Origin of the sequence: Kitasatospora sp. NPDC049285 (genome assembly GCF_040678815.1) — a bacterium.
Lineage (GTDB): Bacteria > Actinomycetota > Actinomycetes > Streptomycetales > Streptomycetaceae > Kitasatospora.
The window spans coordinates 1-110,474 of sequence record NZ_JBFAQR010000015.1; the positions used below are offsets into that span (position 1 = coordinate 1).

Sequence of the window (110,474 nt, forward strand, 5' to 3'; positions counted from 1 at the left end):
GACGGCAGAGGGCTGAGAGCCACACCCGACACCCCTGGGTGAGCCAACCTTACGAGTGGCTCGCTCATCCCAACCAACAACGTAGGGAGGGCTGAGCACCTCCGTGACCGCGAACCAGGACACCCACGGGGTGCGCGAGGTCGTCGTCATCGGCTCCGGCCCCGCCGGATACACCGCCGCCCTCTACACTGCCCGCGCCCAACTGCGCCCGCTGCTCTTCGGCAGCTCATATTCGTCGGCGGCTCCCTGACCACCACCACCGAGGTCGAGAACTTCCCCGGTTTCCCCGACGGCGTCGACGGCCCCGACCTCATGACGAACATGCGGGCCCAGGCCGAGAAGTTCGGCGCCGAGATGGTCGACGACGACCTCACCGGCGACGTCAAGCTGCTCACCGACTCCGAGGGCACGGTCCACCGCGCCAAGGCGGTGATCATCGCCACCGGCTCCGGCTAACGCAAGCTCGGCGTCGATGGCGAGGACAAGCTGTCGGGCCGCGGGGTGTCCTGGTGCGCGACCTGCGACGGCTTCTTCCTCGCTCTGGTCGCCGAGCTCGACGACAACGGGGCCCTGTGGCAGGGCGTGCTGATCTTCCCTATAACGTCAGCGTGTTGAGCTGGCTCTGTCCGGCCCAGGGGGCCCAGCGGTGGGCATGCGGGCGCCATTTGCTTGAATCCGCTGCATGACGGACTGGTCCCAGCTCAGCCACGCGTACGGCACTGCCCAAGACATCCCCGGCCTCCTCGACGCCATGAGCCCGGACCCGCACGATTCCTGTTGGAACGAGCTCTGGTCCGCCCTGTGCCACCAGGGCACGGTCTACTCGGCCAGTAACGCGGCGCTTCCGGCCCTGGCCGACGCGGCCCGGCGCTGGTCGCCGACGGAGCGGAGAGAACCGCTTTACCTGGCCGGTGCCATCGTCGCCAGCATCGACCGGCCCGACAACGGGGAAGATCCCTACGTGTCCCACTCCGCGGAGATCGCCGAGATGCGGGAGCTCACCGAAGAAGCCCTGCGAGATCCCGAGCTGGCCGAAGACCCACTCAACTACGTCCAGCTCCTGGGGACTTTGCTCAGCTTCGAGGGGATCGAGGTCTGGGGCGAGCAGATCGACGGCCTCAACGGCGAGGAGTACGAACTGCCCTGCCCTGCGTGCGAAGCCGAGAACTCGATCGTCTTCGGCGAACACGGCTACTTCTCGACCACCGACAGCCTGTACATGCTCCATACTCCCGCCAAGCAGTTCCCCCTCCAACCGCGGGATCCTTCGGCGATGCAGGGCCTGGCCGGCAGACTGCACAAGCGCATCCTCGCGGACGGCCACCCCGACCTCGCGCACAAGTTGACCTACGTCTTCGGTACGGCCCAATGCGCGGAATGCGGCAGACCCTTCGATGTCGCGGAAGCCGTCGTCGCCCGCTGGGGTGCCTGACAGGTCGACGTGACGGCACCCCCGGCTGGAGAACATCGCGAAACCACCGCCGACAAGCCGTCCGATTCGTGGCGGGGCGGGTGTGCCCGAGCCGGGCCAGACAAGCTGACTCGACAGGGAACTTGTTCTCCTTGGTCCGACTGCCTCACAACCTCGGTGAGCAGGAAGCCGTGAACCGGCTACGCAAGCCAGATGCTCATCACGTACTGCCGCTCGATCGGCGGGGAGGCTGGCCGCCTCACCGCGCAGCAATCAGTCCGGCTGCTGCGCGCCACCGTGCCCGTGACCTGGTAGCCGACGATCCCGAGAAGGCGGCGCGGCCCCGGCGCCTGCCCGCGACTGGGGTTCGCGGGGGCCACGGGGCCGCGCCGTTGGTCGGCTGGCTGCTGCTTTGCCGGCCGACTCGCGCCGCCGGGGTGTGTGCCTTCCCAGCCGATCAGGGCCAGCACCTCACGGTCCCGCTCCCCCAGGCGCGCCCACGCGGCGTACACACCGTCACGAGCGACCACCTGCTCCGCCACGTCCCGCACCGGCACCGGTGGTTCGGCCTCCCACCGCGCGGCCAGCCGCTCGGTGCGCTCCCGGCCGCGAAGATGATTGGCCACTACGTTCCGCGCCACCCCGTACAGCCACGGCAACGGCTCAGCCGGCACCTCCGCCCAGCGCCGCCACGCGACGACGAACACCTCCGCCGCCAAGTCGCCCGCGCTGTCGGCGCCCACCCGCCGGTGGGCATAGCGCAGCACCGCCGCATGATGCTCGCCGTACAGCACGCTGAACTCCTCAGCCGCACCCACCCTGCCCCCTTACCTCGGTCTCCACCCTGGATGTGTCCAGCACCTCCGCGATTCTTACGTCTGGAACACATCCTGATCAGCCACGCGCTGCTCGCCAAGTTCGACAAGGTCTCCACCGGCAACGGCCAGCTGCCCAACGTCATCGGCGCCCACCCGGCCGCCGCGCACGGCAAACCCTCCGACCACTCGCCGGTGCTCGCCACCTTCAACCTGAAGGCGATGCCGGGCACGGCCGCGTCGTCCGACTCGTGATCCACCTCGGCCGCATCGGCTGATCACCGCGCTGCAGCGACGGTCCCGGCCCTCGGCAAAAGAGAGGGCCGGGACCGTCGGCGTTTCTTGCGGGCCGCGCTCTACTTGCCCTCCGGACGTCCGGGACGGGCTCGCAGTGGGTCTGCTGGCGTGGTGTCAGTCGTTCAGCGGTCGCCTGCAGAGAGTGCTCGAGAGAATACTTTCGGTATGGCAACGAACAGACTGGTCCCACTCCCCGGATCTGCGCGCACGGCCGCTGCCGACGCTCGCCCCGTGGGAGCTGTGGACGATTCCCAGCTCATCGACCTCACCCTCGTCCTGCGGCGCCGGGCGGAGATTCCCGACTCCCTGGTCCAGGGCCCGGAGACGATCAGCCGGCAGGAGCTGGCCGAGCGGTACGGAGCGGATCCGGCCGACGTGGAGATGATCCGTCGCACGGCGCAGGAGCAGGGGCTCCGGGTCTCCGAGGTCGACCAGGGCTCCCGCCGGATCAAGATCAGCGGTCCGCTGGGCCGGATCCGTGCCGTGGTCGACCCGGGATCACTCGAAATGGTCGAGAGTCGGCACCCGGACGGCGGCGAGCTGGTCGCGCACCGGCAGCGCGAAGGCGAACTGCAGATCCTCGCGGACTGGCAGGACGCCGTGGTCGCGGTCCTCGGCATGGACGACCGGCCCCAGGCCAAGCCTCACATCCACCGACTCAAGCCGGCTGCGGCCCGCACGAGCTACACGCCGGTGGAGCTCGGCAAGATCTACAGGTTCCCTCCGAACACCGACGGCTTGGGGCACCACCTCGCCATCATCGAGCTCGACGGCGGCTTCACGCAGGCGGACCTCGACGCGTACTTCTCCGGTCTCGGCATCGCGACGCCCAGCGTGACGGCGGTCGGAGTCAACGGCGCCGCCAACAAGCCGAACGGTGACCCGAACAGCGCCGACGGCGAGGTGCTGCTCGACATCGAGGTCGCGGGCGCGCTCGCGCCCCGCGCCAAGCAGATGGTCTACTTCGCGCACAACACCCTGCGGGGCTTCGCGGACGCGGTCAGCGCCGCGGTGCACGCCACGACCACGCCCACCGCGGTCAGCATCAGCTGGGGCGCGAACGAGGAGCGGTGGACCAAGCAGGGCCGCGACGATCTCGACGCCGCCCTGGCAGATGCCGCCGCCCTCGGCGTCACCGTCTGCGCCGCGGCCGGCGACAACGGCAGCAGCGACGGCGAGGTCGACGGCAAGCCGCATGCCGACTACCCCGCCTCCAGCCCCGGCACCCTCGCCTGCGGCGGGACGCACCTGGATGCCGACCGGAAGACCGGCGCGATCCGGATGGAACGGGTCTGGAACAACGGGCCCAAGTCCGCGTCCGGCGGCGGCGTCAGCAAGTTCTACACCCAGCCCATCTGGCAGAACGGCGTCGGCGTGCCGAACGGCACCCCGGGCAAGCAGCACCTCGGCCTGCCCGACGTCGCCGCCGTCGCCGACCCCACCACCGGGTACGAGGTGCTGGTCGACGGCGAGCGCATGGTCGTCGGCGGGACGAGCGCCGTGGCACCGCTGTGGGCGGCCCTGGCCTGCCGTCTGGCCGAGTCCCTCGGCCGTCCGCTGGGCCTGATGCAGCCCCTGCTCTACGACGGCGCCACGGCCGGCGCCTCCCCGGTCGGGTTCCGGGACATCATCCAGGGCGACATCGGAGCCTTCACAGCCGGCCCCGGCTGGGACGCCTGCACCGGGCTCGGCGTACCGGACGGCACCGCGCTGCTCCAGCGGCTGAAGGCCGACAGCCCCGCCTGACTGGGCGTTTCGTCCCTGACCTGGCGCGGAACATGACCACCGGGTCAGGGACGAAACGCCCAGTAAGCGGGCGGTGCGTGACCCGAGCGGGTGCACGGTCGTTGCCACCAAAGGCACGTTCCGTCACCGCCCAGGCCGGGCCCGGAGACTGTCCGAGGGCTGGCTCACGGTGGGACGGTCGCTGGCATACCTTTGGAGCGATTGAGTTGTGAATGAGCGGACAAGCGGCGCCGGTTGGCCGGTCAGCGTGCTGGTGACGGGTGCGACCAGCGGGATCGGGCTGGCCACTGCGCTGCTCCTGGCCCGCAAGGGGCGGCAGGTGATCGGGACCGCCCGTTCCAAGAGCAAGGCCGACGCACTGGTCCGCGCCGCTCGCGCCCAGGGGCTGGTGTTGGACGCGGTGGTCATGGACCTGACCGACCCGGTGTCCTGCCGGGAGGCCGTTGCGAGGGCGGCAGATCTCACGGACGGTGGCCCCCACGCGCTGGTGGCCAATGCCGGCATTCCGCTGACGGGGGCGATCACCGAGCTGTCGGAGGACCGGATCCGTGAGGTGTTGGAGGTCAACCTCGTAGGCACGCTGCGGATGTGCACGCTGGTGTTGCCCGCGATGCGCCAGCGGGGCCGGGGCCGGATCGTGACCGTGTCCTCTGTCTCCGCGCGGATCCCGGCGCCGATGAACGGCTGGTACACGGCCAGCAAGCACGCGCTCAGCGCGGCGACGCACAGCCTGCGGATGGAGACCCGCCGCTACGGCGTGCAGGTGGTCCTCATCGAGCCCGGGACCGTCGCGACCCCGTTCTGGGACCGGGCGCAGGAAGATCTGTCCGCCCTCACCGCTGTCCACGCCGATGCTGGTGTCCACGACCGTGCCGCGAGCCTCTTCACCCGCATCCAGCGGTCGGCCGGCGGGCCACAGCCGGTCGCCCGCACCATTGTGGGGCTCACTCGTAGTAGCGCCGTTCCTCGACGACCTCGTCGGCCCCGACGCGGCCGCCGAGTCGGCGGCGTCGGAGCACGGTCGTGTAGGTGAGCAGGCCGAGGAGTCCTGCGAACATCAGGATCCAGCCCACGACATGGACGTTGACGCCGGACATGTGCCAGTCCACCCCGAAAGCCAGTACGGCGCCCAGAGCGGCCAGCAGAACGCAGCCACCGATACCCACGTTTCCTCACCCCAGTTCTGTCGTCGTGTCGGTTCTCTGCTGCCCCGGATTCGGGAATCGACACGGCCCGAGTCCGGGTCGGCCGTGCGGGGCGTCTCCGGCGTCTGGGCGTCGACGTCGTCGCCGAGGACGTCCGTCCCGCTCCGGCCGCGGTCGGTCGGTGGCCGGGAGGTAGACCGTCAGCGAGCGGGGCGCCTTGTCGAGGAGGAGGGTGTCGGCGGCGTGGACGACCTCGCCGTCGCGGGCGTAGTGCTCGGTGTCGTGGATGCCGTCGACGCGTAGGCGGGAGAGGGTCGCCGAGCGGTAGACCCGGGAGCGTGCGAGCGTGCCGGTGAGGAACGCCGCGACCAGGCGGGTGCGGGCGAAGGGGTGACTGCCGTCGACGATCCGGACGTCGAGGGCGCCGTCGGTGAGGTCGCGGCGGAAGCTCGGCGCGAAGCCGGGCGGGTCGTAGCGGCCGTTGCCCGCGAACAGCAGCCAGAGGCTGCGCTCCCGGCCGATGACGACGGCGCGGGTGGGTTCGCCCTGGGCGAGCACCCGGACCAGGCCGACGGCCAGGGCGGGCCACTTGCCGAGGCACCTCTCCAACGACTCGCGGGCGCGTACCAGTTCGGGGTAGACGCCGATGCTGAACGTGTTGAGGAAGTACGCCCGCCCGGCGTCGCCCGCGTCCTCGCCCCCGGCGCCCTTGGGGGTGATCCGACCGAGGTCGACCGAGCCGCTGTGGCCGTTGCGGACGGCGTCGGCGGTGTCCCGCACGGTGTGCAGGCCCAGGTCGGTGATCGCTATCCGGCGGTCGTATAGCCCCACCCGCCCGAGGTACTCCTCGCACTCCCCCGGTGGTCGCCCTGCCGGCCCGGGGGGGGCGGATGGGACCTCCGGCGGAGCAGGGAGCAAGCGCGAGGTGGACGGTGTGCCCGCGAGCGACGCGCAGTGTCCGGGCCGGCGCCGGGCGCCGACCGCTCGGGCGATGACGAGGCGTCAGGTGATCGGACGGACCGGTGTCCTGAGGGCCGCGTCTGCGGGAAGCGGCACGGGACTCGGAACCGAGCCCTGTCCACCGGTGAGCCGCACGGACCCGCAGGTCCCCTGCTGTCACCGCCGGGTGCCCCCGTTGACGGTCAGTCCTGGTCGGCCGCGCTGTCGATGGACGTGATCGCGGGCCGGCCGAGCAGGGCGGTGTCCTCGTGGAAGCCCGCCGCGGCCAGGGCACGGGAGGCGAGCGCCAGGGCCTCGTGCTCGGCGGCGCGGCTGTCCTCCGCCGTCACCTCCAGGCGAAGGGTGAAGGTCGACCCGCCGTCGTTCAGGGTCAGCAGGTCCAGGTCCTGCGGATCCGTGCCGACTTCCTGTGGGTCGTTGCCGTGCAAGGCGCTGAGCAGCTGCGTCCTGGCAGCCTCGGTGACCTCCTGCTTGAACGTGCCGGGCAGGGAGACGACGAAGTCGGTCATGGCTACGGCCTGACGTCGGGGCGACGCGCTCGTGGCGTCGGGACGCGGTGGCGTGCAGCTGCGGGTGCAGCTGGCGTGCGTCTCTCCTCGATCGTCACACCGAAAAGCCGGGGTGGGCAGCGGCTGGAGTCCCGCTCGGGCCGTCAGGTCCGCTCGTCACGGGCGCGGAGACCGCCGAGCCCTCCGCGCAGAACGCGCGGCCGGCCGATCGTCCGGCACGAGTCGAGGGGTGGTACCGGACGGCCCGGCCACGAGGATTGACCCGGGTTCGAGGGGGAAGGCGTGGCGCAGCCCCATCCCCTCCCGATCGGAGTGAGCCCGATGACGCAGGTCGAGGAATCGATCGAGATCGCCGTCCCCCTCTCGGTGGCCTACAACCAGTGGACGCAGTTCGAGGACTTCCCGCTGTTCATGTCGAGCGTCGAGCGGATCGAGCAGCGATCGCCCGACCTGACCCACTGGGTGGTCAGGGTCGGCGGCACCACGCGGGAGTTCGACGCCCGGATCACCGAGCAGATCCCGGACGAGCGGGTCGCCTGGACCACTGTCTCGGGTGACCTGCACCAGGCCGGCGTGGTGACCTTCCACCGACTGGACGAGGGCAGGACGAAGGTGATGCTGCAGCTCGCGCACAAGCCGCACGGCCTGGTCGAGACGGTCGGCGACTGGCTCGGCTTCATCCACCGTCAGACCACCGACGACCTGCGGCACTTCAAGGACTACATCGAGTCGCGCGCAGCGGAGACCGGCGCCTGGCGCGGCCAAATCTGATCCGCCACCGCGAGCCGGCCCAGCACCGGCCTCACCCGGTACCGCTCGCCGGAGCGGCGCACCTGCTGGTCGCGAACACCGGCCGGTGGCCACAGAGCCGGTCGAACCGGGACGGCGGTCTGGTGGACGGTGGAGCCGTTGGCGGGCCGGGTGCCCACAGACGGTGAGCCCCGCGCCGCGCGCACTCCCTCCGACACCAGCCGTCCGCCGGAGCTCGCGGTCCGGGAGAGGGCCGAACTCGGCCTCGCGCACGGCCGGTTGCTGCCGGGCCAAGGCGGCGCCGATGCGCCGTACCGGTCGGGCGGCGGCCGGCCCCGGGCTACCGGAGCACGCCCCGAGGCCCGGTCCGCGAGGGCGGGCCGGGCCTGCGGTGGGCACGTCGAGCAGGGGGCGGGTGGCCAGGAGACCGGCACCCGGTCCGGGGCCTGGACCGTGGGGCCGTGGCGCGGGGTGGGCCGCAGCGGCCACCAGAGGGTGCGGCCCAGGAGGGCGGCCACGGCGGGGACGAGGACCAGCGAGAGGACGACGGCGGAGAGCAGGATACCGAGCGTCATCGCGAAGGCGACCTGCTCGCTGCCCGGGATGGTCGCGAGGGTCGCGAAGGAGCCGGCCAGGACCAGGCCCGCCGTGGCGATCGCCGGGCCGGTGTGGCGGACGGCGCGGGCCACCGCGCCGCCGACCGGCCCGGGGCGCTGCACCGGCCACCCCGCCGCCGCCTCGGCCGCCGACCCTCGCGATCGGAGCAGGAGCAGCAACATGGCCCCTCGATGCGCTGTTGGCCGATCGAGTGCGGTTGCTGGGCACCAGCCACCCACACACCGTCGCCGTCGGATACGCGCGTGCCGACTGGTGGTGGGAGGCCAAGGAGCGAGACCGCGCCAACTGGTCTTTATCCCGTCCCACAGGTGGCCACGCCGCATGTAATGACGGCGGCGGGCTCGGAGTACGGAGAGGGGGCCTACTCGTAGCGGCGGTCGCGTCTCTGTGTCAATTGGGGCGGTCGTCCACCGGTGCCACGCATTCCGCCCTGCCCAGGTCCTGACAGGGAAGCGGGCTACCAGCCGGTGGGCCGATCGGTGCGTCGCCGACCACGCTGATCGCGAGGACGAGGTCATGGGCTCCCGAGCCGGCGCAGCGGGTTTCGGTCTGGATGGCCGTGTTGGTGAGCCGGCGAGGCTCGGGGAGTTCGAGTAGCGGGCGCAGTTGCTGTCGGGCCCAGGCTGCGGCGTGGTGTTGGTCGAGGACGTGGGAGAGGTGGACCGCGGTGTTGTAGAGGTGGATGTGGCTGGGTTCGCGTTCGGCGATGGTGAGAGCACGGGCTCCGTCCTGGTAGGCGGTGGCGGTCTCGCTGAGGGGAAGCGGACGGCTGCCGCCGAGGTAGCGCCGGGCGCGCTGTGCGTGAGGGCGACAAGGTCGCTGATGGTCTCGCGGCACTGCTGGATGGTCGAGGGGCGCTGTGTGCGGGGGACTTTGAGGATGAACGTGCGGACGGTTTCGGTGTTCAGGGTGCCGGGGCCGAGGCCTGCGGCCGCGTTCTTGGCTGCGCTGACCTGGCCAGCCATCAGGAGGCCGAGGACGGTGTCGCTCAGGAGGTCTTGGCCGTGCTGAATGTGGGTCCGTCCTTGTTCGGCTTCTTCGATCGTCAGGCGGGCGGCCAGCAGGTCTAGGACACGCGCCATGGCAGCGCCGGTCTCGGGACAGAAGTCGGTGCTGGCCACCGCGAGGACCGGAGTGGGTTTGGGCGATGCTCTCCGTCCCCCTGTGGCGGGGGCCTGTCCTCGTGGGCTCGCTCAGCCTGCTCGCCCCGGACGCGTGTCTGCAGCGGCGTGCTGAGCGTCTCTCCGACGTGACGATGGACGCCGCCGCGGCCCTGTCCCGGCGGCTCGAGCACTCCCGGACGGTGCGTCAGACCATGCCGATCCTCCAGCAGGCCGGCTGAAGTCGTCTCTCGGGGATTCCGATGAGCCGCTCAGTCCCCATCGCCCTGGCGCGTCAGGCAGCCGGAGACCGCATCGCGATCGCCTACCGCTCCACGCCGCCAGCCGAGGGATTCCTGCCGGTTCAGTACGACACCGCGCAGGACAGCGAGGTCGGTGACGCGTTCCTCGTGATCGCGAAGAACAGGACCCGGTCGACGTCGGTATCGAACGCCGGACCACCAAGGACAGGCTCCTGCTCACGCTTCCGAGAACGACTTCACAGAAGATCACCCACGCGGCCCCTGGCATGACCTCAGGCCGGCTGCATCACCGGACAGGTCCCTCGCCGTCGACGGCGGACCGCCCACGGGGCACTGAACTGAGGGGCACTGAGCTGATGCGCGACAACCGTCCTCCCGCAGGCGCCTGCACGACGGACACTACGAGGCAACGCGAGGAGTCGGCCATGGTCTGAGGCATCGTGCGGCCCGCTGGCTGGGCCGCTGGGCTGCCGCCCGGCAACCGGTGTTACCGGCACCGGAACCCGACGGCACGCCACCGACCACCACCCGGATCGACGGAGCCAGCGCTCACGTCGTTCCGGTGATGGACCGGCCGGCCGTCCTCCGTGAGGACCTGCCGCCCGGTGTACCGCCCGTCCCCGGGCGGGTCCAACAGGCGATGCCACCCCCGGGAGCAGCAGCGCGCCCCAGGGATCGTGCTGCCTCCACCTCCAGTAGAGACCCCTCGATGATGCCTGACACCATTCCGGCGTGTCACGCGGTTGCAGGGGCGCACAGGCGCGCCCCCGCGATCCGTGACACACCGTCAGACCACCCTGCCCCGCCCGCGAAAGGCGACACCGCCCGGCCCGCGATCGGCCTCGATCCGCTGCGCCTCGACCGTGCGACGCGCCGGCGGCTGCGGACGGCCGTCCTCGCCGTTCTCCGCTCGCCTGCGGCCGCAGGCCTGACCGACACCGACCACCTGCTGCGCGTGGTCACCCTCGCGAAGTCCGAACTCGCCCGGACCTGCGCCGCCACGACGACAGCCCCCCAGATGGGCCGCTGGCTCGGGGTGAGCGCCTCCGCGGTCCACCAGTCACTGGCCCGCCAACGCGCAGCATCGACCCTTCTGACGCGCCGACGGTTCAGCGACACCGGCACGGTCAGCGGCCTCCACATCGGTATACCGGAGCATGTCGACGCCGTCCGCACGCGCGACCACCATCACCCGCTCGCTCTCGACCGACCGTCGCTGGCGACCCTGCTCCGCCTCATCGAGCGCCTCTTCGCCCCAGGCTGGCACCACCCCGACAGGCCGGACACTCCCCCCGGCCTGCTGGCCGCACGCACGGGCCGCGGCGCGGCCACCGACCGCCTCGCACTGCTGCTTCTCGTGCTCGAGGCACGGCCGAGCGGGCGGGTCCGGCTGTGCGCCGGACGCGTGGGCAGGCGCGGTCGCGCGGCGGCCACGCTCGCCCGCCTCCTGGGTAACGGCTGGACCCCGGCCGGCGCGGCCGGCATCCTCCGGGCGCCTCCAGAACGCGGGTGCGATCCGGCTCGTCCGCCAGAGCGCTGCGAACCGCCTGCGGCACCACGGCGGAATCGAGGTGCCGGCCGTCGCACAGGCACGGGCAGCACTGAATGCCGCGCAGAAGCGCCACGCCGGCTCCGATCCCGACACCGCCGCTCCTGCACGGCGGCGGTCCACCCGAAAAAGGACATCCTGTCCCGCGTGGAGCGCGGGACTGACGAGGCCTTCGAGTCGCTGGTGTTCGGCAACTTCGATGGGCGTCGCCCTCACCGGCGCCGACCTGGAGGTGCCGCCCGAGCACGCCCGCGCCGCCCGGTTCGGCCTGACCGCGCTGCTGCCCGCCACCCCGACAGGCATCGCGGCCTGTCTGGCCGTCACCCCGACCGCCCGGCGGACATGCTGACGGTCCATCGGTTTCGGATTGGCCTTGGACCGCGGCCGCGCCCCTGCCGTACGTTTCGGCCCATGCGCATCCGAATCGTCGACGCCTTCACCGATCGTCCGTTCTCCGGGAACCCGGCCGGGGTGGTGCTGCTGGGCTCCGAGGGCTTCCCCGCCGACTCCTGGCTCCAGCAGGTCGCCGCCGAGGTCAACCTCTCCGAGACCGCCTTCGCCCACCCCCTCCCGCCCGGCCGCGACGCGGACTGGGCACTGCGCTGGTTCACGCCCCGCACCGAGGTCGACATCTGCGGTCACGCCACCCTCGCCACCGCACACGTCCTGAACGCCTCCGGCACGGTCCGCTTCACCACCCGGGGCGGCATCCTCACCGCCACCACCGAACCCGACGGCACGATCACCCTGGACTTCCCCACCTCCTCGCTCACGCCCGTCGACGTGCCCGCCGGCCTGGCCGAGGCGCTCGGGGCGCAGCCGGTCGCCGTCCACGACACCTCTGCCGCCATGGGCGACCTCGTGGTGGAACTCGCCGACGAGAAGACCGTGCGCGAGCTCACCCCCGACCTCGCCGCGCTCGCCGCCGCGCCCCTCTCCGCCCGGGGCGTCATCGCGACCGCCCTGGCCGACGACCCGGACGGCGCCCACCAGTTCGTCTCGCGCTGCTTCTTCCCCGCCATCGGCATCGACGAGGACCCGGTCACCGGCAGCGCCCACACCGCCCTCGCCCCGTACTGGTCCGCCCGGCTGCACCGCGACGACCTCACCGGCCGCCAGGGTGGCGCCCGCACCGGCCTGGTCCGCACCCGCCTCCACGGCGACCGCACCCTGCTCACCGGCCGCGCCGTCACCGTGATCGACGGAGAACTCCACGGCTGACCCGCCGGGCCCGTTCCGTTTGACCGACTCTGAAACCGCCCACACATCGGATCAGCGGGCCGCGACAGGGCGACCGCAGACGGCAGCCGCCCGTCCCGGCAACGGCGGACGGCACCGGGGACCCTGCCTCGGGAAGTCAGCCACGCCGCGCGGACCCTCGAGGTCAGGGAGCAGACCGCCCGACCCGGCGGCCCTGGTGGTGGGTGTGCTGGTCGTGGCGGCGGCGGCCGTGGTGAGGGTGGCGGCGCTGTGCCCCGGGAGCCGGGCTATCTTCTCGCCATGGAGCCGCTGACGTTCGACTACGAGAGCCTGCATCTGCGCGTGGATCGGGGAGTGTTCGAACTGTTCGCCAGGGGCAGCTCCGAGCTTCGGACGCCGCTGCGGTGGCTCGGGGTGCTGGTGCATTACAAGAAGCCCGACCGGCCCGGCGAGTTGTTCATCGGCACCGTACGCGACCCGAACACCGCGCTCTACGGCACCGACCGGGCCGCCTTCTGGTACAGCACCACGCCCGAGTTCCGGGTCCCGCTCCACGAGGAGCCGTTGTTCCGCGCGTACTTCACCGAGGTGGCCGCGCTCGCCGACCGGCGGGTGGTCTGAGAGGGAAGCGGCGGAGCCGAAGGTTCCAGCACGACGCCTGTACATTCCAGGTCCGGAGCTCGGCACGCTCCCGTAGATCGGCTCGCCCGGACCCTCGGCGATACCGAAGTCCGGCCGGGTCCGCCCCGCTCGACGCACCTCGGCGTACACCGTCACCCAGGCCAGCGGGTAGCGGTACGGCCCGATGACGTCGCTGCGCCGGAAGACCTCGACGATCCCGCGGTCGACCTGGTGTTCTTCCGGCACGAGATCCCGGCCACCGACGTGCGCCTCTACCGCGGCTTCTTCACCGAGCCCGCCCACCTGCCCGACCGCCCGATCGCCTCGTAAGGCGGACCGGGTCCGATCGGACCACGGCGGTGGCGTCCTCGGCATCCGGCTCCGCCGCCGCGACCCGCTCGGCGAGCGGGTCGCGGCAGGCGCGCGGAGTGGACGAGCTGGCGGCGCCGGGAGCAGGGCCTCGCACGGTTCCCCCGCCGCCGCCCCGCGGCCGGCCGAGGCCGACTACCGGGGAGCCGTCGGCAGCCCCTGTCCTGCTGGAGTTGGCGGCCGGCCGGCCGTGGCTGGCTGAGCGGCGCAGCGTTGGCTGGGCGGTGTCGGCCGTGGGGTCAGAGCGGTGTGCCGGCGAGGATGATCTCGCTTGCGCTGGTCCAGGGTCCACGGTTGCCGGCTTCGGTGAGGGCGCGTAGGCGCAGGAAGCGACCGGCGGTGGTAGGCAGTTGGGCGGACTTGCGCATGGCGGTGTCGGCGAACGTGCCACCCGCCACCGGAGCGCCCCAGGCTGTGGTGGTCCTTCCGAGAGTGGCAGGTGCATTCCCGCTGTTCAGACGAAGGGTGGCAAGGACGGGGAGCAGCGTCCTTCTCCGGCGGAGGTTCCGGCATGCGACGGGCGCAGGCGCACCGGGTCAGGCTCTGGTGGGCCCTGGGGTCGCCGCCCCGCCACGCCTGGCCGGGGCCGCGGACCTGGGATCGGGCGGGGTCACGTGCCGGCGTCGGGCTCCTGGTCTTGCCGGGAGCGGGCGCGGAGTTGTTCGTTGAGGCGCAGCGCTTCTTCGAGTTGGTCTTCGAGGATGATGATGCGGCAGGCGGCTTCGATGGGGGTGCCCTGGTCGACGAGGTCGCGGGCGCGCATGGCGATGCGTAGTTGGTAGCGGGAGTAGCGGCGGTGTCCGCCGTCGGAGCGCAGTGGGGTGATGAGGCGGTGTTCGCCGAGGGCGCGTAGGAAGCCGGGGGTGGTGGCGGTCATCTCGGCGGCGCGGCCCATGGTGTAGGCGGGATAGTCGTCGTCGTCGAGCATGCCGGGTGTGTCGGGCGTGTCGTAGCGGGCCGTGGTAGTCACTGCACCTCTCTGGTTCTCGGGGAGAACGCGTCGAGGGGCCCCGGGGCCATGTCGGCTCCCGGGGCCCCGAAGGGGAAACAACACCATCTACCGGCCTGGGCCGGTCCTGTGACTTCCGCACTGCCCCTGGGGGGTGTGCGGGGATCGCGTATGCGTGACCGGAAACCACCGTCCTTGGATTGGGGTCTGCGGTGTCCGCCCGGGCTGGTCCTCACGGGCCGGGCGATCCTGATGGCGCTTGCGCCCTCCGTTCGTCCTCTGTACTGACCTGTCATGTTGCGTACTGCTGGTCCTGCACCCCGCCAGTAGGTTCCGTCGGCCGTCCTGCGCTTGCTCTGGCCTGGAACTCCCCTGCCGGGCCCTCGGCACGCGCGCCCGCAGTCTGGGCGCCTTCACCGAGGTCGTGCCGGTCTCGCGACTGCTGGTACCGCACTCGCCGAACTGCACACTGCTCGAGACCGTCATCGGCAGCCCCTGATACCTGCGGGCCGCCCGCTCCGGCAGCCAGCCCCGTCGCCGCCCTGCACCTGCCTGGCTTCGGAACTCCACTGCCGGACCGACCTGCGAACTTCCGTCCAACAATCCGGCCAGTTCATGTCTGGCCGGTATCGCCGACTTCTTCCAACGAGAGAAACGTTAGACCCGCCCGCGAGCAATGTCTACTCCGGCGAGGACAGATATTTCCGTGCCTGCGGGTGAGGTAGTCTCCCGCTGCGCGGCGGCGCCACCCCCCGAGCCGCCGCCGCGCGCCGAGCCATCGAGCAGCACCGCGCAGGGAGGCGGCAGTGGAAGACGTGGTGTCCGCAGCACCGCAGACGGCCCGGGAGGGGCAGGCGGCCTTGATCGAGGCGATCACCGAGGCCGTGCACGACGGCGACGACCGCACCGTCCGCCGCCTGCTGGCACGCTTCGCCGAACTGGCCACCGTCGCCGACCTGCACGTCCTGCGCGACGCCCTTCCCCTCCGGCCGGCACAGGCGCAGGCGGCCCCGCCGGAACCCACTCGCGGGACAGCTCGACCGGGTGCGCACGACGATCCCACTCCCGATACCGCGGCGCGCGGCGCGCTCGTCCTGCCTGGTCGGGACGGCGGAGCCGGTGCCCGCCCGGTGGACGGGCTGCGCCACGGCGCCGGTGCCGGCCGGTACCCGGCCTGACCGGCCCGATCGCACCTGGCCCGAGGCGGAGGCGACGGCACGACCGCTGGGCGTCGCCCGTGCCGGAGCGGGATTCAGGAGCACTGCGGCGTCGGCGCTGCCGGATCGGACAGGGCTACGCTGATCTATGACCACAGACGGGGCGTTGATCGGGATCCGCGCCCTGCGGGATGTCAACGCGGTGCTGTCCGCTCTGCCCGGTGATTCCCCGGACCCGGCAGTCGCCGGTGCCCGCGAGGCGTGCGACTGGGCAGTCGGGCGCCGGCACGACGGTCCGGTCACCCACGCGGAGCTGCCGGGGTCACTGCCAAGCCTCGTCCAGTTGGACAGCGAACGACGCGCCGCCTGGCGAACCGTGGAGGAGCCCCTCGCCGGGCGCAGGCAGCGCCGCCGCGCGCTCGGGGTCGCGCGGGCCCTGACATGGCTGGTCGACGTCTCAGCCGCTCCGCCCTGAGGACCGCGGCGCCGTCCGTTCAGGCGGCGACCGCCAGGTCGGCGCGGCCGAACAGCAGTGCGTAGCCGCGGGGCAGGTGGGCGAGGACGCGGTCGGTGAGTCGGTCGCCGGCGAGGGCGGCGAGGGCGGCCAGGACGGAGGAGGCGTCCCAGCGGGCGCCCGCGAGGCTGGTGTTCAGGGCGCGGGCGACGGCTTCGACGAAGGCCGGGGCGGTGACCGGCTGGGGCAGCGGGATCTGCGCGGCGAAGACCGCGCGGGCCTGCTCGGGCAGGGCTGCGGCCAGGTCGCAGCGTTCCTCTCCCGTGAGCTGGCCGCCGAGGACGGCCAGGACGGCGGTGAGGACGCGCTCGGCCTCCTGGTCGGTGGTGTAGCGGCCGAGGGTGCGGACCTGCTGGAGGAAGAGGCGGTACCGGGTCATGGCGGTGGCCTTCCGGGCTGGCGCCGGTCGGGCGGGCGAGGCGGCGCGGATGGATGGTCAGGGGCGGTGGCCGGGCTGGGGCCGGCCGAACAGGAGGTCGTAGCCGGGCGGCAGTTGGAGCAGGACCTGCTCGGTGAGGCCGTCCCCGGCCGCGTCGGCGACCGTGGACAGGACTGCGCCGATGTCCCACAGGGCCGTGGTCTCGGTGGCACCTTCGATCCAGGCCGCGGTCGCGCGCACGAACCGCTCCGGGCTGAGCGGCTCGGCGGCCTGCAGCGGATTGAGCAGGACCAGGGCGAGGGTTTCCGGTAGACGGGCAGCCAGGTCGGCCCGGACGCGGCCGACCAGGTGGGCGCCGAGCAGGGCCAGGACGACACGCGCCGCCCGCTCGGCCTCCTGAAGGGTGTCGTACTCACCGCGCTCCCGGATCTCCTCCAGGAACGCCTCCCATCGAAGAGTCACCGCGGTTCTCCCTCCGTTCCACGGCACCGGCGCGAACACCGTCGGCGCCCGGTCAGGGCTCGACGGTCAGGCGCCGGTGCAGACCGGTGAGCCTGAGCAGCCGAACCACGCAGCCGCCGGCCCCGCGCAGGACCAGGCGCGCGCCGCACCGCTCGGCCTGGTTGCGGGCCCGGACCAGGGCGCCCAGGCCCGCGCAGTCCATGAACGTCACCCCCGACAGGTCGAGTACGACCTCCCGCCGCTCCGTCAGGGCTCGGGCCAACTCCCTGTGCAGGCCTGGCGCGGTGTCCAGGTCGATCTCCCCGCACGCCCGGACCACCACGGATTCGTGTTGTCCCTGGTCGTCGCGCATGGCGGCCTCCGCTGTCAGCCCGGCCCGCGCGGTGTGGAACGGCTTGGACCACGGGCCGGGCGGTGGAGCCGGCCGGGGTGGCCGTCCCGCACGGCCGGGGGGTGAGCGGTGCGGGACGGCGGACCGGGGCCGGTCAGGCCTGGATCTGCTTGCGGTCGCCGCTGCTGCGGCTGATCGCGATCTTGCGGGGCTTGGCCTTCTCGGCGACCGGAATCTTCAGCGTCAGCACGCCGGCGTCGTAGTCGGCGCTGATCCCCGCGGGGTCGAGGGTGTCGGAGAGCATGACCTGCCGGGAGAACACGCCGAGCGGACGCTCGGACAGCTCCCACTTCACGTCGTCGCCCTGGCGGTGCGGCCGGCGCTCGGCCTTGACGGTCAACATGTTCCGCTCGACGTCGATGTCGATCGCGTCCGGGTCCACGCCGGGAAGATCGAAGCAGATCACGTACTCGTCACCGGCGCGGTAGGCGTCCAACGGCATCGGCGTCGGCCGCGACCACGTGCCGGTCGTGCCCAGGAACTGCTGGGTCAGACGGTCCAGTTCACGGAACGTATCGGTGCGCATCAGCATCGTGAAACACCTCCACTGATCGATGGGTGCCAGTGCGCTTTCACCTGAAACCGTTCTAACATGTCATCCATCCGATGACAAACACCCGAGTCGCCGAAGGAGTGACACGCATGGGCAGACGGTCCGACACACCCACCACCAGCGGCACCCCGCCCACGGGACCGGCGTCCTTCCTCGCCGCCGCCGCCGCGCTAGCCGCCATCGACGACGCCGTCCGCACCGCCCGGAACACCGCCCCGCCCGAGGCCGGCGCACCGGACGACGGACCGGAACCCGCCCTGGCCGCCCTGCTGCTGCTGCGCGAACTGCGCGCCGAACTCGCCGGCTGGGAAGCCGGCCTGGTCGACGCCGCCCGCGCCGAGGGCGCCACCTGGGCCGACCTCGCCCACCCCATGGGCGTCGCCAGCCGCCAGGCCGCCGAGAACCGCTACCTGCGCCTGCGCCCCGCAGGCGGCGCCTCGGCCGACACGGAGACCGGCGCCGAACGGGTCAAGGCCGTACGCGACCGCCGAGCCGCCGACCGCGCCGTCACCGTCTGGGCCCGCGACAACGCCGCAGACCTGCGCGTCCTCGCCGCGCAGATCGCCACCGCGTCCGGCCTCGCACCCCGGGCCCGTCCCGCCGTCGCCGCGCTCACCGCCGCCCTCGGCTCCACCGACCCGGCCGACCTGGTCGCGCCCCTCACCGAGATGCGCCCCCACCTCGCCGCCGCGCACCCGGACCTCGCCGACCGCCTCGACGACTTCACCGCCCGCACCGACCGACTCCGCCATGACAGCGACCAACGACGCATCTGACCCCCGCACCACGGCCGAGGAACGCTGGCGGCACATCGAAGACCGGCTCGCCGCCATCGAGCACCGGATCCGCGAACACGGCAATGCAGCCGTCGCCGCCGCCGACGCCCACCTCGCCCGGCTCGCAGCGATCCGCCACTCCCTCGCCCACCGCCCCTGGCCGCCACACTCCCCGACCCCTGCCACACCGCCGCAACCCGCGCAAGCCCCCGTCGAGAGCCCACCCGCAACGGTCGGCCACCAGCGCGCACGGACCGTTCCGGACGAGTCGGCACAACCCGGTGCGGCCGACAGCCACCCGGCGGCCATCCCGGTACCCGCGTGACACCGATTCCAGAACGGCTCGACCGCGACGCCGGGAGCACGGCCGGTCGGAACCCGCCGGCGGCAAGCGAGGCCGCGGGGACAGGTCATCGACGAGAACCCCGCCCGCGCGCCGAGCGGACGGCGAGGAACCCACCACGTCCCCGATGAGAAGGAGGACACCGACGGCAAGGAGGAAGAGCATGCCGTGGACGACGACACCGACGACACCCAGCACGATCGCCACGATGACGACCACGAGGAAGGGAACCGTCACACGGCTCCCTGCGCGAGACGGGGGCGTTCAGCGGCGGGCGAGCTGGCGCTCCCCGCCGGCGCCCGGCTGGTAGTCCAGGCCGTAGTGCCGAAAGACGGCTTCCTCGTCGCCGGCGGGCAGGACGTCGTCGGTGCCGATCGCCGGGCAGTCCTTCACCAGCGCCTTGTCGTAGACCACCTTCACGTACCCGGGCCCGACCGAGGCGCCGTCGAGGGGCACGAACACCAGGCGGTGCCGCGTAACCAAACCCACCTGCACGGTGGCCATGGCCGGCTCGTCCGTGCTGGTGTCCACGTAGACCGCCTCCATCGTGCCGATCTTGTGACCGCCCGCATCGACGACGTCGTGCGTGCGCCACTCGCGGATGTCGCCTACCTGGATCACCGTGACTCCCTCGCGCCGCCCCACCCCGGCACGTCCCCGTGCCGCCATCACCGTCCGGTCGCGACACCACTCGGTGGCTGCGACCTCTGCACTCAGTACCTGGACACGTACCAGCCTGCCCCCGCACGAGCGCGGACACCACCAGAGCCACACTGGCGCGAATCCCAATCTCCGTCGACACCGGGAGATCGTGTGCACCGGCCCACAGGCGCGCGTGTTCAGCCGGCGCGGGCGTCGATCGGCAGCCACCAGCTCGGGAACTGGCTCGTCTCCCGGCGCGCCGCGGCGGAGGTGCCCGAGGCCAAGCCCGGGGCCCTCCGCCCCGGAGCGGCGACGGGCATTGGAGGAGATCGACCCGAGCTGGTGCCCGGCGTGGCCGATCAGGTGGCGGTCGCCGCCACCACCCTGCTGTGTCGTCGGTAGCGTCGTCGACCTTGCCGATGTGGCCGTCACTGGCCTCGACCCTGTAGCCGGTCAGACCGGTGCCGGGCGTGTGGAGCGATTCGGTGCTGAAGCCCCACATTTCAGAGATGGTGTAATCCTTCTCCTCCCCCGGGTGGTCGGCCGCCCGCGGCCGCACGAGTGCATGGCGCTCGCGCGACCGGGCCGTCACCGCTTGAACGCGTCCTTCGCCTTGGCGCCGGCCTGCTTCGCGTCGCCCTTCATCTGGTCGGCGCGGCCCTCTGCTTCGAGGCTGCGATTGCCGGTTGCCCGTCCGACGGCCTTCTTGGCGCCGCCCTTGACCGTTTCGGCCTTGTGAGCGGTCTTCTTGCCGATACCCATGATGGTTCTGTCCTTCCTCTGCACGTCGGTGTGCGATCAGCCGGAGTCGCCGTCGCGTCCCAACAGGTGGGGTCTGCGGTGCCCGTTGGCGGGTGACGCCTCGCCAGCTCCGAGCGGTACGGCTTCCTGCTGGCGCATCGGGCCGGTCCTTGTCCCGGCGGTCTGCTCGTGGGCGCGGTGCGGTCCGCCGTCGAGCAGGTCGTCGCGCTGCTCGGTGAGGACGTTCCGCTGCTCGGTGAGGGCGTCACGCTGGTCGGTGAGCGAGTCGCGCTCCCGGGAGAGACTGTCCCGGTCGTCGGCGGCTGCGGTCGCCTCCACGCGGGCGGCGTCCCGCTCCTCGACCGCGGTGTCGCGGTCCTTCGTGGCCGCGTCCGTTTCACGGCGGGAGTCGCGCAGCCCGTGCCGGGCGGTGGCACCGCGCCGCGAGGTGCGACGTGCTCCGGCGAGCAGGAGGCCGAGGCCGAGCATGGCTGCCGCACCCACGATGATGCCGAACAGGAACAGCGTCCCGGTGGAACCGGTGAGCTGGTGGCCGAACACCGTGAAATTGCTCGTCAGGTCGTGCGCGGCGCCGGTGTTGGTGAAAATCCCGGCCAACGCGACGACGGCCGCGGCGATCAGGACGAAAAGTCCGAGAACAACAATCATGACTTCACTCCAGAAGATCTACGGCGTATACCTACAGCTAACTCCTGAAGTAGACTGAAAGATACACCGTAGGTCTACAAACTTTATGTCGGCCACCGGTGACCCCTAGCGACGGAAGGTGCCGAGATGACCACTCCACCGGCGATCCCGGCAGTCGAGGAACGCGACGCACCGACGGACAACAGGCTCAGCCGGGAGCGGGTGCTGGCCTGCGCACTGGAGATCATCGACCGCGAGGGCGTCGAGCGGATGTCCATGCGCCGCCTGGCCCGCGCCCTCGGCCACGACCCGATGAGCCTGTACCGCTACGCGCCCAACAAGGCGGCCCTGCTCGACGGCGTCACGGAGACCGTCCTCGCCGAACTCCGCGTCGACCCCACCGACCCCGACTGGCAGGGCCAACTACGCTCCCTCGCCCGACAGTTCCGCCGCATCGCACTCGCCCACCCGCACGTCGTACCGCTCCTGGTCACCCGGCCCCTCGCCACCCCACTGGCCCTGCGCCCGCTCGGCACGCTCCGACCCCTGGAAGCCACCCTCGACTTACTCACCCGCGCCGGCTTCACCGACACCGGCGCCCTCCACGCCTACCGCGCCCTGTTCGGACTGCTCAACGGCCACATCCTCAACGAACTCCAGGAACTGGTCGACAACCCCGACGAGACCGACGCCCTGCTGCGCCTGGGCCTATACCGGCTACCGATCGCCGAATTCCCGCACCTGCGCAGCCTGGCCGACACACTGCTCGCCTACGACGGCGCGGCCGAACTCGAACGCGGCCTCGACATCCTCTTCACCGGCCTGACCACCACGCCCCCATAGCGCCCCTGCACAGAAAAATGGGGCCGGAAGCGTCGACCGCCGAGCGAAAGGAAAAGGAACGATCCCCGCCCAAGACCCGGAAAGGGAAAGCAGCACATTCCCCGCCGCAGATCCTGACGGAGAATCACACCAGGGGGAGCAGAAAAACGGAGCACACCATGATCGTCCTCGGAGTCATCCTCCTCCTCATCGGACTCATCGCCGGAATTCCCTTCCTGTGGACCATCGGCGCCGTCGTCGCCCTCATCGGCGTCACCCTGCTGGTCATGGGCGCAGTCGGCCACGAGGTCGCCGGCCGCCGCCACTACTGGTGACCACGGACGCCCACCTGCGCCCGCCGACACCGCACCAGAGCCGTTCCCACCCCATCAGGGTGGGAACGGCTCGTATTCCGGGCCACCCCGGGTGTGATCCGGTTCCCGTTCCCGTTCCCGTGGCCGGTCGAGGCGGCGCCGGCCCGGCCGATCGAGGTCCTACGTGAGCGCGCCCAGGGCGAGCTGGTGCAGGCGAAGTGGGAGGGGACCGCCTCCTTCACGGACCGGGTCACTCCACGTTGACCACCTTCCACGACTGGCTGTCGGCGTTCGTGTCCGCCGTCTGAACGAGTTGCGTGCCTCCCGAGGACACGTCGACCGCCTTGCCGCTGTTCACGTTCTTGAGCTTGTAGTAGCCGGTTCCGGCGGCGACCAGTGTCCAGTGCTGGTCCGCGGCATTGGTGTCGGCCGACTGGACGATGAACGCGCCGTCCGCGGTGGAAGCACCGCTGACGTCCATGACAAGGGCACTGTTGCGGCTGACGACCTTGTAACTGCCGTCACCCACCGGGACGAAGCGCCAGTTCTGGTTCCCCGCTCCGGAGTCGGTCCACTGGATGACGTTGGCTCCGGCGGACAGCGATCCGCCGGACACGTCGATGGCCTTGTTGCTGCTCTTGTTGACCAGCTTGTAGTTGGCGCCCGCCGTGGGGAACTGGATGGAGGCGAACGCGTCCACCGCGCAGACGGTGTTGGAGGCGGCCGTGTTCTTCGTCCCGGTGCACACCACCCGGATCGTGTGCGGGCCCGCGGCCAGGTCCGTCTTCTCGAACAGCGGCACCTGCTTCGTCACCGTCGGGGCGTAGGCGTCGACGCCCGCCTTGGTCAGGGTGCCGTCGAGGTAGACGTCCACCTTGCCCATGTTCGGCTGCGTCATGCCGAGGTACCGCACGCCCGAGCCGGTGAACGAGAACTCGGCGTAGTTGCCCGCGGTGCTCGTGAACTTCTCGGACCCGTTCATGTCCTTCGTGTCGTTCCAGTTCGACCAGGTCCCTGAGTAGGTCACACCCGCGGCCTTGTCGTCGACGTGGTTCCAGCGCTGCCGTACGAGGGCCTTCGACGCGGGGGACGCCTTCCCCTGGGCGTCCACGACGTAGAGGCGGTAGTCACCCGCCGCCTGCGGGACGCTGATGCTCGTCGAGGTGCCGCTCGCGCTGGTCATGGTGGGACCGGCGGCGAACGTCGTCGTACCGGCGGGAGCCAGCCACAGCGTCTTCGTCGCGTCCTTGGGGCTGCGCACCGGGATGGTCATCACGCCCGTGCCGGCGAAGGTGCTCGCGGACAGCGCGTAGTCCTGCGCAGCCGTGACCGCGGCGGGAAGGAGGTTCTTGTAGGCCTCCTCCAGACCCGCGTTCAGGGCGATGCCGTACGCCTGCGACGGCCACACGTTGTCCCCGTAGCCCCGCACGTCCGTGACCGTGCTGTTCGGGATGCTCCTGCCGGCGATCTTGTTGACGGTGCCGTAGTTGTTGGTGAGCGTCAGGTCGTGCTGCCGGCCCCAGGTGCCGGAGTTGATGGCGAAGTACACGCCCGGGTCGACGTCGAGCACGTTGTCGTGCTCGTTGATGAAGGCGGAGCCTTCGTCGGGGTGCAGGCCGTACTTGTGGCCGGCCGGGACGCCCTTGATGTAGTTGTTGCTGATCTCCGTTCCCGGCTGGCTGCCCAGCGTGTAGATGGGAGCGGAGTCGCCGAGCACCTGCATCGTGTCGAAGATCTCGTTGTACTTGATGGTGTTGTTCTTGGCCGTGGTGGTCGGGTTCCCGGGATTGATGGAGTTCGTCGAGCCGTCGAAGTTCCACCAGCCCCAGCCGAGCGTGATGCCCGCCCACGGGGACTTCTCGATCCGGTTGTGCTGCACGGAAAGGGAATCGACGAAGTACGCCGACACCGGGCTGGACCCCTCGAACAGCACCGCGCTGTCGTAGAGGTAGTTGTCCGTGACGGTGATGTTCTTGCAGAGGCCCTCGACGTTCACCGGGTACTTCTCGTGGTTGGTCGAGGTGTGGTCCCCGATGTACACGTGCTGGGGGTGTCCCACGGTGAGGGCGGACCCGGCGATGTCGTTCGTGACGTTGCCGGTCAACTGCGTGTCCGTCACGTCGTTGGCCAGGGTGATTCCGTCGGCGCCGGTGTGCTGCACCGTGTTGCCCTGCAGGACGATCCCGTCGGCGTTCTCGATCTGGACGGCCGCGGGCGGCAGGTCGACGTTGCGGTAGGTGTACGCGTGGAAGTTCTGCTTCGCGTACACGTTCGTGCTGGCGTTGCCCTGCTGGCCCTGCCGGAAGACGGAGCCCGCGACGTTGACCAGGTTCCAGTCGGAGTGCTCGATCGTGAGCCCGGAGAACGTGATGTTCCTCGCGTGGTCGGTCGTGGACGTGCCGCCGATGTCCAGGATGGTGGACACGTTGTTCGGCGCGAAGACCTGAGCCGTCGTCATGTCATCGGAGCTGGACTTGTCGTAGTACAGCGTGTGGGTGCTCTTGTCGAAGTAGAACTCGCCCGGCTGGTCCAGGAACTCGTACGCGTTCATGATCGTGTGGCTGCCGCTGCCGGCGGCGAACTTGGCGTACGCCGATCCCTGGGCGATGGCCGCGCCGGGTTGCTGGAACAGGGCCACGCGGTTGGCGCCGTCCGAGCTCGTGGTGATCTGACGGACGCCCACGATGGCCGTGTTCCAGGTGCTCATCGACTTGATCTCGACGTCGTCCTGGTTGGAGGCGATGGCCGGCAGGTCGGAGAGGCTGTACTTGGCGCCGTCGCACTGCGAACCCGACTCCCAGGCCCAGGGAGCCTGGCCCGCCGTGACGCTGTAAGTCCCGTAGCATCCGGCCGAGTTGATCGTCTTCGACGCCATCTGAGCGCGCTTGTCGTTGACGTAGAGCGCGCGGAGCTTGTCGTCCCGGTTGAGCGTGGCCTTCCAGATGTTCCCGCTGTGCTGCGTCCAGCCGGTCACCTGGACACCTGCGTCCAGGACCGGCTTCTCGCTCGGGAAGGCGGCATAGACGACACGGTGCCCGTTCGTGCCGGAGTCCGCCGAGGTGAAGTCGACGGTGCTGCTCACCGGGTAAGTGCCGCCCCGGAGAAAGACGTTGATGTCCCCGGTCATGTTGCTGTCGACCGTGCGCACGACGTCCCGCGCGTGCTGGAGGGTCTTGAACGGCGCCGTGATCGTGCCGGGGTTGGCGTCGTCACCGCCGGGGGCGACGTAGTACGTCGCCTGGGTCGCGGCCGCGGCCGCGGGCGGCGTGGCGAGGGAGGCCAGCAACGTGGCGGAGACGGCCGCCGCAAGCGCCACTGGCGCCTTGCGGACGACGGAGGTGAGGGGTTTCATCCTGATCCATCCTGGTGGCTCGGACGGTCGAGCAGACGCTCATCGCGGCTCGGTGACTTCCGTGTGAAATTAGCCGCCCTATCGCCAGCCACGTCAAGGGTTTACACAGGCTTCATTTCGACAAAGCAGTGCATCGATACTCTCCTGGATGGAATTATGTCCGGTAACTTCCCATAGGCCCCTTCAATCCTCAGGGTTATTGACATGCAATCTCACCACTAATGAGTACTACTCATTTCTGGCGCGCGAACGAGTCGGCCCCGCTGCCCGTCGGGGCAGCGGGGCCGGTACGGGAGCGTCAGACCACCGCTAGCCGGTGACGCGCTGGAAGGTCCACCGCTGGTTGGTACTGCCCCGGTCGGAGTACTGGATCAGCGCGGCGCCGTCGGCCGTACCGCCCCCGCTGACATCGAGCACCTTGCCGCTGTTGCGGTTGACCAGGGCGAACTGGCCGCCGGTCTGCGGGCGCAGCTGCCACTGCTGGCTCGCCCGGCCGTCGGCGGTGGCCTGCACGACCCGTGCGCCGTCCGCCGTCGAGGAGCCCGCCACGTCGAGGACCTTGCCGCTGTTGACGCACGTGATGGTGTGGTAGCCGTCCGCCGTGGACTGGAAGGTCCACTGCTGGTTGGGCACGCCCTTGTCGGTCCACTGGACCAGGCCCGCGCCGTCCGCCTTCGAGGCGCCGCCCACGTCGGCGACCTTGCCGCTGCGCACGCTGACGATCTTGTACGCCTTGGCGGCCCCGAGGGCGTACTGCACCGAGTCGAAGTCGACATAGCCGGTGCCGTCCGGGTTGTAGGTGTAGAGGCCGACCCGGTCGCCGCGGTAACCGCCCCAGGTGAGCTGGTAGGTCGCGCCGAACGAGGCGAAGGTGGTCCCGTCGAGGCTGTAGGAGAACCGGCTGACCCCGTTCACGTCCCAGGTGGTGCGCAGCCACACGGCGTTCTGCGTGAGCACCGGACCGTCGGTGAGGGTGCCGTTGACGTTCTGCGAGATCGTGGTGGTGGTCCCGGAGCACCGGACGCCCAACCCCGCGTAGGTGGCCGCGTAGTGGCACAGCCCGGCGAACTGGCCGTCGGCGAGGCCGTCCAGTTCGATGCGGACGGTCACCGTCGCGCCGCCGGCCGCGCGCAGCACGCGTTGCGTGAGGGTGTTGCCCACCTTGGTCAGGTTGTCGGCCGCCAGCGGTGCGAACGCCTTCAGCCGCAGGTAGCCGGGGCGTTCGGTCAGCGACCAGTGGTCCGCGCGCGGCTGGTAGTACCACTCCCACTGCGGCTTGATGCGAGTGTCGGTGAACAGGTCGCTGGTGACCACGGGGGGCAGCGCGTCGAGGGGCAGGCCGGGCGTGCCGCCGGCGGGCACCTGGCCCGTCCACACCATGGTGCCGATGCCGTCCGCACCCACCTGGCCCAGGATCGGCCAGCCGTCCACCCAGGTCACCGGCAGCAGGGACAGCGGCCGCCCCTCCCAGTCGCCGTGGCCGTGATGGGTCACGAAGTACCAGGTGCCGTCCGGAGCCTGCACCAGTCCGCCCTGGTTGGGCTCGCGGTCCACCGCGGCGTTGACGTGCTCCAGTTGCTTGGTCTCGAACGGGCCGGTGAGGCTGGTACCGCGGTTCATCATGAGCACCCGGCCCTCGGGCTTCACCTCGCTGTACAGGTGGTAGTAGAGCCCGTTGATCTTGTAGAGCTTGTTGGCCTCGCTGCCCGGCGACTGGTGGATCACCGTGGACGGGCCGACCAGTGACTTGCCGTCGTCGGACAGCTTGAACAGGTGGATCTTGTAGCCGTCCGAGTAGTGCGTGGTGACCAGGTAGCCCTGGCCGTCGTCGTCCCAGAACGGGCACGGGTCGTCCCAGCCGGAGGTCCGCCACACCGCCGTCAGCGGGTCCCACGGCCCGGCCGGCGAGGGGGCCGAGGACATGAAGAAGCCCTCGTCGGGGGTGTTGAAGTACACCCAGTACCGCCCCGCGTGGTAGCGGATGGACCCGGCCCACACGCCGCGGCCGAAGCGTCCCATTCGGTCCCAGTTCAGCAGCGGTCCGATGGCGGTGACGTCGTCGACGACGCCGCCGAGCGTCCGCCAGTTGACCAGGTCCGTCGAGTGCAGGACCGCCACGCCGGGCGAGTACCCGAAGGTGCTGGTGATGCCGTAGTAGTCGGCGCCGACCCGGATGCAGTCCCAGTCACTGAAGTCGCCCGGGAGGACCGGGTTGGCGTAGGTGCCGTCGCCCTGGTCGCCCCACGTCCCCGCCGGGGGCGCGGCCGCTGCGGCCCGGCCCGGTGGCAGCAGTCCCGGCAGCAGGAGCGCCCCCGTGCCGACCGCCGCGAACCGGCCGAGCTGACGTCTGGTGATGTCCATGAGTCCGTCCTTGGTCAGGGGAAACCCGCCGGTCGTCAGAGGCGCCGGCAGGTTTCTTCGAGCGAACATGACGTGGTGCCCGAACGGTCGGGCAGCGGCCGGTCGGGACCGTCCGGGGGAACGACTTTCCGCGTCCGCTCGCCGCCTCCGGCGCCCACCGATCGATGACGACGACCTCACGTCGGGCAAGCCGGTGTCCCGGATCGCTACACCGCCGTGAAGGTCCACAGCAGGTTGGAGCTGCTGTTGTAGGTCCACTGCTTGGTGACGGAGCCCGACGAGACGCTGCCGCCGCCGTCGAGGACCAGTCCGGTGGTGCGGTTGGCGATCGAGTAGCTGTTGGCCCCACGGGGGGTGATCTTCCACTGCTGGTTGGTGCCGCCGTTCCACGGCGCCTGCTGGGCGGCGGAGCCGGCGGTGGTGGCGCCCCAGCCGTCGGCGACCATGCCGTTGGTGCGGTTGACCAGCTTGTAGTAGCCGCCGCCCACGTCGAGCGCCTGCCACTGGAGGTTGGTGCTGCCGTTCCAGGTCCACTGCTTGAGGTTGGACCCGGAGGCGACGTTGCCGCCGCTGTCCAGGGCCAGGCCGTCGGTGACGTTGGTGAGCCGGAAGTACGTCGCCGGGTTGAACTGGACCTTCAGCGAGGCGATCTGGTCGTTGTTGCCGGTGGCCCTGAGGTCGGGGTTGTCGGCGGTGAAGGTCCAGGCGGTGCCGGTGAAGTTGTCCGCCGAGTAGCCGATGACCTGGAAGCCGGGGGACGTACGGAGGGAGGAGATGGCGGCCGCGCCCACACCGGCCGCGGTCAGGTCGGCCGCGGTGTACTCGCCCACGGTCAGCGCGGCGGAGGTGCCGGTGTAGTTGACGTCCTTGTAGGCGACGGCGCCGGCCGGCGGCAGCAGGTCCGGGATGGCGCCCGAGAAGGAGAGCTTCAGGACGTACGCGTTGGCGCTGTACGGCGCGGAGGAGGGCAGCGTGACCGTGAGGCCGGAGGTGCTCTGCACCGGTGCGGCCAGGTCGATGGTGGCGCCGGCGGTGGATCCGAGCAGCTTCACCGAGGTCAGCGACGAGAGGGTGATCCGGTCCGAGCTGAGGGTCTTGATCGTGAGTGAACTGCCGGGCCAGCCCAGGACGGTGGCGTACAGGACGTTGTTGTCCTTGTTCCGGGTGAAGCGGATGTCCTGCGGCGTGCCCGCCGTCGGGTTGGTGAAGGAGCCACCACCCATCCTCGTCGGGCCCTCGCCGTAGACCGTCCAGGCGCGGGTCGAGTAGATCGACTCGCCGAAGCGCTTCAGGTGGTCGCCGATGCCGAGCAGGACGTCCTTCTGCCCCTGGGGGATGGTGCCGTCGGCCATCGGCGCGATGTTCAGCAGAACGTTGCCGTTCTTGCTGACCCGGTCGATGAACGAGTGCAGCATCTGCTGGATGCTGTAGTAGCCGATGCCCTGCGTGTAGCACCAGCTGCTGCTGGAGATGCTGTCGTCGGTCAGCCAGTAGGGGGTGGTGAGGTCCGCCGGGCCGCCGCGCTCGTAGTCGAAGACCTCGCCCTTGTTGTCGAAGCCGTCCTTGTAGGTGGCGATGACCTCGCGGCCCCAGGAGTTGGCCTGGTTGTAGTAGTACGACAGGAAGTTCAGACGCTGTGTCTCGTCGACCTTGTTCAGGTCGAAGTCCTGCCAGAGGATGTCCGGCTGGGCGCGGTCGACGACCTCCTTCAGCTTGTCGTACCAGAGCTGGTTCTCCGCGGCCGAACCCAGCTGCCCGTAGAGCTTCTTGAGGCTCGGGTCCGTCTGGGCGGGGGCGCTCTCGTAGAAGCCGTTGAAGTTGAAAGCGTGGTGCATGGCCACCAGCAGCTTGAGGTTCTTGGCGCGGATCGCCGTGGAGAACAGCTGCAGCAGGTTCAGCTTCGGGCCCTTGGCGACCGAGTTCCACTCGTTGACCTGGCTGTCCCACATGGAGAAGCCGTCGTGATGCTCGGCGACCGGTCCGGCGTACTTGGCGCCGGCGTCGCGGAACAGCTGCGCCCACTCGTCGGGGTCGAAGTTCCCGCCGGCCGACTTCAGCTTCGGCGCGAACTGCACGAAGTTGCCCGCGAGGTCCCGCGCTCCGTTGATGAAGTTGTGGTAGGGCCAGGCTGACGGCTGGCCGTAGGTGGCGATGTGGTGCTGGTTGGCCACGCTGCCGGCCTTGTACATGTTCCGCGGGTACCACTCGCTCTCGTACGCGGGAACGCTGAAGACCCCCCAGTGGAAGTAGATCCCGAACTTCGCGTCCTGGAACCACTCCGGAGCCGCCGGGTGCTGGTCGACCGAGGTCCAGTCGGGCGTGTAGGTGCTAGGTGCCGCCTGTGCGATGCCGGCCCCGAGGCCGCCGCCGGCGATGGCTGCCGCAGCTACACCTGCGGCGACGGACAGGAACTGACGTCGGTTCAGAGAATTCGCCATGAGGACATCCCTGCAGTGGGGTCGGGAGAGAGAAGGGCAAGGTAGACCGGGGACGTACGGCGTGCACCGCCTGGAGCACCGGCGGTTACGCAAGAAACTCGTCCATGTGACGCCCCGGTGTCAACGGGTGTGCTGGGATGAAAACGCGTTTCTGGACGATCAGTTGTCCGCATATGAGAGCTTTAGACCGGTTCTTTCGACCCGAGACATCACATGTCTGTGGCCTGTCCGTCCGATTGATGGGATCGATTCCGTGGTGCTGCGCACCGACGCCGACGACGGGCCGGAGGGCCGTGCGCTCGCCTTCACCACCGGACAACGTCGCCGTCTCCGGCACCGCCGAGGACCGGGTCATCGAGTACGTCGACCATCCGCACGAGCACTTCGTCGACCCGACGGCCCGGTCTGGACGGCCCGCGGCGACGTGCGCGCGGCCGCGACCACCTCGCACCACTGACGAACCGTCCGGCGGGCAACCGTCCCAGTATCATCAACCTCAGCCTCGGCATGGCGACTTCGGAACCGGTCGGACGTGCCTTTCGCGAACGGACCCGGACGGAGTGCGCGGTGTCTCTGACGGACAAGGCCATCGCGCAGATCCGGGAGCTGATCCGCAGCGGAGCGCTGCCACCGGGCTCGAAGCTCCCGCCGGAGCAGGAGTTGGCCGCTCAGCTCGGCCTCTCCCGCAACCTCGCCCGGGAGGCCGTGAAGGCGTTGGCGGTCGCCCGCGTCCTGGAGGTCCGACGGGGCGACGGCACCTACGTGACCAGCCTGCAGCCGAGCCTCCTCCTGGAGGGGCTCGGCGGCGCGGTGGAGCTGCTGCAGGGCGATTCAGCCGCGGTTCAGGACCTCATCGAGGTACGGCGGCTCCTGGAACCGGCCGCCACCGCGCTGGCCGCCACCCGGATCTCCGACGCGCAGCTGGCCGAGGTCGAGCGGCACCTGGAGGCCATGCGCGAGGCCCGCGACGACGTGGAGCTGCTCAACGCCCACGACGCCGCGTTCCACCGCGCCGTCATCGCGGCGACCGGCAACGAGACGCTGCTCACGCTACTGGAGGGCATCTCCGGGCGTACGCTGCGCGCCCGCACCTGGCGCGGCCTGGTCGACACCCATGCCTCGGGCCGGACCGTCGCCGAGCACGAGGCGATCTTCCGGGCGCTGTCGATCCGCGACGCATCGCTCAGCCGGGCCGCCGCCCTGATGCACGTCAGCAACACCGCGCTGTGGCTGAGCGAGCACCTGCGTTCGGGAGAGTCCCTCCCGTGGGCATGAAGCGCCGCGGGGTGTCGGCCCGGCCTCGACGCAGGTGGTCTCGGTAGGCGTCCGACGGGACAGCCGCCGGGCGCGCCACCGCTGGAGCAGTGGTGGCGCGCCCGCCCGGGGCGGGCGGGTGGGCCGGTGGCTCAGCCCCAGGGCTGGGCGACCAGCCAGCTGGTGTCGGCGGCCCAACTGGTGGTGCTGTCCCAGGCGTTGGAGCCGCCGTTACTGGCGATGTAGGCGGTGTAGTTGTAGTGGCGGAGGTACTTCGTCGGGAAGTTGACGGACTGGAAGGAGGTGCCGGTCCCACTGTTGCCCGCGGTGGGGCAGAAGGTGGCGTCCTGGGCGAAGGCGGCCGCGCCGCTGTCGGTGTTCAGATTGAGCTGGTAGTTGTAGTGGCGCAGGAACTGGCCGGGGCTGTTGGCGGACTCGAAGGACACGCAGGAGCTGTTGGCCAGGCCGGCCCGGACGATCCAGGTGGCGTCGGCCTTGTCGGTGGCCGAGCTGGCGGCGTTGGTGCTGGAGATGACGACCTTGGTGTCGGCGTCGTCGTGGCGGAGGTAGTGCGAGGTGCAGCAGGGCGCGGTGGTGGCCTGCAGGGAGATCCGGGAGCCGGGGGTCAGCGTGCCGGTGCCGGTCGAGCCGCTGTTGTAGCCGGCGGCGGTGATGTTGGCCTGGACCGCGTTCTCGGTGGCGTCCGACGGGTAACCCTGGGTCATGACCCCTTCGTAGAAGGTGCCTTGGGCCCACTTGCTGTTGTCACCGCCGATGCCGAGGATGATCGCGCCTTCCTTGCTCATCGGGTTGTAGCCCGAGGCACTGGGGCGCACGCCGTTGTAGAAGGTGGACAGGCCGCCGGACTGGGCGTCACCGCCGCGCAGGGCCCACTGGTTCGGGCCCCCCTTGAGCATGGCGGTCAGGAACCGGTTGTTGACGCTGGGGTCGTTGGCGTTGAATCCGCGGTTGACCCCGGAGAACAGGCCGTTCTCCAGGTCGGCCATCACCCAGGGGCCGTTGCCGCTGCCCGAGCCCCAGGCCTTGTTGTTGCCGAAGTAGAGGGCCTCCATGTGCCCGTTGCCGGTGTCCTTGCTGTTGGTCTCGGCGTTGCCGTAGTCGAAGCAGCAGCCGTTGTTGAAGTGCGTGCCGTCGAAGATGGCGTACATGCCCTCGGGCTGGTCGCCGACGGCGATGCCGTTGGTGGTGTTGTTCCGGTAGCCGGTCCCGGGGGCGACGTAGACGCCGTAAGCCTTGTGGCCGCCGACGGTGACGGGCGCCTCGAAGGCGTTGGCGAGGTTGTCCGGCCCGGCGGCCGCGCCGCCGGCGGGCGCCTGGGTGAGGTGGTTGCCCTTGCCGGACTGGTCGTAGAGAACGGTGATGACGCAGCTGGTGCCGGCACAGAAGGAGTCCTGTGCGGCGGCGTCGGCGTAGCCGCCGGCGCTCAGCAGGCCGATGTCCCTGGTCGCGCCGTCGGAGGCGCGCTTGACCTGGTACAGCGGGCCGTTGTACGTCCCGTACAGCGCCCGGGTGGTGCTGTGCGCCGCGACGCACGGCGTGCCGCCGCCGGCGTAGATGTCGCACGGGCCCTGGGTGGCCGCCTGCGAGGTCCCGGCCGTGGCGGTCAGCAGGCCGACGGCGAGCGCGGCGGCCGCGCCGGTGGCGAGGAGGGCCCGCCTGACCTTGCGGATCGAGGGTTTGAACACGAAGAACTCCTTCACGGGGTGGGGGTGAGGGGTGAGCGGGTCCGGCTCGGCTCTGTCCGTCGTCGATGCCGGGCCCGGCACGGGCTGCCGCTCGTCAGCTCCAGGCGACGGCGGCGAGCCAGCTGGTGTCCTGGGCCCATGACGACGGGTTGTCCCAGGCGTTGGTACCGCCGTTGCTCGCGAGGTAGCCGGCGAAGGCGTAGTGGCGGACGTACTTGGCCGGGAAGTTGGAGGACTGCAGGGAGTAGCCCGCGCCGCTGTTCCCGGGCTTCACGCAGAAGGTGGCGTCGGCGGCGAACTGGCTGGTGCCGGCGTTGGGCTGGAGGTGGAGCTGGAACGCGTAGTGCCTGAGGTAGCTGCCGGGTGTGTCGGCCGACTCGAAGGAGACGCAGCTGGCATCGGCCAGGCCGGACCGGACGATCCAGGTGGCGCTGCCCTTGTCGGCGGCGGAGCTGCCGGAGGTCACCGGCGCGATCACCACGTGGTCGTCGGCCGTGTCGTGCTTCAGGTAGTCGCCGGTGCAGCAGGAGGTGGTGGCCTGCAGGGACACCTTCGCGCCCGGGGTGAAGGGGGTGGTGGTGCTGTAGCCGGCCGCGGCGATGTTGGCCTGGACCGCGGCGTCGGTGGCGTCGGAGGGGTAGCCCTTGACGATCGCGCCTTCGTAGAAGGTGCCGGCGCTCGCGTTGCGGTTCGTCTGGCAGCAGTCGCCGCCGCTGCCGAGGATGACGGCGCCCTGCTTGTGCATCGGGCTCCACCCGGCGGGCAGCGCGCCGCTGTAGAGCTGGGTCAGGCTCCCGGACTGGGCGTTGGCACCCTGCAGCGCCATCTGGGTGGTGCCGTCGTTCTTGAGCATCGCGGTGACGAAGCGGCTGGCCTCGGAGACCTGGTTGGGGTTCCACGACTTGCTGCCACCGGAGAACAGGCCGTTCTCCAGGTCCGCCTGTACCCACGGCCCGGTCCCGCTGCAGCCGCCGAACCAGCACTCCGTGCCGAAGTTGATCGCGTCCATGGCGCCGTTGCCGTCGGCGTGGTGGTCGATCTCCGTGTTGCCGTAGTCGAAGCAGCAGCCCTTGTTGACGTGGGTGCCGCTGGTGACCATGTACTCGCCCTCGGGCGCGCTGCCCGTGGGTACGCCCCCGGTGGAGTTGTAGGCGAAGTAGCTGTTGCCGGGGTTGATGTAGAGGGCGTACGCCTTCCGGCCGCCCACGCTCAGCGCCTCGGTGTTCGCGGTGGCCGCCGTGTCGGCGCCGCCGGTCCCGCCGGGGCCCTGATAGACCAGGGTGTTGCCGCCGCCGGTCTGGTCGTAGACCCGGGTGATGGTGCAGGTGGTGCCCGCACAGAAGGAGTCCTGCGCCCCGGCGTCTGCGATGCCTCCGGCGGACAGCACTCCGACGTCCCGCATCGCGCTGTCCGAGGTCCGCTGCACCTGGTACAGCGGACCGTTGTAGGAGGCGAACAGCGCACGAGTGGTGCTGTGCGCCGCGACGCACGGCGTGCCGCCCGCCGCGTAGAGGTCGCACGGCCCCTGGGTGGCCGCCTGCGAGGCGGTCGCCGCGCCGACGAGCAGGCCGGCTACCAGGACGGCGGTCGTCCCCGCCGCCGACAGCGCCCGCCGGGCGCGGCGCAGCAAGGATCGCGTGGTCATGGATGGACTCCTTCGCGGGTGGGGTGGGAACACGTCGGCCCATGATTGTTAGCGCTAACAATTTTGGCCCGGGCAGCGCGCAGGGTAGGAACGGTCACCACGCCGCGCCGCAACGCCCATCAATATGACCATCTGTCGAAGCACCGTCAAGATGTCGCGCACGACGGAGCGTTGACGGCGGGGACGACCAGCTCGTCCGGTTCGGGCTCGCCCGCCGGCCGGCGCACCCCGTGCGGGCCGGTCGATTGCGGCCTGGGCACTCACCGACCGAACGGGCAGAAACGGGACGGTTGTTGAAGGCGCAGCAGGTGGAGGGGGCGATGCTGCAGCCGTGCTCGGCGAGCACGCGGCGGATGGGCTCGACGCCGCCGGACGAGAGCCGCGACGTACGTGTGGAACCGGTGGGCGACGTCCGGGACGCGGGCCGCCGGCCGAGCCGCACCTGGCGTTCCGTCAGTTCCCGGAGACGGACTCGCCCGTGAAGATTTTTGCGACCGGTCACGCTTTACGTGCCGGAAACCTTGACCTAACGCCGCAGTGGCCCCAGAGTGATGTCCGCCGCGCCGCCCACTCGCCGCAGGGCAAGAATTGTTAACGCTAACAGCCTTGGGTCGGAGGTTCCCCTGTGTCCCAGCAACGTTCGGTAGCCCGACGACGCCCTCTTCGAAGTGCCCTTGTCCAGGCCGTGGTGCTCGCGACGGCCGCAGTCGCCGCGCTCGTCGGGGTTCAGCACAGGCCGGCGACCGATCTCGCCCGCACCGAACCGACCGCGGTGACGTCGAACCAGGTGCCCGTACCCGCGGCGCCGATGGGCTGGGCGTCGTGGAACAGCTTCGCCGCCAAGATCGACTTCAACGTGATCAAGTCGCAGACGGACGCCCTCGTGGCAGCCGGCCTGCCGGCCGCCGGATACACGAACATCAACATCGACGAGGGTTGGTGGCAGGGCACCCGCGACAGTGCGGGCAACATCACTGTCGACACCGGTGAGTGGCCCGGCGGAATGCGCGCCGTCGCCGACTACATCCACAGCAAGGGCCTCAAGGCCGGCATCTACACCGACGCGGGCAGGGACGGCTGCGGGTTCTACTTCCCGACGGGCCGTCCGGCGGCGCCCGGGACCGGCAGCGAGGGCCACTACGCGCAGGACATGCTGCAGTTCTCCAACTGGGGCTTCGACTTCGTCAAGGTCGACTGGTGCGGCGGCGACGCCGAGAAGCTCGACGCCAAGAGCACCTACCAGGCCATCAGCGACGCTGCCGCACAGGCAGCGGCCACCACGGGCCGCCCCCTGACGCTGTCCATCTGCAACTGGGGCAGGCAGAACCCGTGGAACTGGGGCGCCGGCATGGCCGAGATCTGGCGGACCAGCGATGACATCGTCTTCTTCGGCAACTCGCCGTCCTGGTCCAGGATGCTGTCCAACTTCGACCAGACCCTGCACCCCTCGGCGCAGCACACCGGGTACTACAACGACCCGGACATGCTGATGGTCGGGATGACCGGCTTCACCGCCGCCCAGAACCGCGCTCACATGGGCCTGTGGGCGGTCTCCGGTGCACCGTTGCTGGCCGGCAACGACCTGGCGACGATGACCGCCGAGACGGCCGGAATCCTGAAGAACCCCGAGGTCATCGCCGTCGACCAGGATCCGCGCGGCCTGCAGGGTGTCGAGGTCGCCGAGGACGCCCGGGGCCTTCAGGTGTACGGCAAGGTGCTCTCCGGCAGCGGCAAGCGCGCCGTCGTCCTCCTCAACCGCACCTCCAGCACCCAGAACATCACCGTCCGCTGGTCGGACCTGGGCCTGACCGGCGCGTCCGCCACCGTCCACGACGTGTGGACGCAGACGGACCTGGGCGGCTTCGGTACCGGCTTCACCACCAGCGTCCCCGCCACGGACGCGGTGCTGCTCACCGTCAGCGGCACCGAGGCGGCAGGCACCACCTACGAGGCCGAGTCCACCGCCAACACCAAGGCCGGATCGGCGACCAACGCGGCCTGTGCCACCTGCTCCGGTGGCACCAAGGTCGGCAACGTCGGCAACGGCGCCGCCAACACCATGCGGTTCAACGGCGTCGCCGCCGGCAGCACCGGCGTCAAGGTCGTCGACATCGCCTACGTCAACGGCGACAGCCGGCCGCGCCGGGCCCAGCTGCAGGTCAACGGGCAGACCGCCACCACGGTCTCCTTCCCGCCGACCGGCTCCTGGAGCACCTCCGGCACCGTCTCCGTCGAGGTGCCGCTGGCAAAGGGCTCCGCCAACACGCTGACCTTCAACAGCCCATCACCCCGCGCCGCTCACCGCGCGGTTCGGTGCGTCAGGGCTTCGGCGTGCACGTCGTCGGGCGGGCGCTCAGAGGCGGACGTGGTGCTGGATGTCCTCTTCGAAGCTGGCCAGGGCCTGTGCGGTGAGGGTGGGCCGGGTGTCGGCGATCGCCGCGCGGAAGTCCTCCGTGCCCGCAGGGATTCCCGCACGGTGGGCGATCTCCTGCTCGAACGCCCGCTGGGCGCCCTTGCGCGCGGCGTACTCGATGTCCGCCGGCGTGAACATCTCGCTCGCGGCGACCAACCCGTCGATGTCGACCTTCTCCGCAGCGGCGCCGAGGTAGCGGCGCCAGATCTCCTCGCGCGCGACCGGGTCGGGCGGGCCCACCGGAATGACGTAGTCGAATCGGCCGGGGCGCAGGAAAGCCGGGTCCAAGGTGCGCAGGGAGTTGGTGGCGCAGATGAGCAGGCGGTTGTCGAATTCGCGGAAAGCGGGGATGAGCTTGAGGAGTTCGTTGGTGACGCCGTGCCCCGGGGCGACCGTGGTGCCCGTGCGGGCGGCGGCGACCTCCTCGACCTCGTCGATGAACAGCAGCACGCTGTCCAGCTCTGCCAGGTCCGCGAACGCGTCGCGGAGCGCGGCGGCCAGTGCCCCGTCGGCGGAGGCTGCCAGACGTGAGGGGAACAGTTCCACGAACGGCCAGCCGAGGCGCGAGGCGACTGCCTTGGCGAAGCTGGTCTTCCCGGTCCCGGGCGGACCGAACAGGATGACGGCCTTCGGCGGCCGAACGCCGTAGCGCTCCGCCGTCTCCGGTTCCGCGAGCGGCAGCACGATGCGCTTCTCGATGGACTCCTTGGCCTCCCGCATCCCGGACAGCTGCTCCCACAGGCCGCGCGGCAGCACCCGACCGCCGAGCTGCGCAAGCAGCCCCGCGTCTCCCGCCCCCAGGTGTTCGACCTTCTCGAAGTACGCCAGGTCGCCTGTCTGGCGATAGCCCGAGTTCTGCAGGGCGGTCGTGCCAGCCGCTCCCGAAGCGAGGACCGCGCCGATCCGTCGCACGCCCCTGGCTCGCAGGCGCTGCTCGATCCCCGCGATCAGCGCGCTGCCCAGGCCCCGATTACGCCACACACCCGAGAGGGCCAGGATCAGGATCCACCCACGCTCGCCCTCAGCCCGGGCGACCGCCGTCCCGACCAACTCCTCCCCGACCAGCGCCACCACGGCCGGCTGGTCGGCACGGGCCGTCGCCACGATCTCGGACACCGGGAAGACGGGAAGGGACAGGCCCGCCTGACGGCTCTGGTCCCACAGCTGTATCGCCTGATCCAGATCGTCCTCGTGGAAATCCCGCAGATGCCACACCGACACGGCTGCCTCCTCGTCCGCCTCCAGTCGGCGCACCCGTCGACCGGGTACCAGCGAAATCGCCACCCACGGTCTACACGATCGCTGAGACCATTGTCCGCGCACGGGCGGCACGGCGCCGCCGCACCGAAGCACCCATCCGCCACGTCCCTCGGTGGTCCGCGCCCACCCGCGCCGACTCGCAGCACGCGGGCGGCGTCCGAACCCCGTTTCCCTGGGAGCACTCGGAAGCGCGCGCGGCTCGTGAGGGGCTACTCGCGCGGCGGACCTGATCGACGGGCGCGGATCGCCGGCCATAGCGGATGGTGAGGCCGTCGACCTCCACGGTGAGGCGCCGCAAGCGACACCACGGGTAACGCTGAAGGACCGCCGTGACGCCGTGCCGGCTGCCTGCGCTCCGCGGTGGGCACGCCCGGGTAGCCGGGGCGCGCCGGGATTCACCGGCTCTGGCGCGGACGGCATCCCCGACTCCTCCGGTTGGACCCGCCTCCAGGTGCCGACCGGCTGACGGGCCGTCACCCGCCGCGCCGGACCGGCCGGTCACCGGCCAGTCACCGGCCGGTCCAGCGTGGCGGGCGGCGTTCGACGAAGGCCCTCGGGCCCTCGGCCGCGTCCTCGCCGGCCAGTCGGCGTTCCTCCCAGTGGTAGCGGGTGGCGAAGGACTGCTCGAGGGACAGGTCGAGCGAGCGGGTCACCGACTCCTTGATCGCGCGCACCGACAGCGGTGCCGAGCGCAACAGGTCGGCCACCCACTGCTCCACGCACTCGTCGAGCCGCTCCGCGGGCACCACCTCGTTCACCAGGCCCAGTTCGGCGGCGCGCGCGGCGCCGATCCGGCGGCCGGTGAGCAGGTAGCCGAGGGCGGTGCGCACCGGCAGCTGGCGGGCCAGCCGGAACGCGCCGCCCGCACCGGGCACCAGGCCCAACTGGGCCTCCGGCAGCGCGAACACCGCGTCCTCGGCGGCCACGATGAGGTCGCAGGCCAGCGCCAGCTCGAAGCCGCCGCCGAGGGCGTAGCCCTGGACCCGGGCGAGCAGGGGCTTGGAGAAGCCGAACCGCTCGGTCAGCCGGGGCCAGCCCGGCTGGCCGCGGCTGCCGAAGGTGGTGGGCGGGGCACCGTCCGCGGTGAGCCGGGCGCGCTCCTTGAGGTCCTGGCCCACGGAGAAGGCCCGGTCCCCGGCGCCGGTGACCACCACCAGCCACACCGCGTCGTCGGCCTCGGCCTCGTCCCACACCGCGGCCAGCTCCTGGTGCATCCCGGTGTCCATGGCGTTGAGCACCTCGGGCCGGTTCAGGGTCACCCAGGCCACGTGGCCCTCGCGCCGGTAGCGGACCTTATCCACGGTCCTCCTCCACGGTCAGCGCCACGGTGCTCCACGAGTACGGACCGCTGGCCGAGGCCAGCAGCAGGTCGCCGGGGGCGAGGGTGCCGTCGGCCCGACGCTGCGTCAGGGTGACCGGCACGTCGGCGGAGAAGCAGTGCGCCAGCTCGGCGACCGCGCCCGTGGTGATCTGCTCGTGCGGGAAGCCCATCGCGGTGCACAGGAACTTCTGCGACGCCAGGCGGTAGTTGGCGAACAGGACGTGGCGGACGTCCTCGCGCGGCCGGCCGGTCGCGGCCAGGATCTCCGCGGTGGTGTCGCGGGCCAGCCGGACCGTCGTCAGCAGCGCCTCGCCGGGCACGGCCGGTTCGGCGAGCCGGACCTCGGTCCGGCCGGCGATGTGCTCGACCGCGAAGCCCGGGCCGGCCGCGCGCGCCTGCTCGGTGGTGACCAGGCAGGCCGCCGCGCCGTCGCTGAAGATCGACATCCCGCTGCCCATGAGTCGGTCCCGCGGCGAACGGGCGCGGTCCGCCAGGACCAGCAGGACCCGCTCCCGGCTGCCGGACCGGACCAGGTCGCGGGCGAGTTGCAGCGCGGGCCCGAAGTTCCCGCAGTCCTGGCCGGACAGCGCGAGCGAGGCACAGGAGCGCAGCCCGAGCCGGTCCGCGAGCAGGGCCAGCGCCCCGGCCGAGTCGGGCTCGTTCTGGCTGACGTACAGCAGGGCGTCGGGGTCGGCGTCGTACCCGGCGAGGCTCTGGGCCGCCGCCTCGGCCGCCAGCTCCCAGATCTCGGCGGTGCTCGCGCGGTACGAGGCGATGTCCTCGGCCATCGGTGCCAGGGCGTCACCCAGCTCCGCCCGCAGCTCGGACAGCTGGTGCGGCTCGCCGTGCACGTGGCCGATGCCCGACAGGTGGACGCTACGCACGGGCACCGCCTCGCCGGGGCTCGGCGACAGCGGGCCCCGCGCCGGTCGGCAGGGCCCGGCGGACGTGCGGGAAGTCGTCGTCCGTCCCGCCGTTGAGCAGGATGTGGCCGGCCCCGGCGGCGGTGTACTCGCCGAGCCGCTCGGCCACTTCCTGGTAGCCGCCGACCAGGAACGGCGCGCTGGCCAGCCCGCTGCGGAAGGCGCCGAGCCAGTAGGGGTCTGCGGCGGCCGCCGCCTCGTCGTCGACCGCCCGTACGGCGAGCTCGCGCGACCAGGCGTTCTGCGAGCGGGTCTTCAGCAGCGTCTCCTGCCGGCCGGTCCAGGTCTCGGGGAAGCGCCGGTGGGCCTCCCGCCAGGCCTCGGCCGGGTCCTCGCGGGCCAGCACGCCGATCCGGATGCCGACCTCGCCGGTGTAGCCGCTGTCCCGGAGCGGGTCGAGGAAGTCCTGCCGCCACTGCGGGTAGGGCACCGGGTGGGTCACCACCACGTCGGCGACCTCGCGGGCCACCGCCAGGCTGGCAGGGGACGAGCCGGCCACGAAGAACCTGCACTGCTCCAGGACCTCGGGCCGCGGTTCCAGCCGCAGGCCCCGGTAGCGGTAGTACTCGCTGTCCTCGTCGACGCTCTCGCCGCGCAGCAGCGCCTTGAGGACCAGCGCGTACCGGAGCAGCCGCTGGTAGCGCTGATCGTGTGTCAGCTCGTCGCCGATCCGGTTCATCTCGTCGCCGCGCGCGCCGGTCACCAGGTTGAAGTGCAGCGGGCGGCCGTACAGCATCGCGTAGGCCGCCGCGCAGGCCGCGGCGGTGTGCGGCGGGGTGCAGGCCGGCTGCAGGGCGAGCAGCGGGACGAGCGAGCTGGTGACCGAGCCGAGGTGGGCGGCGACGATCCACGGGTCCACCTCGTGCAGGTTGTGCGGCACCAGGATGCCCGCCCAGCCGGCCTGTTCGGAGGCGGCGGCGGTGGCGGCGAGCCGGGTGCGGAAGTCCTCCCGGAACTCCTGCCGGGGGCTGGTCGACTCGGGGGTGACCGAGTAGACCTGCAGTTCGGGGGCGGCGGGGGGCGCGGTCACTGCGGGGCTCCGTCGGTCAGGCCGAGGACGCCGGCCGGGTCGTGGGCGGTGCCCTGCGGGCGCAGGTCCTCGGGGTCGACGTAGTCGCGGACCCGCCGGATCAGGGTGGTGCTGTTCTGGCCGGTGCGGTGCGGCTCGCGCAGGTTGGTGATCTCCAGCCGTCCGCCGTCCGGCCCGGCGAGCGACTCCAGGTAGTGCAGGACGGCCCGGCCCTGCGGATAGGTCATCAGGTAGTGCACGGCGAGCATGCCGCCGGCGGGGTTGATCAGCTGCCAGTAGCGGCGGACGAATCCCAGGGTGTCCCAGGTGTCGATCCAGGCGAAGTCGATCAGGCCGAACTGGTCCCGGACGTCGTCGGCCAGGTCGGCCATCTCGCCCTCCAGGACGGTGCAGACATCGGTCAGCCCGAGTTCGTCGAGCACCTTGAGGGCGCGCGGCGCCGAGGAGGTGGGGTCGGTCATCCGGTCGATGCAGATCAGCCGCGGCCGGTAGGGCTGGTCGTAGTAGGCGGGGTGGGCGAGCGGCTGGAGTTCGCTCGCCTGCGGGTCGCCGAGCCGGGAGCGTTCGAGCTCGACCGCGTCGGCGTTGTCCTTGAGCGCCTTGGCCAGGAACGGGGTGGTGTAGCCCATGCCGACTTCGAGCACGGTCTGCGGCCGGGTGGTGCGGATCAGCCAGTAGAGCAGCGGGGCGGTGCTGTCGGTGCACATCTCGGGCACCGACAGGGTGCTCACTGCGGCGTTGAATGCGTCGTCGATCAAAGCTGGTCCCGCCTTGTCTGGTCAAAGGGTCGCGTCGGGTGCGCCGGGGATCGGAGGGTCGCGTCGGGTGCGCCGGGGAGTCGACGGCCGGTCACCAGGTGACGGGTAGTCGGTGCACCCCGTAGAAGCCCATGTCGTGGTTGAGCGGGACCGCTTCCGGGGGTACGGCCAGCCGTAGGCCGGGGAAGCGGCGCAGCAGCGCCGGGAAGCCGATCCGCATCTCGGTGCGGGCCAGGTTCTGGCCGATGCACTGGTGGATGCCGTGGCCGAAGGCCATGTGCGCGGCGGTTCGGCGGTCCAGGCGCAGCCGGTCGGGGTCGGGGAACGCCTCGGGGTCGCGGTTGGCCGCGGACAGCGACACCGTCACCGACTCGCCGGCCCGCAGCAGCCGGCCGGCCAGCTCGACGTCCTCCAGCGGGGTGCGCGGCACCCCGAAGTGGAAGATGGTGAGGTAGCGCAGCAGTTCCTCGACGGCGTTGTCGGCCAGTGCGGGGTCGGCGCGCAGCGCGGCGAGCTGGTCGGGGTGGCTCAGCAGGGCGAAGGTGCCGAGGCTGAGCGACCCGGCGGTGGTCTCGTGGCCCGCGGTGAGCAGCAGCACGCCGGTGCCGGCGATCTCGTCGGTGCTCAGGGTGCCGTCCGCGGCGAGCCGGCTGAGCAGGTCGTCCGCCGGGCTGGTCCTGCGGTGCTCGGCGAGTTCGCGCAGGAAGCCGTCCAGCCAGTCCATCGCCTCGCTGGCCTCGTCGGCGGAACTCTCCAGCCGGAACAGCCGGTTGCTCTCGTGCTGGAACCGGTCGCGCATCGCGGCGGGGACGCCGAGCAGTTCGCAGATCACCAGGGACGGCACGGGCAGGGCGAACTCCGCCACCAGGTCGGCGCCGCGCCCCTGACGCTCCATCACGGTCAGTCGCTCGTCGACGATCTGCGTGATCCGGGGCGCCAGCCGTTTCATCCGGTGCGCGGTGAACTCGGGGGTGAGCAGCCGGCGGATCCGGGTGTGGTCGGGCGGGTCCATGTCGACCAGCCAGCCGGGCAGGGCGGCGCGGCCGTAGAACGGGTCGGTGCCGGGTCGGGCGACCGGGGCGCGCTTCAGCTCGGAGCGGGCGCTGAACCGCGGGTCGGCCAGCACCGTGCGCGCCAGGGCGTGGCCGGTGACCAGCCAGCCGAGGTGTCCGTCCGGGTAGCGCAGGCGGTGCAGCGGAGCCTGTTCGCCGAGCCGGCCGAGTTCGGGCGGCGGGTCGAAGAAGCCTTCGCGCCGGGTGGGCAGGGTGGTCTCGGCGCCGTTCACCGGGCCACCTCGGCGTGCAGGAAGCGGGCGAGGCGGCGCACGCCGGTCTCGATCTGCTCGGGGTCGAGGTAGCTGCAGGACAGCCGGAGCGCGTGCGCGCCGGCGTCGCCGAGCCGGAAGCCCGTCATCGGGGTCCACAGCACGCCGTACTCGGCGGCGGAGACCTCCAGCAGGGCCGCGTCGGCGGGCACCGGCAGGGTCATCCGGACGAAGAAGCCGCCCTCGGGCCGGTTCCAGGCCACTCCGGCGGGCGGGTCGGCGCCGAGGTGGCGCTCCAGCGCGTCGCACAGCAGGTCCAGGTTGCGCCGGTACAGCTCGGACTTGGCCTGGCCCAGCGCCCTCAGCGAGCCGCCGTGTTCGAGGAGCATGCCGCCGACCAGGGCCTGGCTCCACGGCGAGGTGTTGACGGTCACCATGCTCTTGACGGCGGCGAGTTCGTCGGCGAGCAGGCCGTTGCCGTCGGCGCGGGTCACCGGCTGGGGGGCGACGGCGAAGCCGACCCGGGCGCCGGGGAAGCAGATCTTGGCGAAGCTGCCGACGTGGACCACCCGGTGGCCGCGGTCCAGGCTGAGCAGGGTGGGCAGTTCCTGCGCGGGCGGGGCGGTGAACCCGTACACGCCGTCCTCCATCAGCAGCAGGTCCTCGCGGTCGGCGAGGTCGAGCAGCCGGTGGCGGGCGGCCAGGTCCATCCGGCTGCCGCTGGGATTGGCGAAGTCCGGGGCCACGTAGCAGAGCCGGATGCGGCGGCCCGCCCGGCGGGCCGCCGCGCAGGCGTCCTCCAGCCGGTCGAGGTCCAGCCCGTCGCCGTCGTCGGGGACGGGCACCAGCGGGATGTCGAGCAGCCGGGCGGCGCCGATGACGCCGGGGAAGCACGGGTCGGTGACGGCCAGCACGTCGTCCGGCGAGCGGAACAGCGCCCGCAGGGTGAGCAGCATCGCCTCCTGCGCGCCGACCGTGACGACCACGGCGCGGGCCGGGACCTCGATGCCGAGGTCGTGGTGGAGCGCCGTGGCGATCAGGCCGTTGATCAGGCCGCGGCTCGGCCCGTACTCGTGCAGCAGGAGCTGCGCCCGGTCGCGGCCCAGACCCTCGGTGTCGGCCAGGTGGTCGAGGTAGCGTTCCACGGCGCGCCGGCCGTCGGCCTGCCGGATGAACGACGGGTGCGGCGCGCCGGGGGCGAGGGAGATCGCCTCGGGGTGACGGCTCATCACCTCGTTGAGGAAGCCGATCGTCGCCAGCGCCGGGTCGGCGAGGGAGGGGTGCAGGTCCTCGCGGGTCAGTGGGAGCATCGCGCCGTCACCGCCCGGCCCGGGAGCGGGCCCAGCGTCGCTCGACCTTGTCCAGCACGTCGGCGCTGTAGAGCCGCTCGGCCTGGACGATCGCGAACTCGGCCAGGTAGCGGCGCAGTTGGTCGATCGGCTCGTCGGCGAGGTTGAGCATGAAGCGGTTGGCGGCGACGGCGGGCGCGGCCAGGTCGGCGGCCGCGCGTTCGATCGCGGTGTCCATCTCTTCGGGCGGGACCACCTCGTCGCACAGCAGCGCCGCTTCCGGGTCCCCCGCGTGGACGACGTGGCCGCCCAGCACGATCCGGCGGGCCAGCCGGGCACCGGTGAGCCGGCCGAGGCGCAGGTTGGCGAGTCCGGGCACGATGCCCTCGTGCGCGGCGGGCAGGCTGAAGTAGGCGTCCTGGGCGGCGATCACCCGGTCGCAGGCGAGCAGGATCTGGGTGCCGCCGCCGATGGCGAAGGTGTCGACGGCGGCCAGCCACGGCTTGTGAGCGGCCCGCTCGTAGCGGGACCGGCGGGTGGGGTCGAGGACCACGCCGTGGACCAGCTTGCCGACGCAGCCCAGTTCCCGGCCGAGTAGGAAGTCGACGTAGGAGAGAGCGCCGTCGCGCAGGTCGGCGAGGTTGATCCCGGCGCTGAAGACCCGCCTGCCGAGGTAGCGGGGGTGGCTCATGACGGCGCCGCGGATCACCCCGACGCGTACCTGGTCGTCCAGCGCGACCAGGTCCACGGCGGTCTCCATGTCGGCCACCAGCCGGTTGTCCTCGGCGTTCAGGCAGTGCTGGTTGTCGAGGGTCAACTCGGCGGTGGAGCCCCGGCGTTCCAGCAGCACGGACGGCAGCCGCAGGCGTCCGGTGGCGCGGAACGCGGGAAGCTGTGCGAGGCTCTCGGGCGCGGGGGCGAGCATCGCGTCGATCAGGTGCTCGCCGGCGGCGGGGGTGTGGAACAGGGCGGCGAAGAAGACCGCCTGGTCCTTCTCCAGGCCGTCCTTGTCGGCCTGTGGGCGGGCGCGCTCCCGTTCGAGCTGCGCGGGGGTGGGAACCAGGCCGGGGAACCGCTCGGCGGCGGCTTCGGCCAGCGGGCCGAGCCGCAGGGGGCGGCGCAGGTCGTCGGTGAGCTCCCGGTAGACCGCTTCGGCGTGGCGTGCCATGAAGGCGCGCCGCATGTCCCGGGCGGAGGCGAGGGCGTCGGCGGCGAGCCGCTGCTGTCCGGCGTCGCGTTCGGGTTTGGGCGGCAGTCCGGCGAGCAGGTGCTCGACGGCGCGGCACCGGTCGGCGAGCAGCGCGGCGAACGCGTCCAGGGTGCCTGCGGAGGCGGTCGGCTCGCTCATGCGCGCTCCCCCCGCTCGGTGCCGGCGGCGGCCGCCGGTTCGGCGTCCGACCCGGCGTCAGACTCAGCGTCCGACTCCACGGGCAGCTCCGCGAGGCGGCGCAACTCCCGGTCACAGGCGGCGAGATGGGCGCCGAGCGCCTCCTCGTACGGGGTGGCGGCCGCTTCCAGCAGCAGTCGGCGGCGGATCGCCAGTTCGCGGTCGGAGATCCGGCCCATCAGCACCGCGGCGGTGTGCAGGGCCTCGCCGGGGTCGTCGGCGATCTGGTCGACCAGGCCCAGTTCGTGGGCGCGCCCGGCGGCGATCTCGTCTCCCCACAGCACGATCTGGCGGGCCTTGGCCGCGCCGAGCTGCTGGGTGAGGCGGTGCACGGCCATGCCGGGCCAGACGTGTCCGTCGTTGACCGGCAGCAGCAGCCGGAAGTCGGCGCCGGCGATGCGGAAGTCCGCGGTGAGCAGGGCTTCCAGGGCCGGCCCGCCGCAGGCGCCCTGGGCCACCGCGATGGTCATGGCGTCCAGTCGCTCCAGGCGCCGCAGGGCGCGCTCCCAGCGGTTGACGTCGCGGATCGCGACCCGGCCGGGCCAGGCCGGCAGTTCGGCGGGCGCGGCCGCGGTCGGCAGGGTGCCCAGTCCGAGGACGAGCACGGTCCGCTCGCCGCGGCTCTCCACCTGTTCGCAGGCGGCGTCGAGCGCCGCCGTCAGTTCCGGCAGCGGCCGGGCGGCGTCGACGTCCGCGCGGACCGCGAGCCCCCCGGAGATCTGCACCGGTTCGGAATACACCGTCATCACACCTGCTCCTTCGCGCTTTTCCGCGCTCACCAGCGCAGCAGGGCCAGCTCGATGGTCGAGCCGGGCCCCATGGTCATCAGCACGCCGAGGTCGCCGGGTGCCACGATCCGCTCCGCCAAGAGCCGCTCGTAGGAGAACAGGAACGAGCCGCTGGAGACGTTGCCGTAGTCCCGCAGCACGCTGAGCGTGTGCCGGACGTCGTGCCGGCTCAGTCCGAGGTTCACCCGGACCGAGTCGACGACCTTCTTGCCCCCGGAGTGCACCAGCCAGTGCGCGATCTGCGAGCGGTGCACGCCGGTGCCGTGCAGCAGCCGGGCGAGGGCCTGCTCGGCGTGCGCCCCCACCACGTAGGGCACCTCGGGGTCGAGGTAGAAGCTGAACTTGCCCTGCTCGTCGTCCCAGTCGTAGCGCATCGCCCCCACCGCCTCGGGGATGATCCGGCTGGAGAAGCGCAGCAGGGCGGGCCCGCCGCCGGCCGGCGGGGTGTCGTCGGCGGTCACCGCGATCGCCGCGGCGCCGTCGCCGAACAGGCTGTTCACCACGGCGGAGCGCATGGTGCCGTCGAAGACGTACGCGGCCGAGCATGCCTCGACGCAGACCATCACGGCCCGCTCGCCGGGGTGGGCGGCGGCCCAACCGGCGACCGCCGTCAGGGCGTTGAGGCCCGCGTTGCAGCCCATGCCGACCACGTCCAGCCGTGAGCAGTGCGGCGAGAGCCCCATCTCCTTGATGAGCAGCGCGGAGAAGCCGGGCGTGATGAACCCGGTCGAGGAGACGCAGCACAGGTATCCCACGTCCGCGGCCTCGAAGCCGCCCGCGGCCAGGCAGGAGGTGACGGCCCGTCGGGCCAGGTCGACCCCGCTGACGAGGTGTTTGCGCAGCAGCTGCCCCTGGGTCTCGTCGGCGCGCAGGCCGTCGGCGCCGCGTGGCGGCAGGGTCAGGTGCCGCCGTTCGATGGCGCTGTTCAGGAACACCGACCTGATCCGCGGATCGCTGATCCGGAACTCGTCGAGCAGTTCGCGCTGGGTGTAGGAGTCGGGCGGCACCGCGGTGCCGACGGCGGCGATCCGCGGGAGTGCGCGGCCGGCCGGCGGCGCGGACGGCCCGGTGGGTTGGGCCAGGACTGCTTCCACCATTCCCCCCTTCGGTGGTGACGGGATGTCGGCGGTCAGGACAGGTAGTCCTCGGGGCCGCCGTCGCGGACGGTGTCGAGGGTGAAGCAGTGGAAGCCGCCGCCGAACAGCCGCCGGTGCCGGTGCCGGACCGGCACGACGGTGAAGCGGTGCTGTTCGAGGGTGCGCATCAGCTCCGGGCACGCCTCGTTGACCAGGACGGTGTCCGGGCCGGCCGAGAGCACGTTCATGTCGATGAACGGGCTGGTGAGGATGAGGTCGTTGTCCTCGTACGCCGGGAAGTTGTTGTCCGTCGGGGCGGGCGGCACGATCAGGTCCCAGCCGCGCAGCGGTTCGGGGAGCTGGTCGGCGACCTCCTTGTTGCGCACCAGCAGCGTGCCCGGGCGCAGCGCGAGCACCATGCTGTCGATGTGGCTGTCGCTGAGCTGGTGGACCCGGTGCACCCGGAACCGCCCCTCGAGGTGGCGCTCCAGCCAGTCGACGGCCATGGCGTGGTTCGCGGTGGAGATGTTGACCAGCAGGTCCCGGCCGAGCCGCAGGCACTGGGCGCCGTCGAACATCATCTCGAAGCCGACGTCGTAGGGGGACGGCTCCGGGTTCTCGATCGGCTCGGTGGGCCCGCCGACGCGGCTGCTGCCGCGGGCGTAGGACAGGTCGAAGGACGCGTCGGTCATCAGCGGACGCGGCATCACCGTCCAGCGTGCGCCCTGCTTGAAGTAGTCGTTGAAGACCGGGGTGAGGAACTGCGTCTCGAACCAGCGGGAGCGGATCATCGGCGGCGTCTCGATGATCTCGTCGCCCAGGATCAGCGTGTTGTCCCGCACGTTGAGCGGCGGGACGACCGCGGCCGACCAGGCCGGCGTCCGCACCTCGGTGGTGCTCTCGTGCACGTCGAGCGGCCGATGGACCGTCACCCCCAGGGACTGGAGCGCCTCGACGATGCCTTCGATGTCCTCCAGCAGCTCCTCCACGTAGCGCTGCTTGATGGTGGAGCGCTCCGCCGGCCGGTCGGAGCCGACGCTGAGCCGGGGGTAGTACCACTCGGAGCGGACCAGGTTGTCGTGGAAGAAGAGGTCGAAGGAGAGCTCGCGTTCGTGCGAGGTGTAGTTGACCGCCGAGCCGACGACCACCTCGCGCAGGGGTGACCACTCGTCGTAACTGTTCAGCTTCATGGGCGTCGTCGCTCCTGGTGGCGAAGGGCGGAAAAACGGTGGCCGGACCGCCGGGGGTCCCGCACGTCGGGGGACTGCGCCGGCGGAATGTGCGCGCAGCGGTACTGACACGAACCGGGCTGAAATCGCTCGGACAAGGCCGCTGAACTGGGTCTTTGAAAGATCCTTTGCAATGCCGTACGGCCGGGCTCGGCAGGGCCTGCAGGGTGCGGCGAATGGATCCGGCTATCACAGCCTAGGCACGAGTCGGCGACGACAGCAAGCAGTTGTCGAAGGATCGGAGTTCGTGCCAGGAGAAAGTGGACCGGTCCTGATCGAACCCGGAAAATCGGACATCTCGCCCCGCTGAGCTGCGCGAACAAAATTTGTTGACATGCCCCTGCTGCGGTGGCAGGCTCCGAGAAGGTCGCTGCGGCGGACGATGCCGCACGAACGCTGTCGCGGGGGTGGTGGCTCATGAATCAGCCTTTTGGTGATCCCGAAGCGGATCCCGTTCTCGAACGATTCAACTTCCTGGTCAATGCGCCGGCTCTTTTCAACGCGGTGGTGACCGCCACCGAACTGGACATATTCGGATTCCTCTCCAGCAATCCCGGAGCGGAATTCGAGAAGGTCCGTGAATTCACCGGCCTGGCAGCCCATCCGCTGCGCGTCCTGCTGCACGCGGTGTGCACCACGGGCCTGCTGGAGCGGGACGGGACCGGCGGATACACCAACGCCCGGGCGGCCGAGCAGCTGCTCGCCACGGACGCGCCGGACAGCTGGCGCCGGATTCTCCTCGGCTGGCGCGAGATCTACTACCCGGCCTTCGGCCAGATGACCGGGGCCCTGCGGGCCGGCACCAACACCGCGCTCGCCGACTATCCCGGCACCGAGCCGACGCTCTATCAACGCCTGGCGCACCAGCCGGAGTTGGAGCGGGTCTTCCACGACTCGATGAGCGCGTTCACGATGCACAGCCTCTCCGGCCTGGTGGACCGCGAGGAGTTCTTCGGCCCGGCCCGCCACCTGCTGGACGTGGGCGGCGGCGACGGCACCACCACCGCCGCACTGGTGGAGCGCTACCCCGAACTCCGGGTCACCGTCTTCGACATGCCGAGCGTGGCCCGGCTCGCCGAGCAGACCCGCACGGCCGTCCCGCCGGACCGGGTCGAGCTGGCCGCCGGCGACCTGTTCGCGGACGCCTTCCCCGAGGGCGCGGACACCGTCCTGTTCAGCCACGTCCTGGAGATCTTCTCCGGCGAGCAGATCGTCGCCCTGCTGCGCAAGGCCCACCAGGCCCTGCCGGCCGGCGGCCGGGCGATCGTCTACGGGTACAACGTCTCCGACGACGAGACCCGCGGGCTCTTCTCCGCCCGCCTCTCGCTGTACCTCAACATCCTCGCCAGCGGCCAGGGCATGGCCTACCCGGCCAAGGACTACGAGCAGTGGCTCCGCCAGGCCGGCTTCGCCGAGGTGACCACCATCGGCGGACTTCCGTTCGAACACGGACTCACCACCGGCGTCAAGGCATAGGTTGGTCCACCGGGCCGGGACGATCCCCTCCGGCGCCCGGCCCTGACGGCCGGGCACGGCCAGGCCGTTCCGGCCACCGGGCGGGGCCCGATCCGGCCCTCCTCCGATCCCTCGAAGCACCGGCACGACGAAGACAGGCGTGGGAGCACATGCGTCCTTTCCCCGATCCCCGACCGGGGGTCCCCGACCACCGGTCACCGGCCCGCTACCTCCGATGGCTCGCCGGCCGACAGCGCGGCACCGCGCTGCTCGCCATGGTGCTGGGCATCGTCTGCGCCCTCTGCCAGGGCCTGGTCCCGGCCGCGGTGGGCCAGGGCATCGACGCCGGACTGCTCCGGCGCAGCCAGGACGCCCTGCTGCTGTGGAGCGCGGCGGTGCTCGCCCTCGGCGTCGGCCAGGCCGTCGCCGGCATGCTGCGCGACCGCGCCTCGGTCCGCAACCGCTACGGCGCGAGCTACACCACCACCCAGCTGATCACCCGTCAGGCCGCCTCGCTGGGTTCGGCGTTGGCCGCCAAGGTGTCGGCCGGTGAGGCGGTCAGCGTCGGCGCCGCCGACGTGACCCGGGTCGGCGTGGCGCTGGAGAGCACCGCACGCGGCAGCGGCGCGGTGGTCTCCGCGCTGGTCGTGGCCGGCATCATGCTGGCGCAGTCCTGGCAGCTCGGCCTGCTGGTCCTGCTCGGCATCCCCGCGATCGCCTGGGCGATGGCCCGGCTGATGCGCCTGCTGCACGCACGGCAGGACGAACTGCGCAGCCGCCAGGCCGACTTGGCCGACCTCGCGGTGGACATCGTGGCCGGCCTGCGGGTGCTGCGGGGCATCGGCGGCGAAGAGGTCTACGCCGATCGCTACCGCACCGCCTCGCAGCAGGTCCGGCGGGAGAGCGTGCGGGTGGCCGCCGTGGAGGCCTGGATCAGCGCGGCCAAGCTGCTGCTGCCGGGCCTGCTGGTCGCCGGCGTGGTCTGGCTGGGCGCGCACTACACCGCGACTGGCCGGCTCAGCGCGGGTCTGCTGGTGTCCTTCTACGGGTACGCGGTCTTCCTGACCGAGCAGTTGCGCCGGGCCACCGGCATGGTCGACCAGCTGACCCGCGCACTGGTGGCGTCGGGCCGGGTGGTGAAGCTGCTCGACCTGCAGCCCGACCTCGCCTCCGGCGAGGGCGCCCTGCCCGCCACCGACGCGCCGGAGCTGCTGGACCCGCAGTCCGGACTGGTGCTGCCGGCCGGCCGGATCCTCGGCGTGGTCTGCGCCGACCAACGCGACGCGGAAGGGCTCGCCGAACGGGTCGGGCGGTACGCGGACTCGGACGCCTCCTACGCGGGCGTGGCACTGTCCGACCTGCCGCTGGCCGAGGTGCGGCGCCGGATCCTGGTCGCCGACAACGAGGCCCGGCTGTTCTCCGGCCCGCTGCGCGGCGAACTCGACCCGCGCGACCGCGCGGCCTCCGATCCCCGGCTGCTGGCGGACGCGCTCGACGCGGCCTGCGCCACCGACATCACCGAGGCTCTCCCCGAGGGCCTCGACACCCGGATCGCCAACGGCGGGCGGGAGTTCTCCGGCGGGCAGCAGCAGCGGCTGCGGCTGGCCCGGGCGCTGATGGCCGACCCGGAGGTCCTGGTCCTGGTGGAGCCGACCAGCGCGGTGGACGCGAACACCGAGGGCGCGATGGCCGCCGGCCTGGCCGCCCACCGGGCGGGCCGCTCCACGCTGGTCGTCACCACCAGCCCGATCCTGCTGAACGCCACCGACCGCACCGTCCTGGTCCTGGACGGCAAGGTCGCCGCCACCGGCACCCACACCGAGCTTCTCGCCGACCCGCGCTACCGCTCCGTCGTCACCCGGGAGGTGGCCCCGTCGTGAACGAGCTCCCCATCGCATCGCCAGGCGAAGTACGCGCCCACGCGAAGGAGTTGATCCGCGGCAACCGGCCGGAGCTGGCGGGCACGCTGGTGCTGCACGCGCTGGCCACCGTCGCCGGACTGGTCGCGCCGTGGATGATCGGCCGGCTGATCCAGGACGCCGGCCGCCACGTCGACACCGCCGCGCTCACCGGCCTGGTGATCTGCCTCGCCGTCATCGCCCAGTCCCTGCTGGAGCGTTCCGCGACCTTCGGCTCCGTCCGGCTCGGCGAGAAGGTACTCGCCGGGCAGCGCGAGCGCTTCGTCGACCGCGTCCTCGCCCTGCCGCTCACCACCGTGGAGCGGGCCGGCGCCGGCGACCTGATCACCCGCACCACCCGGGACGTCGACGTCCTCGCCCGCACCGTCCAACTCGCCGCCCCCGACGCCATGGTGGCGCTGACCACGGTGCTGCTGACGCTCGGCGCGATCGCGCTCGTCAGCCCGGTGCTGGTCCTGCCCTGCCTGGTCGCGGTGCCGGTGCTGTGGGCCTCCACCCGGTGGTACCTGCGCCGGGCCCGGCCCGGCTACCTGCGGGCCAACGCCTCCTACTCGCGGATCACCGAGACCATCGCCCAGACCGTCGACGGGGCCCGCACGGTGGAGGCGCTCGGCGTCGCCGAGAAGCGGTTCGCCCAGCTGAACCGCGACATCGCGGAGTCCTACGCCGCCGAGCGGTACACCCTGTGGCTGCGCAGCGTGTACCTGCCGATCGCGGACACCGGGTACATCCTCCCGGTCGTCGCCACCATGGCCGTCGGCGGCGTGCTCTACCTGCACGGCGTGGTCACGCTCGCCGCCGCGACCGCCGCGACGCTGTACGTCCAGCAGTTGATCGGCCCGGTCGACCGGCTGCTGTTCTGGATGGACGAACTGCAGGTCGGCGGCGCCTCGCTGGCCCGCATCCTCGGGGTCGGCACGCCCGCCGAGTCCCCCGCCGCGACCGCGGCCCCCGCCGCGGGCCAGGCCGGCGACACCCGGACGGTGGAGCTGCGCGGGGTCCGCTACGCCTACCGCGAGGGCCACGACGTGCTGCACGGCGTCGACCTGGTGATCCGGCCGGGCGAGCGGCTGGCCGTGGTCGGCGCCTCCGGGGCCGGCAAGTCCACCCTGGGCCGGCTGCTGGCCGGCGTGGACCGCCCCGGAGCCGGCTCGGTGACCATCGGCGGCGCCTCCCTCGCCGACCTCCCGCTGGCCGAACTGCGCCGCCGGGTCGCCATGGTGACGCAGGAGCACCACGTCTTCACCGGCACCCTGCGGGACAACCTGATCGTGGCCCGCCCCGACGCCGGCGACCAGGAGCTGGAACGCGCGCTGCGCGCCGTCGACGCCTGGGACTGGGCGGCCGAACTGGGACTCGACGCCCGCCTCGGCGCCGGCGCCACCCGGCTCTCCCCGCCGCAGGCCGGGCAGCTGGCGCTGGCCCGCCTGGTCCTCGCCGACCCGTACGTGCTGGTGCTGGACGAGGCCACCGCGATGCTCGACCCGCGCGCCGCCCGGCACCTGGAGCGCTCACTGGCCGCGGTCCTGGAGGGCCGCACCGTCATCGCCGTCGCCCACCGCCTGCACACCGCGCACGACGCGGACCGCGTGGTGGTCATGGAGGACGGACGGATCGTCGAGGTCGGCCCGCACGACGAACTGGTCGCCAAGGGCGGCCACTACGCCGCGCTCTGGACGTCCTGGCACGGTCAGGACGAGGAGGTCCCGCGATGACCACAGGCCGGCTCACCGCCCCGGAGCACCCCCCGATCGCCGCCGACTACTGGACGACCCGGCTGGCCGGCGCCACCGCGGCCGAACTGCCCGCCGACCTCCCGTACGCGGCCGACCAGGAGTCCCGACCCGCCGTCGAGGAGCACCCGCTCGCGGCCGCGACCGCACACGCGCTCACCACCTCCGACGGCCCGGACGGCGAACCCGCAGTGCTGCTCGCGGCGCTCTGCGCGGTCCTGCACCGGCACACCGGCAGCACCGACCTGCTGACCGGCCTCGACTCCCGCCTGCTGGTACCCGTCCAGGGCGCACCGGACGGCGCCGCCGTGCTGCTGCCGATCCGGATCGCGCTCGACCCGGCCGGCCCGTTCGGCGAGCTGCTGCGCCAGGTCCGCGTCGCGATGGCCGAAGCCCGGGCGCACGCCGGGGAGTTGCCGCACAGCGGGGAGTCGCCGCAGTCCGGCGACCGCGACGGCGGACCGTTGCGGACCGCCCTGTGCGCCGCCGACCCCGGCCCGGCGGCGGCCGGGTCCGAGCCGCCGCTCGCCCTCGCCCTCGCGCACCGGGACGGCGCCGCGCTGCTCCGACTGCGCTACGACCGCGGCCGGACGAGCCGCAGCGGCGCGCGGTGGCTGCTCGGCCACCTGGCGACCCTGCTCGCCGCGGCGCTCGCCGACCCGGCCGCGCCGGTCCGCGAGCTGCCGGTGCAGGACGCACCGGCCCCGGACGCCTCCTGGCCACTCGCCGTCCCGCCCGGCCACCGCTCCCCCGCGCCGCCCGGCGCCGCGGAGACGCTGGTCGACCGCTTCCGCGCGGTGGCCGCCGAGCACGCCGACACGCCCGCCGTCACCGGCCCGTCCGGCGCCTTCCGCTACGGCGAGTTGGACGCGCTCACCACCGCGCTCGCCGACCGGCTGCTCGCCCACGCCGGACCCGGCGACCGGGTGGCGCTGCTCTGCGACCACGACATCGGCGCGGTGGCCGGCGTCTGGTCGGTCCTCAAGTCCGGCGCCGCCTACGTCCCGCTCGACCCGCGCCAGCCCGACGGCCGACTGGCCCGGATCCTGGCCAACGCCGAGGTCACGGCGGTGGCCTGCGATCCGGCCCTGGAGGAGCGGGCCCGCCGGCTCGCCCGGCAGCGGCCGGTGCTGGCCCTCGACCTGACGGCCGGTCAGGCAGATTCCGACCTGACGGCAAGTCAGACCAGCGGAGCCACGACGCCCCACCAGGCCACTGCCGATCCGACGCACCGTCAGTCCGCCGCCGACCCGACGACCCGCCGGCCCACCTCCAACGCGACGCACCGTCAGACCACCTCCGGCCCGGCGACCCACCAGACCGCCGCCGAGCCGCCAGGGCCGGCCGGCCGGGAGGCTCTCGCCTATCTGCTGCACACCTCGGGGTCGACCGGCACGCCGAAGGCCGTGCTGCAGAGCCACGGCAACGTCCTCGCCCACGCGCTGCGGTATGCGGAGCGGATCCGGCTGGGGCGCGGCGAGCAGGTGCCGCTGCTGGCCCGGTTCACCTTCGACGCCGGGGTGATGGACCTGTTCGGGGCGCTGCTGACCGGCGCGACCCTGCACGTGGTGGACCCGCTGCTGGCGCCCGCCGGGCTTCGCGGTGTGCTCGCCGCGGCGAACGCCTCGGTGCTGCACTGCACGCCGACGCTCTTCCGCCATCTGGTGGGCGACCTCGGCGAGCGGGAGGGCGCTCCGGAGCACGCGCTGGCGGGTGTGCGGCTGGTGGTGCTCGGCGGCGAGGAGGCGACCCGGCAGGACCTGCTTCGGTTCCTGGCCGTGTTCGGGCCGGACGCCGCACTGGTCAACGGGCTGGGCCCGACCGAGTGCACGCTCGCCCTGCAGCACCTGGCCACCCGGTCCGACCTGGAGCGGCCCACGCTGCCGGTCGGCCGACCCGTGCCCGGGATGGACGTGCGACTGCTGGACTCCGCGGGCCGCCCGACCGAGCTCTTCGGCGAGCTGGAGTTCCTCGGCGACCCGGTGGCGCTCGGCTACTGGCGGCAGGAGGAGGCCACCGCGGCGGCGTTCCGCACCCACCCGGACGGCACCCGCGGCTACCGCACCGGTGACCTGGCCCGCCGGCTGCCCGACGGCTCGCTGCTCTACCTGGGGCGCCGCGACCGGCAGGTGAAGATCCGCGGGCACCGGATCGAGCCCGGCGAGATCGAGTCCGCGCTGCGCGCCCACCCGACGGTGGCGCAGGCCGCCGTGGTCCTCGACGGCGGCGGCGGGTCGCCCCGGCTGCTCGCCTACGTCTCCTCGGCCACCGCGATCCCGCCCGACGGCCGCGAACTGCTCGAGTACCTGGGCCGGACGCTGCCCGACTACGCGGTGCCCGCCCTGGTGGTGCCGCTGGAGTCGATGCCGGTCGGCCCGACCGGGAAGCTGGACCGCTCGCGGCTCCCGGCTCCGGAGACCGCCGGCGGCCCGACGGACGCGGACGACGACGCCCGGCCGCGCACCGACCTGGAGCACGGCCTGGTCCGGATCTGGTGCGGCGTCCTCGGGCTGGAACGGGCCGGACTGCACGACAACTTCCTGGCCAGCGGCGGCGATTCGCTGCGGATGCTGGCGCTGCTCGACTCCACGCGCGAGGAGTACGGGGTGGAGATACCGCTCCTCGGGTTCCTCGCCGCGCCCACCGTCGCCACCTTGGCGCGGATCATCGAACGGAGGCAGTGATGCTCAGCTTGCCGCCCACCGACGGCGCGCACCGCTCCGCCGCACCCACCGACGCCGGCGGCGTCCGGGTACTGCTCGGCAACGACTTCAGCGAGGACGTGCGCGACGACCGGCGCTGGACCGGCTGGTGGGTGCAGCGGCTGATCTGGTTCGCCCGCGACGGGGACGTGCTGGTCCTGCCGGGAGCCCCGGACGAGGCGTTCCTCGAGTACGCCACCGCTCTCACCGGGACCCGCCGCGACACCCTCACCGTGGTCGTCCCCCCGGCCGAGGACGCCGAGGCGGCGGGCACCCTCGGCCCCGCCCGGCTGGCGGACCCGTCGTTCGTGGCGGAGCTCCGCAAGGCCGTCGACGGACGCCGGGTGGCGCACCTGTCCGCGCTGTGGCCCGACCCGGCCGTGGCCCGGCTGGCCCGGCAGCTGGGCCTCGCCGCGGCGATGCCCGGCCACGGCTTCGTCTCGCAGGGCGGCGGGCTGCTGGTCAACAGCAAGTCGGTGTTCCGCGCGGTGGCGGGCGGCGCCGGGGTGCCGGTGCCCGACGGCGCGGTGTGCACCAACCCGGAGAGCGCCGAGCGGGTCGTCCTCGACCTGCTGGAGGGCGGCGAGGCCGTCGTCCTGAAGCACGACTTCCTGTCCGGGGGCCGCGGCAACGAGATCCTCAGCACCGATCCGACGGTCCGCCCGATCGGCGCCCGCCGGGTGGTGCACGTCACCGGGGCGGGCGACGTCCGCGACTACCTCGCCGAACGCTGGGCGTGGCTGAGCGGCGGCGGCCGCAGCCGTCCGGTGGTCGAGCGCTACCACCGGGACAGCTCCGCCTTCTTCGCCGAGTACCTGGTCGGCGACTCCGGGACCGACCTCGGCGGGACGGGCGAACTGCTGTCCGCGCCGTACGCGGTGGGGCAGGTGATGCCCGCTCAGGGGCTGGAGCCGGAGGTCCTCGACCAGCTGTTCCGGGGCGCCGAGCGGCTCGGCGAGGCGCTGCGCGCCATCGGCTACCGGGGCGTGCTGAGCCCGGACGCCATCGTCACGCCGGAACGCGAGGTGCTCTTCACCGAGTTCAACGGCCGGGTCACCGGATCGACCCACATCTACGGGGTGATCGGCCGCACGGTCACCGGCGCCGGGTTCGGCCGGGACCGCATCATCCTGGAGCGGGTCTGGCCGGAGGGCTGGTCCACGCCGTCGTTCGCCGCGGCGCTCGCCCGGCTGACCGAGGCCGGCCTGGCGTACCGCCCCGACACCCGCACCGGCGTGGTCCTCACCAACGCCTTCGACGGCGTCAACGGCGTCATGTACTGCGTCGTCGCCGAGGACCTGGACCGGGCCTGGGCGTGCGACCGCTCGCTGGCCGAGCTCTTCGGCGCCTAGGCCCTGTCGCCTGTCCGGCGGACCCGTCCGAGAGTCCGTCAATCGTGCAGTCGCCACTCGAACCGGAAGGACCGATCGTGACCGACCTCCAGTCCAAGCTGGCCGCCCTGTGGGCGGACCTCCTCAACAGCGAACTCCCCGACGCGGACGCCGACTTCTTCGAGGACGGCGGCACCTCGCTGAGCGCGGTCCACCTGGCCGCGCTGATCCAGGAGCACTTCCGGGTCTCGGTCGACGCGATCGAGATCGTCACCGCCCGTTCCCTGTCCGCCGTCTGCGAGCTGGTCGGCGAGCGGCTGTCCACGGCCGCCTGACCCCCGGCCGGGCCGCGCACCGCGGCCCGGCGCCCCACCCCGGACGGAGCTAAGCAACGATGGCAGCAATTGCACGCAGCGGGCCGCTGACGCTCGCTCAGCGACGGATGTGGCTCCGCTCGTACTGGCGCGGCCACGGCGAGTTCTTCCCGGCCTGGACCCGGCGCTGGGAGCTGCCGCCCGGGATCTCCGCGGACGCGGTGGCGGCCGCGTTCGCCGTACTGGCGGCGCGGCACGAGATCCTGCGGACCGTCTTCCTGATCGGCCCGGACGGCGAGCCGGTCCAGGCCGTGCTGGCGGCCGAGGGCTTCCGGCCGCCGGTGTCGGTGGTGGAGTCCGGTCCGGCGGCACCCGACGCCCCGGCGGAGGGGGCCGGGCCGCTCACCGTGGGCGCCGCGTTCGCCCGGCCGCTGTGGTCGGCCCGCCTGCACGCGGCGGCCGGTCGGGTGCACACCGTGGACCTGGTCTTCGACCACATCGTCAGCGACGGTGCCGGCCTGCAGAACTGGCGCGAGCAGCTGCTCGACCTGTGCGAGGGCCGCGACGCGCCCCGCCCGACCGCCCACCCGCTCGACCGCCAGGCCGCGGAACCCCGGCCGCGGACGGTCCCAGGGCGGTGGGAGCCGGAGCCGGACGCGCCCGCCGACCTCGCCGCGCACGCGCCGCAGATCCCGGTGCCGGGCCACGGGCGGCCGGTCACCGGACCGCGCTACGTGCTGTCCTCCACCTCCTACCAGGGGCTGCTCCCGCTGGTCGACCGGGTGTGCGAGCGCACCGCGGCCTCCCGCGCGACGGTCTTCATGACCGCCGTCGCCTGGCTGCTGAACCGGTACGCGGGCCATCCGCGGACGCTGTTCGCCAACTACGTCTCGCACCGCGTCGGCCGCGACGACGGGATCGAGTGCCGGGTGCGGCCGGTGGACGTGCTGGTGGAGACCGACGGGGCCGCGAGCTTCGCCGAGGCCCTGCGGGCCGTCAGCGCGGCGACCATGCGGGCGTACGAGCGCGACCTCCGGTTCGGCCCGGTCGCCCCGGAGCAGCGGGCCCGGACCGCCGCCGAGCGCGGGGCGGGATTCGTGGTGCCGGTCTACTTCAACTTCCAGGGCCGTCCGCGCGGCGCCGGGCCGTCCGAAGCACCCGACCCGAAGGTGCTGGTGGACCGGCGCGCTGAGGAGCTCGACGAGCTCGGCCGGCCCTGGTGCGTGGTGGTCTACGTGTACGTGCAGGGCGCCGAGGTGGTCCTGGACGTCGACGTGGACCTCCGGATGCTGTCCCTGGACACCGTCCACGCCTTCGCGGACGTGCTGCCCGAGCTGATCCGGCTGATGGCGGAGCGGCCCGACGCGCTCGTCGGCGCGGGGGACGCGCTCCTGCCGCCGGACTTCGCGGTGCGGACCGACAGCCGGCTGCTGGGCGACAACTGGGTCGACCTGCCCGCCACGGCCCGGGTGCTGCGCTCGGCCGCCGGCGTGCGGGAGGCGGAAGTCGCCTGGCTGGACGGTGAGTTGACGGCCCGTCTGGAGCTGGAGCCGGACACCGTGCTGTTCGACGTGCACGAGCACCTGCTGGCGGCGCAGCGTCTGCACCTCGACGTGGTGGCGCCGCGCCGCTACCTGCCGCCGGTCCCGGCCGGGTCGGGCGCGCCGGGCTGGTGGCCGGCCGACCTGCCGCGCGACGGCTGGCGGCCGGAGCGCGACGCGCCCCGGCTGCCTCCGGAGACCGAGGCCGAACGGGAGCTGTGCGCCGCGATCCGCGAGACCCACGGGATCGAGGTCGACGACCTGGCGCTCAGCTACGTGGCCGCCGGCGGCCTGGTGCTGCGCGCCCCGGCGGTGGTCGAGGCGCTGCTGCGCCGCCGTCTGACCGGCCTGAACTCCTCCCACTTCGGCACCCCGTACACCCTGCGGGCGATCGCCCGCTGCCTGCGCCCCGAGGCCGCCCGCGCCACCGACGGCGCCACCTACCTGGGCTGAGCCGCCGATCCGGCCGCCGTCCCCGATCCGCCGACGGCGGCGATCCGCCACGACCTGCCCGATCCGCCACGACCTGCTTGCGAGTGACCAGATGCCGGGTTCCCCCCTTCCCTCCCTTCCCAGTGTGCTCATCGTCGAGCCGACGTCCTCCGCGTACGGGCTGGTCCACCAGGCGCGTGCGCTCGGCCTGCACAGCGTCGTCGCCAGCCACGGCCAGGGCGACCGGCGGCTGCCGGACGCCGTCCGGGCGGACGTCGGCACCCTGATCGAGGTGGACTGCAACGACGAGGCCCGGCTCGGCGAGCTGGCGGCGCGCCTGCACGCGCGCACGCCGCTGGCCGGGGCGGTGCCCGGCGACGAGTTCTACGTCGCCACCACGGCCCGGCTGGCCGACCGGCTCGGCCTGCCGGGGCTGCCCGCCGCGGGTGCCGAGGCCCTGCGCGACAAGGCGCTGATGCGGGCCAAGGTCGAGGCGGCGGGGCTGCGGGTGCCGCGCTACGCCGAGGCCGCGGGCCTCGCCGAACTGCTGGACGCGGCGGCCGGCGTGGGCTTCCCGGCCGTCCTGAAGCCGGCCGCCTCCGCGGGCAGCATCCACGTCACCCGGGTCGACGACCCGGCGGGCCTGGAGCGCGCCTACCGGGCCCTGGCCGCGGACACCCGGCCGGACGACGTCGGGGGCCACCTGGACGGCCGGGTGGTGCTCGAGGAGTACCTGCCGGGGCCGGAGATCAGCGTCGAGGGGTACATCCACGACGGGCGCGCGGTGGTCGTCTCGGTCACCCACAAGATCCTCAGCCAGGAGCCGCACTTCCTGGAGATCGGCCACATCGCCCAGGCCGAACTGGACGCCCCGACCCGGGACCGGGTGGCGGCCTACGTCGACGCGGTCTGCCGTGCCCTGGACGTCGTCCTCGGGCCGTTCCACTGCGAACTGCGCCTGGTGGACGGCGATCCGGTGCTGGTCGAGCTCGGCGCCCGGCTGCCCGGCGGCAAGGTCACCCTGCTCACCGAGTGGGTGACCGGCGTGTCGCTACCGCAGGTGGCGCTGGCCGCCTACACGGGAGGTGACGTGCCGTCGGCCGCCCGTCCCGGCGAGCGCCGGGCGGCGTACGCGGGCGTGCACCTCTTCACCGCGCCCGGCACCGAGGTGATCACCACCGTGCACGGCATGGAGCAGGTGCACGCCGCCCCGTACGTGCGGGAGGCGGTGCTGCGCGCGGGCCCCGGCGACCCGGTGGAGCCGTTCGGCGACTTCCGCTGCCGCCTCGGCTACGCGCTGTTCACCGCCGACACCCACGCCGAGGCGCTGGCCCACCGCGCGGCCATCGCCGCGATGGTCAGCATCGTCTGATCCGACGGCCCGTCAGCAGGACGTCGAAGAGCCGCGCCGCGGGCCCGCGGCGCAGACCAGGGGGAAATCACCATGTCCGACCTTCCGCACATCCTCGTCATCGGCAGCGGCGACCCGCTGTACCGCGAGTACGGCCTGGCCAGCCTGGCAACCAACCACACCGTCACGATGATCGACCGCGCGGCGCCCACCTGGCAGTCGCGGTACCTCCTCGACCACTCCGTCGCGGCCGTCACCGACCCGGCCGCCGTGGCCACCGCCGCACGGGAGTTGGCGATGCGTCACCACTTCGACGGGGTGATGACCTGGGGCGAGTTCGCGGTGCCCGCGGCCGCCCGCACCGCCGTCGAGCTCGGCCTGCCGGGGATCGACCCGGAGGCCGCGGCGGCCTGCCGCGACAAGGGCGCCACCCGGGCCGTACTGGCCCGGGCGGGCGTCCCGTCCGCCCGGTCCGTACGCGCCGCCTCGCTCGCCGAGGTGCAGGCCGCGGCGCACGCGATCGGGTTCCCGGTGGTGGTGAAACCGACCGCGAGCGCCGGCAGCCGCGGCGTCATCCGGGTCGACTCCCCCGAGCAGCTCGCGGCGGCCCACGAGTTCGCGGCCCGGGTCACCGCCCCGGCGCCGGACGGGACCCGCCCGGTCCTGGTGGAGGAGCTGATGGTCGGCCCCGAGGTGAGCGTGGAGTGCGTGAGCTTCCAGGGCGAGACCCGGGCGGTGGCGCTGACCCGCAAGACCGTCGGCCTGGCACCGTACTTCGAGGAGATCGGCCACCTGGTCGAGCCGCAGGACGGCGACGTGTCGCACGAACCGGCCGCCCAGGTCGCCCTCGCCGCGCTGCGCGCCCTCGGGGTGGACGACAACGTCAGCCACGTCGAGCTCAAGCTCACCGCCGACGGCCCGAAGATCGTCGAGGTCAACGCGCGGGTGGCGGGCGACATGATCGGCTACGCCGTGCAGCTGGCGACCGGAATCGACCTGGTCCAGGCGGCCGCCTCGATCGCCCTCGGCCGCCGCCCCGAGGTGGCAGCCCCGCTGCGCCGCAGCGCCGCCGTGCGCTTCCTCTACCCGCCCTTCGACGGGCGGGTGGCCGAGCAGTCCTTCCCGGAGGAGCTGCGCACCGAGCCCTGGCTGGACCGGATGGTCTGGGAACACCCGGTCGGCACCCGGATCGCCCCACCACCCGCGGGCGACGTGGACAACCGGCTGGCCCAGGTCGTGGTGACGGCCGACACCCCGCAGGAGGCGCTGCGCCGGCTCGACCTGGTCTGCGACCAGGCCTCGTTCCGGCTCGAGGCGACGACGCCGGCCGCGGAGCCGCAGCTATGAGCAGGCTCCGGCCCGCGGACGGCGTGGACCGCGGCGAAGCGAGGCACGGCGGCGCGAGGCGGGGCCCGGCGAGCCCCGGGGCACCGGACGGCGGGGCGCCGCGCTCTCCGGAGCGGCTCTTCCGGCGGGTCGGGGTGTCACGGCGCGACGAGGCGGTGTTCGTCGGGAAGCTGCTGCTGGCCACGCTGCTGCTGGCGGCGGGCGCGGTGCTGGCCCTGCGGCCGGAGCTACCGGCCGCGCTGCTCGGCGTGACGGTGCTCGGCGCGACCTACACCCACATGGTCGAGCTGCAGCACCAGTGCCTGCACCACTCGGCCTTCCGACGGGCCGGACCGCACCGCCTGGTCGGCGTCCCGCTGGGGTTCCCGCTGCTGGTCGCCTACAGCCACTACCGCGTCCGGCACCTCCAGCACCACCGCTACCTCGGCACCTCCCGCGACTCGGAGTTCTTCGGCTTCGACACCCGACAGCCGGTCACCGTCCGCGCGCTCTGCCGGGGCCTGTTCGACTTCCCGCGGCTGGTCTCCGTGCTGGCCGAGGTGGTCCGCAGCATCCGGGGCCGCTGGACGTACGACCTCGGCCAGATCTCGGTCCGCGCGCGCCGGGACGTCGTCAACGAGTACCGCCTGATGGGTCTCGCCGTGGCCGCCGCCGGCGCCGCCGCGGCCCTCGGGTTCGGCGGGCTGCTGCTGCGGCTGTGGCTGCTGCCGCTGCTCGTCGCGGTGCCGCTGCACTTCCTGGTCGAGCTGCCCGAGCACATCCTGTGCGACACCGACTCCACCGACGTGCTGCGCAACACCCGTTCGATCCACGGCAGTCGGCTCAGCACCTGGTTCACCAACGGCAACAACCTGCACATCGAGCACCACGCCGCGATGACCGTCCCGATCAACCGCCTGCCACCCCGCCACCAGGACGTCCGCCGGCTCGCCGTGCACGTCGAGCGCAGCTACCCGGCGTTCTACCGCCGCGTGCTGCGCGAGGCCCTCGCCAACTCCTTCGGCCGACGCCGCTGATCCCTGCGGCGCGTTCTGGACGACCAGTTCCGGGCTGTGCGCTTCGCCGCGACTACTGCGCTCCGTAGTCGGCCGCGTCCTGCAGGACGACGGGGGTGCGTGGTGCCGGTACGCCGAGCTCTTCTCGGACGCCGGGCATTCCGGGCCTCAGTGCTGCGGCGACGGCCTGGAACACTCCCCCGGCAGACGACAAGTCGTAGTCGAAGAAGTCCATGCCGGCCCTGAGCCAGGCACCGCCGCCGGCCAGTCCGGAAACCTCGACGAACGACCCGCCGGCTTCCAGGCCGGCGACGCCCCCGAGCCGCTCGACGACTTCGGTCGGCACGACGGTCAGCCAGCCGTACCCGCGCAGGTACCGGCGGGCAGTGGGGTAGGCGTCCCAAGCCCCGTAACTCTCGGTGCAGTGTTCGAACTCAGTCCCCGTCAGGTCGCCGTACCCGAATGCGCCGAAGACCGGGTTGGAGACCTCCGCCAGCTCGCGCAGCACCCGAAGGACGGCCTCCTGGACCGATCGGCCGACCGCCGAGCGAAGGTGCTCCTCGGGAACCTCCAGGATGAACTGCGCCCAACTCCTGTCCGTGTCATCGCGCCACACCTTGATGCCGAAGAAGTCCCGCAGACGGCCCCAGCCGGCCTCGCAGCGCGTGATGTGACCGGCGACAGCCGCGTCGCAGAGCCAGTCGAGATTCTCGGAGGAGAACGCCCGGCGTTGACTGCGTTCGCCCATCACCAGCGACTCCCGGGCCAAGAAGACAACAGCGCTGTGAGAGCTGTCGGGCAGCTCATCCGGCTGCGCCGTGTCTGCGTGCTCGTACCGCAAGCCCAGAGCGTGCCCGAGGACGTCGAGAGCGCTGGAGAACCAACTCCGCACCCACGACCGGTAGAGAGCGTCATCGGGAACGTCAACCATCAATTCCACATGGATATTGCTGGGCACCGCCGACCTCAACTCCCTCGTGGCTCCGGACGGGCCAAGGGTGCCACGCCGACGCTCTTCGCCATCGTCCAGGTCGAAGCAGACACCGAACGCCCCGTCTTCGCGGACCTGAACGCACAGCGCGCCAAACCCCGACCCGACCGCAAACCGGAAACGCGCACACCCCGCCCTCTGAACCGCCCCGGGACGCCGCCGCGCCGGCGCCCGCACCGCCGCCCAAAGCGCCGCCGACCTCTTCACCGCGCACCAGGCCCGCCCTGGGCCGACACCGCCGAGCGCACCCTCCACCACCTGGAGCACAACCCCCCGGACAACCACGCCGGCCCACGCCTCACCTCCGCCGAACAACGCTGCGCCCAACTCGCCGCCGCCGGCGCCAGCAACCGCGACATCGCCGCCGCCCTCACCGTCAGCGTCAGCGTCAGCGTCAAGACCGTCGAAGCCACCCTCACCCGCGTCTACCGCAAACTCGGCCTGCACTCCAGCGTCCAACTCGCCCACGCCCTGACCCCCGCACGGGAATGACCCACCGTGGTTCTCTCGAAAACCAGGAGCCCAATGCACACCGCGGCCACGGTTCCGAGCTCGCCTCTACCGGCGCCCGGCTCGGCCTGGCACGATGTCGCCCCCCGGCGACCGCGGCTCAGAACACCGACCAGCCTGTCGCCGTCGTGAACGCGTCCAGCGCGGCCACCCCCAGCACCGAATTGCCCGCCGCGTCCAGCCCCGGACCCCACACGCACACCGCCCCCCGCCCCGGCAGCACCGCCAGCACACCGCCGCCGACCCCGCTCTTGCCCGGCAGCCCCACCCGGTAGGCGAAGTCCCCTGCCGCGTCGTACGTCCCGCAGGTCAGCATCACCGCATTGATCCGCTTCGCCTCACTGCGCGACAGCAGCCGCGAGCCGTCCGCCCGTACCCCGTGCCGCGCAAGGAACAGCCCCGCCAGCGCCAGGTCCCGGCAGGACGCCGCGATCGCGCAATGCGCGTAGTAGTGCACCAACACGCTCTCCACCGGATTGCGCAGGTTCCCGAAGCTCGCCATGAAGTGCGCCAGCGCCGCGTTGCGGTGCCCGTGGCGCGCCTCCGACGCCGCCACCGCGTCGTCCGTCCCCACTGCCGGATTCCCCGACTCTGCGCGCAGAAAGTCCCGCACCGCACCCGCCGCGTTCCCGGTGAGATCCAGCAGCCGGTCCGTGACCACCAGCGCCCCCGCGTTGATGAACGGATTGCGCGGGATCCCCTGCTCCGACTCCAACTGCACCAGCGAGTTGAACGGGTTCCCCGACGGCTCCCGGCCGACCCCCGCCCACAGCCCGTCCCCGCCCTCCGCCAGTGCGAGCGCCAGAGTGAAAAGCTTCGACACCGACTGGATCGAGAACGGCACCTCCCACTCCCCGACCCCGAACACCGCGCCGTCCACCGTCGCCAACGCCATCCCGAACGCCGACGGATCCGCCGCCGCCAACGCCGGAATGTAGTCCGCCGGCCGCCCCCGCGCCTCCCCCGCCAGCGCCATCGCCATCACGTCCTTCAGCAGCTGCCCGTACTCCACGTCCTGATCCACGCGGGCCATTGAACCGGATGTTCCGACCCAGGCGAAAGCAGAGCTCTGCGCCCCGGACGCGCGGCAGACCGCTGCTCGGCCGGGGCCCGGTGACACCGCGAGTCCGCTCCGGCGCCTGATTCCCGAGCCGGCTCCTGGAACGCGCACGCCGGGCCGAGCAGGCCCTGATCTCTACGCACGGGTGCTGGTCCAGAACGCTCGCGATCCCGCACTGTGCGTCCGGGACATCGCGGCCCGCTGCGCCGCACCGAGCGGGCCGTGCAGCGGATCACCGCCGACCTCGAAGGCGCCGGCTACCTCCACTGCGTCACCCGTCGGACGCCGTCGCCACCGTCGCCGACCCGCGGTCCCGCCCGAACCGGGTGCCGCCCTCGCCGCTGGGCTCACGGGTCTTGCGGGAGCCCCGTCTGCGGCGCCATTCCGCCGAGGCGGACGCTCCGGGCACAGCCGTTCTTCCCTCCGGGGTTCAGGTCCGCGTGACCGGCCGAGGTCGTCCGACACGTCGGTGTGGCGGCGCGGATTCGGGGCAGTCGCGGCACTGGGGGGCTTACGGAAGGCGAGGTGCCGGAGGGATGAGAGTCGACATGATCACCTCCAGGCTGCTGTCCGAACACGGCCGGACGTACGCCGAGGACGCCGGCATCACGCTGCGCGACAAGCCGGCGCCGCTGTACCAGTTGCTGGTACTCACGGTGCTGTGCGCGATCCGCATCAAGTCCGACACGGCCACCGCCGCCGCCCGGGAGCTGTTCCGGGCCGGACTGCGAACACCTCGAGCGATGGCCGACTCCGACTGGCAGGACCGCGTGAACGCGCTGGGCCGCGCCCGCTACGTCCGGTACGACGAGAGCACCGCCACGGCTCTCGGCGACGGGGCGCAGCTTGTGCTCGACCGCTGGCACGGAGACCTGCGCCGGATGCAGGAGGACGCCGACGGCGACCTGAACGCACTGCGCGACCTGCTGCAGGAGATTCCGAGGATCGGCCCGGTCGGCACGGACATCTTCTGCCGGGAGGCCCAGGCGGTCTGGCCTCAGCTGCGTCCGTTCTTCGACGACCGCGCGTGCGGGACGGCGCGGGACCTCGGTCTACCGCACACGCCCCGCGGACTCGGCGACCTGGTGCCGCCGACGGACCACGCCAGACTGGCCGCCGCCCTGGTCCGGGTCAGCCTCTCGAAGGACGCGGCGAAGGAACTCCAAGCAGCCTGACGCCACCGTTTCAGAAGGTTCCGCTCGCGCCGGGGTAGGTGCTCGCACGTCTGTCGGACGGCACCGGCGAGGAGGCGGCAGCCCCCGCCGGCATCGCTCCTCGGCCCCGCCCGAACATCCGATCGACACGACTACCCTCGTGAGCGCCCGCCGACCGCGGTCCACGCCAGGAGCCGCTCGACGGGCCAGGTAGTGAGGAGCCGGTCGCGTCCGAGATGGGCGCGGGCGGCGCGCGCGTATCCGGAGGACTGCCAGTGCAGCTGCTCGGGTGCGTGTGCATCGGTGTCCACCGCGAACAGGCAGCCCGCCTCGGCTGCCCGGCGCAGCAGGTCGTCGGGTGGGTCGCGCCGCTCGGGCCGACAGTTGATCTCGACTGCTGTTCCGGCCTCGGCGCACGCCGCGAAGACGGCCTCGGCGTCGAAGGAGGATTGCGGGCGGCCACGGCCCGTGACGATGCGACCCGTGCAGTGGCCGAGGACGTCGGTGTGCGGGTTGCGCACCGCCGCCACCATCCGGGCGGTCATCGCCTCGGCATCCGAGCGCAGCTTGGAGTGCACCGATGCGACGACGACATCGAGCCGTGCGAGGAGGTCGTCCTCCTGGTCGAGTGAGCCGTCCTCCAGGATGTCGCACTCGATGCCGCTCAACAGGCGAAAGCCGGTGGCGCGGGCATTGACGGCGGCCACCTCCTCCAGCTGACGCCGCAACCGGTCGGGGCTGAGGCCGTGGGCGATCACGAGTCGCGGCGAGTGATCGGTCAGGACGGCCCACCGGTGCCCCATGGCACGGGCCGCTTCGGCCATCTCCTCGATCGGATGCCTGCCGTCCGACCAGTCGGAGTGCAGGTGGCAGTCGCCTTCGGTGGCCTCCGCCAGTTCCCAGGCGGAGCGGGCCGCCGGGCCTGCCTCGGCCTGGAGCCTGATGAGATAGGTCGGGGCGCGGCCCCGTGATGCCTGTGCGATGACCTCGGCGGTGACCGGGCCGACACCCTGCAACCGCCGGGCTTCGCCCGGGTCGACCGGGCCCGTGTGCAGTCTGCGGGCGGCATCGGCCGCGGTGTGGAACGCCCTCACCCGGTAGGGGGACGCGCCGCGCCACTCGAGCAGGAACGCGATCCGCCGCAGTGCGTCGACCGGATCCATACCTCCAGCCTCTGCTCTGCCCGCCTGGTCGGCGGACTCCTCGAAGACGCCGCGGCACGGGACCGCGCCTCAGGGATGGGATCGAGCCGGGCACCGGGATGCTCAAGCGCGCCTGCGCCACCTTGCACGCGCGCGCCGCCGAGGGCGATGACTGGAGGCTGGAGAACCTCCGCGAGATGCTCCAGCGCGCCTCGGTCGACCCGGCCGACTGCCCGGTGGAGCCGGTGGAGGGCGACTTCGCGAACGACCGGCTGATGATCCCGGACGAGGCCGGCGACGGCACCGTGCTGGGCGTCCTGGCCGACCCGGACGGCTCGTATACGACCCAGTGCCTGGACGCCGAGGGCAACACGGTGGCGATCCTGCGCGCCCTCGAGTAAGGAGCGTCGGTGGTTCGGGCCACGCCGAGCCGGCCCACGCGTCGGGTCCACCGGCTCGGCGATTCTCAGGGGGCTCCCCTCATCCGAGGAGCGCGTCGGCTGCCATCTTGAGTGCGCCCGGGTGCTGCGGTCGCCTGGGTGCGGTGGCGCGGACCTCGAGCATGCGGGCGCCGATCTCCTGAAGCTCCTTGCGCCCGAGAGCGGCCCGCACCTTGGGGAACCAGTCGTTCTCCTCTTCTTCGATGTGATGGCCGACGGACTCGATGAGAACCGTGGTCTTGGCGTCGAAACGCTCGTCACCCGGGTCCATCGCGTCAAGCTCCGCGCAGAGGAGGTCGGCGACGTGGTGCTCCTCGAACGACTCGAGGACGTCCGTTTCGAGCTCCGGCACCAGCTGCCGCACCCTGGGATACATGACCTCGTTCTCGATGTAGGTGTGAACGGTCAAGGCCTCCACGATTCGGCTGACCAGGTCTGCCTTGGCGGCACTGTCATCGTCGCCGGACTCGAACGCCCGGAACAGTTGCCGTATCTCCTTGTGGTCCTCCTTGAGAAGGACGATGGCGTCGGTAGACATAAGTGATTCCCGTGATGAGCTGGTAGCTGGTCTCGATAGGGAGGCCCCGACGGCCTGTCCCGCCGCGGACCAGGTGCGATCGGGTCAGTGCTTCAGTGCGTCCTTCACCTTCTGCCCTGCCTGCGCCACGTCGCCCTTGGCCTGGTCGGCCTTGCCCTCCACGACGAGTCTCTCGATGCCCACGGCCTTGCCGGCCGCCTCCTTGGCCTTCCCCTTGGCCGTCTCGGCTGTGTGCTCGACCTTCTTTCCCGCACTCATGCGGTCCTCCTCCGCGAAACCCTGTCCTGGTCCTCGCGCGCCTACCCGAACGGGCACGTTTCACCCGCGCCGTGTCGGGTGGGCCCGGATCGCGTTCGGTGAGGTCAGAGCCGAGCACGCGGGTGTCCGGCCGGGCGAACCTGCACAGTCCTTCGGGTGCCGCTCCCCTCCTGGTCGCTCGCTCCGGTAGTCCCGCCGGCCCCGAGACCCACCGCCAGGGTCAGTTCGAGGACCCGGTGCGGCGATGCGAGGTCCGGGAACAGCTCCCGCAGCTGCGACATCCGGTACCGGACTGTCTGGGGATGGACGAACAAGGCCGCCGCCGCCTCGTCCCGCCTGCCCTGGTGCAGCAGCCACGCCCGCAGCGTCTGCTCCAGCCGCCGTGCGGTGGTGGCGGGTAGGGTCCGCAACGGTGCGAGGGCTCGGGCGCGCAGGTCCGCGAACGCGTCCGCGTCGGCGCTCAGCACCAGCTCGGGCAGGTGGTCCTCGGTGTCGCGTATGTCAGAGGAGAGGGAGCGCGCACGTACGGCTCGTGCGTACGAGGCGGACGCACGAGTCCACGGCCGGGCCGGGCCGACCACGGCGGTGCGGTCGGTCAGCTGCCGCAGGAGGTGCGATCGGTCGGCATCGGGGACGAGCAGCACACCGGTGGCGTCCGGCAGATCGTCGAGGACGAGAGTGCTCGGGTCGAGCGCACGGTAGGCGGGCCGGGCCTCGACGGCCGGCAGCAGGACCGCGGTCAGCGAGACCGGAGGCTGCCACCCGGCCCGCTGAACAGAGGCCAGCAGCACGTCCGGACTCGCACCGGCGAGGAGGTCGCGGGCCAGGTGTTCCAGGTGGCGCTCGTGGGCCCTGCCCCGGGCGGCCAGTTCGTCGGCGTGGCCCGCGGCGCTCGCCGCAGAGAGCTCGTCGATGTAGGCGAAGGTCAGCTCGGCGAACTTGGCGACCTCGGCGGCGGGCAGACCTGCGGGTACGGCACCCGCCGCCAGGCATCGCCAGGCCACGCGGGCGCCGACGCGGTAGGCGCTGAGGAGGGCGTCCATCGAACGGCCGTCGCGCACCTCGCCGCGGCCCAGCTCGTACGCTGCGTCACCCGCGTCGCCGCCCGTGGCGTTCCCGCTCGCGAGGTCGAGGTAGTGCCCCAGCGCGGTGCGGACGGCTCGGCGGATGGTGTCGCCCATGCGGCCCGAAAGGGCGTTGGCATAGGGCGGGACCTCGTCGATGATCGCCTCGACGACCTCGTCGGCGGTGGCCGTCAGCGCGGCCCGAAGCGCGGTGACCGTCGCCTCGTCCAGGACCAGCTCGCCGGCCCTCCGGATTGCATGGCTCACTTTTTGTTCCCTGCGAACAATCCTGTCGACCGGATTCACATCCTACGGTCAGGACTTTACGCCCCGAGGCGCAGCAAGCTGGAGTCATGACGAGTGCAGCGCTCCGCAGCAGGGCGTGGAAACTGCTGGAGATGGTCACGACACCGCTGCTGCCGTCGGACTACCTCGACCTGGTCAGCCCACTGCGTGCGGGCGCCGACCTGCGTGGGCGTATCGAGGCCGTGCACCTCGAGACGGGTGACGCCGCGACGGTCGTGATCAGGCCGGGACGGGGCTGGCGCGGCCACACGGCCGGTCAGTACGTGCGGGTCGGGGTCGACGTCGACGGGAGGCGCCTGTGGCGTGCCTACTCCATCACCTCGCCGACGAACCGTCAGGACGGCCGTGTCACGATCACCGTGAAGGCGATCCCGGACGGCAAGGTGAGCAACCACCTGGTCCGCAAGGCGAGACCGGGCACGCTGGTCCAGCTCGAGCAGGCAACCGGTGACTTCGTGCTGCCGCATGCCAAGCCCGCGAAGGTGCTCTACCTGACGGCCGGCAGCGGCATCACGCCCGTGATGGGCATGCTGCGCGACATCGAGTTCGACGACGTCGTCATGGTCCACTGCGCGCCGCGGCCGCAGGACGTGCTCTTCCGCAACGAGCTGCACGGCCTGGTCGCGGCCGGGAAGCTGCGCCTCACCGAGGTGCACACCGCCACGGACGGCAGGCTCGAGATCGCCCGTCTCGGCGAGCTCGTGCCCGACTGGGCCGAGCGCGAGACCTGGGCCTGCGGGCCCGAGGGCCTGCTGGACGCCGCAGAGGAGCACTGGCTCGAGCACGGCGTCCAGGAGCGCCTGCACGCCGAACGCTTCCGCCCCCGCACCGTTGTCACCGACGGCGGTGGCGGCGGCGAGGTCACGTTCAGCGCCACCGGCAGGACCGTCGACGCGGACGGCGCCACGCCGTTGCTGGAGGTGGGCGAGGAGGCCGGCGTGCTCATGCCCTCCGGGTGCCGCATGGGTATCTGCTTCGGCTGCGTCACGCCGCTCAAGGCGGGCGCGGTCCGCGACCTGCGCACCGGCGAGATCACCGAGGCCGAGCCGGGCGTCCTCATCCAGACCTGCGTGTCCGCCGCGGCGGGCGCCTGCGACATCGAACGGTAGAGGCACCTTGACCGCCATCGACCCCACCGCCCACCTGACCGCCGAGCAGATCGAGGAGCTCGGCCGCGAGCTGGACGCGATCCGCGACGAGGTGATCGCCGGCCGCGGCGAGAAAGATGCCGCCTACATCCGTAAGGTCATCTCGGCGCAGCGCAAGCTCGAGCTGGCCAGCAGGGGCGTGCTGCTGTTCTCGATCTTCCCGCCCGCGTGGCTGCTCGGCACCGCCGGCCTGTCCGTGGCGAAGATCATGGACAACATGGAGATCGGCCACAACGTCCTGCACGGCCAGTGGGACTGGATGCGGGACCCGAAGATCCACTCCACCACCTGGGAGTGGGACCACGTCTCGCCGTCCGACCAGTGGAAGCACTCGCACAACGAGCTGCACCACACGTACACCAACGTGATCGGCAAGGACAACGACCTCGGCTACGGCATCATGCGCGTCGACGAGGACCAGAGGTGGCACCCGTTCCACCTCGGCCAGCCGCTGTGGAACTTCCTCAACGCCTGCTTCTTCGAGTACGGCATCGCGGCGTACGACCTGGAGCTCGGCAAGAACCTGCACAGGCGCCGCCGTAAGGACCCGGAGTTCCGCCAGCGGGCCAAGGCCGTGGGCCGCAAGATCCGCAAGCAGGTGCTCAAGGACTACGTGATCCACCCGCTGCTGTCGGGCCCGTCGTTCCTCACCACGCTCGCCGCCACCTTCACCGCGAACCTGGTCCGCAACGTCTGGACCCACTCGGTGATCATGTGCGGGCACTTCCCCGAGGGCGTACGGGTCTTCGAGCGCCGGTCGATCGAGGGAGAGACACGCGGCCAGTGGTACCTGCGCCAGATGATGGGCTCGGCGAACATCAGCGGCAGCAAGGCCCTGCACTTCATGACCGGCAACCTGTCGCGCCAGATCGAGCACCACCTGTTCCCGGACCTGCCGAGCAACCGGTACGCCGAGGTCGCGGTGAAGGTGCGCGCGCTGTTCGAGAAGTACGAGCTGGACTACGTTACCGGGCCGCTGCCCAAGCAGGTGTTCTCCGCGTGGCGCAAGGTCTTCCGGCTCGCGCTGCCGAACAAGAAGCCCAAGGTCAGGACGCCGGACCGCGAACAGGAGCTCATCGCGGCCTGATTTCCGGCCCCGCCCCCTGGGTCGGGCGGGAGCGCTGTCCCGGCCCGGCCCCGCCCACGAGCGGGTGAATGGAGCCCGTACGCCACCGCTGAGGGAGTTGGCTGGAGCCGACACGTCACCCGGCCGGGCGGCAGCGACAAGGCCGGGACCTCATCGACGAGAAGACCCAGGGCAAGCACGGCGAGCAGGTCGACGCAGCCCAGCAGAAGCTCAAGGACGAGTTGGCGGACACGCCCCCGGAAGCCGACGAGGACACCCCGCCGAAGGCATAGCCACCCGCCTCGCCGAAGGCCGAGGCCCCGGCTCCCGTGAGGGGTCGCCGGTCCCGGCCGATCGCGTACGGGCGGGGGCCGTCCTCCACCGGAGGTCGCCGGCGGACGCGGCCGCCGGTCGCTGTTCGCGGACTTCCCCCACTGTCAGTACCGCCGGCTGCCCGTCACTCCGTCTCGAACTGCACGAGGTGGGCGACCTCTCGCCCGTGCGCGTCGAGGCAGGGGTAGATGCCGCCGCCCTCACCGTTGTCCAGCAGCGCGACGACCATCGCCTGGGTCCGCTCGTCCGACAGGACGTGCCATCCGGCGCGGAACGCGTCGGGAGCGGATTCCTCGGGCAGCCGCAGGGCGTCGGGCCGGTGTTGCCGACAGGCGGCATCGAAGAGCGGCAGCAGACCCCGGTCCTGGCCGTTCGCGGCACGGTGCCGGATCTCCAGCCCGGCCAGCCGCATCAGCGCGTCCACCAGGGCGCCGTCATCGTCGGACGAACCGCTGAGGCACACGACGCCGCAGTGCGTCAGCACGCCGACTCCCGAGTACTCGCCGAGCTCCACCGGCGGCGTCTCGCCGAACCACAGCAGCAGCCCGACCGCCATCGGCGCCGCCCCTGGCGCCGCGTCCATCACCGCGTACACCCGATGGCTGCCCGGAGGCACCTCCAAACCGTCCGCTTCCCCCGACGTCGGGTCGAAGACGGTGGCCCATTCCGTCCGCACGACGAAGGAACCGATGGCATGAATCCACCAGGACTCGCGTGGTCCGCTCGTCTGCGGCGCCTCCACGAGGTGAGCGAACAACGGCTTGGCGAAATCCATCTGACACTTCCTCACTGCCGGGCAACCGGGCGGTCCCCGGCTGCGGCACCGCATCCTCGCAGGGGTTTCTGACAGCCGGGGATCAGGGTCGACCCGAGGGTGCGTCCCGCGCTGCCGCTTGCGGCCGCGTCCGGGGACGATGGCTGCTATGCCCCTCCCCCGGGTCCGCGACGTCTCGCAGCAGGCCCGGCACGGGAGCCGGCCGCGTGACTGGTGTGTGGGAATGCGGGCGCGGGGTAGGGGAGCGTCGTGCCGTCTCGCACCACCGTGGTGACCTGCCGGACGCCCGTCAACTGTCGCCGCACTGTCTCCCGAACCCCGCGTGGGGATGATGCCCCGGCCTTTCCCCGACCGGGATGGAGCCTCGGTGCCATGCCATCCGACTACTGCTCCGTCTTCATCGGACCCGACCTGCGGATCGAAAGCCGCCGGGCAGGACAGAACACCGTCTGCGTGCTCGTCGGCGACGCGCACATGGGCAACGAGCGCCAAGTTCGGGATGCGCTACGGGCGGTGTTGGACGGCCGACCGGCCGTACTCGCCGTAGACCTGGCCGCCGTCCGCCTCTTCACCTCCAGTTGCCTCAATGCCCTCCTCAGCGCCCGCCTCACCGCCCGCGCAGCCGGCACCCGGCTCGTCCTGGCCGCCCCGAGCAGCGGAGCACGCCGGGTCCTGGAAATCACGGGAGCCGACGCCGTCCTGCCTGTCTACGACACCGTCGCGCAAGCGCTCGCCGACAACGGCACCGCACCGGCACCGTAGGGTTGAGAGTCGGCGGGCCTGACCTACGCGTGCCGCGCAGCGGCCTCCTCGACGGTTCCACCTGCATCGCCGGCCGAGGATGTTCGTCCAGGAAAGCGCCGAGTACCTCGTAGAGGTGGAGGTCGGAGCCGCACAGGCCGGTGGCGGTGACCTCGACGAGGACGTCGGTCGGCTCCTCGATCCGCGGCTCGGGAACGCTGTGGACCTCGACGTTGCGGCAGCCCTGCCAGGTGACTGCTCTCATCGTTCCTCCTTGGCGAACGCGGCGTCAGGGGCTCAACGTCACTGCGCGGTGGGCTCGTTGTTGCGGTGGGCAGCCCGGTCACCGAGTGCGGTGAGGCGGTGGAGCGCCCCGTTCCGCCGGTAGCCCCGGGCGGCTTCGGCACCGGTTCGGCGTTGGAACGGGGCGTCGCCACCGGGCGGAAGCAGCCGGGCTGCCAGGGCGAGGGCGCGGCCGGTGGTCGCGGGCGCCAGGCCGTGTGCCAGCACACCGGCTTTCGCCAGCGGGGTGAGGACGAGTTCGCGGCGCCCGTGTTCGACGGCGTCGACGATCCGCCGGACGGCTCGGTGGAGTACGGCAGCAGGTGGGGCACCGCGATCCGGCCGCCGATCGAGCCGATGGTCACGATCGACCCCGCCCGAGGTCGACCTCGGCTCCGAACCGGTCGCGCACCGCTGCCAGCAGCCTGCCGGGCGCTTCGGCCGAGGTCATATCGCAGCTGGTTGCCGCCGCCGCTCCCGGCAGTCCGCGCAGTCCGGCCCCGGCACGTGCGAGGGCGGGTTCGTCGCACGCACAGAGCATCACGCGGCAGCCGCGCGAGGCGAGTTCGCCCGCGATCAACAGGCCGATGCCCCGCGAGGAGCCGGTGACCAGCGCCGTCCGGCCGACGATCGGGATCCTCTTCGACATCGCCCGTCATTTCCCAACTCCCCTGTCGGCCGCGCCGGGACACCCTGCGCCGCCACCGGCGGCGAGCACGCTCAGGCATCCGGCTGTCGGTCCTGGTCGCGGTCACGGAGGCGGTGGCTGGTGTCACAGAACGGGTAGCGACGGCTGCGGCGGCACGTGCACAGCGCCGTCACCGGCCGGTCGGCCCGGATGCTCCGGCCGTCGGGAAGCACGATCTCCACCGGGCCGTCGACCAGTACCGGTCCGCTGCCGGTCAGCCGCAGCCTCGGGAGGGACTGCTCGTCACGGCCGGACACCGCGCACCACCACCAAGGTCTCCGCCCGCTCGCCGACGGCGATCAGGCCGCGCTCCTCGAACCAGTCGGCCCGCTGCGACATGACCGGCCCGAAGGGCTGGGTCATGGCCGCCACCACACCGGCCCGCAGCCCGGACTTCCGGAGAGCATGCACGGTGGCTGCCTGATCCGCCAGGGAGGACTGCACCATCAGCAGCACACCCCCCGCGGTCAGCAGCAGCGGGGCCTGGCGGCAGATGCGGTCGAGCAGCAGCCGCCCGGTCGGCCCGGCGTCCCAGGCCCGCGCGCTGCCGTGCCGGGGCGGCCGGTCCCGGGCCGAGGGTACGTAGGGCGGGTTGGAGACGATGAACTCGAAGCGGCGCCGGGCCACCGGGGACGTCAGGTCGCCGTGGCGGACCGTGAGGCGCAGGTGACGCAGCCGGGCGTTGGCCCAGGCGGTGGCGAGCGCGAGCCGCGACAGGTCCACGGCGGTCACGGTGGCGCCGAGTTCGGCGCCGGCCAGTGCGACGGCCCCGCTTCCGGTGCCGAGGTCGAGGAGCCGGGACCCGGGTTGTGGCCGTTCGCGCCGCAGTGCCTCGATGAGGAGAGCGGTGTCGCCCTGGGCGGGGTACACGCCGGGAGGTCGCAGGAGAAGCATGGTGGAGCGCCTGCCCGTTTCGACCGATTTGATCCCTGGCATCAGGCTTCCTCCGCTGGAGCGGATGCGTCCGGCAGCGGCGCGCGCAGGGAGCTGTGGCCGTGCTGCCTGCAGGTGAGCAGGTGGGCGCCGAGCCGGGCTTCCACTGCGGCGGTGGCGGCGATACCGAAGGCGATGTCGGGGCCGAGCGAGGGATCGCCCCCGACCAGTGGGGTGATGACGGTGCGTCGGACGAGTTGCTCGTGGACGGCGTCGGCCAGCACGTGCTCCCGGTAGAACAGGGTGCCGGCCGAGGATGCGCCGAGTCGCTCCAGCGCTGCGGCCAGCCGGGCGGCGCCGGGCGGTGAGGTGATCTCCACCGCGGCGAACTGGCCGACGAGCGCGCCGCGCAGCGAGCGGTGCAGGCCGAACAGCGACATCAGGTTGACCACGGCGAGGGCGGGGGCCGGGACGTCCTCGAGGTAGCGTCCGTAGCCGGGGTCCAGGTCGAGGTCGGCCATCATCTCGGCGAACAGTCGTGCGTGGGCGCGGTCGGGGTGGCCGGCGCCGTACTCGTCGTACTGCACCGAGACGAGCGCGGCCTTGGCGGGGTTCGGCAGGCGTGGCACGACCCACATCTGCGGGTCGGCTTCCTTGAGGTGGTAGAGCGAGCGGTGCACCAGGTACTCGCGTGCCTGCCAGCGCTCCCCATGGTGAAGCAGGTGGTGGGAGGGGCCGGTGCCGGCGCTGTCGTCGGCCAGCAGGGCGGCCAGGGCCCGGGCCAGCGGCGGCGGTTCGCCGGTCCCCTGCCGGACTGCCGTGAGGAACGCGTGCTCCAGCGCGGCTCGCAGGGTCAACAGGCCCGGGTGCCACTCCCAGTCGGGGTCGACCTCGGCGAAGCCCTGGTAGTGCAGTTCGTAGCAGACGTAGAGGGCCAGTTGCAGGTCCTCGCCCCACGGGTCCTCGATCGGCGGGCGCGCGATCCGCGCGGCCGGGTCGGGGAAGGCGCGGAGGGCGGTGACGAGCCCGGCGCTGAGGGGTCCGCGCGGTCTCGGCAGGGCGGGTGCCGCGCTGACGGCGGCGTGCGGGGCGTGGCCGGTCGCAGGGGTGGGAGTCACGGCTGCCCCCCCCGGTGCCGGGTGCAGTTCCAGGACGCAGCACTTGGGGCCGCCGCCCGCCTTCAGCAACTCGGGCAACCGCACCCCGATAGGGACGAAGCCGTGGTCGTACAGCTGCGCGGCGAGACCGTGGGCGGCCTCGGTGAGCAGCACGTGGCGGCCGTCGCTGACCGCGTTGAGGCCGAGGACTGAGGCGTCCTGGTCACCGGCCAGGATCGCACCGGGGAACAGGGCGTGCAGGGTGCGGTTGCTCTCGGGGGTGAAGGCCGGCGGGTAGTACATGATCTGGTCGTCGCTCAGCACGGCCAGTGCCGTGTCCAGGTGGTAGTAGCGCGGATCGGTGAGAGCAAGGCTGACGACCCGCCGACCGAACGCCAGCTCCGCCTCGCCGTGCGCGGCCGGGCTCGTCCGCAGGCCGGAGCCCGCCAGGACCCGGCCGCCGATCGGCAGGAAGTCGCCCTGGCCTTCGTTCGGCAACCGGGCGACCGTCGGGCGGTACCCCGCCGTGCGGAACCAGGCGCGGTGGGCCGTCGCTTCGGGCGCCCGTTCGGGGTGCCGGAACCGCGCGATCAGGACCCGGCCGTCCACCACCGAGGCACCGTTGGCGGCGAACACCATATCCGGCAGCCGCGGCCGGGCAGCGATGGTCTCGACCCGGTGGCCCAGCTCGTTCAGCGTGTCGCGGAGCTTCCGCCACTGCCGCAGGGCGGCCTCGCTGTCGACCGGGCGGCTCGGGTCCATCCACGGGTTGATCGCGTAGTCGACCGCGAAGTACGTCGGCGGACAGAGTAGGTAGCGCCGGCGGACCGCTTCACGGCGCGGGACGGCGGTGGAGGTCATCGGCTCCTCCTGGGCGAGGGGACGGCTTGGTCGGACGGCTCGGTCAGCGACTGGCGAGCAGCCGGGGGGACAGGGCTTTGATCATGGTGTTGGTCCAGCGCATCTGGCGCAGGGATCGGGGGTGGCAGGCGGATGCGAGGTCGAGGAGGGGCGAGTCGCGGGTGGCCTGGGCGAGTTGGGCGAGCATCTCCCGGTTCAGAGCTCCACGGCCACCTCCGTGCTCGCGAGGATCGCCATCGCGCCTACCCGGGACGCCGCGCGGTAGACACGGCGCGGACGGGCGCACCAGCGACCGGACAGCGCGTCGCGCCGCGGGCCGGCTCTCGGCCGGCGGAGGCGAGTTCGGGCCTGCACGTGCTCACGCTCCGCCGCCTCCTGCCTGCCTGCCTGGCACGGAAGGCGGGACGGTAGAGGTACTGTCGACGGCCGGCAGCCTCGGTGCCCAGCCGCTGGCTTCCGGGGCCGCGGCGCACCCGTCACCCGGCTCCGCCCGGGCCGCGTGGGATCGCTGGTCGTCAGAGGGGCCGTCAGCCGCCACGCCTTCGCGCCGCCCTACGTCCACACGCGGCATCCGGCCGAGGCGCGAACAGGTCCGCGCCCTGGATCACGGGCCTGGGCGCAGCTGGTCGTGGAAGAGTTGCAGTGCGGCCAGTACCGCGCGGTCCTGAATGCACTCCGGTGGCGCGGATGGGGTTTCCGGTCGGGTCGTGCGGGTGCCGTGGGGGTGGGCGACGGCGACGTAGACGGTGCCCACGGGGCGGCCGTCCTGCGGGGCGGGGCCGGCGACACCGGTGGTGGCGAGCCCGTAGGTGGCGCCGGTGACCGCGCGGATTCCCTGTGCCATCTGGACCGCGACCTCCGGGTGGACGGCCCCGGCACGGGCGAGGAGCGCGGAGTCGACGTGCAGGACGTCCGCTTTCAGGTCGGTGGCGTAGGCGACCACGCCGCCCAGGAACGTCCCACCCGAACCGGGCGCGTCCGCGAAGGCCACCGCGACCCGCCCCGCGGTCAGCGACTCGGCGACGGACACGGTGTGGCCGGCGGCAGCCAGCGCGGCGGTGATCTGCCGAACCAGGACTCCCGGCCGGTCAGGCGGAGGCTGCATGCCGCGCTTGGCTGGGTCTGGCTCGCAGGACATCGTGGTCGGCCTACTCGACGGCGACCCGGACCGTGTCCAGGGCCGGGTCGGCGCTGTCGGGAACGAGCATGCCCGCCTCGATTCCGCTGCGCAGGTAGTCGGTGACCTACTTGTCGAGGAGTTCGCCCGGCAGCGCGGCGGGGATACCAGGCGGGTACGGGGTGAGCATCTCGGCCGCGACCCGTCCGGCCGCCTTGTCGACGGGGACCTGCTCGGTGGGCCCCCCGGCAACCCCCGGCACCGCGCAGCACCCGACCGTACGGGACCGGTACGACGCAACAGCCGAAGCCACGCACTCGCACTCGGTCCCGCGACGAGAACCCGCCACACCGGGAAGCCCTGTGCCCAAAACGGACGGTGTCGCTGACGGTCGAACCGCGGGTTCGTGAAGTGGACGCCGCCATCGCGGTCGAGCTGACTCGCCGAGCTTTCCCGGTGTCCGTCGGGTGAGGCCCGAGATCACCGGCTGACGCGGGGCCCGCCAGGCGGGTACGACCGCCGGCCCCGCCCCGATGCCGATCAGCTTCCGTCGCTCCTACGCGATCCCCAACCCTGCCTTCGGTCGGAGGCAGGTCATCAGGGCAGCGGCGTCCCGCCCGTGGCGTTGAGGATCTCCGCCGTGATGTAGGAGGACTCCTGGGAGGCGAGGAAGACGTAGGCCGGGGCCATCTCGGCGGGTTGCGCGGCGCGCCCGAGCGGTGACTGCTCGCCGAAGTGTGCGACCTTCTCCTCGTCCATGGTGGCCGGGATCAGCGGAGTCCAGACCGGGCCGGGGGCGACGGAGTTGACCCGGATTCCGTGGGGGGCGAGCTGCATCGCCAGGCCCTGCGTGAAGGCGACGATCGCGGCCTTGGTCATGGCGTAGTCCAGCAGGTGCGGGCTGGGCTTGTACGCCTGGACGGACGCGGTGTTGATGACCGAGCCACCCGCCCTCAGATGGGGCAGGGCCGCGCGGGTGGTGAAGAACATGCCGTAGAGGTTGGTCCTCAGGACCCGGTCGAACTGCTCGCTGCTGATCGCGGCGAGTCCTTCCGGCTGGGACATCTGGTAGGCGGCGTTGTTCACCAGGATGTCCAGGCCACCCAGCTCCGCGACGCAGCGCTCCACCAGGCCCGTGCAGAACGCCTCCTCACGCAGGTCGCCCGCCACGGCCACCGCCCGTCGGCCCGCCTCGCGCACCACACGGGCGGTCTCCTCGGCATCCGCGGCCTCCTCGGGCAGGTGGCAGAACGCCACATCCGCGCCCTCGCGTGCGAAGGCCAGCGCCACCGCCCGGCCGATACCCGAGTCGCCGCCGGTGATCAGCGCGACCCTGCCCTCCAGACGGCCCGTCCCGCGGTAGGAGGTCTCCCCGTGGTCAGGTACCGGGCTCATGGCGCCGCCGGTGCCGGGGTGCGGCTGGGACTGCTCGGGAAACGGCGGCGTCGGGTGCTGCTCGGTGGGGTCGCGGGGCGTGTGCTGGTCGCTCATCACGGCGAAAGGCTCCCTTCAGGGTGGGTGGGCCGTCGGCCTGATCGCCTGCCGGCGGTGTGGTTCGGTCAGGCCGCGGCGAAGACCGTGACCAGCGTGTCGTTGAAGGCGGGCAGGTCGTCGGGCTTGCGACTGCTCACCAGGACGTTGGGCCCGTCCGTGCACACCCGGACCTGCTCGTCGGCCCAGTGCGCGCCGGCGTTGACCAGGTCGGTGCGAAGGCTCGGCCAGGAGGTGAGGTTGCGCCCTCGGACCACGTCCGCCTCGATCAACGTCCACGGGGCGTGGCAGATGGCGGCAACCGGCTTCCCGGCGTCGAAGAACGACCTGGCGAACGCCACCGCGTCCGAGTCCATGCGCAGAGCGTCGGGATTGGCGACGCCGCCTGGCAGCACGAGCGCGTCGTAGTCGTCCACCGAGGCGTCCGCGACCACGGCGTCGACCTTGAACGTGTCACCGTGGTCGAGGTGGTTGAACGCCCGAACGCTGCCGCTTCGGGTGGATACCAATCGGGCTGTGCCGCCCGCCTCCTGGACGGCTTGCCAAGGCTCGGTGAGTTCGACCTGCTCGACGCCCTCGGGTGCGACGAGGAACGCGACGGTCTTTCCCTGCAACGTGGCCACGGCGGGCTCCTGTTCTGCTGAGGTCGTCGGGGGCGATCGCCGACGGAGGATGGTCGGCTGCGCCCGTTTCACTCCCGTGACGGGCGGTGAGCCTGCCAGGCGGGCGCGCCCGCCGAACGCTCCCACGCTGGCACAGCTCCCCAAGGCGCGCCTTCGGTGGAAACCGTCCCCGTCAGTAGGCCGGGCGGCTCAGCTCGAGCCGCGGCGATCCGGCCGTACGGGCAGCGTTGGGTCTCATGGGAACCTTCACCACGCGGATGAGTGCTGCCAGCCGGTCCGGCTGCTACGACGACGGGATCACGGCCTGGGTCTTGCGGACACTGGACGCCGTGGGCGGGGCGGCCGAACTCGACGCGGTGACCGCGCCGCTCAAGCGCGCCGTCCAGGGGCTGCCGCTGGGGCGACTGCGCGACGTGCTGCACGGACGGCCGCTGGGACACCCGCTGCACCCGGGCCTTGTCCAACTGCCGGTAGGCGCTTGGATGTCCGCCGTCGTCCTGGACTTCACGCCCGACGGCGAGCGCGTCGCGCGTTCTCTCGTCGCGGTCGGTGTCCTCGCCGCAGCTCCGGCAGCGCTCACCGGATGGGTCGACTGGGCCGAACAGCACGACCGGCAGATGCGCACCGGCCTGCTCCACGCCGGGTCGATGGCGGCCGCGACGGTCCTGTTCGGTTCGTCGTGGGCAGCCCGCTCCTGCGGCCGCCAACGCCTGGGCCGAGCCCTGGGCCTGGCCGGGCTCGCTGCGGTCGGCACCGGAGCAGCGATCGGCGGCCACCTTGCCTACCGTCAGGCAGCCGGTGCGAACCGGACGGAGCCCGTACCGCACCTGGTGGAGCCGGGCTGGCACACGCTCGGGCACGCGGATGAGTTCGCCGAGGGACGGCCGGCGCGCCGGCTGGTGGGCGAGGTGCCGGTACTGGTGATGCGGGAATCCGCCGATGTGTTCCACGTCCTGGCCGACCGCTGCAGTCACGCCTCGGGCCCCCTCTCGGAGGGCGAGGTCGCCGACGGCTGCGTGACCTGCCCCTGGCACGGCAGCGTCTTCCGCCTGTCGGACGGCTGGAACGTCGGCGGCCCTGCCACCGCCCCGCAGCCGCACTTCCTCACCCGCACCGACGGCGACGGCAACCTCCAGGCCCGCTTGCCCGACGCCGGATAGGCTCGCCCCCTGCTCCACCGCCGCGGCCACGAAGACCGTCGTCCTGAGCGCCTGCCGTGCCCAGACCGTCAATCTGGGGTTCGCCGGGCAGAGCGGACGGGGTGACGCCCAGGTGCGGCGGGCTGATCCGGGAGGTCAGGGCGTTTGGCGGTCTGCTCCGGGCGGCTCGGGGCCGCGCCCGGCGGAGTCGCCGGGCACCTGCCGACCGCCGTCGGGGGTCCGCCACGACCCGGCCCGGCTGCGCGCCGGGCCGCTCTCGGGCCGCGGCCGGGCCCGGCGGGAGACGCGGCGGCTCCCCCAGACGAAACCGCCAACGAGCAGCACGAGGATGAACAGAGCGGAGAGCCCGATGGCGACCGCATTCGGCCCGTTCGCTGCGGCGATGATCATGGCGTTCTCCCTTCGGGTGGGACCACGGGCCGGCCGCAGAAGCGACCGGGCCACACGGGCGCACGACGTCTACCCGACCCGCCTGGCCGCACACGCGGACGTCCGGCCGGCCCGAACCGGGTGCCGCAGCGTGGGAGGCCCGTACAGGCGCACGCGTCCTCGCGGACGATGTGCACCACGGACACTCAGCTCACGCTCTGGCCCGGCGATCAGACACCGCAGGCGGCGAGTGCCGCCGCGCCGTGGGTGAGCTGCGGAGTCAGGGCTGTGTTGCGGGTCGCACGTCGGGCGGGGCTACGTGCCTGCGTCGGGCTTCTCGTCTCCCTGGGAGCGGGCGCGGAGTTGTTCGTTGAGGCGCAGCGCTTCTTCGAGTTGGTCCTCGAGGATGATGATGCGGCAGGCGGCTTCGATGGGGGTGCCCTGGTCGACGAGGTCGCGGGCGCGCATGGCGATGCGTAGTTGGTAGCGGGAGTATCGGCGGTGTCCGCCGTCGGAGCGCAGTGGTGTGATGAGGCGGTGTTCGCCGAGGGCCCGTAGGAAGCCGGGGGTGGTGGCGGTCATCTCGGCGGCGCGGCCCATGGTGTAGGCGGGGTAGTCGTCATCGTCGAGCATGCCGGGTGTGTCGGGCGTGTCGGAGCTGGCCGTGGTGGTCACTGCACCTCTCTGGTTCTCGGGAGAACGCGTCGAGGGGCCCCGGGGCCATGTCGGCTCCCGGGGCCCCGAAGGGGAAACAACACCATCTACCGGCCTGGGCCGGTCCTGTGACTTCCGCACTGCCCCTGGGGGGTGTGCGGGGATCGCGTATGCGTGAGCGGTAGGCGTCCAACGGCATCGGCGTCGGCCGCGACCACGTGCCGGTCGTGCCCAGGAACTGCTGGGTCAGACGGTCCAGTTCACGGAACGTATCGGTGCGCATCAGCATCGTGAAACACCTCCACTGATCGATGGGTGCCAGTGCGCTTTCACCTGAAACCGTTCTAACATGTCATCCATCCGATGACAAGTGCGGAGTGTCGTCCATAGAATGACGCCATGAGCAAGACCCCCCAGAAGCACACCGAGGGCTCCGAGTCGCCGCCCTTCCTCGCCGCCGTCGCCGCGCTCGCCACCATCGACGACACCGTCCGGGCAGCCCGCTCGCCCGGCGCCCCCCCAGCGTGACGGCCCCGAACAGCGCGGCGAGCAGGCTGATGCGGAACAGGCCCTGGCCGCCCTGGTGCTGCTGCGAGAGCTGCGGGCCCAGCTCGCCGACTGGGAGGCCCCGCTGGTGGAGACTGCCCGCGCCGCCGGTGCGACCTGGGCCGACCTCGCCCTCCCGATGGGCGTCGCCAGCCGCCAGGCCGCCGAGAACCGCTACCTGCGCCTGCGCCCCCCGGGCGGCGCCTCGGCCGATCCGGAGACCGGTGCCGAACGGGTCAAGGCCGTGCGCGACCGCCGAGCGGCCGAGCGCGCCATCGCGGCCTGGGCCCGCGACCACGGCGCCGCGCTGCGCGTGCTCGCCGCCCAGATCATCGCCACCCCCGGCCTCCCACCCCGGGCCCGTCCGGCGCTCACCGCGCTCACCACCGCGCTCGGCTCCACCGACCCGGCCGCCCTGATGGCGCCACTGGCCGACATACGCCCCCACCTCGGCAGCACCCATTCCGGCCTCGCCACCCGCCTCGACGATCTCGCCCTCCACACCGACCGCCTCCGCCAGGACAGTGACCAACGACGCGCCTGATCCCGCGATCGCCCAGGACCCCTGGGAGCACATCGACAACCGACTCGCCGCCCTCGAGCACCGGATCCGGCAACAGGGCGCCGCGACGCTCGCCGCCACCGACGCCCACCTGGCCCGGCTCGCGGCGATCCGCCGCACCCTCGCCACCGATCCCTGGCCCCCACCCACCCCGACCCCGACCGCGGCGCCCGCCGCCACAGCCCTCGGACGCCCCCGCCCCCACCCGGGCGAGGAACGAGAATCCGGGTCCGGGCCGCCACCGTGACGGGCGGGATCGGCGGCAGGAGAGCTGATCTCACGCTCCCCGATTCCACGGCCGGCCCACCGCCGGCGAGCACCTCTCCTGCCCGACTCCGGAGGCTCGAGAGTGCGCGTCGTGACCCCGTGGCGACGGATCATCACTCCCCTACTGCCCTGAACGCGAAGGGAGTTAGGGCACGGCTGGTGGCGCCTGCCGTCGCGCTCGCTTCCGGCAGCGGTCGGGCAGCGGGCAGCGGCCAAGGTGTCCGCTCGCACCCACCAACGGCACCACGATGACCGGGGCCGGGGTGGTAGTGCCGGGTCTACCAGCGCGGTGCAGGCTGTCCTATACGAGCCTTCGCGGCATGTGACACCGCATCAGCGACCGGGTCGGGTCCTTCGGCGAGCTCCAGGACGAGGCCAGCCGCGGCGGAGGTGTCGAGCAACGCAACCAGCACCCGGGCAACGTCGTCGCGGGTGACCTGGCCGACACTCCGCTCAGCGGTGAGTCGAACGGTGCCGACGCCCGGCTCGTTCGTGAGGGCGGCCGGTCGCAGCACGGTCCAGTCGAGGTCCTGGGCCATCAGATGGTCGTCCGCGGCGGTCTTGGCGTTCACGTAGGCGGCCCACACTCCGTCGGCATGGTCTGGGGGTGGGCTGCCCGCACCGCGGGTGGAGACCATCACATACCGCCGGACCCCGGCCCGCAGCGCGGCGTCGGCGAGAAGGACCGCGGCCCGGTGGTCGACGGTGTGCTTGCGGGCAGCGCCGCTGCCCGGCCCGGCCCCGGCGGCGAAGACCACGGCATCAGCCCCGGACAGGATCGCAACGACGTCCTCGCACGATGCCTGCTCGAGGTCGCGGACCGCGGGCTGCGCGCCGTCCGCCAGCAGGTCGCTGCTGTGGTCCGGGTTGCGAACGATTCCGACGACGGTGTCGCCGCGCGCAGCGAGCAGTCGACTCAGGCGCCGGGCGATCTGGCCGTGGCCACCTGCGATCACGATCTTCATGAAACTCTCCTCCAACGGACATGGCGGTGCGGTCTCCACCGGACGGGTGCTGACGTCCAGGCGTCCGGCCGGCTGAGATCGCCGACGTGGACTTGGCAGCCGCTGCTGCAGCGAGCCGGTCGAGTGCGGCGGGCCGGTCTGGCGCCGACCCGAGCCCGTCGTGGCAGACCGGGCTCAGAAGGCGATACGGACCTTCAGTGCGGTGCGGTTGTCCATCGCGTCGTACCCGCCGGGCACCCCGTCGAGGTCGACGGTGCGATCGAAGACCAGGCCCGGGTCGATCGCGCCGGACAGGACGTCCGGAAGCAGCTCGGGGATGTAGGCGCGGGCCGGGGCCACGCCGCCGCCCAGCGAGACGTTGCGGCCGAACATCTGGCCGATGTCGACACCTGCGCTGCCGCCGTGCGGCACGCCGACGTAGCCGACCGCGCCGCCGTCGCGGGCGATCGAGAGGGCGGTGCGCATGGACTCCTCGGTGCCGACGGCCTCCAGGACGGCGTGCGCGCCCTGACCGCCGGTCAGCTCCTTGACCGCCTCGATCGCGGCGTCGCCGCGATCTGCGACCACGTCGGTGGCGCCGAACGAGCGGGCGATCGCAGTGCGCTGGTCGTGCCGGCCCAACGCGATGATCCGGTCAGCGCCGAGCCGCCGGGCGGCGAGCACGCCGCACAGGCCGACCGCGCCGTCGCCGACCACCGCAACGGTGGCGCCCGGCCGGACCTGGGCGGCGACCGCGGCGTGGTGACCGGTGCTCATCACGTCGGAGAGGGCGAGCAGGCCGGGCAGCAGCTTCTCCTCGCCGGCGGTCTCCTTCGGCAGCTGCACCAGGGTGCCGTCCGCGAACGGCACCCGGACCGCCTCGCCCTGCCCGCCGTCCGAGCCGACCTCACCCCAGAACCCACCATGCGGGCAGGAGGTGTGCAGTCCCTCACGGCAGTAGTCGCAGGTGCCGTCCGACCACACGAACGGGGCGACCACGAAGTCGCCGGGGCGGAAGTCCCGCACCTCGAAGCCGACCGCCTCGACGATGCCGAGGAACTCGTGGCCGATCCGCTGGCCGGCCGTGCGGGAGGCCACACCCCGGTACGCCCACAGGTCGCTGCCGCAGATGCAGGCGTTCACCACGCGGACCACCGCGTCGGTGGGGTGCCGGACGACCGGGTCGGGCACCTCCTCGATTCGGATGTCGTTGGGGCCGTGGATCACGGTGGCACGCACGGAGTTCTCCTGCACTGCTCGGGGGTTCGGGCCGGGACAGTCAGCGTCGCCGGGAACCTGTCCCCACGTCCAGCTACATTCCCTACATCACCGGTTTAAGATGAACTAATGCTCGATGTTCGACGACTCATCCTGCTCCGCGACCTGGCCGTCCACGGCACCGTGACCGCGGTGGCCGAGCTCCACGGCGTCACGCCCTCTGCCGTCTCGCAGCAGCTACGGCTGCTGGAGGACGAGACCGCGACCCGGCTGCTGGAACGCACCGGTCGCTCCGTCCACCTCACCGCCGCCGGTCGGCAGCTGGCCGACGACACCGAGCACGTGCTCACCGCTCTCGAACAGGCCCAGGACCGGCTGCATGCCGCCTCGCAGGAGCCGACCGGTCCCCTCCACGTCGCCTGCTTCCCCAGCGCCCTCGCCCCCTTGGCCGTCCCGCTCGGCGAAGCCCTGGCGAGCGCCCACGGGAACCTGCGGCTGCACATCACCGAGGCCGAACCGGAAACCGCCGTGCGGCTGCTGCTCCAGCGCCGCGTCGACATCGCACTGCTCTACCGCTACGCCAACCTCGCCACACCGCCGCCCGCCGGCGTGGAGACTCTCGCCCTGCGGACCGATCCACTTGTGGCGGTGCTGCGGAACGACCACCCGGCGGCCCACCCCGAGAGGATCCCGATCGAACTGCGGGATCTCACAGACACCCAGTGGATCATCGCCCCGCCGCAGACAGCCTGCGGGGACGCGGTCCTCCAGGCTTGCCGGTCAGCCGGCTTCACTCCGCAGATCCGCCACACCTGCACCGACTTCTCCGCGATGATCGCCCTCGCAGCGAGCGGCGGCCACACCGTCCTCATCCCCCGCATGGCGGCAGTCCGCCTCCCGCCGGTGCTGGCGGCGTGGCCGGTGACGGACAGCACTCTCGCCCGCACGATCGAGACCGCCGTCCGGCCCGGCACGGTACACGAACCTGCGATCGCTGCCGGCCTCGCCGCACTTCGTGATCTCGACAGCGCGCCAGGCGCAACGGAGACAGGAGAGCAGCAGGCGGGGAATGACGACCACCAGCGGCGAACTTCAACGGCGCCATCGTCCCCCGCCACTTCTCGACCAGGGGGTTAGCTCAAGCCCCGCCGCCGACCGGGCCCTGGTTCATGTGCACGTCATACACACCGTTTGCCCGACTCGAAGCCGAACGCCTTGTCCGGCCTGCCCACCTCGGCCGGCCACCGCTGGCCGAAGACGTGGCACCGCCTGCGGGTCCCCGATCACGTGCAGGACCTGACGGTCCAACACGAAGTCCAGCGTTGCGGTGCCCTGCCGGGAGGGCACCCCGTCACCCGGCGGCGGCAGGAGTTAGCAGCTCCGTCACCGAGTGCCTGAAGTCCTCGTCCACCAGGTGGATCTGGTAATGCGGAGTGTCCGTCGCACCCTCGCGTCGGCGGTCGACAGCGCGGCCAGCGAGCACGCCGTAGAGAGCGATGGGCCTCCGGAGTCCTCCCGACAGACGGCCACCCAGCCGGCTCTGGGCCCCACTCTCGCTCATGGCCCATCCCCAAGGAGGCTCGGTCACCAGATGTTCACCCTCCAGGGGCCCGGCGAGCCCGACCGCGCGGCGTCCTGCAGACCTCGACCCGCGTCGAAGGTCCCGACCGTCTGGTGCATGGTGCGTGGTGCCTGGCGTCGGCGACGGTGGGTTCCTGGAACAGCTCGCGGATGCCCACCAGCGTTGTGTCGAGGACAACGGCAACGGCTGCACAGAGTGCGTGCTCCCTCCTGGGTCCCTGGTGAACGCCGCGTCCTCCGGGGCACCGCAGGGCTGCCCGCGTCCGGCACCACGTACACGATCAGCCGTTCGCCGTTCCGTTCTCAGAGGAGTTCGGCCGGCTCCGGGCTCTTGCAGGCGCGCCGTGCGGACGCGCGCACTGCCTCGCTACCGCCACCTCCTCGCAGGCTCCGCAGACCGCCCGTGTGCCAGGCGGTGGTGGCACGTAGTCAGGATCAGCGGTGAGGGTGCCACTCGGCGAGGACGATGGTGGCGTCGTCGCGCAGCCGCTGGTCCTGGTGGAGCGTGATCTGCTGGATGAGGCGGCGCAGCGCCTCGGGCGCGGGCAGGCCGTCGGCCATGGCGCGCACGACGGTCTCGGCGAGGCGTTCCTCGCCGAACAGGTCTCCGGTGGGCGAGCGGGCCTCGGTGACGCCGTCGGTGAACATCAACACTCGGTCTCCGGGCTGGAGGCGGGCGGTGTGAGTCTGCGGTGCGGGCAGGCCGGGGCTGTTGATTCCGAGCGGCGGGTGCGGGGTGCGTTCGAGGGCGCCGGTCACAATGCGGCGGCCGCGGATCAGCAGCGGAGCCGGGTGGCCGCAGTTGACCCAGTCGAGTCGGCCGTTGGCCGTGTCGAGGTTGGCGAGAACGCAGGTCAGCAGCCGCTCGGGGATCCAGCGTGCCAGCGTCTGGTCGATCTGCTCGGCGATGTCTACCAAGCCGCCGCCGGCGCGGCGCGTGGAGCGGCACGCGGCCAGCGCGACCGCGCTGCAGCCGCCGGAGGCGAGGTCGTGGCCCATGGCGTCCAACAGGGCCAGGTGCAGGCGGGTGCCGGCCAGGCTGTGGTCGAAGGCGTCACCACCGACCTCGTAGGCCGGCTCAAGGACGGCGGACGAGGTCACCGCGGCAGTGCCGATGGTCCTCGGCGGCACGAACGCCCAGAGCAGTTCCGCCTGCAGGCTCATCGGACGACTGCGCGCGGTCTGTGCCAGGACATCGCTGGTGTATTGCTTGGACGCGAGGATCATGGCCGTCAGGCCGGCCAGGGTCTGGCACCGCTCCAGCAGCGGGCCGTCGAGTTCCGGGGCAGCCACCCGCAGCACGCCCAGGCGCCCGATGCCGTCCACCAACGGCAGCCAGCCGAGCGCGCCGGAAGGGTCCCCACCGCCCGCGGCTACCTGCAATGTCTCCGTCCGGTAGGCGTGACCGGCGAGCGAGGCGTCCACCGGAAGGGCCTCCAGCCCCGCAGGCAGCCCCCGGACGAGGATCTGAACCTGCGCCGGCGTGGGCAGCGCGACCAGTTCACGCTGCTGCAGGTCCGCGATGTACACGCTCGCCTGCGACAGTCCCAGCCGCACGGCGGTGTCCTGCACCAGCGCCGGAATTTCCCCCGGCGCGAGGCGGTGGGCGGCAGCCACCACGTCGGCGAGTACCGTTCCCAAGTCGAAGTCCTGGACCGCCTGTCCGCTCTTCTCGGTCCCCTTCTTCACCTGCGCTCGCCTCACCTGGTCATTGTGCCGCTCACCAGGGTGCAGCAGGAGACCGGCACGCTGCCGCCGAAGCCGGACGTCGCGCGCCGGCTCCCCGACTGGGTGCCGTTCCCGCCGTCCGGTGCGGTGCCCACCGGCGGTCGTAATGGCCGGAAGGCTCTGTCGCCCCGAAAGCACGGGAGGACGGCAGACGCCGCCGGTGTTTCGCCGTGTTCGGCGAACGCCGGCGGCGCCCTTGGGCCCGGAGGATCGGGGCCGACGACGCGCTAGTGCTTCAGCGCGTCCTTCGTCTTCTGGCCGGCCTGCGACAAGTCGCCCTTGATCTGTTCGGCCTTGCCCTTCACGACGAGGCTCTCGTTCCCGACGGCTTTCCCGGTCGCCTCCTTGGCCTTTCCCTTGGCGGTCTTCGCCGTGTGCTTGACCTTCTTTGCTGCACCCATGCGGTCCTCCTCGTACAAAGGCTTCTGTCCCTCGCGCGTCTACCCGCACAGCCGCATCTAATCGCCGCAGGGCCCGTCGACTTCACCTCCCCCTCGGACCGGCAGCCCCAGGTGACTCCGCCCGGAAGCCGCGGCCAACAAACCGGCCCACCCGACTCACCGGTACCGGCCCTCGCGGCGACCGTCGTCGGCCTCTTCTTCCTCGTCTTCCGGCGCTTCGTCGTCCTCGTACTCGTACTCGCCCTCGTACTCGCCCTCGTCCTCCTCGCCCTCGTCCTCGGCTTCGGGTTCCCCGCCCTCCTCCTCGTCGTACCCGGTCTCCTCAGCGTCGTCGTAGTCGTCTTCGTCCTCGGGCTCGCCGTCCTCCTCGTACTGGTCCTCGTCGTCGTAGTCGTCGTCCTCTGGCTGGTCGTCCCGGGCGGCTTCTTCCTCCTCCATGGCTTCGTCGTGGGTGCGGACGACCTCGCCGTCGCGGATTTCGCCGCGCCAGCCCTCTGCCTCGTCGTTCGTGAGGGAGACGTGCCGCTGGAAGTTCTTGAAGTCCAGGCGTAGGCGTCGGCCCTGGGCACGCCAGATGTTGCCGGTCTTCTCGAAGAATCCGCTGGGGTAGTACTCGACGACCAGGACGATGCGGGTCAGGGTCGGGGTGAGTTCGTGGAAACTCACGGCTCCGCGGGTGCTGCCCTTGGCACCTTCGGAGGTCCACACGATGCGCTCATCCGGCACCTGTTCCTGGACGGTCGCCTTGTAGCTGCGCTTGGAGGGTCCGACCTTGACCTTCCAGTCGGTGGTCACCTCATCGCCCTGGGAAACGCTTTGGACACCCTTGGCGAAGCCGCTGAAGTCCTCGTACTGGGTCCAGTGGTCGTAGGCCGTGCGCACAGGTACCCCGACGTCCGCGGTCTCGATGATGTTCATCGTCTTCTTGCCGGCCTTGCGGCCGGGCTTGCCGCCCCCGCCGAAGGCGCCTTTGACCTTGTCGACGACGTTGTCCTTGACGCTTTTGGCCTTCTCTCCGATGAACGCCTTGACCGGTGAATCGCCCTGGAGGACGCGGGCACCCGTCTTGGGCAGGACGCCGCCGTTCTCGATGACGTCGCCGAGGGTGCCGGTGAGATCTGAGACCTTGTCACCGGCCTTCTCGACGAGGTGCTCGAGCTGGGCGCCAAGGTAGTTGACGGCCTCCTCGCGCAGTCGATCGACGCCGGACATCTCGGAGGACTTCTCGTCGGTGGCAGCCATGGCTCACCTCCGCCGAGTGCGAGTCGATGACGTGGCGGTGCTCTTGCTCGCAGCGGCCTTCTTTGCCGGTGCCTTCTTGGCCGGTGCCTTCTTGGCGGGCGCCTTCTTGGCCGGTGCCGCCGCCTTCTTGCCCGCGGGCTTGGCCGTGGCGGTCTTCGAGGCCGTGGAGCGGGCCGGTGCCCGCTTGGCAGCGGGAGCACTCTTGGAGGGCGCCTTCTTCGCCGCCGGGGCTGCCTTCTTCGCCGGTGCCGCAGCCTCCTTGGTGGGCTTGCGAGCAGCAGCCTTGGGCGCGGACCGGCTGGCTGCTGCGCGGGAGGACCGCGGCCGCTCGTCGGCGGCTGGCGCGCTGCGACGCGAGCGCGACGACCTGGCCGGGCGCGGCTCGTCCTCCGGCTCTTCAGCGGCGGACGCGGTGCGGCGCCTGCGTGCCGACCTGGCCGGGCGGGTGCTCTCGGGTTCCTCCGCTTCTTCCTCGGGCTCTTCGTCGCCTTCCGGCTCCTCGTATACCTCTTCTTCGTCATCCTCCGGTTCTTCGTCAGCCTCGGGCTCCTCCGCGTAGTCCTCGTCTTCCGCCGACTCGTACTCGTCCTCGCCCGAGTCCTCGTCCTCGTCCTCGTCCTCCCGGCCCTCGTCCGGCTTGGGCTTGCCGACATTGAGGGTGCGCTCGCGCAGAGTGTCGGCGAACTCGCCGATACGGCGGTCGGCAGCTGCTGCGAGGGCCTTCTTGCCCGTCTGCAGCAGTTCGCCGCGGACCTGTTCGTTCAGCTCCGCGACCTGGGGGACCTCGCTGAGCTTGCGCAGGCCTTGTGTGGCGAGTTGGCGGGGGTCCAACCCGAACCGGCGCCCCGCCAGATAGGTGGCGGCGGCGAACGCGAGGCGTCCCTTCTTCGCACGCCCGAGCACGTACCCGCCCGCCACGGCGGCTGCCAGGGCTACCTTGGTGGTGTCCTTCATGATTCTCCCTTCCTGGCGCTTACCCCTTCTGGAGGGCTCGGCACCAGCAAAGGGGGGGCCAATCTGATGCCGTATTCCGGACGCTGCCGTACGCCGGACTCCTGTGAGCCCACCCGGGCCGCGCGACGTGTGAGGTCGGCGCCCATTCGCAGCACGTCGTCGGGTGCGGCCATCGCCGCGTCCAGACGAGGCCGCTCCGGGCGTGCAGGCAGTCGCCGCTTGTGGGAGGCCGAGACGGACTCCCACGCTTCCAGTCTGGCGCTGTACGCCGTTCACGCGTACCCAGGGCGGTGACTTCGATGCCTACGACCTGCCGTGAGGACCGGTCGGTCGCGCGTGACGGTGGACGGCGCGTCCCGCCCCTTGGCCGCGCGCCCGGATTTCGTCAGCAGCAGGGCAGTTAGCATGGGGACATATCGGGCATCCGCTTGGCGTGAGAGCGTCTCCGATTCGGAGAGAGAGCATGGCCGCGGACGAGGACGACGACACGAGGCCGACGAAGGCTGGCGCGCGCCCCGTCCGACCCCGCAGCGGCGCTCCCCGTCGGACGGAGGGTGCGGAGCCCCGACGCTCCCGGCGCCACGTGTCGGCCGCAGAGGCGATGCGCACCGCAGCGGAACAACTGGCCGAGCTCCTCGGTCGCGTTCCCGAGTCGGTGTCGGCGCTGAAGCCCATCGATGACGGCTGGCAGGCCGACGTGGAGGTGGTGGAGCTGGAGCGCATTCCCGAGACGACGAGTGTGTTGGCCAGCTACCGGGTCACTCTCGACAAGGACGGCGATCTGCAGTCCTACGAGCGGATCCGCCGCTACACCCGTGGTCAGATCGACCGGCCGACCTGACAACACCCGCGTCGCATCCGAAGCGAACGCCTTGGCGCTCACCGCGGCGGCGGACGGCGAAGGGAGGCACCGTGACTGTGGTGCCGCAAGGCGCAGGCGGTGTTTCCCGCAGCGGAAACACCGGAAGTCTCTACGACGTTATCGAGCTGATCCTCGACCGCGGTCTCGTGATCGACGTGTTCATCCGGGTCTCCCTGGTCGGCATCGAGATCCTGAAGATCGACGTCCGCATCGTGATCGCCAGCGTCGACACCTATCTGCGTTTCGCCGAGGCGTGCAACCGCCTCGACTTGGAATCCGGACGCAAAGCCCCGACCCAGCTCACGGACATCGTCGGCGAGGTCACCGAGGGCGGCGCACGCGGAAAGAGCAAGGGCGCACTGAGCGGCGCCGTCGAAGCCGTCACCGACTCCCTGCATCTCGGACGCGACAGCGACGAGGACGACGAGGAGAAGGAGCCCGCGCCGAAGCGGACCCGGCCTGCTCGCCGGCCCACCAGGCGACGGGAGGAGTGACATGGCCGTCTACGTGTACTCCATCACCGCCGCCGACCACCCGCGCCACCTGGAAGGCCTGGCCGGCGTGGGACCCGATCCCTCGGCACTGCGCACCGTGGACGCCGGACCACTGTGCGCCGTCGTCAGCGACGCACCCGAGGAGCTGCGGCCCAAGCGCCGCGACCTGTTGGCCCATCAGACCGTCCAGGATCGTCTCATGGCCGACGGCACGGTCCTGCCGCTCCGCTTCGGCCTCACCGCACCCGACGACGACGCCGTGCGCGCGGCTTTGGAGCAGCGCCGCGACGAGTACCTTCAGCGACTGGCGGACCTGGAAGGCTGCGTCGAGTACCACCTCAAGGCGGCCGTCGACGAGGAGGCCCTCCTTCGCCAGATCCTGCTAGAGTCCTCCCGGGCCAGACAGCTCAACGACGAGATCAGAGCCGGCGACCGGACGCCCGACCTGGCGCTCGCCCTCGGCGAACTCGTCGCCAAGGAGGTCCAGGCCCGCCATCGGGCGCTGGCCGCCGAGGTCACCGACGCGCTGCGCCCCCACACCCGCCGGCAGCGGACGTCCGAGCCCACCGGGAACGACTTCCTGAACATCTCGTTCCTGGTGGATCACGACCACCGGGAGCCGTTCCTCGCTGCGGGCAAGAACCTCACCAGCGAACTCGGCGAAGACTTCGACCTGCGGCTGAACGGCCCCCTGCCCGCTTACAGCTTCGTGTGAAGGACGCCGAACCATGGGCCTGATCACCCAGATCCTCACCCTTCCGCTGGCCCCCGTGCGCGGCACCGTCTGGGTGCTTGAGCGCGTCGTCGAGACCGCTGAGTACGAGTACTACGATCCCGCGCCCGTCGAAACGGAACTCGCCGAACTCGAGAAGGCGCTCCTGGCCGGGCAGATCGACGAGGAGACGTTCGACCGGCGCGAGGACGAACTCCTCGACCGTCTCGACGAGATCAGGGCCCACGCCCAGCGCCGAGGCCGGTGACCTCGCGGTCGACCGACGAGCGAAGGAGAGAGGCCCCCCGTGAGTGATCCCATTGCCAACCGCCTCGGTTCCCTCCCTTCCAGGTCCGCGCCCTCCGAGCCGTCCTCCGCCAACCTCGCCGACATCCTGGAACGCGTCCTGGACAAGGGGATCGTCATCGCCGGCGACATCCAGATCAACCTCCTCGACATCGAGCTGCTCACCATCAAACTGCGCCTGCTGATCGCCTCCGTGGACAAGGCCAAGGAGATGGGAATCGACTGGTGGGAGCACGACCCCTCCCTGTCCTCCCGTGCCGGCGAAGGCCCGTCCGCCCTCGAGGAAGAAAACCGGCGGCTGCGCGAACAGCTCGAGACGCTGGGCGCGAACGCCGCGCTGCCGCCCGCTGACGAGCCCGAAGAGAAGCCCGCGCCGCGCCGCTCGGCGCGCCCGACGAAGCGGCCCTCCGCGGACCCCGGCTCCACCCGAGGTGGCACATGAGCGCCACCTCGCTGTCCTACGTCTACGCCGTCGCGCGCCCCAGCACGGGCCTGGCCGCGGACCTCGACGCCGTCACCGGCGTCGCCGGCTCCCCCGTCCACGTCGTGCCCTCCCGCCTTGACGCCGATCTGGTGGCCGTCGTCAGCTCCGTCCCCGACGACGACTTTCGCGAGACGGCACTGCGTGCACACTTCGAGGACCTCGCATGGCTCGAAGCCCTCGCCCGCGCCCACCACGGGGTCATCGAGGCGCTGGCCGCCCGCACCACCGTCCTCCCCCTCCGTCTGGCGACGGTCTACCTCGACGAAAACCGGGTACGCGACATGCTCCAGGTCCGGCACGCACTCCTCCTGGAGAGGTTGGACCGCCTGACCGGGCATGTCGAGCTGGGCGTCAAGCTCTACGTCGACCTCACCACGCCCCCGGCGCCGACTCCCCCTGCTCCGGCGCTCAGCCCGGGGCGCGCCTACCTGCGCCGACGCCGCACCGAGCAGCATGCACGCAACGACGCCCACCACGCCGCGGTGTTGGCAGCCGAGCGGATCGCCGCGGCCGCCCGTGCCCACGCCGTGGAACGGGCCCACCACCGCATCCAGGAAGGCGAGTTGGCCACAGGGCCAGGAGGGAACGTCAGCAATGACGCCTACCTCGTGCCCGTCGACCACCTCCGAGCCTTCCGCGACGAGGCCATGCGCTGCACCGACGGCCTCACCGGCGTGCGCGTCGACGTCACCGGCCCCTGGGCCCCCTACTCCTTCGCCGCCCTCCCCGACCCCGACAGCCCGTCGTGAGCATCAAAAACGGCCCGGACCGCTCCAGGACGCCTCTGCCACAGCAGCAGGTCGCCCTCATCGACCTGCTGGACCGACTGCTCAGCGGTGGAGTGGTCCTGACCGGCGACATCGTGCTGTCCATCGCCGACATCGACCTCGTACGGATCTCGCTGCGCGCCCTCATCGTGTCCATCAGTGAGAAGAACCCAGCCCCGTGGAACGCTTCCAACACCGCGCGAACGGGGACGCCATGACCCCCCGCCGCTCTGACCACCCCGATCGCTACGGCCAAGTCGCCCGAGCAGCCGCCCGCGCCTTCCGGCTCCTGCCGGCCACCGCGTACGACAACCCGCCCGCCGGCCGCGGCACCCCACGGACGACCCCGCGCAGGATCGCCACCGACCCCGAAACCGTCGAACGCGACCTCATGAGACTCGTCCTCACCCTCGTCGAGCTCCTGCGTCAGCTCATGGAACGCCAGGCACTCCACCGCGTCGAAGCAGGCGACCTCACCGAGGAACAGGAAGAGGAGCTGGGAGCCACCCTCATGGCCCTGCACGACCGCATGACCGAGCTCTGCGCCCGGTACGGCCTGACCATGCAGGACCTCAACCTCGATCTGGGACCGCTGGGGCCGCTCCTGCCCTCCGACGACCGGCGAAGGAGCAGGCCGGGCGGCTGAGCGCAGCCACGGCCGGCGGGCGGCTTTCAGAACCGCGCGCCACGATTGATGGGCCGGGCCGTGTGCCCCGCCGTCACCGGCCCGCAGCCGCCGTACACGCCTGCTCGGCGCGCCCGCGACGACCACCGGAAGGAGCCGACGTGTCGCCCCAACTCCTGGTCGAACCCCTGCACGTCTACCTGAATGATCACCTTACCGGTGCGTTCGGCGGCGCTGCGCTCGCGGACCGCATAGCCCGTGCTCACCCGGGCAGCACCCGCTCGAACGACATGTGGCAGCTGGCCCGCGACATCGAGCAGGACCGCAACGACCTGGTCCGGATCATGAACCGGCTCGGCGTGCCCGTGCGGCGCTACCGGACCTGGCTCGGCCTCGCAGGTGAGCGACTCGGCCGCCTCAAGCCCAACGGGACGATCATGCACCGCTCCCCGCTCAGCGACCTGATCGAACTGGAGACGCTGCGCACCGGCGTCGAGGGCAAAGCCGCGCTGTGGCGAGCGCTTCGCGCCGTGGCCGCAAGAGACGAGCGCCTGGACCAGGAGGAGTTGGACCGCCTCGCCGAACGGGCCGCCGCGCAGGCGCGCACACTCAACGACTGGCATCGCCTGGTCAGCAGCGCCGTGCTGGCCCGGCGGCCTGACACCGGGCAGGCCGGCACCGGTTCGAACCCGGCACCGTAGCAGCCTGGGGAGCCCGGGACCACCGTTCACATGGTGGGACTACGTCCTGTCCGCGGACTTCTGGAACCGCACCGTGCAGAACTGGCAGTCCGAACTCCTCGCGGTCGCCTCCATGGCGATCCTCTCCATGTACCTGCGCCAACGCGGCTCACCGGAGTCGAAACCGGTCGGCGCGGCCCGCACCGCCACCGGCGTCGAAGGCTGACACCCGTTGCACGTTCCGTCCCGGGCCCCTGACGACGGGTCACGGCATCCCGGCTCCCTGGGCGCTGAGCAGCTTCACGAGTTCGGCGCGGTGCAGGGCTGCGAGGGGTTCGAGGAGATCGGGATGGCGGAGCAGGACGGCTGCCCCGGTGTCGTGGGCGCCGGGGTGGGTGAGGCGGTACGGGTCACCGGCATCTGCGTGGTGGTCGGTGTCGGTGAGGGCCCGGCGGGCGAGGGCCGCGAGAGCGGAATCGGCGAGCAGGCAGGCGGCCCAGCTGACGACGGCCTCGTCGACCCAGCTCCGCCACGAATCCGGGGTGCCGGGGATCGCGGGGCTGTGGTCGGTGAGCCAGTCGAGACGGTCGGATCCGCTGGGTCCGAGCAGGTGCAGCAGCTCGACGTCCATCGCGGTGGGGTAGCGCAGGGCGGCGGCCAGGGCGGCGGCCTGGCGGGCCTGGGCCTCGGCCAGGGCCCGGCTGAACGCGCCGCCCGGAGCGGGATAGGCGGCCAGCAGCCAGCGAGTGGAGGCGGCTATGACGGGGGTCAGGTCGATGGGCACGGCGGTCGGCCCCTTCAGGGCGGTGCTCGCCCGGATCGGGCTGATCGGGGTGCGCGAGCTGGTCGTCGCGGAGCCGCACTGCCCCGCTCGTGGCCGACCAGTGTAGGCACGGGGCCCGGGCCGAGGGCATGACCCCCGTCACGCCCTGCCCGACCGTGAAAGCGACATGCCCGGTCAGGCGGGGCGTGACGGGGTGCCAGCCGAGGACCGGTCGAACGTGCCGGCCCGTTCGGGACGATCAGGACTTTCCGCGGCCCGTCACGAAGTCACGGGCCCGGTCGACGAGGCCGACACCGGGGCCGAGGAGCTTGCTCGCCATCGGACTGTCCGGGGCCGACGGGTGCGGCCGGGTGGGAGCCATGGCCTTCGCCCGGCGGATCTTGTCCCCGAGGTCGTCCAGCTGCTCCGCAGTACAGGCCATGCGTAGCATCGGAAAGAGGTTGGTCTCCTCGTCCGCCACGTGGGCGGACACCTCGTCCATCAACTGCTGCAGCGTCGGGTCCATCATCGGGTCGTCGGTGCGCAGGTCCTCCAGCCGCTTGAGGAGGTCCTCGACCAGGCGGTGGTCCTCGATCTCCTTGTCCGCGAGAGCGTCGCCGCCCTCGACGTGCTCGCGGACCGCGGGGTAGAGGTACTGCTCCTCGGCGACCGAGTGCCGCACCAGTTCGATGGTGACCTCGTCGATCGAGCCGCGGAGCGCCTGGCCCCCTCCGCCCATGCTCTGGATCCGGCCGAACATGTCTTCCACCTCGCGGTGGTCGGCCATCAGCTCCTCGATCACGTTCCCGCCGTGCCCCATGCCGTTCCTGCCTCTCGTCGTCCGCGGGCGGGTCGGTCCGCACCCGGGTGGAAGGCGTTCCCCCTGTGGGCGGTCCGACCCGAGCCCGGGCCCGGAGCCTCACCCGATCGGACGGCGGGCGGCCGCCAACGGCGCCGCGCGTCTCGGCGCGACGCCGTGGCGCAGTCGGTGTCACGAGCGTCCGCACGGTCTTCTCCGCGAGCGGTTCGCCCCAGCGGCCTTCTCCCGTGACGCCGATGCGGTTCCCCTGCGCTCGCGCGGTCAGGCCGCGGCACTGTCCGCGTGGGGGTGCGGGCCGCGACGCTGGGCCGGGGCACCCCGCCGGGCACGCTCACGACCGGACAGGTCGTGCAGGGCCAGCGTCAGTCGGCGCACGTCCTGAGCCATCAGCTCCAGCTGGGCACTCGCGACCCGGCGCAGTTGGTCCCCCGGCTCGTGTCCACGACGGACCGGGTAGTCCGTGCTCGCCCGGTGACTCATGACCGCTCCCCACGCCGCAGGGGTATCGGTGCCGGCGGCAGCGGCGCGGTGACCGCTGAAGCGACAGTCATCATGTCGGCTCTCCTTACGCTCGCCCCCTCCCGCCCGCGCCTACCCGGGGCCGATCCCGGCACGCGCCTCCTCCTCGCCATGCCTCGTGGCTCGCGCCCGCCCCGGCGGCCGGGCAGGGCGAACTGCGCCCCGGGCGCGTGGAACGGGGACCCGCGGGTAGCCGCGAGGCCGTACCGGGGTGCGCCGCTGACGGTCCGTGGCTCACGGGAACCGGGGGCAGGAGCGCAGTGGGATGGATCGGCGGGCGGCTCGCACCGGGGCTCGGCAGCCCCGCCCTGGGCGGGTGCTCGGCAGCCGGCCCCCGCGCCGTGCCCCCTGCCTGGTGGGCTTCGCGGGCCCGTGCTCCATCCGGCCGCAGCGGAGACACCGTCGACAGGTTCGCCGCCGTCGACTGGCGCCCGGGCCCGTTCGCGGTCCCCGTTCTGATTGACGCCCTCGCGTGGTTCGCGCGGCCACTGCGCCTGCGCGAGGTGACGCCGGCCATCCGGCCTGACCACGGGCATCGCCGCCGGCCGCTCCCCCACTCATGACATGCCGTCATCCCGGCGACGGTCGCTCACACGCCACCGCCGGGAACGCGGACGCCTCCACGCGTCCGCCCTGGCCGTGCTGTCGCCGGCTACCACCGGGCGTCGACCGCCGACCGGCGTCCACCCCATCCGAAGCACGCAGCGGCGGGCGGGCGAAGTCGGTACGAACCGTGAGGGCCTCGGCGCGTCGGCCTGGCCCCCGTTTCGGCCACCGACAGTCACGAGGATCACGGCCCGGGAGGAGTACGACGGAGCCGGCGGGGCAGACGGTTGGGCCGGAGGTGCAGACATCATGGCCCTAGTGATCATCGTTCTCCTGCTGGCCCTCATCCTCGGAGGCGCCGGTTTCGCCGTTCACGTTCTGTGGTGGGTGGCGCTCGCCGTTCTGGTCGTCTGGCTACTGGGCTTCGTCCTCGGCGGGGCTGCCGAAGGCGGACGTCGCCGCTGGTACCGCTGGTGACGAACGGCCCGGGCGGTGCGGGCGCCGCCCGCCCGGGCCGGCCGATACCGGGACTTGCCTGATCAGAGCCGGGTAGGCGCGGCTCACGAGGCCGACAGGCGTCGGCCGATTGGAGGGAGGATCCCATGCGAACCTCCGAAGACCACCGCCCCGTCCGGGGCACCGGATCGGACCACGTCGTCACCCTCGCGGGCGAGGGTTTCCCCCGCCTCCCGCTCCCGCTGCGCCGCCCGCACGAGGAGAAGGCGCGGCGTCCGCCGGAGCTGGACGACGCCGAGTCCTACGCGGTCCTCGGCGAGGACTGACCCACGATGCCCCGAGGGACCGACCAGGTGCGGCGCCTGAAACTGGGCGTGGAAGGAGGAGTACCTCCTGGTGGACCCGCGGACCCGCGCGACGGTACCCAGGGCGGCCTCGGTACTGCGGGAGGCGCGGCGCCTGCTCGGGGACCGGGCGCAGTGCGAGTTCTACGCCACCCAGGTCGAAGGCTGTACACCGCCGGTGCGGACGGCCGGCGAACTGCGCGACGAACTGGTCGCGGTCCGGACCGTGCTGGCCTCCGCCGCCGCGCGCGAGGACTGCCTGCTGATCGCATCCGGATCGCCCGTCCTGCCGAGTGCGCACCCGCTGCCGATCAACGACGGGCCGCGGTACCGACGGATGGCCGCGCGCGTCGGCCCCGCGATCACCGACCGGATCGGCGGCGAGCTGTGCGGCTGCCACGTCCACGTCGGCGACGTGAGCCGGCCGGAAGCCCTGGACGTCAGCAGGCGGCTGCGGCCGTGGCTGCCGGTCGTCCAGGCACTGAGCGTCAACTCCCCGTTCTGCGAAGGCCTGGACAGCGGCGCGGCGAGCGCCCGCGCGTCCCGCTACGCCTGCTGGCCGACGGTGGGACCCGCCCCGTGCCTGGACGAGGCGGGGTACGAGCGGCACGTCGGGGAACTCGTGCGCACCGGCGCGGTCCTCGACCGGCGATCGATCTACTGGTACGCCCGACCGTCCGAGCACCTGCCGACGCTGGAGGTTCGGGTCGCGGACGTGAACGCCGACGTCGACGTCACGGTCCTGCTCGCGATCCTGGTCCGCGGCCTAGTACGGGCTCTGCTGGACGAGGAGCAGCCGGGGCCGCGTGTCCAGGAGCCCCGGCTTCGGGAGGCGCACCGGCGGGCCGCGCACGGCGGCGTCCGCGGGGACGGCCTCGACGTGGCGAGCGGCAGCGCGGTGCCGATGCGGGTGCTCGTCGCCGAGGTGCTGGACCGCGCCGCGCCCGGGCTGGCGGCCCACGGCGACCTCGGCCCGGCCCGGCAGCTCGCGTCCAGGATCCTGGCCGACGGCACGGGCGCGGACACCCAGCGGGCGGTGTTCGCCCGGCGGAACTCGCTGTCGGACGTGGCCGACGCGCTCGCCGCGACGACCGCGGACTGCTCCGCGCGGCCCCTCCGCGGCGGGGCGGATGCGCTCCTGATGACGCCTGCGCGCCAGGAGTGCTCGGCCTCACGCAGGGCGCCGTCCAGACCGGCCCGGCCGCGGGCGATCAGCGCCAGGCGGTCGCCGCGGGCCGCGAACGCCACCGCACACGCTCGCCCTATGCCCGCGCTGGCTCCGGTGACCACGACCGTGCGGCATGCAGGCTCCGTAGGTTCCGTACTTCTCCGGCTTTCCCCGATGCGGCGCGGCAAACGGGCCTCGTGCCGTGCGGCACCGGATGGGGGGACGTAGCGTCGAGGCGGACCGGCCGGTCAGGTGCACACGCGAGGGAGGCTGTGATGTCGGTCGCAGCGCTGTTCGACGTCGACGGAACCCTGCTGGACACGAACTACTGGCACACCGTCGCCTGGACCGAGGCCCTCGCGCAGTTCGGCCGCACCCCGCCCATGGCCCGCATCCACGGGGCGATCGGCATGGGCGCCGACCAGCTTCTGGACCACGTGCTGGGCGAGGATCGCGACCACAGGCAGGACCAGGCGATCAGTGCGGCGCAGCAGGCGTTGTTCGCCCGGTTCTGGCCCCGGCTGCGCGCCTTCGACAGTGCGGGCGAGCTCCTGCGGGAGCTGAAGCGGCGCGGGTGGACGATCACTCTCGCCTCCTCCGCCTCGGAACGCGACCTGGGGGTGATGCGCAGCGTGCTGGATGCCGACGACGCGATCGACCACGCCACCAGCGCCGACGACGTGGAGGCCAGCAAGCCCGCGCCCGACCTGGTCCGCGCCGCGCTCGCGAAGTCCGGCGCCGCACCGGCCGAGGCGCTGTTCGTCGGCGACACCCCGTGGGACGTGGAGGCCGCCGCCCTGGCGAAGGTGGCGTGCGTCGCGGTGCTCTCGGGGGGCTTCGGCGAGCGGGCCCTCCGGGCAGCCGGCGCCCTCGAAGTCCACCGCGACGTCGGCGACCTCCTCGCCCGTCTCGACGGCAGCGCCCTCGCGGACCCGGCCCATTACGCCGCGCACGGCCGGTAGCCGCGCGTGGACGACACCGGCAGCTACGGGGTCACCGCCGAGTTCTACGACCTCTTGCAGGCCGAGACCGACCGGCGTATGGCCGAGCGGCGGTTCGTCGGCGCCGCCGCCCGTGCCCGCCATGCGATCGTGGATGTCGGCGCCGGCACCGGGATCGTTACCGAGGTGCTGCTGAGGACGTCGGGCGTCCCGGTCCACGCCGTCGAACCGGCGCCGGCCATGCGTGCCGCCCTGCTGTCCCGCCTGGCTCACCTCGGGGCGGACCAGCGCGCCCGGGTCACCGTCCACGCCGAATCCCTCGCGACGGCGGGTTTGACCGCCGTGGCGGACCTGGCCGTCGCCTCCGGCGTGATCGCCTGCCTGGACCCCGACACCAGGCGCGCCACCTGGCAGGCGATCGCGACGGCCCTCGTACCGGGCGGCCTGCTGCTGTTCGACCCGCCACCGGCCCACCTGCCCGGCGGGTACGAGCCGGCAGGACGACTCGGTCCGGTGCGTCTCGGACTGGACCAGTACAGCGCCGACATCACCCGGCGGCCCCACCGCGGGATCGAGCGGACCGTCTTCACCTATCGCGTCGAGCGGGAGGGGAAAGTGCTGCGCGAAGCACAGGAGTCGTTCGACATGTGGCCTGTCCGGCCCGAGCAGCTCGCCGAGGAACTCGAAGCCGCGGGACTGCGCACGGTTCAGGCCCCCGCCGCCGACCTCACCGGTGCGCGCCGCCCCGCCCGGTAAGCTGCCTCGGCCGACCCGGGTCAGTGCTTGACGGCGGGCAGGACCAGCTCGCTGTAGGCGTCGAAGAAGACCTCCTGGTCGGGGCCGATCTGCCCGACGTAGACCTCGTCGAAGCCAGCGCGCGCGTAGGCCAGCACCGTCTCCACGTGTTCCTCCACGTCGTCGCCGCAGGTCACAGCGTCGGCGACCATTTCGCGGGTGACAAGGCTGCTGGCCTGCTCGAAGTGTGCGGGGGTCGGGAGGATCTGGGCCAGCTCGCCGGGCAGGAGTTCGGTGGGCCACAGCCGGTGCACGACGTCGACGGCCTTGTCCCGGTTGCTGCTCCAGCACACCTTCACGCCGCCCACCACCTTCGCGCCCTGGCCTCCGCCGTCGCGGAAGGCACCCACCAGGTCGGCGTCCGGGGTCATGGTGACGAAACCGTCCCCGATCCGGCCGGCCAACTCGGCGGCCCTGGGCCCGAACCCGGACACGTAGATCGGCAGCGGACCGGCCGGGGCGGTGTAGAGCCGGGCGTTGTCCACGGTGTAGTGCCGCCCGCGGTGGCTGACCTGCTCGCCAGTGAACAGCTCGCGCATCACCTCGACGGCCTCCTCCAGCATCGCCGCCCTGACGTCGAAGGACGGCCACGCATCGCCGTGGACGTGCTCGTTCAACGCCTCCCCGCTGCCGACACCGAGCGCGAACCGCCCGCCCAGTAGGACGCTGGACGTGGCGGCGGCCTGCGCAGTCACCGCCGGGTGCAGCCGCACCGTCGGACAGGTCACCAGCGTGGTCACGGGCAGCGCCGTGGTCTGCGACAGCGCCCCGATCATCGACCAGACGAACGCGCTGTTGCCCTGCGCGTCGTTCCACGGATGGAAGTGGTCGGAGATCGCCAGGCGGGTGAACCCCGCCTGCTGCGCCCGCCGGGCCTGGTCGATCAGCTCGGCCGGGGTGAACTCCTCGCACGACAGGAAGTACCCGTACTCGGTCATTGGATCTGCTCCTTTCCACGCTCGGCGTGCGTGTCAGCGGTCGGGAAACCGGTGCTGCCCGACCAGGGCAACGAACTGGTCCCAGAACGCGGCGTCGGCATGTCGCCCGCTGCCGCACGTCGCGACCCCGGCGACGTCCCGCAGGCCTCCACCGGCGGCAGCCTCGCCCAACGCGGTTCCGGACCCGAGGACGGCGAGGGGCTTGCCGTGCCGCAGGGCTTCGCCGACGAACCGCATTGCATCCGGATCACCGGCGAGCGCGTCGGTGCCGTCGGGCACGACCACGGCGTCGTACAGCACCGACGCTGTGGTCGCCAGCGCCCGGGTGACCGCCACGTCCTTGGTCCCGCGCCCGACCACCATCCCGCCGTGGCGAGCGAGGGTCTCCGCCGTGGCACCCTCGGCCCGCAACCGCGCCTGCGCGGTGCGCACCTGCGCGGCGTCCACCCCGTCCGCGACCAGGATCGCGATCTTGCGGGTGCCGATGCCCGTGCCGCGCTGATTCTCCAGGCTCAGTGCGGGCGAGACCTGCGGCCCTTCGCTTGCAATCTCGTCGGCCGTGGCGGACGGCTCGGGCTCCCCGATGCGGCGGGCCACCTCCGCAGCGAGCGCGCCGTCGACCCGAGAGAGGTTGGCGACCGTGCGGCGCCGCACGGTCTGGTCCGCGACCTTGCCGAGCTCGAACGAGAAGGCCGCGGTGATGTGCTCCTGCTCCCAGTCGGCCATGCTGCGCCAGAACAGCACGGCCTGACTGTAGTGGTCCGCGAAACTGGGACTGCGCCGGCGGATCGCCGTGCCGTCGACACGCTCCTGGTAGTGCTCGAACACCCCTTCCGGCAGGCGGGCTCCCCCCAGGGTGAACGGGCAGCCGCCGCCGACCGAGTTGGGCGCGTAGCCGGTACCTCGGTGGATCGCGTGTTGGCCGTAGCCGTCGCGGTGGTTGGTGCGCACCTCGGCGACCGGGCGGTTGACCGGCAACTGGGAGAAGTTCGGGCCGCCGAGGCGGATCAGCTGGGTGTCCAGGTACGAGAAGTTGCGGCCCTGCAGCAGCGGATCGTTGGTGAAGTCGATACCCGGCACGATGTTGGCGGTGTGGAAGGCGACCTGCTCGGTCTCGGCGAAGAAGTTCTCCGGGTTGCGGTCCAGCACCATCCGGCCCACCGGCCGCACCGGGACCAGTTCCTCCGGAACGAGCTTCGTCGGGTCCAGCAGGTCGAACGGGAAGGCGAACTCGTCCTGCTCGGGGATCAGCTGGACGCCCAGTTCCCACGCGGGGAAGTCGCCGGCCTCGATGGCCTCCCACAGGTCACGGCGGTGGAAGTCGGGATCGCGCCCGGCGGTGATCTGGGCCTCGTCCCAGACCTGCGAGTAGGTGCCGAGCTTCGGCCTCCAGTGGAACTTGACGAAGGTGCCCCGTCCCTCGGCGTTCACCAGGCGGAAGGTGTGCACGCCGAAACCCTGCATCATCCGGTAGCTGCGCGGGATTCCCCGGTCGGACATCACCCACATCAGCATGTGCGTGGACTCCGGCTGCAGGGAGCAGAAGTCCCAGAACGTGTCGTGCGCGGACCCTCCCGTGGGGATCTCGTTGTGCGGCTCCATCTTCACCGCGTGCACGAAGTCGGGGAACTTGACCGCGTCCTGGATGAAGAACACCGGCATGTTGTTGCCGACCAGGTCGTAGTTGCCGTGCCGGGTGTAGAACTTCACGGCGAAGCCGCGCACGTCGCGTACGGTGTCGGCGGATCCGCGCGGGCCCTGCACCGTCGAGAACCGCACGAACACCGGAGTCCGGTGCCCGGCCTCCTGCAGGAAGTCCGCACAGGTGAACTCGGCCAGCGATGCGTAGGGCTCGAAGAAGCCGTAGGCACCGGCTCCGCGGGCGTGCACCACGCGCTCGGGGATGCGCTCGTGGTCGAAGTGGGTGAGCTTCTCGCGCAGTTGGAAGTCCTCCAGCAGCGTCGGACCGCGCTCTCCCACGGTGAGCGAGTTGTCGGTGTCGTCGACGCGCACGCCCTGGTCGGTGGTGAGCGGCCCGTCCGGATCCACGGCCCGGGCGGCGTCGAGAGCGGTGTCCTTGGCGTCGCGCTCGCCGTGGGTCGGCGGGCCCGGATTGCGGGTCTCGGTGACCGGGCGCGGCTCGGGGCGGCCTTCGGGGGGTCCGGGATTGACGGTCATGCCACGTGCTCCTTCCAGTGGCGATCGCAGGCGGCGGAAGCCAGCCGATACAGCACCCACCGCCCGTCGGCTGCCCGGCCGGCCCAGGACCAAACCCCACGGACCATCTCAGAACGGACCTTCGGGCCGACCGGTTGACCCCGCTTCCGCAGGGAAGACGTACCTAAGGCCGGCACTCCCCCTGGAGGAGTCATGTGCACGATGACGGAGATCGCACCCGCCACGGAATCCGCGAAACCCTGACCGGGTCTCCGGAACAGCCGCTGCTTCGCCGTTCCGATCACCATGGACCGCGACCCGAGCCCCTGGCCCCCGACGGGGACCAGCCGCGCCCCGGACGACCGGGCAACCCGGGTGACCGTCGTGGTGGCCTTGGTGGCCGACCTCGTGATCGCCGTCGCCAAGGCGGTCGCCGGTGTGCTGGCACCCTCACCCGCGCTGCTCGCCGAGGCCGCGCATTCGATCGCCGACAGCATCAACCAGGTGTTCCTGCTCGCGTCCCTGAGTCGCAGCCGCCGCCGGGCAGACTCACGCCACCCGTTCGGCTACGGCAAGGAGCGGTTCTTCTGGTCGCTGCTCGCCGCGGTCGGCATCTTCGTGACCGGCGGCTGCTTCTCCTTCTACCAGGGCGTCCACACCTGGCTGGCCCCACCCGCGAGACCCGAGAGCTTCCTCCCGGTGTACGCCGTCCTGCTCGTGGCACTGATCGCCGACGGTACCTCGCTCGTCCGGGTGGTCGTGCAGTTGCGCGGTGAGGCCCGCACACGAGGACCCCGGAAGATCTGGCGGACCAGCGACCCCACGGCACGGACCGTACTCGCCGAGGACTCCACCGCCGTCCTCGGTGTCCTGGTGGCCACCGCAGGCGTTGCCGCCCACCAGCTCACCGGGAACCCGGTCTGGGAGGGTACCGCAGCCGTGGCCATCGGCGCGCTCCTGATCGGCGTCGCCGTCCGTCTGGGCCGCGAGGCGCAGAGCCTGCTCGTCGGGCAGGCAGTCGACCCCCGCCTGCAGCGAGACGCCCGCCGGCTGCTGGCGGAGCAGCGGGAGATCGACGCAGTCACCGCCCTGCTCACCATGCGGCTCGGTGCCGACTCCGCCTTGTTGGCAGCCCGCGTGGACCTGCGGGAGGGCCTGGACAGCGAGGAGGTCGAAGAGGTGTGCGTGCGGATCAAGCGGCAACTACGCCAGGCCTGCCCCGTCTTCGACCAGGTGTTCCTCGACATCATCGACG

Annotated in this window: 111 protein-coding genes and 8 pseudogenes (1 of these 119 running past the window's edge); 56 read left to right on the forward strand and 63 right to left on the reverse strand. The window is 72.0% G+C overall.

Annotated features, from left to right (window positions below; translation table 11 throughout):
* Window positions 1–130: 130 nt before the first annotated feature.
* Both AB0K51_RS12725 and AB0K51_RS12730 read left to right on the forward strand, forming a co-directional pair.
* Window positions 131–534: pseudogene (locus AB0K51_RS12725) on the forward strand (FAD-dependent oxidoreductase); the annotation flags it as partial.
* A 148-nt stretch (window positions 535–682) separates the two neighbouring features.
* The gene (locus AB0K51_RS12730) at window positions 683–1,432 is read left to right on the forward strand and encodes a hypothetical protein (protein WP_363453612.1); all 750 of its coding nucleotides are present in this window, start codon (window positions 683–685) and stop codon (window positions 1,430–1,432) included.
* A 179-nt stretch (window positions 1,433–1,611) separates the two neighbouring features.
* Here the strand turns inward: AB0K51_RS12730 and AB0K51_RS12735 are convergent, their stop codons facing one another.
* Entirely contained in the window at window positions 1,612–2,205 is a 594-nt protein-coding gene (locus AB0K51_RS12735; RefSeq protein WP_363453614.1) for a sigma-70 family RNA polymerase sigma factor, read from the reverse strand.
* 54 nt (window positions 2,206–2,259) lie between these two features.
* Between AB0K51_RS12735 and AB0K51_RS12740 the strand changes: the two genes are divergently transcribed.
* From AB0K51_RS12740 to AB0K51_RS12750, 3 genes are all read left to right on the forward strand, one after another.
* On the forward strand, window positions 2,260–2,481 hold the full coding sequence (locus AB0K51_RS12740) for a hypothetical protein (protein ID WP_363453616.1): 222 nt from the start codon (window positions 2,260–2,262) through the stop codon (window positions 2,479–2,481).
* A 282-nt stretch (window positions 2,482–2,763) separates the two neighbouring features.
* Complete coding sequence (locus tag AB0K51_RS12745) at window positions 2,764–4,269, forward strand: S53 family peptidase (RefSeq protein ID WP_363453618.1); 1,506 nt, start codon at window positions 2,764–2,766, stop codon at window positions 4,267–4,269.
* Window positions 4,270–4,522: 253 nt separating this feature from the next.
* Entirely contained in the window at window positions 4,523–5,302 is a 780-nt protein-coding gene (locus AB0K51_RS12750; protein ID WP_363453620.1) for an SDR family NAD(P)-dependent oxidoreductase, read from the forward strand.
* Here the strand turns inward: AB0K51_RS12750 and AB0K51_RS12755 are convergent.
* The 3 genes from AB0K51_RS12755 to AB0K51_RS12765 all read right to left on the reverse strand — a co-directional run bounded on the left by AB0K51_RS12755 (window position 5,214) and on the right by AB0K51_RS12765 (window position 6,883).
* Window positions 5,214–5,435, reverse strand: a complete 222-nt coding sequence (locus tag AB0K51_RS12755; protein ID WP_363453622.1) for a DUF6458 family protein — start codon at window positions 5,433–5,435, stop codon at window positions 5,214–5,216. The two genes, AB0K51_RS12750 and AB0K51_RS12755, sit on opposite strands and share 89 nt — an antisense overlap.
* Before the next feature lie 6 nt (window positions 5,436–5,441).
* The gene (locus tag AB0K51_RS12760) at window positions 5,442–6,245 is read right to left on the reverse strand and encodes a hypothetical protein (protein ID WP_363453624.1); all 804 of its coding nucleotides are present in this window, start codon (window positions 6,243–6,245) and stop codon (window positions 5,442–5,444) included.
* 311 nt (window positions 6,246–6,556) lie between these two features.
* Window positions 6,557–6,883 (reverse strand): hypothetical protein, encoded by a 327-nt coding sequence (locus AB0K51_RS12765; RefSeq protein WP_363453626.1) that lies wholly within the window; start codon window positions 6,881–6,883, stop codon window positions 6,557–6,559.
* A gap of 321 nt (window positions 6,884–7,204) precedes the next feature.
* Between AB0K51_RS12765 and AB0K51_RS12770 the strand changes: the two genes are divergently transcribed.
* On the forward strand, window positions 7,205–7,654 hold the full coding sequence (locus tag AB0K51_RS12770; RefSeq protein ID WP_363453628.1) for an SRPBCC family protein: 450 nt from the start codon (window positions 7,205–7,207) through the stop codon (window positions 7,652–7,654).
* Here the strand turns inward: AB0K51_RS12770 and AB0K51_RS12775 are convergent.
* Window positions 7,603–8,412, reverse strand: a complete 810-nt coding sequence (locus tag AB0K51_RS12775; protein ID WP_363453630.1) for an MMPL family transporter — start codon at window positions 8,410–8,412, stop codon at window positions 7,603–7,605. The two genes, AB0K51_RS12770 and AB0K51_RS12775, sit on opposite strands and share 52 nt — an antisense overlap.
* A 636-nt stretch (window positions 8,413–9,048) precedes the next feature.
* Here AB0K51_RS12775 and AB0K51_RS12780 point away from each other — a divergent pair.
* The 5 genes from AB0K51_RS12780 (at window position 9,049) to AB0K51_RS12800 (ending at window position 12,984) form a co-directional block, all read left to right on the forward strand.
* Window positions 9,049–9,321, forward strand: coding sequence for a hypothetical protein (locus AB0K51_RS12780; protein ID WP_363453632.1), 273 nt, complete (start codon window positions 9,049–9,051; stop codon window positions 9,319–9,321).
* A 77-nt stretch (window positions 9,322–9,398) separates the two neighbouring features.
* Window positions 9,399–9,593: a hypothetical protein gene (locus AB0K51_RS12785; protein WP_363453634.1), complete on the forward strand. Its 195-nt coding sequence runs from the start codon at window positions 9,399–9,401 to the stop codon at window positions 9,591–9,593.
* A 1,769-nt stretch (window positions 9,594–11,362) separates the two neighbouring features.
* Complete coding sequence (locus tag AB0K51_RS12790; protein ID WP_363453636.1) at window positions 11,363–11,512, forward strand: hypothetical protein; 150 nt, start codon at window positions 11,363–11,365, stop codon at window positions 11,510–11,512.
* 62 nt (window positions 11,513–11,574) lie between these two features.
* Window positions 11,575–12,384, forward strand: coding sequence for a PhzF family phenazine biosynthesis protein (locus tag AB0K51_RS12795; protein WP_363453638.1), 810 nt, complete (start codon window positions 11,575–11,577; stop codon window positions 12,382–12,384).
* Window positions 12,385–12,663: 279 nt separating this feature from the next.
* Complete coding sequence (locus tag AB0K51_RS12800) at window positions 12,664–12,984, forward strand: hypothetical protein (RefSeq protein ID WP_363453640.1); 321 nt, start codon at window positions 12,664–12,666, stop codon at window positions 12,982–12,984.
* Between the two features lie 608 nt (window positions 12,985–13,592).
* Here the strand turns inward: AB0K51_RS12800 and AB0K51_RS12805 are convergent.
* Complete coding sequence (locus tag AB0K51_RS12805) at window positions 13,593–13,751, reverse strand: hypothetical protein (RefSeq protein WP_363453642.1); 159 nt, start codon at window positions 13,749–13,751, stop codon at window positions 13,593–13,595.
* Window positions 13,752–13,963: 212 nt separating this feature from the next.
* On the reverse strand, window positions 13,964–14,281 hold the full coding sequence (locus tag AB0K51_RS12810; protein ID WP_363453848.1) for a MerR family transcriptional regulator: 318 nt from the start codon (window positions 14,279–14,281) through the stop codon (window positions 13,964–13,966).
* Window positions 14,282–15,120: 839 nt separating this feature from the next.
* On the opposite strand from AB0K51_RS12810, the gene AB0K51_RS12815 reads away from it, so the two are divergent.
* Entirely contained in the window at window positions 15,121–15,480 is a 360-nt protein-coding gene (locus AB0K51_RS12815) for a hypothetical protein (protein WP_363453644.1), read from the forward strand.
* Window positions 15,481–15,953: 473 nt separating this feature from the next.
* Here AB0K51_RS12815 and AB0K51_RS12820 read toward each other — a convergent pair whose 3' ends face one another.
* From AB0K51_RS12820 to AB0K51_RS12835, 4 genes are all read right to left on the reverse strand, one after another.
* A complete protein-coding gene (locus AB0K51_RS12820) occupies window positions 15,954–16,352 on the reverse strand; it encodes a DUF2267 domain-containing protein (protein ID WP_363453646.1) in 399 nt (132 codons plus the stop codon).
* A gap of 57 nt (window positions 16,353–16,409) precedes the next feature.
* Complete coding sequence (locus tag AB0K51_RS12825) at window positions 16,410–16,814, reverse strand: DUF2267 domain-containing protein (protein ID WP_363453648.1); 405 nt, start codon at window positions 16,812–16,814, stop codon at window positions 16,410–16,412.
* A 52-nt stretch (window positions 16,815–16,866) separates the two neighbouring features.
* Complete coding sequence (locus AB0K51_RS12830) at window positions 16,867–17,166, reverse strand: STAS domain-containing protein (RefSeq protein WP_363453650.1); 300 nt, start codon at window positions 17,164–17,166, stop codon at window positions 16,867–16,869.
* Window positions 17,167–17,299: 133 nt separating this feature from the next.
* The gene (locus tag AB0K51_RS12835) at window positions 17,300–17,737 is read right to left on the reverse strand and encodes an Hsp20/alpha crystallin family protein (protein WP_363453652.1); all 438 of its coding nucleotides are present in this window, start codon (window positions 17,735–17,737) and stop codon (window positions 17,300–17,302) included.
* 110 nt (window positions 17,738–17,847) lie between these two features.
* On the opposite strand from AB0K51_RS12835, the gene AB0K51_RS12840 reads away from it, so the two are divergent.
* The gene (locus tag AB0K51_RS12840) at window positions 17,848–18,534 is read left to right on the forward strand and encodes a hypothetical protein (RefSeq protein WP_363453654.1); all 687 of its coding nucleotides are present in this window, start codon (window positions 17,848–17,850) and stop codon (window positions 18,532–18,534) included.
* Entirely contained in the window at window positions 18,509–18,859 is a 351-nt protein-coding gene (locus tag AB0K51_RS12845; RefSeq protein WP_363453656.1) for a hypothetical protein, read from the forward strand. Before AB0K51_RS12840 ends, AB0K51_RS12845 begins: the two co-directional genes overlap by 26 nt.
* Window positions 18,860–19,141: 282 nt before the next feature.
* On the opposite strand, the gene AB0K51_RS12850 is transcribed toward AB0K51_RS12845, so the two are convergent.
* The 3 genes from AB0K51_RS12850 to AB0K51_RS12860 form a co-directional block, all read right to left on the reverse strand.
* On the reverse strand, window positions 19,142–19,498 hold the full coding sequence (locus AB0K51_RS12850) for a PRC-barrel domain-containing protein (RefSeq protein ID WP_363453658.1): 357 nt from the start codon (window positions 19,496–19,498) through the stop codon (window positions 19,142–19,144).
* Between the two features lie 609 nt (window positions 19,499–20,107).
* Window positions 20,108–20,281, reverse strand: coding sequence for a CsbD family protein (locus AB0K51_RS12855; RefSeq protein ID WP_363453660.1), 174 nt, complete (start codon window positions 20,279–20,281; stop codon window positions 20,108–20,110).
* A 36-nt stretch (window positions 20,282–20,317) separates the two neighbouring features.
* On the reverse strand, window positions 20,318–20,929 hold the full coding sequence (locus AB0K51_RS12860; protein WP_363453662.1) for a hypothetical protein: 612 nt from the start codon (window positions 20,927–20,929) through the stop codon (window positions 20,318–20,320).
* Between the two features lie 126 nt (window positions 20,930–21,055).
* Between AB0K51_RS12860 and AB0K51_RS12865 the strand changes: the two genes are divergently transcribed.
* Both AB0K51_RS12865 and AB0K51_RS12870 read left to right on the forward strand, forming a co-directional pair.
* Window positions 21,056–21,751 (forward strand): TetR/AcrR family transcriptional regulator C-terminal domain-containing protein, encoded by a 696-nt coding sequence (locus tag AB0K51_RS12865; RefSeq protein WP_363453664.1) that lies wholly within the window; start codon window positions 21,056–21,058, stop codon window positions 21,749–21,751.
* Window positions 21,752–21,909: 158 nt separating this feature from the next.
* A complete protein-coding gene (locus tag AB0K51_RS12870; RefSeq protein ID WP_363453666.1) occupies window positions 21,910–22,065 on the forward strand; it encodes a hypothetical protein in 156 nt (51 codons plus the stop codon).
* Window positions 22,066–22,294: 229 nt separating this feature from the next.
* Here AB0K51_RS12870 and AB0K51_RS12875 read toward each other — a convergent pair whose 3' ends face one another.
* The 3 genes from AB0K51_RS12875 to AB0K51_RS12885 form a co-directional block, all read right to left on the reverse strand.
* Window positions 22,295–25,396, reverse strand: a complete 3,102-nt coding sequence (locus AB0K51_RS12875; protein WP_363453668.1) for an RICIN domain-containing protein — start codon at window positions 25,394–25,396, stop codon at window positions 22,295–22,297.
* A gap of 309 nt (window positions 25,397–25,705) precedes the next feature.
* Window positions 25,706–27,757, reverse strand: coding sequence for a family 43 glycosylhydrolase (locus AB0K51_RS12880; RefSeq protein WP_363453670.1), 2,052 nt, complete (start codon window positions 27,755–27,757; stop codon window positions 25,706–25,708).
* A gap of 206 nt (window positions 27,758–27,963) precedes the next feature.
* Window positions 27,964–30,195 carry an alpha-L-fucosidase gene (locus AB0K51_RS12885; RefSeq protein WP_363453672.1) on the reverse strand — a complete coding sequence of 744 codons (2,232 nt, stop codon included), beginning with the start codon at window positions 30,193–30,195 and terminating at the stop codon, window positions 27,964–27,966.
* A 567-nt stretch (window positions 30,196–30,762) separates the two neighbouring features.
* Here AB0K51_RS12885 and AB0K51_RS12890 point away from each other — a divergent pair.
* A complete protein-coding gene (locus tag AB0K51_RS12890) occupies window positions 30,763–31,470 on the forward strand; it encodes a FadR/GntR family transcriptional regulator (RefSeq protein WP_363453674.1) in 708 nt (235 codons plus the stop codon).
* Between the two features lie 131 nt (window positions 31,471–31,601).
* Here AB0K51_RS12890 and AB0K51_RS12895 read toward each other — a convergent pair whose 3' ends face one another.
* Both AB0K51_RS12895 and AB0K51_RS12900 read right to left on the reverse strand, forming a co-directional pair.
* Window positions 31,602–33,155, reverse strand: a complete 1,554-nt coding sequence (locus AB0K51_RS12895; RefSeq protein ID WP_363453676.1) for an alpha-L-arabinofuranosidase B — start codon at window positions 33,153–33,155, stop codon at window positions 31,602–31,604.
* A 94-nt stretch (window positions 33,156–33,249) separates the two neighbouring features.
* Complete coding sequence (locus AB0K51_RS12900) at window positions 33,250–34,800, reverse strand: alpha-L-arabinofuranosidase B (RefSeq protein ID WP_363453678.1); 1,551 nt, start codon at window positions 34,798–34,800, stop codon at window positions 33,250–33,252.
* Between the two features lie 685 nt (window positions 34,801–35,485).
* Here AB0K51_RS12900 and AB0K51_RS12905 point away from each other — a divergent pair.
* A pseudogene (locus AB0K51_RS12905) lies at window positions 35,486–37,075 on the forward strand (alpha-galactosidase); the annotation flags it as partial.
* A gap of 78 nt (window positions 37,076–37,153) precedes the next feature.
* On the opposite strand, the gene AB0K51_RS12910 reads toward AB0K51_RS12905, so the two are convergent.
* The 11 genes from AB0K51_RS12910 to AB0K51_RS12960 form a co-directional block, all read right to left on the reverse strand.
* Window positions 37,154–38,893 carry a GNAT family N-acetyltransferase gene (locus AB0K51_RS12910; protein ID WP_363453680.1) on the reverse strand — a complete coding sequence of 580 codons (1,740 nt, stop codon included), beginning with the start codon at window positions 38,891–38,893 and terminating at the stop codon, window positions 37,154–37,156.
* An 89-nt stretch (window positions 38,894–38,982) separates the two neighbouring features.
* Complete coding sequence (gene dpgD, locus AB0K51_RS12915) at window positions 38,983–39,774, reverse strand: enoyl-CoA-hydratase DpgD (RefSeq protein ID WP_363453682.1); 792 nt, start codon at window positions 39,772–39,774, stop codon at window positions 38,983–38,985.
* Window positions 39,767–40,678, reverse strand: a complete 912-nt coding sequence (locus tag AB0K51_RS12920) for a 3-oxoacyl-[acyl-carrier-protein] synthase III C-terminal domain-containing protein (RefSeq protein ID WP_363453684.1) — start codon at window positions 40,676–40,678, stop codon at window positions 39,767–39,769. The genes dpgD and AB0K51_RS12920 overlap by 8 nt, the downstream gene beginning before the upstream one ends.
* On the reverse strand, window positions 40,671–41,747 hold the full coding sequence (locus AB0K51_RS12925) for an LLM class flavin-dependent oxidoreductase (protein WP_363453686.1): 1,077 nt from the start codon (window positions 41,745–41,747) through the stop codon (window positions 40,671–40,673). The genes AB0K51_RS12920 and AB0K51_RS12925 overlap by 8 nt, the downstream gene beginning before the upstream one ends.
* Window positions 41,744–42,505, reverse strand: a complete 762-nt coding sequence (locus tag AB0K51_RS12930) for a hypothetical protein (protein ID WP_363453688.1) — start codon at window positions 42,503–42,505, stop codon at window positions 41,744–41,746. Before AB0K51_RS12930 ends, AB0K51_RS12925 begins: the two co-directional genes overlap by 4 nt.
* A 91-nt stretch (window positions 42,506–42,596) precedes the next feature.
* Complete coding sequence (locus AB0K51_RS12935) at window positions 42,597–43,790, reverse strand: cytochrome P450 (RefSeq protein ID WP_363453690.1); 1,194 nt, start codon at window positions 43,788–43,790, stop codon at window positions 42,597–42,599.
* On the reverse strand, window positions 43,787–45,079 hold the full coding sequence (locus tag AB0K51_RS12940) for a PLP-dependent aminotransferase family protein (RefSeq protein WP_363453692.1): 1,293 nt from the start codon (window positions 45,077–45,079) through the stop codon (window positions 43,787–43,789). The genes AB0K51_RS12935 and AB0K51_RS12940 overlap by 4 nt, the downstream gene beginning before the upstream one ends.
* A 7-nt stretch (window positions 45,080–45,086) precedes the next feature.
* The gene (gene dpgC, locus AB0K51_RS12945; RefSeq protein ID WP_363453694.1) at window positions 45,087–46,406 is read right to left on the reverse strand and encodes a (3,5-dihydroxyphenyl)acetyl-CoA 1,2-dioxygenase DpgC; all 1,320 of its coding nucleotides are present in this window, start codon (window positions 46,404–46,406) and stop codon (window positions 45,087–45,089) included.
* Window positions 46,403–47,191, reverse strand: coding sequence for an enoyl-CoA-hydratase DpgB (gene dpgB / locus AB0K51_RS12950; RefSeq protein WP_363453696.1), 789 nt, complete (start codon window positions 47,189–47,191; stop codon window positions 46,403–46,405). Before dpgB ends, dpgC begins: the two co-directional genes overlap by 4 nt.
* A 29-nt stretch (window positions 47,192–47,220) precedes the next feature.
* Window positions 47,221–48,330, reverse strand: a complete 1,110-nt coding sequence (gene dpgA, locus AB0K51_RS12955; protein WP_363453698.1) for a 3,5-dihydroxyphenylacetyl-CoA synthase DpgA — start codon at window positions 48,328–48,330, stop codon at window positions 47,221–47,223.
* 32 nt (window positions 48,331–48,362) lie between these two features.
* On the reverse strand, window positions 48,363–49,499 hold the full coding sequence (locus tag AB0K51_RS12960; protein ID WP_363453700.1) for a glycine amidinotransferase: 1,137 nt from the start codon (window positions 49,497–49,499) through the stop codon (window positions 48,363–48,365).
* A 456-nt stretch (window positions 49,500–49,955) separates the two neighbouring features.
* On the opposite strand from AB0K51_RS12960, the gene AB0K51_RS12965 reads away from it, so the two are divergent.
* From AB0K51_RS12965 to AB0K51_RS13010, 10 genes are all read left to right on the forward strand, one after another.
* The gene (locus tag AB0K51_RS12965) at window positions 49,956–51,014 is read left to right on the forward strand and encodes a methyltransferase (protein ID WP_363453702.1); all 1,059 of its coding nucleotides are present in this window, start codon (window positions 49,956–49,958) and stop codon (window positions 51,012–51,014) included.
* 149 nt (window positions 51,015–51,163) lie between these two features.
* Entirely contained in the window at window positions 51,164–52,873 is a 1,710-nt protein-coding gene (locus AB0K51_RS12970) for an ABC transporter ATP-binding protein (protein ID WP_363453704.1), read from the forward strand.
* A complete protein-coding gene (locus tag AB0K51_RS12975) occupies window positions 52,870–54,627 on the forward strand; it encodes an ABC transporter ATP-binding protein (RefSeq protein WP_363453706.1) in 1,758 nt (585 codons plus the stop codon). The genes AB0K51_RS12970 and AB0K51_RS12975 overlap by 4 nt, the downstream gene beginning before the upstream one ends.
* Window positions 54,624–57,329, forward strand: coding sequence for an AMP-binding protein (locus AB0K51_RS12980; RefSeq protein ID WP_363453708.1), 2,706 nt, complete (start codon window positions 54,624–54,626; stop codon window positions 57,327–57,329). The genes AB0K51_RS12975 and AB0K51_RS12980 overlap by 4 nt, the downstream gene beginning before the upstream one ends.
* A complete protein-coding gene (locus AB0K51_RS12985) occupies window positions 57,329–58,699 on the forward strand; it encodes a peptide ligase PGM1-related protein (RefSeq protein ID WP_363453710.1) in 1,371 nt (456 codons plus the stop codon). The genes AB0K51_RS12980 and AB0K51_RS12985 overlap by 1 nt, the downstream gene beginning before the upstream one ends.
* Window positions 58,700–58,776: 77 nt before the next feature.
* Window positions 58,777–59,013 (forward strand): phosphopantetheine-binding protein, encoded by a 237-nt coding sequence (locus AB0K51_RS12990; RefSeq protein ID WP_363453712.1) that lies wholly within the window; start codon window positions 58,777–58,779, stop codon window positions 59,011–59,013.
* 59 nt (window positions 59,014–59,072) lie between these two features.
* Complete coding sequence (locus AB0K51_RS12995; protein ID WP_363453714.1) at window positions 59,073–60,986, forward strand: condensation domain-containing protein; 1,914 nt, start codon at window positions 59,073–59,075, stop codon at window positions 60,984–60,986.
* Between the two features lie 124 nt (window positions 60,987–61,110).
* A complete protein-coding gene (locus AB0K51_RS13000) occupies window positions 61,111–62,337 on the forward strand; it encodes an ATP-grasp domain-containing protein (RefSeq protein WP_363453716.1) in 1,227 nt (408 codons plus the stop codon).
* 72 nt (window positions 62,338–62,409) lie between these two features.
* Window positions 62,410–63,663 (forward strand): ATP-grasp domain-containing protein, encoded by a 1,254-nt coding sequence (locus AB0K51_RS13005; protein WP_363453718.1) that lies wholly within the window; start codon window positions 62,410–62,412, stop codon window positions 63,661–63,663.
* Window positions 63,664–63,797: 134 nt separating this feature from the next.
* On the forward strand, window positions 63,798–64,679 hold the full coding sequence (locus AB0K51_RS13010; RefSeq protein ID WP_363453720.1) for a fatty acid desaturase: 882 nt from the start codon (window positions 63,798–63,800) through the stop codon (window positions 64,677–64,679).
* 52 nt (window positions 64,680–64,731) lie between these two features.
* On the opposite strand, the gene AB0K51_RS13015 is transcribed toward AB0K51_RS13010, so the two are convergent.
* Entirely contained in the window at window positions 64,732–65,616 is an 885-nt protein-coding gene (locus AB0K51_RS13015; protein WP_363453722.1) for a hypothetical protein, read from the reverse strand.
* Here AB0K51_RS13015 and AB0K51_RS13020 point away from each other — a divergent pair.
* Window positions 65,599–66,141 carry a helix-turn-helix transcriptional regulator gene (locus AB0K51_RS13020; protein WP_363453724.1) on the forward strand — a complete coding sequence of 181 codons (543 nt, stop codon included), beginning with the start codon at window positions 65,599–65,601 and terminating at the stop codon, window positions 66,139–66,141. The genes AB0K51_RS13015 and AB0K51_RS13020 overlap by 18 nt on opposite strands.
* Before the next feature lie 118 nt (window positions 66,142–66,259).
* Here the strand turns inward: AB0K51_RS13020 and AB0K51_RS13025 are convergent, their stop codons facing one another.
* Window positions 66,260–67,171 carry a glutaminase gene (locus AB0K51_RS13025; RefSeq protein ID WP_363453849.1) on the reverse strand — a complete coding sequence of 304 codons (912 nt, stop codon included), beginning with the start codon at window positions 67,169–67,171 and terminating at the stop codon, window positions 66,260–66,262.
* Between the two features lie 596 nt (window positions 67,172–67,767).
* Between AB0K51_RS13025 and AB0K51_RS13030 the strand changes: the two genes are divergently transcribed.
* Window positions 67,768–68,394, forward strand: coding sequence for an endonuclease (locus tag AB0K51_RS13030; protein ID WP_363453726.1), 627 nt, complete (start codon window positions 67,768–67,770; stop codon window positions 68,392–68,394).
* A 131-nt stretch (window positions 68,395–68,525) separates the two neighbouring features.
* Here AB0K51_RS13030 and AB0K51_RS13035 read toward each other — a convergent pair whose 3' ends face one another.
* A complete protein-coding gene (locus AB0K51_RS13035) occupies window positions 68,526–69,536 on the reverse strand; it encodes a PHP domain-containing protein (RefSeq protein ID WP_363453728.1) in 1,011 nt (336 codons plus the stop codon).
* A 98-nt stretch (window positions 69,537–69,634) separates the two neighbouring features.
* On the opposite strand from AB0K51_RS13035, the gene AB0K51_RS13040 reads away from it, so the two are divergent.
* Window positions 69,635–69,916 (forward strand): hypothetical protein, encoded by a 282-nt coding sequence (locus AB0K51_RS13040; protein ID WP_363453730.1) that lies wholly within the window; start codon window positions 69,635–69,637, stop codon window positions 69,914–69,916.
* A 79-nt stretch (window positions 69,917–69,995) separates the two neighbouring features.
* Here AB0K51_RS13040 and AB0K51_RS13045 read toward each other — a convergent pair whose 3' ends face one another.
* The 3 genes from AB0K51_RS13045 to AB0K51_RS13055 form a co-directional block, all read right to left on the reverse strand.
* Complete coding sequence (locus tag AB0K51_RS13045) at window positions 69,996–70,493, reverse strand: hemerythrin domain-containing protein (RefSeq protein WP_363453732.1); 498 nt, start codon at window positions 70,491–70,493, stop codon at window positions 69,996–69,998.
* Window positions 70,494–70,577: 84 nt separating this feature from the next.
* Window positions 70,578–70,751 (reverse strand): CsbD family protein, encoded by a 174-nt coding sequence (locus AB0K51_RS13050; protein ID WP_363453734.1) that lies wholly within the window; start codon window positions 70,749–70,751, stop codon window positions 70,578–70,580.
* 104 nt (window positions 70,752–70,855) lie between these two features.
* Window positions 70,856–72,082 (reverse strand): helix-turn-helix domain-containing protein, encoded by a 1,227-nt coding sequence (locus tag AB0K51_RS13055; protein ID WP_363453736.1) that lies wholly within the window; start codon window positions 72,080–72,082, stop codon window positions 70,856–70,858.
* 86 nt (window positions 72,083–72,168) lie between these two features.
* On the opposite strand from AB0K51_RS13055, the gene AB0K51_RS13060 reads away from it, so the two are divergent.
* The 3 genes from AB0K51_RS13060 to AB0K51_RS13070 all read left to right on the forward strand — a co-directional run bounded on the left by AB0K51_RS13060 (window position 72,169) and on the right by AB0K51_RS13070 (window position 74,628).
* A complete protein-coding gene (locus tag AB0K51_RS13060; RefSeq protein ID WP_363453738.1) occupies window positions 72,169–73,230 on the forward strand; it encodes a ferredoxin reductase in 1,062 nt (353 codons plus the stop codon).
* Between the two features lie 7 nt (window positions 73,231–73,237).
* Window positions 73,238–74,356 carry an acyl-CoA desaturase gene (locus AB0K51_RS13065; protein WP_363453740.1) on the forward strand — a complete coding sequence of 373 codons (1,119 nt, stop codon included), beginning with the start codon at window positions 73,238–73,240 and terminating at the stop codon, window positions 74,354–74,356.
* A 152-nt stretch (window positions 74,357–74,508) separates the two neighbouring features.
* Window positions 74,509–74,628 (forward strand): Rv0909 family putative TA system antitoxin, encoded by a 120-nt coding sequence (locus tag AB0K51_RS13070; protein ID WP_363453851.1) that lies wholly within the window; start codon window positions 74,509–74,511, stop codon window positions 74,626–74,628.
* Window positions 74,629–74,792: 164 nt separating this feature from the next.
* On the opposite strand, the gene AB0K51_RS13075 is transcribed toward AB0K51_RS13070, so the two are convergent.
* Window positions 74,793–75,443, reverse strand: a complete 651-nt coding sequence (locus AB0K51_RS13075; RefSeq protein ID WP_363453742.1) for a hypothetical protein — start codon at window positions 75,441–75,443, stop codon at window positions 74,793–74,795.
* A 372-nt stretch (window positions 75,444–75,815) separates the two neighbouring features.
* On the opposite strand from AB0K51_RS13075, the gene AB0K51_RS13080 reads away from it, so the two are divergent.
* Window positions 75,816–76,205 carry an STAS domain-containing protein gene (locus AB0K51_RS13080; RefSeq protein WP_363453744.1) on the forward strand — a complete coding sequence of 130 codons (390 nt, stop codon included), beginning with the start codon at window positions 75,816–75,818 and terminating at the stop codon, window positions 76,203–76,205.
* Window positions 76,206–76,290: 85 nt separating this feature from the next.
* Here the strand turns inward: AB0K51_RS13080 and AB0K51_RS13085 are convergent.
* The 11 genes and pseudogenes from AB0K51_RS13085 to AB0K51_RS13135 form a co-directional block, all read right to left on the reverse strand.
* A pseudogene (locus AB0K51_RS13085) lies at window positions 76,291–76,449 on the reverse strand (alcohol dehydrogenase catalytic domain-containing protein); the annotation flags it as partial.
* 38 nt (window positions 76,450–76,487) lie between these two features.
* Window positions 76,488–76,694: a hypothetical protein gene (locus tag AB0K51_RS13090; RefSeq protein ID WP_363453746.1), complete on the reverse strand. Its 207-nt coding sequence runs from the start codon at window positions 76,692–76,694 to the stop codon at window positions 76,488–76,490.
* A gap of 133 nt (window positions 76,695–76,827) precedes the next feature.
* Entirely contained in the window at window positions 76,828–77,115 is a 288-nt protein-coding gene (locus AB0K51_RS13095; RefSeq protein WP_363453748.1) for an SDR family NAD(P)-dependent oxidoreductase, read from the reverse strand.
* 71 nt (window positions 77,116–77,186) lie between these two features.
* The gene (locus tag AB0K51_RS13100; RefSeq protein WP_363453750.1) at window positions 77,187–77,411 is read right to left on the reverse strand and encodes a CDGSH iron-sulfur domain-containing protein; all 225 of its coding nucleotides are present in this window, start codon (window positions 77,409–77,411) and stop codon (window positions 77,187–77,189) included.
* A complete protein-coding gene (locus tag AB0K51_RS13105) occupies window positions 77,398–78,048 on the reverse strand; it encodes a HemK2/MTQ2 family protein methyltransferase (RefSeq protein WP_363453752.1) in 651 nt (216 codons plus the stop codon). The genes AB0K51_RS13100 and AB0K51_RS13105 overlap by 14 nt, the downstream gene beginning before the upstream one ends.
* 41 nt (window positions 78,049–78,089) lie before the next feature.
* On the reverse strand, window positions 78,090–79,985 hold the full coding sequence (gene ddaH, locus AB0K51_RS13110; RefSeq protein ID WP_363453754.1) for a dimethylargininase: 1,896 nt from the start codon (window positions 79,983–79,985) through the stop codon (window positions 78,090–78,092).
* Between the two features lie 43 nt (window positions 79,986–80,028).
* Window positions 80,029–80,172, reverse strand: a complete 144-nt coding sequence (locus AB0K51_RS13115; RefSeq protein WP_363453853.1) for a hypothetical protein — start codon at window positions 80,170–80,172, stop codon at window positions 80,029–80,031.
* Between the two features lie 417 nt (window positions 80,173–80,589).
* On the reverse strand, window positions 80,590–81,090 hold the full coding sequence (locus tag AB0K51_RS13120; RefSeq protein WP_363453756.1) for a CinA family protein: 501 nt from the start codon (window positions 81,088–81,090) through the stop codon (window positions 80,590–80,592).
* A gap of 43 nt (window positions 81,091–81,133) precedes the next feature.
* Window positions 81,134–81,340: pseudogene (locus tag AB0K51_RS13125) on the reverse strand (ornithine decarboxylase); the annotation flags it as partial.
* Window positions 81,341–81,699: 359 nt separating this feature from the next.
* Window positions 81,700–82,593, reverse strand: coding sequence for an SDR family oxidoreductase (locus AB0K51_RS13130; RefSeq protein ID WP_363453758.1), 894 nt, complete (start codon window positions 82,591–82,593; stop codon window positions 81,700–81,702).
* Between the two features lie 68 nt (window positions 82,594–82,661).
* Window positions 82,662–83,216 (reverse strand): type 1 glutamine amidotransferase domain-containing protein, encoded by a 555-nt coding sequence (locus AB0K51_RS13135; RefSeq protein ID WP_363453760.1) that lies wholly within the window; start codon window positions 83,214–83,216, stop codon window positions 82,662–82,664.
* A gap of 257 nt (window positions 83,217–83,473) precedes the next feature.
* Here AB0K51_RS13135 and AB0K51_RS13140 point away from each other — a divergent pair, with 257 nt between their 5' ends.
* Window positions 83,474–84,376, forward strand: coding sequence for a Rieske (2Fe-2S) protein (locus tag AB0K51_RS13140; RefSeq protein ID WP_363453762.1), 903 nt, complete (start codon window positions 83,474–83,476; stop codon window positions 84,374–84,376).
* 135 nt (window positions 84,377–84,511) lie between these two features.
* Here AB0K51_RS13140 and AB0K51_RS13145 read toward each other — a convergent pair whose 3' ends face one another.
* The 3 genes and pseudogenes from AB0K51_RS13145 to AB0K51_RS13155 form a co-directional block, all read right to left on the reverse strand.
* Window positions 84,512–84,766 carry a hypothetical protein gene (locus AB0K51_RS13145; RefSeq protein WP_363453764.1) on the reverse strand — a complete coding sequence of 85 codons (255 nt, stop codon included), beginning with the start codon at window positions 84,764–84,766 and terminating at the stop codon, window positions 84,512–84,514.
* A gap of 294 nt (window positions 84,767–85,060) precedes the next feature.
* Window positions 85,061–85,378, reverse strand: a complete 318-nt coding sequence (locus tag AB0K51_RS13150; RefSeq protein ID WP_363453766.1) for a MerR family transcriptional regulator — start codon at window positions 85,376–85,378, stop codon at window positions 85,061–85,063.
* A gap of 199 nt (window positions 85,379–85,577) precedes the next feature.
* A pseudogene (locus tag AB0K51_RS13155) lies at window positions 85,578–85,688 on the reverse strand (Hsp20/alpha crystallin family protein); the annotation flags it as partial.
* Between the two features lie 110 nt (window positions 85,689–85,798).
* Between AB0K51_RS13155 and AB0K51_RS13160 the strand changes: the two are divergent.
* Genes AB0K51_RS13160 through AB0K51_RS13170 form a run of 3 tightly spaced genes read left to right on the forward strand, consistent with a single transcriptional unit; the run spans window position 85,799 to window position 86,754 of the window.
* A complete protein-coding gene (locus tag AB0K51_RS13160; RefSeq protein ID WP_363453768.1) occupies window positions 85,799–85,927 on the forward strand; it encodes a hypothetical protein in 129 nt (42 codons plus the stop codon).
* Between the two features lie 55 nt (window positions 85,928–85,982).
* Window positions 85,983–86,489 carry a hypothetical protein gene (locus AB0K51_RS13165; protein ID WP_363453770.1) on the forward strand — a complete coding sequence of 169 codons (507 nt, stop codon included), beginning with the start codon at window positions 85,983–85,985 and terminating at the stop codon, window positions 86,487–86,489.
* Window positions 86,470–86,754, forward strand: a complete 285-nt coding sequence (locus AB0K51_RS13170) for a hypothetical protein (protein ID WP_363453772.1) — start codon at window positions 86,470–86,472, stop codon at window positions 86,752–86,754. Before AB0K51_RS13165 ends, AB0K51_RS13170 begins: the two co-directional genes overlap by 20 nt.
* Window positions 86,755–87,052: 298 nt before the next feature.
* Here the strand turns inward: AB0K51_RS13170 and AB0K51_RS13175 are convergent, their stop codons facing one another.
* Together AB0K51_RS13175 and AB0K51_RS13180 are read right to left on the reverse strand one after the other, a co-directional pair.
* Window positions 87,053–87,739 carry an NAD(P)H-binding protein gene (locus tag AB0K51_RS13175; protein WP_363453774.1) on the reverse strand — a complete coding sequence of 229 codons (687 nt, stop codon included), beginning with the start codon at window positions 87,737–87,739 and terminating at the stop codon, window positions 87,053–87,055.
* A 174-nt stretch (window positions 87,740–87,913) separates the two neighbouring features.
* A complete protein-coding gene (locus AB0K51_RS13180; RefSeq protein WP_363453776.1) occupies window positions 87,914–88,957 on the reverse strand; it encodes a zinc-dependent alcohol dehydrogenase family protein in 1,044 nt (347 codons plus the stop codon).
* 108 nt (window positions 88,958–89,065) lie between these two features.
* Here AB0K51_RS13180 and AB0K51_RS13185 point away from each other — a divergent pair, with 108 nt between their 5' ends.
* Window positions 89,066–90,073 (forward strand): LysR family transcriptional regulator, encoded by a 1,008-nt coding sequence (locus AB0K51_RS13185; protein ID WP_363453778.1) that lies wholly within the window; start codon window positions 89,066–89,068, stop codon window positions 90,071–90,073.
* Between the two features lie 879 nt (window positions 90,074–90,952).
* Here the strand turns inward: AB0K51_RS13185 and AB0K51_RS13190 are convergent.
* The 4 genes from AB0K51_RS13190 to AB0K51_RS13205 all read right to left on the reverse strand — a co-directional run bounded on the left by AB0K51_RS13190 (window position 90,953) and on the right by AB0K51_RS13205 (window position 94,842).
* Window positions 90,953–92,221 (reverse strand): PP2C family protein-serine/threonine phosphatase, encoded by a 1,269-nt coding sequence (locus AB0K51_RS13190; RefSeq protein WP_363453780.1) that lies wholly within the window; start codon window positions 92,219–92,221, stop codon window positions 90,953–90,955.
* A 251-nt stretch (window positions 92,222–92,472) separates the two neighbouring features.
* Complete coding sequence (locus tag AB0K51_RS13195; RefSeq protein WP_363453782.1) at window positions 92,473–92,646, reverse strand: CsbD family protein; 174 nt, start codon at window positions 92,644–92,646, stop codon at window positions 92,473–92,475.
* Between the two features lie 156 nt (window positions 92,647–92,802).
* Window positions 92,803–93,888, reverse strand: coding sequence for an SRPBCC family protein (locus AB0K51_RS13200; protein WP_363453784.1), 1,086 nt, complete (start codon window positions 93,886–93,888; stop codon window positions 92,803–92,805).
* A 3-nt stretch (window positions 93,889–93,891) separates the two neighbouring features.
* Window positions 93,892–94,842: a histone protein gene (locus AB0K51_RS13205; protein ID WP_363453786.1), complete on the reverse strand. Its 951-nt coding sequence runs from the start codon at window positions 94,840–94,842 to the stop codon at window positions 93,892–93,894.
* A gap of 463 nt (window positions 94,843–95,305) precedes the next feature.
* Here AB0K51_RS13205 and AB0K51_RS13210 point away from each other — a divergent pair, with 463 nt between their 5' ends.
* From AB0K51_RS13210 to AB0K51_RS13255, 10 genes and pseudogenes are all read left to right on the forward strand, one after another.
* Window positions 95,306–95,683 (forward strand): gas vesicle protein, encoded by a 378-nt coding sequence (locus AB0K51_RS13210; RefSeq protein WP_363453788.1) that lies wholly within the window; start codon window positions 95,306–95,308, stop codon window positions 95,681–95,683.
* A gap of 71 nt (window positions 95,684–95,754) precedes the next feature.
* Entirely contained in the window at window positions 95,755–96,198 is a 444-nt protein-coding gene (locus AB0K51_RS13215; RefSeq protein WP_363453790.1) for a gas vesicle structural protein GvpA, read from the forward strand.
* Window position 96,199: 1 nt separating this feature from the next.
* On the forward strand, window positions 96,200–96,913 hold the full coding sequence (locus AB0K51_RS13220; RefSeq protein WP_363453792.1) for a GvpL/GvpF family gas vesicle protein: 714 nt from the start codon (window positions 96,200–96,202) through the stop codon (window positions 96,911–96,913).
* Window positions 96,914–96,926: 13 nt separating this feature from the next.
* Window positions 96,927–97,178 carry a gas vesicle protein GvpG gene (locus AB0K51_RS13225; RefSeq protein WP_363453794.1) on the forward strand — a complete coding sequence of 84 codons (252 nt, stop codon included), beginning with the start codon at window positions 96,927–96,929 and terminating at the stop codon, window positions 97,176–97,178.
* Window positions 97,179–97,217: 39 nt separating this feature from the next.
* Window positions 97,218–97,658 (forward strand): gas vesicle protein, encoded by a 441-nt coding sequence (locus AB0K51_RS13230; protein ID WP_363453796.1) that lies wholly within the window; start codon window positions 97,218–97,220, stop codon window positions 97,656–97,658.
* Window positions 97,655–98,449 carry a GvpL/GvpF family gas vesicle protein gene (locus AB0K51_RS13235; RefSeq protein WP_363453798.1) on the forward strand — a complete coding sequence of 265 codons (795 nt, stop codon included), beginning with the start codon at window positions 97,655–97,657 and terminating at the stop codon, window positions 98,447–98,449. The genes AB0K51_RS13230 and AB0K51_RS13235 overlap by 4 nt, the downstream gene beginning before the upstream one ends.
* Complete coding sequence (locus tag AB0K51_RS13240; RefSeq protein ID WP_363453800.1) at window positions 98,446–98,685, forward strand: gas vesicle protein; 240 nt, start codon at window positions 98,446–98,448, stop codon at window positions 98,683–98,685. The genes AB0K51_RS13235 and AB0K51_RS13240 overlap by 4 nt, the downstream gene beginning before the upstream one ends.
* Window positions 98,682–99,113, forward strand: a complete 432-nt coding sequence (locus AB0K51_RS13245) for a gas vesicle protein K (RefSeq protein ID WP_363453802.1) — start codon at window positions 98,682–98,684, stop codon at window positions 99,111–99,113. The genes AB0K51_RS13240 and AB0K51_RS13245 overlap by 4 nt, the downstream gene beginning before the upstream one ends.
* A 140-nt stretch (window positions 99,114–99,253) precedes the next feature.
* Window positions 99,254–99,793: a hypothetical protein gene (locus tag AB0K51_RS13250; RefSeq protein ID WP_363453804.1), complete on the forward strand. Its 540-nt coding sequence runs from the start codon at window positions 99,254–99,256 to the stop codon at window positions 99,791–99,793.
* A 22-nt stretch (window positions 99,794–99,815) separates the two neighbouring features.
* Window positions 99,816–99,998 (forward strand): annotated as a pseudogene (locus tag AB0K51_RS13255) (DUF6766 family protein); the annotation flags it as partial.
* A 39-nt stretch (window positions 99,999–100,037) separates the two neighbouring features.
* Here AB0K51_RS13255 and AB0K51_RS13260 read toward each other — a convergent pair.
* From AB0K51_RS13260 to AB0K51_RS13270, 3 genes are all read right to left on the reverse strand, one after another.
* Entirely contained in the window at window positions 100,038–100,556 is a 519-nt protein-coding gene (locus AB0K51_RS13260; protein WP_363453806.1) for a hypothetical protein, read from the reverse strand.
* 238 nt (window positions 100,557–100,794) lie between these two features.
* The gene (locus AB0K51_RS13265; protein ID WP_363453808.1) at window positions 100,795–101,355 is read right to left on the reverse strand and encodes a hemerythrin domain-containing protein; all 561 of its coding nucleotides are present in this window, start codon (window positions 101,353–101,355) and stop codon (window positions 100,795–100,797) included.
* Between the two features lie 261 nt (window positions 101,356–101,616).
* Complete coding sequence (locus tag AB0K51_RS13270; RefSeq protein WP_363453810.1) at window positions 101,617–101,835, reverse strand: hypothetical protein; 219 nt, start codon at window positions 101,833–101,835, stop codon at window positions 101,617–101,619.
* An 894-nt stretch (window positions 101,836–102,729) separates the two neighbouring features.
* On the opposite strand from AB0K51_RS13270, the gene AB0K51_RS13275 reads away from it, so the two are divergent.
* The 3 genes and pseudogenes from AB0K51_RS13275 to AB0K51_RS13285 all read left to right on the forward strand — a co-directional run.
* Window positions 102,730–102,897 carry a hydrophobic protein gene (locus tag AB0K51_RS13275; protein WP_363453812.1) on the forward strand — a complete coding sequence of 56 codons (168 nt, stop codon included), beginning with the start codon at window positions 102,730–102,732 and terminating at the stop codon, window positions 102,895–102,897.
* 125 nt (window positions 102,898–103,022) lie between these two features.
* Complete coding sequence (locus AB0K51_RS13280; protein WP_363453814.1) at window positions 103,023–103,202, forward strand: hypothetical protein; 180 nt, start codon at window positions 103,023–103,025, stop codon at window positions 103,200–103,202.
* Between the two features lie 70 nt (window positions 103,203–103,272).
* A pseudogene (locus AB0K51_RS13285) lies at window positions 103,273–104,022 on the forward strand (YbdK family carboxylate-amine ligase); the annotation flags it as partial.
* Window positions 104,023–104,399: 377 nt separating this feature from the next.
* On the opposite strand, the pseudogene AB0K51_RS13290 reads toward AB0K51_RS13285, so the two are convergent.
* A pseudogene (locus tag AB0K51_RS13290) lies at window positions 104,400–104,510 on the reverse strand (short-chain dehydrogenase); the annotation flags it as partial.
* A 153-nt stretch (window positions 104,511–104,663) separates the two neighbouring features.
* On the opposite strand from AB0K51_RS13290, the gene AB0K51_RS13295 reads away from it, so the two are divergent.
* Both AB0K51_RS13295 and AB0K51_RS13300 read left to right on the forward strand, forming a co-directional pair.
* Window positions 104,664–105,350, forward strand: a complete 687-nt coding sequence (locus tag AB0K51_RS13295; protein ID WP_363453816.1) for an HAD family hydrolase — start codon at window positions 104,664–104,666, stop codon at window positions 105,348–105,350.
* A gap of 6 nt (window positions 105,351–105,356) precedes the next feature.
* Window positions 105,357–106,085 carry a class I SAM-dependent methyltransferase gene (locus AB0K51_RS13300; protein ID WP_363453818.1) on the forward strand — a complete coding sequence of 243 codons (729 nt, stop codon included), beginning with the start codon at window positions 105,357–105,359 and terminating at the stop codon, window positions 106,083–106,085.
* Window positions 106,086–106,105: 20 nt separating this feature from the next.
* Here AB0K51_RS13300 and AB0K51_RS13305 read toward each other — a convergent pair whose 3' ends face one another.
* Entirely contained in the window at window positions 106,106–107,062 is a 957-nt protein-coding gene (locus tag AB0K51_RS13305) for a TIGR03557 family F420-dependent LLM class oxidoreductase (protein WP_363453820.1), read from the reverse strand.
* A 33-nt stretch (window positions 107,063–107,095) separates the two neighbouring features.
* Window positions 107,096–109,240 carry a catalase gene (locus AB0K51_RS13310; RefSeq protein ID WP_363453822.1) on the reverse strand — a complete coding sequence of 715 codons (2,145 nt, stop codon included), beginning with the start codon at window positions 109,238–109,240 and terminating at the stop codon, window positions 107,096–107,098.
* Window positions 109,241–109,525: 285 nt separating this feature from the next.
* Between AB0K51_RS13310 and AB0K51_RS13315 the strand changes: the two genes are divergently transcribed.
* Window positions 109,526–110,474, forward strand: partial view of a cation diffusion facilitator family transporter gene (locus AB0K51_RS13315; protein ID WP_363453824.1) — the 5' portion only. Its footprint extends 86 nt past the window's final position; 949 of the gene's 1,035 nt are visible here — the first part of the coding sequence; the start codon lies at window positions 109,526–109,528; its stop codon lies off the right edge, out of view.

Excerpts from the sequence above, each read along its gene's own strand:
- AB0K51_RS12775 (WP_363453630.1), bottom strand. The coding sequence starts at position 8,412 with ATGTTGCTGCTCCTGCTCCGATCGCGAGGGTCGGCGGCCGAGGCGGCG.
- AB0K51_RS13140 (WP_363453762.1), top strand. The coding sequence starts at position 83,474 with ATGAGTGCTGCCAGCCGGTCCGGCTGCTACGACGACGGGATCACGGCC.
- AB0K51_RS12740 (WP_363453616.1), top strand. The coding sequence starts at position 2,260 with ATGTGTCCAGCACCTCCGCGATTCTTACGTCTGGAACACATCCTGATC.
- AB0K51_RS12865 (WP_363453664.1), top strand. The coding sequence starts at position 21,056 with ATGACCACTCCACCGGCGATCCCGGCAGTCGAGGAACGCGACGCACCG.
- AB0K51_RS13145 (WP_363453764.1), bottom strand. The coding sequence starts at position 84,766 with ATGATCATCGCCGCAGCGAACGGGCCGAATGCGGTCGCCATCGGGCTC.
- AB0K51_RS13035 (WP_363453728.1), bottom strand. The coding sequence starts at position 69,536 with ATGGATCCGGTCGACGCACTGCGGCGGATCGCGTTCCTGCTCGAGTGG.
- AB0K51_RS12770 (WP_363453628.1), top strand. The coding sequence starts at position 7,205 with ATGACGCAGGTCGAGGAATCGATCGAGATCGCCGTCCCCCTCTCGGTG.
- AB0K51_RS12985 (WP_363453710.1), top strand. The coding sequence starts at position 57,329 with ATGCTCAGCTTGCCGCCCACCGACGGCGCGCACCGCTCCGCCGCACCC.
- AB0K51_RS13235 (WP_363453798.1), top strand. The coding sequence starts at position 97,655 with ATGAGCGCCACCTCGCTGTCCTACGTCTACGCCGTCGCGCGCCCCAGC.
- AB0K51_RS13220 (WP_363453792.1), top strand. The coding sequence starts at position 96,200 with ATGGCCGTCTACGTGTACTCCATCACCGCCGCCGACCACCCGCGCCAC.
- AB0K51_RS12875 (WP_363453668.1), bottom strand. The coding sequence starts at position 25,396 with ATGAAACCCCTCACCTCCGTCGTCCGCAAGGCGCCAGTGGCGCTTGCG.
- AB0K51_RS13205 (WP_363453786.1), bottom strand. The coding sequence starts at position 94,842 with ATGAAGGACACCACCAAGGTAGCCCTGGCAGCCGCCGTGGCGGGCGGG.
- AB0K51_RS12800 (WP_363453640.1), top strand. The coding sequence starts at position 12,664 with ATGGAGCCGCTGACGTTCGACTACGAGAGCCTGCATCTGCGCGTGGAT.
- AB0K51_RS12855 (WP_363453660.1), bottom strand. The coding sequence starts at position 20,281 with ATGGGTATCGGCAAGAAGACCGCTCACAAGGCCGAAACGGTCAAGGGC.
- AB0K51_RS13095 (WP_363453748.1), bottom strand. The coding sequence starts at position 77,115 with ATGTCGAAGAGGATCCCGATCGTCGGCCGGACGGCGCTGGTCACCGGC.
- AB0K51_RS13105 (WP_363453752.1), bottom strand. The coding sequence starts at position 78,048 with ATGCTTCTCCTGCGACCTCCCGGCGTGTACCCCGCCCAGGGCGACACC.
- AB0K51_RS12870 (WP_363453666.1), top strand. The coding sequence starts at position 21,910 with ATGATCGTCCTCGGAGTCATCCTCCTCCTCATCGGACTCATCGCCGGA.
- AB0K51_RS13270 (WP_363453810.1), bottom strand. The coding sequence starts at position 101,835 with ATGAGTCACCGGGCGAGCACGGACTACCCGGTCCGTCGTGGACACGAG.
- AB0K51_RS13045 (WP_363453732.1), bottom strand. The coding sequence starts at position 70,493 with ATGTCTACCGACGCCATCGTCCTTCTCAAGGAGGACCACAAGGAGATA.
- AB0K51_RS13115 (WP_363453853.1), bottom strand. The coding sequence starts at position 80,172 with ATGCTCGCCCAACTCGCCCAGGCCACCCGCGACTCGCCCCTCCTCGAC.
- AB0K51_RS12880 (WP_363453670.1), bottom strand. The coding sequence starts at position 27,757 with ATGGACATCACCAGACGTCAGCTCGGCCGGTTCGCGGCGGTCGGCACG.
- AB0K51_RS12970 (WP_363453704.1), top strand. The coding sequence starts at position 51,164 with ATGCGTCCTTTCCCCGATCCCCGACCGGGGGTCCCCGACCACCGGTCA.
- AB0K51_RS13210 (WP_363453788.1), top strand. The coding sequence starts at position 95,306 with ATGGCCGCGGACGAGGACGACGACACGAGGCCGACGAAGGCTGGCGCG.
- AB0K51_RS13275 (WP_363453812.1), top strand. The coding sequence starts at position 102,730 with ATGGCCCTAGTGATCATCGTTCTCCTGCTGGCCCTCATCCTCGGAGGC.
- AB0K51_RS12790 (WP_363453636.1), top strand. The coding sequence starts at position 11,363 with ATGGGCGTCGCCCTCACCGGCGCCGACCTGGAGGTGCCGCCCGAGCAC.
- AB0K51_RS12960 (WP_363453700.1), bottom strand. The coding sequence starts at position 49,499 with ATGAAGCTGAACAGTTACGACGAGTGGTCACCCCTGCGCGAGGTGGTC.
- AB0K51_RS13295 (WP_363453816.1), top strand. The coding sequence starts at position 104,664 with ATGTCGGTCGCAGCGCTGTTCGACGTCGACGGAACCCTGCTGGACACG.
- AB0K51_RS13120 (WP_363453756.1), bottom strand. The coding sequence starts at position 81,090 with ATGCAGCCTCCGCCTGACCGGCCGGGAGTCCTGGTTCGGCAGATCACC.
- AB0K51_RS12765 (WP_363453626.1), bottom strand. The coding sequence starts at position 6,883 with ATGACCGACTTCGTCGTCTCCCTGCCCGGCACGTTCAAGCAGGAGGTC.
- AB0K51_RS12995 (WP_363453714.1), top strand. The coding sequence starts at position 59,073 with ATGGCAGCAATTGCACGCAGCGGGCCGCTGACGCTCGCTCAGCGACGG.
- AB0K51_RS12900 (WP_363453678.1), bottom strand. The coding sequence starts at position 34,800 with ATGACCACGCGATCCTTGCTGCGCCGCGCCCGGCGGGCGCTGTCGGCG.
- AB0K51_RS13040 (WP_363453730.1), top strand. The coding sequence starts at position 69,635 with ATGCTCAAGCGCGCCTGCGCCACCTTGCACGCGCGCGCCGCCGAGGGC.
- AB0K51_RS12795 (WP_363453638.1), top strand. The coding sequence starts at position 11,575 with ATGCGCATCCGAATCGTCGACGCCTTCACCGATCGTCCGTTCTCCGGG.
- AB0K51_RS13020 (WP_363453724.1), top strand. The coding sequence starts at position 65,599 with ATGGATATTGCTGGGCACCGCCGACCTCAACTCCCTCGTGGCTCCGGA.
- AB0K51_RS12980 (WP_363453708.1), top strand. The coding sequence starts at position 54,624 with ATGACCACAGGCCGGCTCACCGCCCCGGAGCACCCCCCGATCGCCGCC.
- AB0K51_RS13225 (WP_363453794.1), top strand. The coding sequence starts at position 96,927 with ATGGGCCTGATCACCCAGATCCTCACCCTTCCGCTGGCCCCCGTGCGC.
- AB0K51_RS12810 (WP_363453848.1), bottom strand. The coding sequence starts at position 14,281 with ATGCTCGACGACGACGACTATCCCGCCTACACCATGGGCCGCGCCGCC.
- AB0K51_RS13265 (WP_363453808.1), bottom strand. The coding sequence starts at position 101,355 with ATGGGGCACGGCGGGAACGTGATCGAGGAGCTGATGGCCGACCACCGC.
- AB0K51_RS12830 (WP_363453650.1), bottom strand. The coding sequence starts at position 17,166 with ATGCGCGACGACCAGGGACAACACGAATCCGTGGTGGTCCGGGCGTGC.
- AB0K51_RS13130 (WP_363453758.1), bottom strand. The coding sequence starts at position 82,593 with ATGAGCGACCAGCACACGCCCCGCGACCCCACCGAGCAGCACCCGACG.
- AB0K51_RS12910 (WP_363453680.1), bottom strand. The coding sequence starts at position 38,893 with ATGCCGTCCGCGCCAGAGCCGGTGAATCCCGGCGCGCCCCGGCTACCC.
- AB0K51_RS12840 (WP_363453654.1), top strand. The coding sequence starts at position 17,848 with ATGGGCAGACGGTCCGACACACCCACCACCAGCGGCACCCCGCCCACG.
- AB0K51_RS12965 (WP_363453702.1), top strand. The coding sequence starts at position 49,956 with ATGAATCAGCCTTTTGGTGATCCCGAAGCGGATCCCGTTCTCGAACGA.
- AB0K51_RS13005 (WP_363453718.1), top strand. The coding sequence starts at position 62,410 with ATGTCCGACCTTCCGCACATCCTCGTCATCGGCAGCGGCGACCCGCTG.
- AB0K51_RS12845 (WP_363453656.1), top strand. The coding sequence starts at position 18,509 with ATGACAGCGACCAACGACGCATCTGACCCCCGCACCACGGCCGAGGAA.
- AB0K51_RS13305 (WP_363453820.1), bottom strand. The coding sequence starts at position 107,062 with ATGACCGAGTACGGGTACTTCCTGTCGTGCGAGGAGTTCACCCCGGCC.
- AB0K51_RS13030 (WP_363453726.1), top strand. The coding sequence starts at position 67,768 with ATGATCACCTCCAGGCTGCTGTCCGAACACGGCCGGACGTACGCCGAG.
- AB0K51_RS13245 (WP_363453802.1), top strand. The coding sequence starts at position 98,682 with ATGACCCCCCGCCGCTCTGACCACCCCGATCGCTACGGCCAAGTCGCC.
- AB0K51_RS13175 (WP_363453774.1), bottom strand. The coding sequence starts at position 87,739 with ATGAAGATCGTGATCGCAGGTGGCCACGGCCAGATCGCCCGGCGCCTG.
- AB0K51_RS13310 (WP_363453822.1), bottom strand. The coding sequence starts at position 109,240 with ATGACCGTCAATCCCGGACCCCCCGAAGGCCGCCCCGAGCCGCGCCCG.
- AB0K51_RS13060 (WP_363453738.1), top strand. The coding sequence starts at position 72,169 with ATGACGAGTGCAGCGCTCCGCAGCAGGGCGTGGAAACTGCTGGAGATG.
- AB0K51_RS12835 (WP_363453652.1), bottom strand. The coding sequence starts at position 17,737 with ATGCTGATGCGCACCGATACGTTCCGTGAACTGGACCGTCTGACCCAG.
- ddaH (WP_363453754.1), bottom strand. The coding sequence starts at position 79,985 with ATGACCTCCACCGCCGTCCCGCGCCGTGAAGCGGTCCGCCGGCGCTAC.
- AB0K51_RS13195 (WP_363453782.1), bottom strand. The coding sequence starts at position 92,646 with ATGGGTGCAGCAAAGAAGGTCAAGCACACGGCGAAGACCGCCAAGGGA.
- AB0K51_RS13200 (WP_363453784.1), bottom strand. The coding sequence starts at position 93,888 with ATGGCTGCCACCGACGAGAAGTCCTCCGAGATGTCCGGCGTCGATCGA.
- AB0K51_RS12860 (WP_363453662.1), bottom strand. The coding sequence starts at position 20,929 with ATGATTGTTGTTCTCGGACTTTTCGTCCTGATCGCCGCGGCCGTCGTC.
- AB0K51_RS13185 (WP_363453778.1), top strand. The coding sequence starts at position 89,066 with ATGCTCGATGTTCGACGACTCATCCTGCTCCGCGACCTGGCCGTCCAC.
- AB0K51_RS13280 (WP_363453814.1), top strand. The coding sequence starts at position 103,023 with ATGCGAACCTCCGAAGACCACCGCCCCGTCCGGGGCACCGGATCGGAC.
- AB0K51_RS12820 (WP_363453646.1), bottom strand. The coding sequence starts at position 16,352 with ATGACCCGGTACCGCCTCTTCCTCCAGCAGGTCCGCACCCTCGGCCGC.
- AB0K51_RS13150 (WP_363453766.1), bottom strand. The coding sequence starts at position 85,378 with ATGCTCGACGATGACGACTACCCCGCCTACACCATGGGCCGCGCCGCC.
- AB0K51_RS13050 (WP_363453734.1), bottom strand. The coding sequence starts at position 70,751 with ATGAGTGCGGGAAAGAAGGTCGAGCACACAGCCGAGACGGCCAAGGGG.
- AB0K51_RS12885 (WP_363453672.1), bottom strand. The coding sequence starts at position 30,195 with ATGGCGAATTCTCTGAACCGACGTCAGTTCCTGTCCGTCGCCGCAGGT.
- AB0K51_RS12785 (WP_363453634.1), top strand. The coding sequence starts at position 9,399 with ATGCTCTCCGTCCCCCTGTGGCGGGGGCCTGTCCTCGTGGGCTCGCTC.
- AB0K51_RS12940 (WP_363453692.1), bottom strand. The coding sequence starts at position 45,079 with ATGCTCCCACTGACCCGCGAGGACCTGCACCCCTCCCTCGCCGACCCG.
- AB0K51_RS13080 (WP_363453744.1), top strand. The coding sequence starts at position 75,816 with ATGCCATCCGACTACTGCTCCGTCTTCATCGGACCCGACCTGCGGATC.
- dpgA (WP_363453698.1), bottom strand. The coding sequence starts at position 48,330 with ATGGTGGAAGCAGTCCTGGCCCAACCCACCGGGCCGTCCGCGCCGCCG.
- AB0K51_RS13075 (WP_363453742.1), bottom strand. The coding sequence starts at position 75,443 with ATGGATTTCGCCAAGCCGTTGTTCGCTCACCTCGTGGAGGCGCCGCAG.
- AB0K51_RS12730 (WP_363453612.1), top strand. The coding sequence starts at position 683 with ATGACGGACTGGTCCCAGCTCAGCCACGCGTACGGCACTGCCCAAGAC.
- AB0K51_RS13160 (WP_363453768.1), top strand. The coding sequence starts at position 85,799 with ATGAGCAAGACCCCCCAGAAGCACACCGAGGGCTCCGAGTCGCCGCCC.
- dpgC (WP_363453694.1), bottom strand. The coding sequence starts at position 46,406 with ATGAGCGAGCCGACCGCCTCCGCAGGCACCCTGGACGCGTTCGCCGCG.
- dpgB (WP_363453696.1), bottom strand. The coding sequence starts at position 47,191 with ATGACGGTGTATTCCGAACCGGTGCAGATCTCCGGGGGGCTCGCGGTC.